The following is a 114,775-nucleotide window of genomic DNA, read 5'->3' as shown; positions in this document are numbered from 1 at the left end:
TCTCAAGAACACCCCAAACCAATGTGGGAGCTGGCTTGCCTGCGATGGCGGTGTGTCAGTCAATCAGGATGTTGAAGGTGCCGGCCTCATCGCAGGCAAGCCAGCTCCCACAGTTTGACCGAGTACATCCTTGAATCAGGCAAATTGTGCCGCGGCATACCCGGAAGCCCACGCCCACTGGAAGTTGAACCCACCCAGGTGACCGGTCACATCCAACACTTCCCCGATAAAGTACAAACCGGGGCTTTTCAGGGATTCCATGGTCTTGGACGAAACTTCCCGCGTGTCCACCCCACCCAGGGTGACCTCGGCGGTGCGATAGCCTTCGGTGCCCGCCGGTACCAGCTGCCAACTCCCCAGTTTGCCGGCGATGTCGGCAATCTCGGCGTGGGTGTACTGCTTCATCGGCTTGGAAACGAACCAGGTTTCGGCCAGCAGGTTGGCCATCTTCTTGGTGAAGATCTCGCCCAGCAGGGTTTTCAGCTCGCTGTTCGGGCGCTCCACCTGTTGCTCCTGCAGCCAGGCGTGGGCGTCGTGGTCGGGCAACAGGTTGATTTCCACGGTGTCGCCGGGTTCCCAGTACGAGGAAATCTGCAAAATCGCCGGCCCGCTCAGACCTCGGTGGGTAAACAGGATGTTCTCGCGAAAGCTCTGGTCGTTGCAGCTCACCAGGCAGTCCACGGACGTGCCGGACAGCTCGCCGCACAATTCCTTGAGCTGGTCGGTGATGGTGAACGGCACCAGCCCGGCGCGGGTGGGCAGCAGTTCATGGCCGAACTGTTTGGCGACCTGGTAACCAAACCCGGTGGCCCCCAGGGTCGGAATGGACAGCCCGCCCGTGGCGATCACCAACGACTCGCAGCGCAACTCCCCCAGGGTGGTTTGCAGCTGATAGCCGCTCTCGACCTTGGCAATCTCCTGCACCGAGGTGTCCAGGTGCATGCTCACGCCCACCTGGATGCACTCATCCAGCAGCATCCCGAGGATGTCGCTGGACTTGTTGTCGCAGAACAGCTGGCCGAGCTTTTTTTCGTGGTACGGCACGCCGTGCTTGGCCACCAGCCCGATGAAATCCCACTGGGTGTAGCGGGCCAGGGCGGACTTGCAGAAGTGCGCGTTGTGGGACAGGAAGTTGGCCGGCTCGGTGTACATATTGGTGAAATTGCAGCGGCCACCGCCGGACATCAGGATTTTTTTGCCGGCCTTGTTCGCGTGGTCGATCAGCATCACCTTGCGCCCACGCCCGGCGGCGGTCAGCGCGCACATCAAGCCTGCGGCGCCGGCGCCAATGATCACAACTTCGGTCGAACGCACAGCAATGTCCTCAAAAAAATACTGATCTGAAATGCAATCAAATGTGGGAGCTGGCTTGCCTGCGATGCAGCCGACTCGGTCTGTCTGTCAGACCGAGTTGATGCTATCGCAGGCAAGCCAGCTCCCACATTGATTCGGTTCCTTCAACAGGAACGCGGTGTTTTTACAGGATGCGCACGCGCAACGAACGGCCTTTGATCTTGCCGTCATTCAAACGCTGCAGCGCCTGCTTGGCGATCCCGCGTTCCACGGCCACGAACGCCTGGAAATCAAAGATCGCGATCTTGCCGACCTGGGCACCGGGAATCCCGGCGTCACCGGTCAATGCGCCAAGGATGTCACCCGGGCGAACCTTGTCTTTACGGCCAGCGGCAATGCACAGGGTGCTCATCACCGGCAGCAACGGGCCGCCGCTCTGAGGCTTGAGGTTGTCCAACTGGTCCCAGTTCAGCGGCGATTTCTGCAACTGCTCGATGGCCTGGGCGCGGTGGGCTTCGGACGGTGCAACCAGGCTGATAGCGATGCCGGTCTCACCGGCACGGCCGGTACGGCCCACGCGGTGGATGTGGATTTCCGAGTCGCGGGCCAGTTCGACGTTGATCACCATGTCCAGTGCATCAATGTCCAAGCCACGGGCGGCCACGTCGGTGGCGACCAGTACCGAAGTACTGCGGTTGGCGAACATCGCCAGCACCTGGTCACGGTCGCGCTGTTCCAGGTCGCCATGCAGGCCGACAGCGGAAATGCCCTTGGCGGTCAGGTGGTCGACGGTTTCCTGCACTTGCTGCTTGGTAAAGCAGAAGGCTACGCAGGAAGCCGGACGAAAATGCGCCAGGACCTTGGTCACCGCGTCCATGCGCTCTTCCGGGGAAATCTCGTAGAAGCGCTGCTCGATCTGGTCGTCCGAGTGGAACGCTTCGGCCTTGACCTGTTGTGGCGCGCGCATGAATTTCGAGGCCAGCTGCTTGATGCTCACCGGGTAGGTGGCCGAGAACAGCAGGGTCTGGCGGCGGGCCGGGGTCTTGCTGATGATGTCTTCGATGGCGTCGTAGAAACCCATGTCGAGCATGCGGTCGGCTTCATCGAGGATCAGCGTGTTCAAACCGTCCAGAACCAGCGAACCCTTGCGCAAATGCTGCTGGATGCGGCCCGGGGTGCCGACGATGACGTGGGCACCGTGTTCCAGGGAAGCGATCTGCGGGCCGAGGGACACGCCGCCGCACAGGGTCAGAACCTTGATGTTGTCTTCGGCACGGGCCAGGCGGCGGATTTCCTTGGCGACCTGGTCGGCCAGCTCGCGGGTCGGGCACATCACCAGCGCCTGGCAGCCGAAGTAGCGTGGGTTGATCGGGTTCAACAGGCCGATACCGAAGGCGGCGGTCTTGCCGCTGCCGGTCTTGGCCTGGGCAATCAGGTCCAGCCCTTTGAGGATCACCGGCAAGCTTTGCGCCTGGATCTGCGTCATCTCGACATAACCCAGCGAGTCGAGGTTAGCCAGCATGGCGGCGGACAGGGGCAAAGTATTAAAAGCGGTGGCGATGGTAGTCACGGGACTGGCTCTGCAAAACAAAATGTCGCGCAGTGTACCAGTCCCGAAGGATTTTCCCCGCAAGTTCTAGACGAGAAGCCTGTTAATGCTCGATGTCGTGCTCGCGGCTGACCACCCGTTTGCCGTCTTTTGGCGACAGTTGCAGGAAGATCGCCGCCGCCAGCATCGCCATGATGCCTACAGTGACGAAGGTCAGCTGGAACGCACCGAGCACGGTGTCGACCCCGTCGTTGCCCACTTCGGCGGTAAAACCACCCAGCAGCGCACCGGCGCAGGCCACGCCCAGGCTCAGGGACAACTGCGCCACCACCGACAGCAAACTGTTGCCACTGCTCGCTTGGGCGTCGTCGAGGTCGATCAGGGTCACGGTGTTCATCGCGGTAAATTGCAGCGAGTTGATCGCCCCCAGGATCGCCAGCATGCCGAGCAGCAACGGGTAGGGCGTGTGTTCGCTGACCAGGCCCATGCTCGCCAGCATGATGCCCAGCGCCAGGGTGTTGCCGGTGAGCACTACGCGGTAGCCCAGGCGCTCGATCAGCGGCCGGGCGATGGACTTGGCAAACATCGCCGCCGCCGCCAGGGGCAGCATGCTCATCCCGGCTTCCGACGGTGAGTAACCCAGCGCCACCTGCAACAGCAGCGGCACCAGGAACGGCAGGGCGCCGCTGCCCAGGCGGGCGAACAGGTTGCCGAGGATGCCCACGGCAAAGGTCCGGGTCTTGAACAGTACCGGCGAGAACAGCGGGTTATCGATATGCCCGGCTCGCAGCCAATACGCCGCCAGGCACGCCAGGCCGCCGAACAGCAGCAACATCACGCGCAGGTGCGGCAGGTGCAATTCGCCGAGGCCTTCCATGGCGATGGTGATCAGCACCATCGCCGCGCCGAACAACAGGAAGCCCACGCCATCGAACCGCGTGCGCTCGCTGCCCCGCAGGTCGGGGATGAATTTCCACACGGCGTAGCAGCCGATGATGCCCACCGGCAGGTTGATCAGGAAGATCCAGTGCCAGGTCAGGTATTGCACCATCCAGCCGCCCATGGTCGGGCCGAGCAACGGGCCGAGCAGCCCGGGAATGGTGATGAAGCCCATGATCCGCACCAGCTCCGAACGCGGGTACGCGCGCAGCACCACCAGCCTGCCCACCGGCAACATCAAGGCGCCGCCCAGGCCCTGGATGACCCGGGCGCCCACCAGCATGGTCAGCGTGCTGGAGAGTGCGCAGAGCAGAGAGCCGATGCTGAACAGCATGATCGCGCCGAAGAAAATCTTCTTGGTGCCGAAGCGATCGGCCACCCAGCCCGAGGCGGGAATCAGCAAGGCCACCGTCAACATGTAGGCGATCACCACGCCTTGCATGCGCAAGGGGTTCTCCGCCAGGTCTCGGGCCATGGCCGGCAATGCAGTGTTGAGAATCGTCCCATCCAGCGACTGCATGAAGAAGGCAATCGCTACCACCCAGGGTAGCCAGCGGGCGGTCTTGGCATCGAGAGGGGTGCGATTCGGCATGAGTTACCTTTTTTTGTTAGCAGCCTATGTGTCGGCGATTATGCGCCATCGGCAGCTCCTTTTCCCACTGGCGCTTCGTCTATATCCGACAACGCCACGTCTTTCCCCACCAGGAAGTCGAGCAGCGCCCGGTGCACTGCCAGGGCCGCTTCGCGGGATTCCAGGTCGAGCAAATGGCCGGTGTGTTCGGCGGTGGCGAAGCTGCTGCGGCCCACGTATTTTTTAAACAGTTGGGCTTCATCTGCCGGGGTGTACTCGTCCAGTACGCCGTTGAGGAAGTGCACCGGGGTTTCGATCTGGCTCAGTTGCGGCAGGTAGTTGCCGTCACCGAGGGCCAGCACCTGGTGGATATGGAAACGTGCCTGGCGATACTCGGTGGTGGCCATGGTCGACAGGTGCCGGTGGTTGTTGCGCTTGAGCCGGGGTGACAGGTATTTGCCCACGGTTTCATTCAGCAGATGGCCGACGGCGGATTTGTCATCGGCCTCGATCAGCACGCGCACCCGTTCTACGTATTCGAGCATGGCCTGGTTGAGGTTGGGCGCCAGGGCCATCACCACCGAGCTTTCAATGGACGGCGGGTTATGGGCCAGGGTCAGCAGCGTGGAAATCCCGCCCCACGAGGCAGATACCAGGTGGTTGACCTGAAAGCGCTCCACCAGTGCCCGCAGGATCTGCACTTCATCGTCCTTGGTCACAAGGTCCAGGTCGGTGTTGTACGGGCGCGAATAGCCGGAGAACGGCAGGTCGAACATCAGCACATTGAAGTGCTCCGACAGGCACTTGCTGGTGCGCGCGAACGAGCGGGTGGTGGACAGCGCGCCATTGACCAACAGCACGGTTTTTTTCTCTGGGTTGTTACCAAGCTGCTCTACGTGAACGTTGTAGTGCTTGAACAGCTTCTCAATGACAAAACTTCCATGGTTCATGTCAACGCTCCAGCTTGCCCTATCCCGGGCAAGGTCATGCATCACTTGCGTGCAAGTGGGTTGAGGACGGCGGGGTGTTGTTTGAGTTTTTTTACCGCGCGGACGTGGCTAGGTGCCACCAACCTTTATAACGAGGTTTTTGATGGGCCACAACGGGGTGGCGCAGGAAGAGAGGGATCGCAGGTGGAGAATGGATTCAGCTGTAGGAGGCGTCGTGCGTAGCAGCTGTCGAGCGCAAGCGAGGCTGCGTCCGCGGTGTGTCTGATACACCGCTGACGCAGCCTCGCTTGCGCTCGACAGCTGCTACGTATGAGTTAAAGGGTCAGGGTCAGCCGTTTTACCAAGGCGCCCGGTAATAGGTTGGACGAGGTATTGCGCTGGCTATACGTACTCGCCGACAACAGCAATTCCCGATCAGCGGTCAATGCCTCCAACTGCGAACCCAGCAGGCTGTACACGCTGTCATCAAAACGCATGGTGCTGACCGGTGCCTTGATCTCGCCGTCTTCGACCCAGAACGTGGCGAAGCGGGTCATGCCCGTCAGGCGCGCGGCGGGCTGGTCGGAGTAGTTCAGGTACCACAGGTTGCTGATGTACAGGCCAGTGCCCAACTGCTTGAGGATATCGGCCTGGGCCAGGTTGCCGGCCGCCATCTGCAACGCGCTTGGGGATTCATCGCTGCTGGCGCCGTTGGTGCTTAACCCGTATTCGGCGGCGCTGCGGGAATTCACCAGTTGGCCTTCGGCCCTGCCGCCGCTGATCAGCTTCACGTCACTGCGCGGATAACCGTCACGGGAAAATGCCGAACTCAAAGAGCCACTGACCTGTTCGTCCACCGTCACCAGCGGGCTCAACGCTTGATCGCCGGCATACAGGCGCTGCAGCGGGCTGCCCTTGCTGGCGATGGCCTGTGCGGAAAACCCGCCCCAGGTGAGCATGCTGATGATCTCTTCCATGGCCGCCGGCGCCAGGTAGGCGCGGTATTGCCCGGGTGCCAGCGGGTGCAGCGGGCGGCCGAGGAATTCCAGTTGCTCGCGGGCCTGCTGGAAACGCAGGGCGAAGGCCGCGCTGTCCCACTCGTTACCGGCGTAGCTGGCTTTTACCGCTTCGCCGTTGGTGTGGAACAGGCTGAAGTCAAAATTGAAGCTGTTGGCCTGGTGCCAACCGAAGGCGCCTGACGAACTGGCAAAGCCACGGCTGATAGGGCCGGCGGCGTAGAAGCCGACCATGTCCACACCTTCGGCGGCCTGGCTGATTGCTTCCAGCACCTGGCCCAGGTCCGGCAGCGGTCGGTCCTGCTGGTCCTTGTTTTGCCAGGCGTTGTGATTGAGCAGCAGGTACGGATCCTGGGGCAGCAACGGCAAGGTCTCGCGCAGTTGTTGCAGGCCGGCGGCCAGGCGCTGGCGGTCCAGCTCTGGCTCGCCCGCGAGGGTGATGCCGAGGTCGGCATGGCGCCCGCCGTCAATCAGCTTGAGGTTCACGCTGGCCTGCTGCACCTGGCCGGCCTGGCGTACTTTGCCGTGATTGAAACGCACGAACTCGGACGACTCTGCCGCGTAACCGAGGTGGAATTGTTCTGTCTCGGTGATGGCCTGCTTGAGCCAATCCACCAGCGCCTTGAATGTGTGCATCAGGCGTCTCCTCCAAATACATCAATGTTGCTGAATACGCAGGCCGGCGATGCATGGCCGACGCGGATCACCTGGTTGGGTTCGCCCTTGCCGCAGTTTGGCGTGCCCAGGACCCGCGAGGTACCGGCATCGCCCACGGCGCTGAGGTTGCGCCAGAACTGCGCAGAAATGGCGCGGTAGTTGGGGTTTTTCACCACGCCTTTGAGCTCGCCGTTTTCAATCAACTGGCCCCACTCGCAGCCGAACTGGAATTTGTTGCGCGCATCGTCAATCGACCAGGAACGGTTGGTGGACATCAGGATGCCGTTCTCGATACCGCCAATCAGCTGCGCCATGCTCTTGTCGCCGGGCTCGATGTTGAGGTTGGCCATGCGGTCGATCGGCGCGCGGTTCCAGCTGCAGGCGCGACTGTTGGCCACGCCTTGCATGCCGGAGCGATATTGCGAGAGTGCTCCGCCCAACGGTTTGAGCAACAGGCCTTCGCGAATCAGGAACTGCTTGGTGGCCTTGGTGCCGTCGTCGTCATGGCCGTAGCTGGCAAGTTGCTCGGGAATGTCCGGATCGAAGGTCACGTTGAGCAGGCTGGAGCCGTATTGCAGGTGGCCGAAGTCGCTGGCCTTGACGAAGCTGGTGCCGGCGTAATTGCGCTCGTCGCCCAGGATGCGGTCCAGCTCCAGCGGGTGGCCGATGGATTCGTGGATCTGCAGGATCATCTGGTCGGGCATCAGCAGCAGGTCGCGCTGGCCGTTGGGCGTGTTGGGTGCCAACAGCAATTGCAGCGCGCTGTCGGCGACTTTCGGGGCCGCGCCCACCAGGCCGAAGCGGCTGATCACGTCAAAGCCGCCTTGCTGACCGAAGTTGGTGCCGCCCAGGGTGCGGGTCTGGCTGTCGTTGCCGTCGTAGGCGGTGACGTTGACGCCGGGGAATACAAAACGCTGGGCCTGGCGCAGTTCGGCGCCGGCGCTGTTGAGGTAGATCTGTTCGACGTGGGTGATGCCCAGGCTGACTTCCCAGTTCACCAGGCGCTCGTCCTTGGGCACGGCGGCCGATTCGGCGCCCAGCAGTTGGTAGCAATCGCTCAGGGACGGGAAGGGTTGGTCGAGGTTCGGCGACAGGTAGTCGGCGACATCGCTGGACACCGGCTGGTCCCGCAGGTCGAGCAGGGCGTGGGGCAAGATCCGCCGAGCTTGCTGTTCGGCGCGCTCAAGGGCGGCTTGCAGGCCGGGCAGGGAAATATCGTGGGTGGCGGCGTAGGCTTCGACGCCGTTGAGGCGCACGGTGAGCATCACGCCTTCGTCCTGGCTCAGGCTGGGCGGCTCGGCGACGTTCTTGCGTACCGACAGGTACTGGCCGGATTCGCGGACATAGCGCAGGGAAAAGAATTCGGCGGTGGTGCGCAGGGCACTGAACTGCTTTTTGAGTGTGGCGTGGTGGTCGAACATGGGGCCTTCCTTGTGGGCGGCTCGGCGCGGGCAGGCAAACAGAGTAGGCCTGGGGCGGGGAGCGGATCAAGGAAAGTGTAGGCAGGCGGGAGGTCTTGCGGTGTCAGACAGGGCCTCATCGCGGGCAAGCCCGCTCCCACATTTTTGGTTTGTGAATACAGTCAAATGTGGGAGCCGGCTTGCCTGCGATGCAGGCACCTCGGTGTATCAGTTACTGCGCGGTAGGACCCACTTCACGCATCGGCTTGCCACGCACCGGCGCGTCGCCCGCTACGTAGTAGTCCGCCGTGCTGCGCGGCAGTGGCTTGCGGCCACGGATCTTGTCGGCGATTTTCTCGGCGATCATGATCGTCGGCGCGTTCAGGTTACCGGTGGTGATGATCGGCATGATCGAGGCATCAACCACGCGCAAACCCTGCATGCCATGCACACGGCCTTCAGCGTCAACCACGGCCATCTCGTCGGTGCCCATCTTGCACGAGCAGGACGGGTGGAACGCGGTCTCGGCGTGCTCGCGGATAAATTTATCCAGTTGCTCGTCGGTCTGCACGTCGATGCCCGGGCTGATTTCGCGGCCACGGTATTGATCCAGTGCCGGTTGCTGCATGATTTCACGGGTCAGGCGGATGCCGTCGCGGAATTCCTGCCAGTCCTGCTCGGTGGCCATGTAGTTGAAGAGGATGCTCGGGTATTCCCGCGGGTTCTTCGACTTCAACTGCACGCGACCACGGCTCGGCGAACGCATGGAGCCCATGTGCGCCTGGAAACCGTGCTCTTTAACACCGTTGCTGCCGTTGTAGTTAATCGCTACCGGCAGGAAGTGGTACTGGATGTTCGGCCAATCGAATTCTTCACGGGTACGGATGAAACCGCCCGCTTCGAACTGGTTGCTGGCGCCGATGCCGGTGCCGTTGAACAGCCACTCGGCACCAATGGCCGGCTGGTTGTACCAGAGCAGCGACGGGTACAGCGACACCGGTTGGGTGCAGGCGTATTGCAGATACAGCTCGAGGTGATCCTGCAGGTTTTCGCCGACGCCCGGCAGGTCGTGGACCACCGGGATATCGAGGCTTTCCAGCAGTTTCGCCGGGCCGACGCCGGAGCGTTGCAGCAGTTGCGGCGAAGCGATTGCGCCGCTGCACACCAGGACTTCCTTGCGGGCGCGGGCTTCAACGCGTTCTTCGGCGGCGCCGATCAGGTAGCGCACGCCAACGGCGCGCTTGCCTTCGAACAGCACCTTGTCGGTCAGTGCGTGGGTGACGATGGTCAGCGTCGAGCGCTTCTTGGCCGTGTCCAGGTAACCGCGAGCGGTGCTGGCGCGACGGCCGTTCGGCGTCACGGTACGGTCCATCGGGCCGAAGCCTTCCTGCTGGTAGCCGTTCAAGTCTTCGGTACGCGGGTAGCCGGCCTGTACGCCTGCTTCAACCATCGCGTGGAACAGCGGGTTGTTGCCGGCCTTGGGTGTGGTCACGCTGACCGGGCCTTCGCCACCGTGGTAGTCGTTCGGGCCGATGTCGCGGGTTTCGGCTTTACGGAAATACGGCAGGCAGTCGAGGTAGGTCCAGTTTTCCAGGCCCGGGAGTTTCGACCAGTTGTCGTAGTCCATCGCGTTGCCGCGGATGTAGCACATGCCGTTGATCAGTGAAGAGCCGCCGAGGCCCTTGCCGCGACCGCATTCCATCCGGCGGCCGTCCATGTGTGGCTCTGGATCGGTTTCGTAGGCCCAGTTGTAGCGACGGCCTTGCAGCGGGAACGCCAGGGCGGCGGGCATCTGGGTACGGAAATCCAGACGGTAGTCCGGGCCGCCGGCTTCCAGCAGCAGGACGGTGACGCCTTCGTCTTCGGTCAGACGGGTCGCCAGGGTGTTACCGGCGGAGCCGGCACCCACAATGATGTAGTCGTATTCTTGGGACATTGAATGCACCCTCGTGAAAGTTGGTTCAGGCTGCTTTTGTGGCGAGGGAGCTTGCTCCCGTTCGACTGCGCAGCAGTCGCAAAGTCAGCGCTCGAGTTCTGTCTGAAAGAACTGCGGTACCTGGCATGGGGCTGCTTCGCAGCCCGACGGGAGCAAGCTCCCTCGCCACATGGGCCATGCCAGGCTCAATCAGGTTTTAGAACACCGAGGCGTAGTCGCCCAGCTCAACCTGTACCGATTTGATGCGGGTGAAGTTGTTCAGCGAGCTGATCCCGTTTTCACGGCCAACACCCGACTGCTTGTAGCCACCCACCGGCATCTTCGCGTCGGACTCGCCCCAGGCGTTGATCCAGCAGATACCGGCTTCCAGCTGATGAATCACGCGGTGAGCGCGGTTCAGGTCGCGGGTCACCAAACCAGCGGCCAGGCCGAAGTCGGTGTCGTTGGCGCGGCGGATCACTTCTTCTTCGGTGTCGTAGGTGAGGATGCTCATCACCGGGCCGAAGATTTCTTCACGGACGATGGTCATGTCGTCGGTGCAGTCGGTGAACACGGTCGGTGCAACGTAGGCACCCTTGGCGTATTCGCCGTCGGTCAGGCGGTCGCCGCCGCACAGGACGCGTGCGCCTTCTTCTTTACCTTTGGCGATGTAGCCCAGCACGCTTTCCATGTGGGCGAAGCTGACCAGCGGGCCGAAGTTGGTGTTGGCATCTTCCGGATTGCCGATGCGGATGCGCGCAACACGCTCGGCGATCTTGGCTTCGAACGCGCCTTTGAGGGCGGTCGGAACGAACACGCGCGTGCCGTTGGTGCAGACCTGGCCCGAGCTGTAGAAGTTGGCCATCATCGCGATGTCAGCGGCGCGGTCGAGGTCGGCGTCGTCGAAAATGATCAGCGGGGATTTGCCGCCCAGTTCCATGGTGACTTCCTTGAGCGACGAGCTCGAAGCGCTGGCCATGACTTTCTTGCCGGTGTCGGTGCCGCCGGTGAAGGAGACTTTCTCGATGCGCGGGTGTTCGGTCAGCCAGGTGCCGACTTCACGGCCGCTGCCGGTCAGCACGTTGAACACGCCATCCGGAACGCCGGCGGCGGTGTAGATTTCAGCCAGTTTCAGGGTGGTCAGCGAGGTGACTTCGCTTGGCTTGAAGATCATCGCGTTACCGGCGGCCAGGGCCGGGGCGGATTTCCACAGGGCGATCTGGATCGGGTAGTTCCACGCGCCGATACCGGCGACCACGCCCAGTGGCTCGCGACGGGTGTAGACGAACGACGTGTCACGCAGCGGGATCTGCTCGCCTTCGATGGCGGGCACCAGGCCTGCGTAGTATTCCAGCACGTCGGCGCCGGTGACGATGTCGACGTATTGGGTTTCGGAGTACGGCTTGCCGGTGTCCAGGGTTTCCAGGGCGGCCAGTTCGTCGTTGCGCTCACGCAGGATATCGACGGCGCGACGCAGGATGCGCGAACGCTCCATGGCGGTCATGGCGGCCCAGATTTTCTGGCCCTTTTCGGCGCTGACCACAGCGCGCTCGACGTCTTCTTTAGTGGCGCGTTGCACGTTGGCGAGAACTTCACCGTTAGCCGGGTTGATGGCTTCGAAAGTGGCATCGCTGCCAGCGTCGGAGTAGCCGCCGTCAATGTAGAGTTTTTGCAGTTCGAAACGGGCCATAAAGTCCTCGCAAGTGCATAAGTGGTTGGCGCGGTTCGGGAGTTGAGCGTCTATGTGTGCTCTAACTCACCTGCTTGGCCAATTGGAAATCCATGTATTCGTAAGCGATCCGTTGCGCCTGCTCCGTGTCGAAAGCGTCTCCCGACAGGGCGCCGCGCAACCACAAACCGTCGATCAGGGCCGCCAGGCCTCGGGCTGCGCTGCGTGCATCGGACAGCGGCAGCGCGCGGCGGAACTGGCAGCACAGGTTGGAATACAGGCGGTGATCGTTGATCCGCTGCAACCTGTGCAATGACGGGTGGTGCATGCTGGTGGCCCAGAAGGCCAGCCAGGTTTTCATCGCCGGGCCGTTGACCTGGCTGGCGTCGAAGTTGCCTTCGATGATCACCTGAAGATGCGCCCGCGGGCTGTCATCTTTCAGCGCCAACCGGCGCTCGGTGACGTTCTCGATCAGGACGTTCATCAGGTACCGCATCGTGGCGGCGATCAGGCCATTCTTGTCCTGAAAATAGTGACTGATGATGCCATTCGAGACACCGGCCAGACGGGCGATCAGTGCAATGCTGGCATCCCCCATTCCGACCTGATCGACCGCAGTCAATGTGGCTTCGATCAACTGCTGGCGGCGTATGGGTTGCATACCGACCTTGGGCATCGTGCACCTCTCCTTAGGCCTGCCAACGGGCGATAAACGTCCGTCGGCTTGTGGGCCAGTCTATTTTGTTTTGATTGAACGTTCAATCAACAAAGAATAAGATCTGCGACAAATGGTCGCTGCCTACAGGTATTTCCTACGTGTATGTGGCGCCACCTGACATCGGGAAAACCCATGAAACAGCCCGGCACAGCGGTTCGCCGTGGGTTCATGGTTTTTCGGGGTGTCTTTATACACCCGTCCGTCGACTGCCGAAAAATCGATGGCTCGGGTCATGCGTTGCCTTGTGTTTCTCTGCACTGCCCGGAGCATCTGTGCCATGAGTTCTGCCTCTCTTATAAAGACCCCGCCAGAAAAGGTGCGGGTCAACGGTTGGGTGTTCTACACCTCCACCGCGCTGATTCTGTTGTTGACCGCGATTCTGATCATCGCCCCGCAGGAAGCCGGCAGGATGCTCGGTGTGGCCCAAGCCTGGTTGTCGAAAAGCTTTGGCTGGTACTACATGGTCGTGATCGCCGCCTACCTGGTGTTTGTGGTGGGCCTGGCGTTTTCGTCCTACGGTAAATTGAAACTGGGCAGCAAGGACGACACCCCGGACTTCAGCTACGGCGCCTGGGCCGGCATGCTCTTCTCGTCGGGCATCGGCATCTCGCTGCTGTACTTCGGCGCTTCCGAGCCGCTGGACCACTACTTCAACCCGCCTGAAGGCGCGTCGGCCACCGGCGAAGCCGCACGCCAGGCGTTGCAGCTGACGTTCCTGCACTGGGGCCTGCACGGCTGGGCGATCTACGCACTGGTCGGCCTGGCCGTGGCGTACTTTGCATACCGTCATAACCAGCCGCTGGCCCTGCGCTCGGCGTTGTACCCGCTGGTGGGCGAGCGTTGGGTGAAAGGCGCGGCCGGTCACGCGGTGGACGGCTTCGGCATGTTCGTGACCCTGCTGGGCCTGGTGACGAACCTGGGGATTGGTTCGATGCAGGTGTCGTCCGGGTTGGAAAACCTGTTCGGCATGCAGCACAGCAACACCAACCTGCTGATCGTGATCATCGTGATGAGCACCGTGGCGACCATCGCTGCCGTGTCGGGTGTGGAGAACGGCATTCGCCGCCTGTCCAACCTGAACATCGTGCTGTTCAGCGGCCTGCTGATTTTCGTGCTGCTGTTTGGCCCGACCCTGCACTTGCTCAACGGCTTCGTGCAGAACATCGGCGACTACATGAACGGCATCGTGCTGAAAACCTTCGACCTCTATGTGTACGAAGGCGACGCCGACAAGACCGAGCGCTGGATGGGCCTGTGGACCCTGTTCTACTGGGCCTGGTGGATTTCCTGGGCGCCATTCGTGGGCATGTTCATCGCGCGTATTTCCCGTGGTCGCACGGTGCGTGAACTGGTGGCCGGCGTGCTGCTGATCCCGCTGGGCTTCACCCTGGCGTGGCTGTCGATCTTCGGCAACTCGGCCCTGGACCTGGTGGTTAACCATGGTGCCGTGGAGTTGGGCAAGACGGCGCTGGAACAGCCGTCCATGGCGATCTACCAACTGCTGGAGCATTACCCGGCGTCGAAGATCGTGATCGGTGTGTCGATCTTTGTGGGCTTCGTACTGTTCCTGACCCCGGCGGATTCCGGCGCGGTGATGATGGCGAACCTTTCCTGCAAGGGTGGCAACGTTGACGAAGATGCGCCGCACTGGCTGCGGATTTTCTGGTCGGCGGTGATCACCCTGGTGACCATTGGGCTGTTGTTCGCCGGTAACTTCGAAGCCATGCAAACCATGGTGGTGCTGGCAGGTTTGCCGTTCTCGGTGGTGCTGGTTTTCTTCATGTTCGGTCTGCACAAGGCGATGCGCCAGGACGTGGCGATTGAGCTTGAGCAGGCGCAACTGGCCGAGCGTGGCCGTCGTGGTTTCAGCGAGCGCCTGACCGCCCTGGACCTGCAACCGAGCCAGGGTACCGTGCAGCGCTTTATGGACAAGCACGTCACGCCGGCGCTGGAAGAAGCGGCGACTGCGTTGCGTGATCAGGGCCTGGAAGTGCAAACCCTGCTGGGCAAATCCAAGCGCTGCATTGGTGTGCGCATCGAGATGGAAGAGGGTAATCCGTTTGTCTACGAGGTGAGCCTGGATGCTTATTCGTCGGCACCGAACGATTTGCCCGAGGAAGAGCGCACGCGCTACTACCGCGCCGAGGTTTACCTGCACAACGGGCCTCAGGAATACGATCTGATGGGCTTTGCCCAGGAACAGATCACCCGGGACGTGCTCGATCAGTTTGAAAGCCATCGGCAGCTCCTTGGCCGTGTCTATAGCTGATGGTTGAGCCGAGCGGCGCCTTCACTGGCGCCGCTGTTCCAAGGTTGGAATGGGGTCAAATGTGGGAGCTGGCTTGCCTGCGATTGCAGTGGTGAATTCACTGCAGCTATCGCCGGCAAGCCAGCTCCCACATTGACCCCGTTCCTTCAGGAGGATTTACCCCAGGTTCTTGCCCAGGAGGGCATGGTAGAGCTCACTGTCACCCAGTATCCCCACCACCTTGTCGTTGTCCTGCAGCACCAGCTTGTTGCCGGTCTGATAGCGAATCTGCAACGCCTCACGCATCCCGATATTGGAATCCACCAACGTCGGCATCCGCCCCAAACCCTCCACCGATTGCCCTGGTACCCAGTTCTGCAGGTTCAACGGTGTACCGTTCTGCCGTGCGCCCTTGATCACGTTGCCTTCGGCCAGGTCCAGCCACGAGTCGCCGCCCGGGTCGAGGCTGATGGAGCCGTTGACGCGGGTGCAGTTGTCCACCGTGCGCATCAGGCTGCGGCCACACAGCACATTCAGCGGGTTGGTGTGGGCCACAAAGGTGCGCACATAGTCGTCCGCCGGGTTCAGCACGATCTCTTCCGGCACGCTGTACTGGATGATCCGGCCGTCTTTCATGATCGCAATGCGGCTGCCGAGTTTCAGCGCCTCATCCAGGTCGTGGCTTACAAATACGATGGTCTTGCTCAGCTTGCGTTGCAGCTCCAGCAGCTCATCCTGCAAGCCCTGGCGGATCAGCGGGTCGAGTGCGGAGAAGGGTTCGTCCATCAGCAGGATATCGGCGTCCATCGCCAGGGCGCGGGCCAGGCCGACGCGCTGCTGCATGCCGCCGGAAAGCTCGTCGGGCTTCTTGTTGCGCCACTGCGACAGGCCCACCAGTTCTAGCTTGTCGTCCACCAGCTTGCGCCGTTCTTTCTCGGGCCGGCCCTGCATCTCCAGGCCGAAGCTGATGTTTTCGCGCACCGTCAGCCAGGGCATCAGGGCGAACTTCTGGAACACCATGGCGATGCGCTGGGTGCGCATCATTTTCAGCTCGGCGGGGGTGCAGGAAGCGATGTCGATCTGCCGACCTTCATGCTCCACAAACAGCTTGCCGCGGCTGACCGTGTTCAAGCCGTTGATGCAGCGCAGCAGGCTCGACTTGCCCGAACCGGAGAGGCCCATCAGCACGCAGATCTCGCCTTTCTCCACATCCAGGCTGGCGTTTTCAACGCCGACAATCTGCCCGGTCTTTTTCAGGATCTCGTTGCGCGTCATGCCCTGGTCCAGCAGCTTGAGCGCCTCACGCGGGTCTTTGGAAAAGATCACGTCGACATTTTCGAATCGGATAATGCTCATGCATCACCCCCTACTTTGGCGTCGGGTTGTTTGCAGATGCGGTCGAGCATGATGGCCAGCAATACGATCGCCAGGCCCGCTTCAAAGCCCAGGGCGATATCAGCGGTGTTCAGCGCGTTGACCACCGGTTTGCCGAGGCCGTCGGCGCCCACCAGGGCCGCGATCACCACCATCGACAACGACAGCATGATGCATTGGGTAATGCCGGCGGCGATGCTCGGCATGGCGTGGGGCAGTTCGATCCGCGAGAGCAACTGACGGCGCGAGCAGCCAAAGGCCTTGCCGGCGTCCATCAACTCTTGCGGCACATCACGGATACCCAGGTAAGTCAGACGGATAGGCGCGGCAATCGCAAACACCACCGTGGAAATCAGCCCGGGCACCACACCCAGCCCGAAGAGGGTCAGGGTAGGGATGAGGTAGACGAAGGTCGGTACGGTCTGCATCAGATCGAGCACCGGCCGCATCAGGGTGTAGAACATCGGTTTGTGCGCGGCAACAATGCCCAGCGGCACGCCGATCACCACGCAGACCAGGGTGGCGAACAGCACCTGCGCCAGGGTCTCCATGGTTTCCTGCCAGTACCCCAGGTTCAGGATCAGCAGGAAGGAGGCGATGACAAAAACGGTCAGGCCCCATTTGCGTTGAATGAAATGAGCGAGCAGCGCAATCAGACCGATCAATGCCAGCGGATTGAACCAGGTCAGCGCGAACGTCACGCCGTGGATCATCGTTTCCAGGGTCGATGCGATTGCGTCGAAGTAGGCGGCCCCGTGTTGGGTCAACCATTCAACGAAGGCAGCGATGTACTGGCCTAGCGGGATTTTATGTTCAGTCAGCATGGTAGTGAATGTCCACATGCGAAGAGGAAAAACATCCCGGGCCAGCGTACCGGCCCGGGGTCAGCGGTTACTTGGCGAGGTAAGCTTTGACGGCCTCCAGTCCTGGTTTGCCATCGACAGTGGTAACACCGGCCAGCCAGGTGTCGAGCACTTGCGGGTTCTTCTTCAGCCACGCCTTGGCGGCTGCGTCAGGCTTCATTTTGTCGTCCAGGACGTTACCCATCAGGGTGCTTTCCATGTTCAGGGTGAACGACAGGTTTTTCAGCAGCTGGCCCACGTTGCTGCATTCCTGGGTGTAGCCCTTGCGAACGTTGGTGTAGATGGTGGCCTGGCCGTAGTTGGGGCCGAATGAATCATCACCCCCGGTCAGGTACTTCATCTTGAAGCGGGTGTTCATCGGGTGCGGTTCCCAGCCGAGGAACACGATGGCCTGGTCGCGTTTGGTGGCGCGTTCCACCTGCGAGAGCATCCCGGCTTCGCTGGATTCGACCACTTTGAAGCCTGCGGTTTTCAGGCCGAAGGCGTCTTTGTCGATAAGGGTCTGGATGGTGCGGTTACCGTCGTTGCCCGGCTCGATCCCGTAGATCTTGCCGCCCAGTTCGTCCTTGAATTTGACGATGTCGGCGAAGTCTTTCAGGCCCTTGTTGTACAGCGCTTCCGGCACGGCCAGGGTGTACTTGGCGTTTTCCAGGTTGGCGCGCACGGTTTCCACGGTGCCGGCATCACGGTACTGCTTGATGTCGTTTTCCATGGTCGGCATCCAGTTGCCGAGGAAGATGTCCATGTTCTTGCCGTCGGCCAGGGACTTGTAGGTCACCGGGACGGAAATCATCGTGGTGCGGGGTTTGTAGCCGAGGCCCTTGAGCACTTCGCTGGTGGTGGCCGTGGTGACGGTGATGTCGGTCCAGCCGACATCGGAGAAGTTGACGGTCTGGCATTGCGCCGGTTCTGCAGCGTGAGCCAGGACTGGCAGACTCAGCATGGCGGCCAACAACAACGACGGGGAACCTTTCATGGGGGTGGACTCCTGGTGTTTTTCTGGCGGCAATAACACCGCGCTTATAGGTGTTGCGGTTGGGCGTGCGGCACAGCTCTGCCACGCAACTGTGCAAACGAGTCGAGACTGATCATGTACCAGTGAAAATCTGACGCCTACAGGGGGCGTCGTATCCAGTACAGGGATGGTCGTATCCAGTGTCGGTGACGTCGCTTACAGATTTTTTCCACGACAAAACTGCACTTTTTACCGATCTGCACCGCAAAAAACGGCCAAAACGTCGCCTTCCACAACAGCGGCGCTGATGAGCATGGGTACGTCGGTGTGAGACGCCGTGACGGCGAGTAAAAGCTTGATGATGCCGCCATCTGGGCGATCTGAGCGTAGCAGCTCATTCAAGCCCGGCCCGTTCACCTGCGGAGTTTCACGGCAATGGCTATCAGCGTTTTCGACCTGTTCAAGATCGGCATTGGGCCTTCGAGTTCTCACACCGTCGGCCCCATGCGCGCCGCGGCGTTGTTCGTTCAAGGACTGCGTGAACGTGATGTGTTGGAACAAGTAACGCGCGTTGAAGTTCAGCTGTACGGCTCATTGTCGGCCACCGGCATCGGTCACGGCAGCGACAACGCCGTGATCATGGGCCTGATGGGCGAGTGGCCGGACGCGATCGATCCGTCGCAGATCGGCATCCGCATCGAGACCCTGCGCGAGACCAACACACTGCTGCTGGACGCACGTTTGCCGGTGCCATTCATCTGGGCGCGGGACATGCGCCTGATCGATGAAAACCTGCCGTTCCATCCCAATGCCATGACCCTGGTGGTGTTCGGTGATAACGGTGAGCTGCACCGCGACACCTACTACTCGGTGGGCGGTGGATTTGTAGTGGATGAAGCCCAGGCCGCCAGCGGAGTGGCAGACATGGACCGCACCGAGCTGCCCTATGATTTTTCCAGTGCGGTGGAATTGCTCCAGCTGTGCAAGACCCACAACCTGCGGGTCGCTGAACTGATGCTGGCGAATGAAAAAACCTGGCGTTCGGAAGAAGAGATCCGCAGCGGCCTGATGAAGCTGTGGCGCGCCATGCAGGATTGCGTGGAGCAGGGCCTCAAGCACGAAGGCATCCTGCCTGGCGGCCTCAATGTGCGGCGCCGTGCCGCCAAGTTGCACCGCAGCTTGCAGGAGCTGGGCAAGCCGAACGTGATCGGCTCGACCTTGAGCGCGATGGAATGGGTAAACCTGTTTGCCCTGGCGGTGAATGAAGAAAACGCCGCCGGCGGGCGCATGGTCACGGCGCCGACCAATGGCGCGGCGGGGATCATCCCGGCGGTGCTGCATTACTTCATGAAGTTCAGCGAAGAGGTGACCGAGGCCAACGTCGTCGACTATTTCCTGGGCGCGGCGGCGGTGGGCATCCTGTGTAAAAAGAATGCGTCGATCTCGGGTGCCGAAGTCGGTTGCCAGGGCGAAGTCGGTTCGGCGTGCGCCATGGCGGCGGCGGGACTGGCGGAGATCCTTGGTGCTACGCCTGAGCAGTTGTGCAACGCAGCGGAGATCGGCCTGGAACACAACCTCGGCCTGACCTGCGACCCGGTGGGCGGGCTGGTGCAGGTGCCGTGCATCGAGCGTAATGCGATTGCCGCGGTGAAGGCGATCAATGCGGCGCAGATGGCGCTGCGGGGTGATGGCCAGCACTTTATCTCCCTGGACCGGGTGATCCGCACCATGCGCGATACCGGGGCGGATATGCATGACAAGTACAAGGAGACATCGCGGGGTGGGTTGGCGGTGAGTGCTGTCGAGTGTTGATCCCGCTTTTATGTAGCGAGGGAGCTTGCTGTGGCGAGGGAGCTTGCTCCCGCTGGGCTGCGTAGCAGCCCCAAAATCTTGGGAGCGCTTCGCACTCCAGCGGGAGCAAGCTCCCTCGCCACAGCAAGCTCCCTCGCCACAGAAGAACGACGCTGCGCATAAAGTGAACACCCGAACCAAAAGCGCCACCTTTTAGCGCGTCGCAATTAGATAAGTAGCTCCCGAACGATTTCCCCTCATGACCACCTGTCACCCGTGCGTGTGGTGACAGACTTTTCCTACGTCGTTTCTCTCCCTTCCCACAAGTGATACCGAACTGCTCACACACCTTGAGCCTGCGTTCTCTCCTGCCTTTTTCGGGTCATATCCCCCACTCCATGCGCGGGCTTATATAGACACGTCATGAGGTCGTTTTCAGGAGTTATTGAATGTGCATTCAACTTTAGGCATGGCATTTGCTCTATCAATTCCAAAGCCTCTCTCCTGACCGGGATGAGCGCAATAACAAGAGCCTCGCCTGAGGCCATCACCCGCTTTGTGTGAGGAGATACCGCGATGACGTCGTTCAACTCCGGGGCTCAACCCCAGAACCGTGCGCCTCAATCCATCGGCTTTTTGCTGCTGGACAATTTCACGCTGATTTCCCTGGCCTCCGCAGTCGAACCCCTGCGCATGGCCAACCAACTCTCCGGCCGCGAGCTGTATCGCTGGACGACGTTGAGTGTGGACGGAAACCAGGTGTGGGCCAGCGACGGTCTGCAAATCACCCCCGATGCTTCCATGCACAAAGCCCCGGCCCTGGACACTGTGATTGTCTGCGGCGGCGTGGGTATCCAGCGCACCGTGACCCGTGAACATGTGTCGTGGCTGCAAAGCCAGGCGCGCCAGTCCCGTCGCCTCGGCGCGGTGTGCACCGGCAGTTGGGCCCTGGCTTGCGCCGGCCTGCTGGACGGTTTTGATTGCAGCGTGCACTGGGAATGCCTGGCGTCGATGCAGGAAGCCTTCCCGCGCGTGGCGATGAGCACACGCCTGTTCACCCTCGACCGCAACCGCTTCACCAGTTCGGGCGGCACCGCGCCGCTGGACATGATGCTGCACCTGATCAGCCGCGACCACGGCCGTGAATTGTCGGCGGCGATCTCCGAGATGTTCGTGTACGAGCGCATCCGCAACGAACAGGATCACCAGCGTGTGCCGCTCAAGCACATGCTTGGCACCAACCAGCCGAAACTGCAGGAAATCGTCGCGCTGATGGAGGCCAACCTGGAAGAGCCGATCGACCTGGATGAACTGGCGGTGTACGTCGCGGTTTCCCGGCGTCAGCTGGAGCGGTTGTTCCAGAAATACCTGCACTGTTCGCCGTCGCGCTATTACCTGAAGCTGCGCCTGATCCGTGCACGGCAGTTGCTCAAGCAAACGCCGATGTCGATCATCGAAGTGGCGTCGGTGTGCGGGTTTGTCTCCACGCCGCACTTCTCCAAGTGCTACCGCGAATACTTCGGCATTCCGCCGCGGGATGAGCGCGTGGGTTCCAATACCACGCAGCAGGTTGCGATGATGCCGATTCCCCAGGCGCTGGTGTTGTCACCGTTGTCCGGGCCGTTGTCGGCGTTGAGTCAGGCCAGGAATGAGTCGACGTTTGCGAGTGTCAGGCTCTAACATCACCTGGCTTTTGTGGCGAGGGAGCTTGCTCCCGCTGGAGTGCGTAGCGCTCCCAGGATTTTGGGGCCGCTTCGCAGCCCAGCGGGAGCAAGCTCCCTCGCCACAAAGTAGGTGTGTCAGGCGCCAGAGTTCTGCCTGAACTGCACCAACGCCGGCAACAACTGCTTGTCGATCGCCTGCCTCACTGCAGGCAAAATCGTCGCACTGCCGGTGTACATCTGCTCAACCATACCCTTGAGCGCCTTGGCCCGGGCCGCGCTCAAGCCGCGCACCGCACATTCACAAGCCTGCTCGGCGGTCGCGCCGCTGGACACCTCGAAACCCAATGACCGCAGCTGGCCCAGCAGGTCATCCTGGTCAATCAAATCCGCGTGCATCATGACGTTTATCCTTGTTAGGGGAGCGGGAGACTGAGGTCGATTCTGGTAGGCCGCCACCGAGTCGGCAAGGCCTGAATGCGCGAATGTCCGGCACACCTATGAACAGGTCGTTTTCGGCTAACTCGAAGGGGAAGGGAGTGTGCACACTGGAACCCAGCAAGCAGCTTGAAGGTTTGGTCACCCTCGGGATGCGCAGCTCACACAAAGCACTCTGCCCCGATCCAGTCACGGCTTGATCGGGGCTTTTTTTGGCTGGGATTTGTGGGGTTGCAACTGGCCTCATCGCAGGCAAGCCAGCTCCTACAGTTTGATTTGTGAACACCTTCAAATGTGGGAGCTGGCTTGCCTGCGATGGCGGTCTACCTTTGCAACACCAATATCCGGGACAACAACTCATCCCGGTCGATATAGCAGCCCTGGAAATGCCGCGCCCCGGACGCCGGATCAAACGCATTGCGCGCATGCAGCGTGCGGCGATTATCGAAGCACCACAGCTCGCCCGGATTCAGGCGTTTGACCAACCGAAAACGCTCCTCCCGAGTCATCGCAATAAACCGGCGATACGCGCGATACAGCAACGACATTTGCGCGACTGGCGCCTCAAACGGCCCGCGCAAAAAGTTGGCCATGCGAATCTCGGCGACCTCACCCAACGCATCCAGCGCAATGATCGGCGCCAGCCGACGATAGTCGCTGTGGCGGTCCTTGTTGCGAAACTCCACGGGTATCTCGCACAGCGCACGAAAGGCTTCCGGGTCTTCATCCCGCAGCGCCTGGGCAATCGCAAAACCATCGACAAAGATACTCTCGCCACCGTCGGCGTCGTTCACCAGGCAATGCAGGAATTGCAGCCCCGGTTGCAGCTCGCGCGTTGGCAAATCACTGTGCAGCGGCAGGTTGAAAGCGGTGTAGGCATTGCTGTCGGCATCGGCCTTGGATTGCACGTTGAACAACACGCCGAAGTTGCTCTCGCGGATAAATGAAATGCGCTTGGCAATCAGCGCCAGCGAGCCGGGTTCGGTGGGCACGCCGCGTACTTGCGTAAGGCCGCTGTCACGCAGGGCCAGCAGCCATTGCAGCAGGGCTTTCGGGTCCTCCAGCAGCGCCGCGTAGTCGAATACGGGCAGCTCAAACGTACGGTCCCAGAGCCGGGATTTCGGCTTGGCAGCCCGGCGTTCAGCGCGGGATTCATCGTCGTAGGCGTGCGCCCGCAGCCAGCCGGGATCGTATTGGCTGCGATGCCCGCCGCTCCATTCCACCGTCAGCAAACCCTGCTCGATTCGCGCACCGAGAGCCGTGAGGTTTTCGTCCACGTCGACGATTTCCAGCACCTGTTCACGGGTCACGCTGTAGACGCAGAGGGGGCAAGGGCAGTTGTCCCGCAGCCACTGGTGATGGAACGGGCTGACCCGCCCATCGGCCCATTCCACGCTGAGGTGATCACTGTGCACCTGCACAGCGGCCAGGTCGCTGATCAGCGGGTAAGTACGGAAGTCGGCAACAGCGGCGGCGGTTTGCATGGCGATTCCTTATTTTTGGGGTGGCAGTCCAATCACGCGGCCGAGCAGGGCGGGCCTGGGCAGGTCGATCTGTTCGGCGCTGATGCTCGCAAGCTTGCCCAGCACCTCCTCGCTGAACGGCGCGGAATGCGGGCCGGCGAGGTCGACGTGGAGCAGCATTTGCTCGTTGCCGGCCAGCTCCTTTTCGTCGCCCACCCGATGCAGGCTGTGATAGAGGTGCAGGCGCTTGCGGTCGTGGGCGATCAGTTGGGTGTGCACCTCGACGTCGGCGCCCTGCTTCACTTCGTGCAGGTAGTTGAGGTGCAGTTCCAGGGTGAACAGCGAGTGGCCGCTGGCTTCGCGGTTTTCGCTGTCCAGGCCGAGGGTGTCCATCAGGGCATCGGTGGCGTAGCTGAAGATCAGCAGGTAGAACGCATCACGCAGGTGGCCGTTGTAGTCGACCCACTCGGGGAGGATTTTGGTGGTGTAGGTGGTCAATGCGGCCATGGTTCGGTTCCCGGTAGGTACTCGGTCAAAATGTGGGAGCTGGCTTGCCTGCGATGGCGGCAGTGAATCCAACATCGCTATCGCAGGCAAGCCAGCTCCCACAGAGAATCAAAAGCTGTTATTCAGCGAAGGTCATACCGTGTTTTTCCTTGGTGGTCTTCACTGCCTCCAGCACCGCCAGCAGGCAATCATCACGATAGCGCTCCAGCGCCGAAATGCTGTGTTTGCCCAATTGATCGCTGGTGCCGTCCACCACGTCGTCAATCAACTTGTCGGTCAATTCCGGTGCCGGCAAATAGGTCCATGGCAACTGCAAGGCCGGGCCAAACTGTGCCATGAAGTGGCGCATCCCGGCATCACCGCCCGCCAAGGTGTACGTCAGGAATGTGCCCATGAATGACCAGCGCAACCCAGCGCCGAAGCGAATCGCATCATCGATCTCACCGGTGGTTGCCACGCCGTCGTTGACCAGGTGCAACGCTTCACGCCACAAGGCTTCCAGCAGTCGGTCGGCGATAAAACCAGGCACTTCCTTGCGCACGTGCAACGGACGCATGCCGAGGGATTCATACACCTTGATCGCTGCCTGAATCGCTTCCGGCGCGGTGTTCTTTCCGCCGACCACTTCCACCAATGGCAACAAGTAAACCGGGTTGAACGGGTGACCCACCACGCAACGTTCCGGGTGCGTGGAGCCTTCATAAAACTCGCTCGGCAACAGGCCCGAGGTGCTCGAACCGATCAGTGCGTTTGGCTTGGCCGCGGCGCTGATCTTGCTGTGCAATTCCAGCTTCAGCTCCAGGCGTTCCGGTGCGCTTTCCTGAATGAAGTCGGCGTCTTTCACGCACTCTTCAATGGTGGCGACAAAGCGCAGGCGGTCTTGGGAGGCACCGGGTGCCAGGCCCTGTTTCTCCAGAGCGCCCCAGGCGTTGGCGACACGCTTGCGCAGGGCCGCTTCGGCGCCGGGTGCCGGGTCCCAGGCGACCACATCCAGCCCGTGGGCGAGGGCACGGGACACCCAGCCGCTGCCGATAACGCCACTGCCGAGGGCGGCAAAGGTTTTGATTTCGGTGATAAAGCTCATGGCAAATTCCTAAAGAGTTCGGTGATCAATGTGGGAGCTGGCTTGCCTGCGATAGCGGTATGTCAGCAGCTGTATTCGGTGCAGGTGTACCGCGATCGCGGGCAAGCCCGCTCCCACAAGGTTCGGTGGTGTTCGGGACAGTCAGCCGCGTTTGGTCAAGCCCATCTTCACGCGGCCTTCGGCCGGGGTCATGACCCGTGCACCAAGGCGGCTGAGGATCTCGCTGGCGCGTTCCACCAGTTGGCCGTTGGTGGCCAGTACGCCCTTGTCCAGCCACAGGTTGTCTTCCAGGCCGACCCGTACGTTGCCGCCCAGCAGCACCGCTTGCGCCGCCATCGGCATCTGCATGCGACCAATCCCGAAGCCGGCCCATACCGCGTCTGCCGGCAGGTTGTCGACCATGGCTTTCATGGTGGTGGTGTCGGCCGGCGCGCCCCACGGGATGCCCAGGCACAGCTGGAACAGCGGGTTGTCGAGCAAGCCTTCCTTGATCATCTGCTTGGCGAACCACAGGTGACCGGTGTCGAAAATTTCCAGCTCGGCCTTGACGCCCAGCTCCTGGATTCGCTTGGCGCCCGCCCGCAGCTGGGCCGGGGTGGAGACGTAAATGGTGTCGCCATCGCCGAAGTTCAGGGTGCCGCAATCGAGGGTGCAGATTTCCGGCAGCAGCTCTTCCACGTGGGCCAGGCGGGTCAGCGGGCCGACGAGGTCGGTGTTGGGGCCGAACTCCATGGGGTTCTCGCCGCCGCCGATTTCCAGGTCGCCGCCCATGCCGGCGGTGAGGTTGACGATGATGTCGACGTCCGCCTCACGGATGCGCTCCATCACTTCGCGGTACAGCGCCACGTCGCGGCTGAACTTGCCGGTTTCGGGGTCACGTACGTGGCAATGCACCACGGTGGCACCGGCCTTGGCGGCTTCCACCGCAGCGGCAGCGATTTGTTTGGGAGTGACCGGCACGTGTGGGCTTCTGGCGGTCGTGTCGCCAGCACCGGTGAGTGCGCAGGTGATGATGACGTCGTGGTTCATGAGGCAGGTTCCTTACAGGCGTGGTGGTGCCGTTCGCGGTCGAAAGTGACCGCGAAACGGTGATTCAAAAAACGGTTATTTGCTGGTCAATTGCAGATTGGCGGCGGCCGGCTTGCCGTCGAAGGTGGTCACGCCTTCCAGCCAGCGTTGCTGGTCTTGCGGGTGGTCCTTGAGCCATTGCTTGGCCGACTCGAAAGCGTCCTTGTGATCCAGCAGCGGCTGCATCATTCGGCTCTCGTCGGCGGCGGTGAAGGTCAGGTTGCTCAGCAGCTTGTGCACGTTGGGGCACTGCTCGGCGTAGGTCGGCGAAGTGACCGACCATACGGTGGCCATGCCTTCGTTCGGGCCCAGGGCATCATCGCTGCCGGTGAGGTAAGTCATGGCCACGTTGACGTTCATCGGGTGCGGCGCCCAGCCGAAGAACACCACGGCTTCCTTGCGGCGCACGGCGCGGTCGACAGCGGCGAGCATGCCGGCCTCGCTGGACTCCACCAATTGGAACTTGCCGAGGCCGAACTGATTCTTGGCGATCATCGCCTTGATCTGGGTGTTGGCGCCCGAGCCTGGTTCAATCCCGTAGATCTTGCCGCCCAGTTCCTTCTCGAACTTGGCGATGTCGGCGAAGGTTTTCAGGCCCTTGTCCGCCAGGTAAGTCGGCACCGCCAGGGTCGCGCGGGCGTCTTCCAGGGACGGCTTGTCGAGCACCTTGACCTGCTTGGCGTCGACAAACGGGGTGATGGTCTGGGTCATCAGCGGGTTCCAGTAGCCCAGGAACATATCCAGGCGCTGGTCGCGGATCCCGGCAAAGATGATTTGCTGGGACGCGCTGGTCTGTTTGGTCTTGTAGCCGAGGCCGTCGAGCAATACCTGGGTCATGGCGCTGGTGGCGATTACGTCGGTCCAGTTCACCACGCCCATGCGCACGTTCTGGCAAGAAGCCGCATCGGCTGCCATGACGTTGGTGCTCAAAATGGCGCTGGCGCTGAGTGCGAGCACGCAGCGGCTGATCAGTCGGTTCATGGTGGATCCCTCGGCAGGTTGTTATTGTGGGTTCCGGCGTCTTTGTGCGCCGTGCAGCCAAGTTACGCAGCTTGGAGCCCGATAAAACGCACGGCGGCGACCCACTCTTGCACTGCAGCGACCTGCCCCCTTGAATGACCGATTGAACTGGCGTATCACAGTGACACGCTGCCCGTCCTACGAGAGCGCTCCATGTCCCAGGATTTCTACTTTCTGCTGATGCCGGGTTTCTCCGCCATCGGCTTTATCTCGGCGATCGAACCGCTGCGGGTTGCCAACCGCTTTCGTGGTGAGTTGTACCGCTGGCATGTGTTGAGCGCCGACGGCGGCGCGGTGCTGGCGAGCAATGGCATGTCGGTCAACGCCGACGCCGCGCTGGAACCGTTGAAGAAAGGCGCCACGTTATTGGTGGTGGCCGGCTTCGAACCGCTGAAGTTCGCCACGCCCGCACTGGAACACTGGCTGCGCCGCCTCGACCACGACGGCGTGACCCTCGGCGCCATCGACACCGGCGCCTGCGTCCTCGCTGAAGCCGGCCTGCTCGACGGCCACCGCCTGACCCTGCACTGGGAAGCCATCGACGCCTTCAAGGAATCTTATCCACAGCTGACGGTGACCCAGGAGCTGTTCGAAATCGACCGTCGGCGCATCACCTCGGCGGGCGGCACGGCTTCCATCGACCTGATGCTCGACCTGATCAGCCAGGCCCACGGGGCGGAGTTGGCGATCCAGGTGTCCGAACAGTTTGTGCTCGGCCGCATCCGCCCGCGCAAAGACCACCAACGCATGCAGATCGCCACGCGCTACGGCATCAACAACAAGAAGCTGGTGCAGGTGATCGGCGAGATGGAACAGCACACCGAACCGCCGCTGAGCACGCTGGCGCTGGCGGAGACGATCAAGGTGACGCGGCGGCAGTTGGAGCGCTTGTTTCGGCTGCACCTGAACGACACACCGAGCAATTTCTACCTGGGGTTGCGCCTGGAAAAGGCCCGGCAGTTGTTGCGCCAGAGCGACCTGAGCGTGCTGGAGGTGAGCATTGCGTGCGGGTTTGAATCGCCGTCGTATTTCACCCGCAGTTACCGGGCAAGGTTTGCCAGGTGCCCAAGGGAGGATCGGCGCCGGGAGGCGGTGTAAGCACCGCTCTTGAGAACAACAAAGATCAAATGTGGGAGCTGGCTTGCCTGCGATAGCGGTGTTTCAGTGCCTGATGTACTGGCTGATACACCGCTATCGCAGGCAACCTAGCTCCCACAGTGGATTTGCGGTGTGGCTTATTTCTTCACCAGTGCCGAGCAGGCCGCTTTAAACGCCTCATGCTGATACTTGTTCAACGTCGCAGGCAGACCAAAGTCGTGCTTCTTGTTCTGCGCATTGATGGTCTGCGGCGACAACAGCGTCACCTCCACACCCTCCAGCAACTGAAACACCCCTTCAATCTTGAACGTGGTCGGCCCACCGGCGAATTCGCCTTTCTTGCTGCGCTTCTTGATGGCGATCCGAGTGATCGAATTTTCCCGCACAAACGCACTCACCTGAGCGGCGAAGGCCTTGACGTTGGCCGCCTCATCGTCGTCTTCAAGGGCGATTTTCTTGGTGGCCAGGGCAACGTGGCTCAGTGCCTGGCCGTCCAGCGAGGCGACGGCGATGATGGCTTCACTGCCTTTGATTTCGATGCCGCAGATAGTCATGGAGTCGCCTTGGAAAAGTGGAGAAGGCGCGAATGGTATCAGGCTCGACGCGGTTGGCGCGCTCCGGCCATCAGGCTCAGGCACGCTGCCGCCAGGGCTGATGCCGTCACCAGAGCACCCACCAGCGGCGTGATTTCCAGGCTGCTCTTGGCGATTACCACACCGCCCAGCGCCGCGCCCAAGGCTACGCCCAGGTGCATCGCCGAGGTATTGATCCCCACATTGGCCTCCCCGGACTCTGGCGCGGTGTGCAGCAAGTAGTTCTGGACCACGGGCGAGATGGTCCAGCTCAACGCCATCCACAACGCGTACAGCGCCAGGAAACTCGCCAGCGACCCTGTGGCCCATGGCAGCAGCGCCATGACCAGGGTGAACAGCGCCGGGATCAACACCAGCGCGCGCTTGAACCCCAGCCGGTCCGACAGCCAGCCGCCGCAATAACCACCGCAGATGGCTGCGATGCCGAAGAATACATAGAGATAGCTCAAGGACACGCCATGGATGCCCATGGTCTGTTGCACGTAGGGCGCGAGGTACGCGAACAGCACAAAATGCCCGGTCAACAACAGCACCGACACCAGTTGCGCCAACAGCAGCTTGGGAATCGCCAGTTGGCGACAGTAATCACGCAGTGAGGTGGGCGGGCGGCTGGCGAACGTCGGCAGGCTCAGGCGCAACAGTACGGCAATCACCACCGCCAGCAGCGCCAACAGCAGGAAGGGCGCCCGCCAACTGAGCGACTCACTTACGGCAATACCCAGCGGAACCCCCAGCACCAGCGAACCGCTGATGCCCATGAACACAATACCGATCGCCCGGCCACGCAAGCGCACATCCACCAGCGACGCCGAGAGGGTCGAGGCCAGCACCACCACCAACGCACAACTGGCCGCGCTGATGATGCGACAGACCAGCAGCATCCAGTAATTCACCGCCAGCCCGGAGCCGAGGTTGCCCACCGCAAACGTCAGCAATGCGGCAATCAGCAAGGTGCGCCGTTCAATGCGCGAGGTCAGCGACAGCAGGGGTGCGGCGCACAGGGCAAAGGTCAGGGAAAACACCGCCGTCAGTTGCCCGGCAGCGCTCAGGGTGACACCCATCTCCCGGGATAACAGCGGCAGAATCCCGCCCACCAGGTTTTCATCGATACCGGCGACGAAGGCGGCGAGGGCGAGGAGGTAGATGCGTGGGTTCATGGGGCGGCATTGGTAGAAATGGGCGCTGATCATGGCGGTCAATCTGATTGACTGGCAAGTCAACAAAATTGTTCGGGGCCGGGCCGGAAGGTAAAGGTTCAGAAAATTAATTATATATAAAAGATAAAATATTGTCCTTTAAAGGCAATATTTTGCCATTAAAGATATCCCATTACCCATTATAGATTTGTTCTTTTTATCGCTGCTACACTTGCTCACACTCCACCGGAAGTCGAACCATGGCCCTTATTCATATCCTTTACGCCCCTGGTGAAATCGCCCTGCAGATCGCTGGCAACGCCAAAGCGCTTCGGTTGAGTAAAAACCTTTCTCGACGTGCGCTGGCGACCAAATCCGGGGTGCCCGAGTCCACGATCAAGCGTTTCGAGACAACCGGCAAGGTTTCCCTGGACGCGCTGTTATTGATCGCGATGAGCCTGGGCGTCGGCGAGCAAATGGCGCAACTGTTCAGCGCGCCAGCACCGGTCAGCCTTCAAGAACTGAAAAATCACACCAGGCTTCGAGGTCGTCAATGAAACCGGTCACCGCGCTCCACGTCATGTTGCAAGGTTCCCGGGTGGGTGAGTTGGTCGATATCCCCCGTAAAGGCCTGTATTTCTCCTTTGACCCGAGCTGGCTGTTGAAGGGTTTCAACCTGGCGCCCCTGCACATGGAGTTTTCATCGAGGCCCCAGCTGGCTGCGGACACCACGCTGTTCAATGGGCTGCATGGCGCCTTCAGCGACTCCCTGCCCGATGGTTGGGGGTTGCTGCTGATGGATCGTTTCTTTCGCCGCTCAATGGCGATTGAGCGGCATGCATTGGGACCTTTGGACCGATTGGCCTACATGGGCGACCGGGGCATGGGAGCATTGGAATACGTGCCTATGTTCGAGAAGGATCCCGATCAGGCGGCCCTGGATCTGGCCTCTCTCTACCAGGCTTCCCAAGACGTTCTGTCGGGTGAAACCTGCGAAGTGATTGAATCGTTGCGTTTCGCCGGTGGTTCCCCCGGCGGTGCCCGTCCCAAGGCGGTCATCGGGCTGTCGCCTGACAAGTCCCGGGCCATTTCTTCATTTGGTGAGATGCCGGATGAATACGAACACTGGTTGATCAAATTCCGCAGCCAGGACGAGCATCGCGACAGCGGAGCGATCGAGCAGGTATACGCAATCACGGCTCGTAGTGCCGGCGTCGAAATTTCCGCTTCGGACTTGTTAGAGGTCCGGACACCGACAGGCATTGAGCGCTTCTTTGCCACTCGCCGTTTTGACCGTGACGGCGCCACCCGGCGGCATATGCTGACAGCCGCTGCGATTCTGTACGCAGACTTCCGCATGCCCAGCCTGGATTATGGCGACCTGTTGCGCCTCACGTTCGCGGTTACCAAGGATGCCAGCCAGGTACAGAAAATGGCGCGGCTGATGGTGTTCAACGCGCTTGCCCACAACCGGGACGATCACGCTAAAAACTTCTCGTTCTTTGGCGCAACCAGTGGCTGGCAGATGGCGCCAGCGTATGACCTGACATTTTCCAGCACCAGTGGTCGCGGCAATGAGCACACCACGGCGTTTGCAGGCGCCGGCTACCCGACACGCAAGGTGATCACCGAAGTCTGCAAGCCATTCAGCTTTCTGGAGCCTGAGCTTTACATCGAGCAGACCCTGGACGCGTTATCGCAATGGAATCAGCACTGTGCCGACTTCGAGGTCGATAAGGACCAGCGGGAAAGTGTGCTGCTGACGCTTAACTCGGTGTGGAAAGACTTCTAACGCTTATTCCTGCCCAATCGACTCCAAAAACTCCGACCGTTCATCACTCATCCGCGCCAAACAATCATTTTGCTGGATCGCATATTCCTTGCTGCCCGCCACCGCCGGGAAGGTATCCACGGCGCAATCCGCATCCCGTAACTTTTCCCACTTCTGCTGGGCATCCTTCAGACGAGCGGTAATGTCTGCCAGCTGCGTCTTGTTGCTGCCATAGGTCGAACCCATGCGTTCCAGCAGCCCCTGGTAGTTATCCTTGAGCAGTTGTTCGGCGGTGGTTTTGTTGTAGGTGGCGCATTCCAGGGTTTGTTTGTCGTTCTCGATGCCATCGCAGGGCGTGTTGTCAGTGTCTTCCGCCGCGTGTACGCCGGTTGCGATGAGTGCCAAAGCCAGGAAAATCGATTTCATTGCGCCGTCTCATATCAGTTGATCAGCAAATTCTGGCTCAAGCGTAAGACAAAGAACAGACACCCGTCAGAGATGTCATGTTGGCCTTTGTCGCGGATTGACGCTTTCGGCAATTCCCTTGTCGTTTTTGCACCCGGCTCCTTCTGCCCCGGGGCATATGCTGGCCCCAAAGCGCCGGCAGACGATTCGGCGCATGAATCGCCAATAAGGGGACGCCTGATGAGCCCAGCCGAATTGCACGCCGACAGCATCGTTATCGACGGGCTGATCATTGCCAAGTGGAACCGCGACCTGTTCGAAGACATGCGCAAGGGTGGCCTCACTGCCGCCAACTGCACTGTGTCGGTATGGGAAGGGTTCCAGGCCACCATTAACAACATCGTGGCCAGCCAGACCCTGATCCGCGAGAACAGCGACCTGGTGATCCCGGTGAAAACCACCGCCGATATCCGTCGCGCCAAAGAGCAGGGCAAGACCGGCATCATCTTCGGCTTCCAGAACGCCCACGCGTTTGAAGACCAGCTCGGCTACGTCGAGATCTTCAAGCAGCTCGGGGTGGGCGTGGTGCAGATGTGCTACAACACCCAGAACCTGGTGGGCACCGGCTGCTACGAGCGCGACGGTGGCCTGTCGGGTTTCGGTCGCGAGATCGTCGCCGAGATGAACCGCGTCGGCATCATGTGCGACCTGTCCCACGTGGGCTCCAAAACCTCTGAGGAAGTCATCCTCGAATCGAAAAAGCCGGTGTGCTACTCGCACTGCCTGCCGTCGGGCCTCAAAGAGCACCCGCGCAACAAGTCCGATGAAGAGCTGAAGTTCATCGCCGACCACGGCGGCTTTGTGGGCGTGACCATGTTCGCGCCGTTCCTCGCCAAGGGCATCGATTCGACCATCGACGACTACGCCGAAGCCATCGAATACACCATGAACATCGTGGGCGAAGACGCCATCGGCATCGGCACCGACTTCACCCAGGGCCATGGCCAGGATTTCTTCGAAATGCTGACCCACGACAAGGGCTACGCCCGCCGCCTGACCAGCTTCGGCAAGATCATCAACCCGCTGGGCATCCGCACCGTGGGCGAGTTCCCCAACCTCACCGAGACCCTGCTCAAGCGCGGCCATCCTGAGCGTGTGGTGCGCAAGATCATGGGCGAGAACTGGGTCAACGTCTTGAAAGAAGTCTGGGGCGAATAAGCCAACCTCTCTTTTCCCCCGGCCATCCACGCCGGGGGCATCCAAACGAATTTTCTGGAGTTAAATTTCCATGGCCAAGATCGCCCCTCAATTGCCTATCGAAGTCGACAGCGAAACCGGTGTCTGGACCTCCGACGCCCTGCCGATGCTGTACGTGCCGCGCCATTTCTTCGTCAACAACCACATGGGTATCGAAGAAGTCCTGGGAGCCGACGCCTACGCCGAAATCCTCTACAAGGCCGGCTATAAATCCGCCTGGCACTGGTGTGAAAAAGAAGCTGAATGCCACGGCCTGGAAGGCGTCGCAGTGTTCGAGCACTACATGAAGCGCCTGTCGCAGCGCGGCTGGGGCCTGTTCAAGATCCAGGACATCGACCTCGACAAAGGCACCGCCAGCGTCAAGCTCGAACACTCGGCATTCGTCTACGTGTACGGCAAGGTCGGGCGCAAGGTCGACTACATGTTCACCGGCTGGTTTGCCGGCGCGATGGACCAGATCCTCGAAGCCCGCGGCAGCAAGGTCCGCACCGTTGCGCAGCAAGTCTACGGCGGCTCCGAAGAGGGCCACGACGACGGCCTGTTCACCGTCAAGCCGTTGTAAGTCGAGGAACCTGCCATGGCTTTCGAAGCAATGTTTGCGCCGATCCAGATCGGCAAACTGACCATCCGCAACCGCGTGCTCAGTACCGCCCACGCCGAGGTGTATGCCACCGACGGTGGGATGACCACCGACCGCTATGTGAAGTACTACGAAGAGAAAGCCAAGGGCGGCATCGGCCTGGCGATCTGTGGCGGTTCCTCGGTGGTCGCCATCGACAGCCCCCAGGAATGGTGGAGCTCGGTGAACCTGTCCACCGACCGTATCATCCCGCACTTCCAGAACCTGGCCGACGCCATGCACAAGCATGGCGCCAAGATCATGATTCAGATTACCCACATGGGCCGTCGCTCGCGTTGGGATGGCTTTAACTGGCCGACCCTGATGTCGCCGTCCGGCGTGCGTGAGCCGGTGCACCGTGCCACCTGCAAGACCATCGAGCCGGAAGAGATCTGGCGTGTGATCGGCAACTACGCCAGCGCCGCCAAGCGCGCCAAGGCGGGTGGCCTGGACGGTGTGGAACTGTCTGCCGTGCACCAGCACATGATCGACCAGTTCTGGAGCCCGCGGGTCAACAAGCGGACCGACGAGTGGGGTGGCACCTTCGAAGGCCGCATGAAGTTCGGCCTGGAAGTGTTGAAAGCGGTGCGCGCCGAAGTCGGTGACGACTTCTGCGTGGGCATGCGCCTGTGCGGCGACGAGTTCCATCCGGACGGCCTGTCCCACGAGGACATGAAGCAGATCGCCAAGTACTACGACGACACCGGCATGCTCGATTTCATCGGCGTCGTCGGCTCGGGCTGCGACACCCATAACACCCTGGCCAACGTTATCCCCAACATGAGTTATCCACCGGAGCCGTTCCTGCACCTGGCGGCCGGTATCAAGGAAGTGGTCAAGGTTCCGGTGCTGCACGCGCAGAACATCAAGGACCCGAACCAGGCCACGCGCATCCTCGAAGGCGGCTATGTGGACATGGTCGGCATGACCCGTGCGCACATCGCCGACCCGCACTTGATCGCCAAGATCAAGATGGGCCAGATCGACCAGATCAAGCAGTGTGTCGGCGCCAACTATTGCATCGACCGCCAGTACCAGGGCCTGGATGTGCTGTGCATCCAGAACGCCGCGACCTCCCGTGAATACATGGGCGTGCCGCATATCATCGAGAAGTCCACCGGGCCGAAACGCAAGGTGGTGGTGGTCGGTGCCGGCCCTGCGGGGATGGAAGCCGCGCGCGTTGCCGCCGAACGTGGCCACGACGTGACCCTGTTGGAGAAAAAAGAGTTTATCGGCGGGCAAATCACCACCGCCTCCAAAGCCCCGCAACGCGACCAGATCGCCGGGATCACGCGCTGGTTCCAGCTGGAGCTGGCGCGCTTGAAAGTCGACCTGCGCCTGGGCGTGGCCGCTGATGCCGAGACCATCCTGGACCTGCGTCCGGACGTGGTGGTGCTGGCGGTGGGCGGGCATCCGAACGTGGAGCAGAACGAACACTGGGGCGCGGCCGAAGGGCTGATCGTCAGTAGCTGGGACGTGCTCGACGGCAAAGTCGCGCCGGGCAAGAACGTGCTGGTCTACGACACCATCTGCGAGTTCACCGGCATGTCGGTGGCGGATTTCCTTGCGGACAAAGGCAGCCAGGTCGAGATCGTCACCGACGACATCAAGCCGGGCGTGGCCATCGGCGGTACATCGTTCCCGACCTACTACCGCAGCATGTATCCGAAAGAAGTGATCATGACCGGCGACATGATGCTGGAAAAGGTCTACCGCGAGGGCGACAAGCTGGTGGCGGTGCTGGAGAACGAATACACCGGCGCCAAAGAGGAGCGGGTGGTGGACCAGGTGGTGGTCGAAAACGGCGTGCGTCCGGACGAAGCCATCTACTACGGGCTCAAGGAGGGTTCGCGCAACAAGGGCCAGATCGACGTTGAAGCCCTGTTCGCGATCAAGCCGCAGCCGTGCCTGAGCGAGCCGGGTGAAGGGTATTTGCTGTTCCGCATCGGTGACTGCGTGGCCCAGCGTAATACCCACGCCGCCATCTATGACGCCCTGCGCCTGTGCAAGGATTTCTGATCCGACACTGAACTCATGTGGAAATTGATCAATGTGGGAGCCGGCTTTTCTGTGGGAGCCGGGCTTGCCCGCGATGCAGGCGACTCGGTCGTCAGTGAAACCGAGTTGATGCCATCGCAGGCAAGCCAGCTCCCACACTGATTCGGTTTCCATGCAGGACCAGTGTGGTCTGTGGAGCTTCACCATGTTGAACACCTTGCTTCCTGTTCTTTTGTTTGCCGCACTGGGCCTCGCCGTCCTCGGCGCCCTGCGCCGGGTGAACATGTGGCGCCGTGGTCGTGCTTCCAAAGTCGACCTGCTTGGCGGCCTGTTGGCCATGCCCAAGCGCTACATGGTCGACCTGCACCACGTGGTCGCCCGCGACAAATACATCGCCAACACCCACGTCGCCACCGCCCTGGGCTTTGTGCTCTCGGCGCTGCTGGCGATCCTGGTGCACGGTTTCGGCCTGCATAACCGCATCCTCGGCTACGCCTTGCTGCTGGCCTCGGTGCTGATGTTTGTCGGCGCCACCTTCGTCTACCTGCGCCGGCGCAACCCACCTGCGCGCCTGTCGAAAGGCCCATGGATGCGCCTGCCGAAAAGCCTGATGGCGTTCTCGGTAAGCTTCTTCCTGGTGACCTTGCCGGTGGCCGGGATCCTGCCTGCCGACTTCGGCGGCTGGCTGCTCGCGGCGCTGCTGAGCCTGGGCGTGTTGTGGGGCGTGTCGGAGATGTTCTTCGGCATGACCTGGGGCGGCCCGATGAAACACGCCTTCGCCGGTGCCTTGCACCTGGCCTGGCACCGCCGCGCCGAGCGCTTCGGCGGTGGCCGTTCCACCGGATTGAAACCGCTGGATCTGGCCGATAAAACCGCGCCCCTGGGCGTGGAAAAACCGCTGGATTTCACCTGGAACCAGCTGCTTGGCTTCGACGCCTGCGTGCAGTGCGGCAAGTGCGAAGCCGCGTGCCCGGCGTTCGCCGCCGGCCAGCCGCTGAACCCGAAAAAACTCATCCAGGACATGGTGGTCGGCCTGGCCGGTGGCACCGACGCCAAGTTCGCTGGCAGCCCTTATCCGGGCAAAGCCATCGGCGAACACGGTGGCAATCCGCATCAGCCGATCGTCAACGGTCTGGTGGATGCTGAAACCCTGTGGTCGTGCACCACCTGCCGCGCCTGCGTGGAAGAGTGTCCGATGATGATCGAGCACGTGGACGCCATCGTCGACATGCGCCGCCACCTCACCCTGGAAAAAGGCGCCACCCCGAACAAGGGCGCCGAAGTCCTGGAAAACTTGATCGCCACCGATAACCCGGGCGGTTTCGCGCCGGGCGGGCGGATGAACTGGGCGGCGGACTTGAACCTGCCGTTGCTCAGCGACCGGAAAACCGTCGACGTATTGTTCTGGGTCGGCGACGGCGCGTTCGACATGCGCAACCAGCGCACCTTGCGCTCTTTCGTCAAAGTGCTGAAAGCCGCCAAGGTCGACTTCGCGGTACTGGGCCTTGAAGAGCGCGACAGCGGCGACGTGGCCCGGCGTCTTGGAGATGAAGCCACCTTCCAGCTGCTGGCCGCGCGCAATATCCAGACCCTGGCCAGGTACAGCTTCAAGCGCATCGTCACCTGCGACCCCCACAGTTTCCACGTGCTGAAAAACGAATACGGCGCCTTCGACGGCAACTACCTCGTGCAGCACCACAGCACTTACATGGCCGAGCTGATCGACGCCGGCGCCTTGAACCTGGGCCAGCACAAAGGCAATAGCGTGACCTATCACGACCCGTGCTATCTGGGCCGCTACAACGGCGAGTACGAGGCACCGCGCCAAGTGCTGCGGGCGCTGGGAATCGAGGTCAAGGAAATGCAGCGCTCCGGCTTCCGCTCCCGCTGCTGCGGTGGCGGTGGCGGCGCGCCGATTACCGATATTCCCGGCAAGCAGCGGATTCCCGACATGCGCATGGAAGACATCCGCGAGACCGGCGCCGAGCTGGTGGCCGTGGGTTGTCCACAGTGCACGGCGATGCTTGAGGGCGTTGTAGAACCGCGCCCACTGATCAAGGACATCGCCGAGCTGGTGGCTGATGCCTTGCTTGAAGACGCCGCCCCGGCCAAGACCCCGAAACGCGAACCTGCGCAGGTGCATATATGAGCGACATTATCCGCCGCGACCCACGGGCTGAATGGATCGCGCGTAACCGCCTGCACCCGCTGCACGCGGCGATGCAGCCGGTGCAACACAGCTGGATGGGGCCTAACGGCGTCATCCGCAAGAACGTGCACGGTGTCGGTTTTATCGGCCCCAACGGCATCAAGCGTATCGACCGCAGCGGCGCCCAGCAGGGCGGCGCGGCCAAGCGTTCGGCGGCGGTGGAAGTGCAGTTGCCGTTGCATCAGGTGGCAGCCCCGGCGTTCTACATCAACGTGGTGCCGGACATGGTCGGCGGCCGCCTGAGCAGCCACGACCGCGACCTGCTGGGCCTGGCCCGGCAACTGGCCGGCGACGACGGTGCGGTGCTGGCCGTGGTGTTCGGCGAGCACAAGGAAAACGCCTTTGCCACCGCCGGTGTCGACCGGCTGCTGGTGCTGGACGGTCATGAGTTCGACGGTTATTCACCGGAGCAACGGGTCCATGGCCTGCGGGCTGTGGATAACCAGTTCAACCCGCGCCACTGGTTGCTGCCCGACAGCCGCAACGGCGGTGGTGAGTTGGGCCGGCGCTTTGCCGCCAGCCTCAAGGAACGCCCGGCCACGCGGGTCTGGCAGATCAAGGGCCAGGAATGTATTGGCCGCGCCGGTGCCGGCCAGGAAGACCTGGCCAGGCCTTTGCCTCGGATGATCCTGGCAGCGGCGGAATGCGCCGATCCTGTCAGCGAGACCCGTCACGAAGTGCTGCCGGTAGAGTTATCCACAAGCCTGGCCCGCAGCTTGCCGCGTATTGAAGATTTGGGCGCGGTGGCCGTCGACCCGGCGGCGATTCCCATGGCCGAAGCGGAGTTTATTTTCTCTGGCGGCAACGGGGTCAAGGACTGGGCGCTGTTCCACCAGACCGCCGCCGCGCTGGGCGCCACCGAAGGCGCCTCGCGGGTGGCGGTGGACGACGGCTTCATGGCCCGTGACCGCCAGGTGGGTGCCAGCGGCACCTGGGTCACCGCCCGGGTTTACGTGGCGGTGGGGATTTCCGGGGCGATCCAGCACCTGCAAGGCATTGGTGCCTGCGACAAGGTGGTGGCGATCAACCTCGACCCGGGCTGCGACATGATCAAGCGTGCCGACCTGTCGGTGATCGGCGAAAGCGCCGCGATACTGCAAGCCTTGATCGTTGCGGTCGAGGCCTACCGCAATGGCGCCAAGCGCGATGCGGCTTAAGGATATGGCCATGACCACGAATGTAATCAGCCTGGTGTCCATCGGCGCCCACCCGACGTCCGGCCGCCCGCGCCGCGCGGAGCAAGATGCCCGTGCGGTAGAACTGGGCCTGCAACTGGCTGGGGATAACCTGCAAGTGCTGCACGCCGGCGACATCGGCGAGCCGACGCTGCGCGCCTACCTGGGCATGGGGTTGGCGCAGATGCATGTACTTGAGCAACCGGCCGGGGCGGACGCCTTGCCGGTGCTCAGCGACTATCTGCGGGACGCGGGCGCCCAAGTGGTGCTCACCGGCAGCCAGGCGGAAACCGGTGAAGGCTCGGGCATGTTGCCGTTCCTGCTGGCCGAGCAATTGGGCTGGCCGCTGATTGTCGGCCTGGCCCAGGTGGAATCCATCGAGGGCGGCGTGGCTCACGTGCTGCAAGCGCTGCCACGTGGCCAGCGGCGACGCCTGAAGGTGCGCCTGCCGTTTCTGGCCACGGTGGATAACGCGGCGCCCAAGCCACGGCAAAGCGCCTACGGCCCGGCTCAGCGCGGGGTGCTGGAGGCGCATGATGTTGAGGTGTTGGAGGATGAGTTATTCACAGGTGCTGTGTTGCAGCCGGCCAAGCCACGGCCCAAGCGCCTCAAGGTAATCAAGGCCAAGAGCGGTGCGGACAGGATGAAGGCGGCCACGGCCAAGGCCAGTGGTGGTGGTGGGCAGGTGCTCAAGGGTGTCAGCCCGCAAGACGGTGCCCAGGCCATCCTTAAATTGCTTATAGAAGAAGGTGTCGTTCGCTGACCCCTTGTAGGAGCGAGCTTGCTCGCGAAGAGCCTGAGACCTCCGCGTTAAACCTGACACGCTGCGTTATCGTTGACGTTTTTCGCGAGCAAGCTCGCTCCTACAGGAGATTTGTGGGTTTACCCACAATCCCTGTTAACCCAGCTGTGGATAACCTGTTCGCCGCTGTCCACACCCCATGCAAATCAAGCCCTGCAGCCCTCTGTACGAAAAACAACCAACCTAACTGCCGGTTTTTCCTTGGGTTTTTCTGTGGATAAGGAAAATGCCCGGCGCACACTTGCCCCCAAAGTCTGTTGGTGCTTCTGTGGATAAGATGTTCGCTATCCGCTGTATGCCTTATAAACCGTGGCCTGTAGTTGTTTGATCAAAATATGATCAATATCGTCTTTTTCGCTGGTTTTCCCTCTCAAACCCGCGATTTCACTCATTCACAGGCGGTTTTCCACAGACAGGCCAAAGTTGCCCCCAAAGTCTGTTGGCGCTTCTGTGGATAAGGTGTTTGCGTTCCTCTGTAGCCCATACAGAACGTGGCTTTCAGGCTTTAGATCAAAAAATGATCAATGCGGGATAAAACCCGGCCGTTTGAATAAGTCACGGATTTTCTTGATTTTATTTCGATAGGAAAGCGCAGTTGCCCACAATTGCTGTGGGTGGCTCTGTGGATAAGTTGTTGGGCAATGGCTGGAGGGCAGGGCGGAACTGGTCTGTCAGGGTGTTGCATGAATTATGTACAGCCACAAACTATTGTGGGAGCCGGGCTTGCCCGCGATGACGGAGTAACAGCCAACAGAAGGGTTGAATGTTAAATCGCTATCGCGGGCAAGCCCGGCTCCCACATTTTGATCAGCCGCGTGTCAGCGGTTTACTCATGTACGGCCACGCCTTTCAGGTAAGGCGCCGGCGCCGCCCCCAGATTGCTCAGCATCCGCTCGCTGTACCAGTCCACAAAGTTCACTACGCCAAACTCATAGGTCTTGGAGTACGGCCCCGGCTGGTAGGCGGTGGAGTTGATGCCGCGCTGGTTCTCTTCGGCCAGGCGACGGTCCTGGTCGTTGGTGGCGTCCCACACTTTGCGCATGCGCTCCACGTCGTAGTCCACACCTTCCACGGCGTCCTTGTGCACGATCCATTTGGTGGTGACCATGGTTTCCTGGGCGCTGATCGGCCACACGGTGAACACGATGATGTGGTCGCCCATACAGTGGTTCCACGAGTGCGGCAGGTGTAGGATGCGCATCGAGCCCAGGTCCGGGTTCTTGATGCGACCCATCAGCTTGTTGCAGCCCTGCTTGCCGTCGAGGGTCATCGACACGGTGCCCTTGAGCAGCGGCATGCGCACGATGCGGTTACGCAGGCCGAAGCTGGCGTGGGCGTAAGGGATCTTCTCGGCGTCCCAGGCAGCAGCGGAGGCGGCCACGTGATCCTTGAAGGCCTGGTCGGCCCGTGGGTCGGTGACGTCGTCCCATTCCAGCAGGGTTTTCAACAGCTCCGGGTGCGACGCGTTGCAGTGGTAGCACTCGCGGTTGTTTTCCAGCACCAGCTTCCAGTTGGCTTTTTCGAACAAGGTGGTCTGGATCGCCACCTTGGTGTTTTCCATGTCGTAGGGTTCCATGTAGTGGCTCAGCGTCGACAGGAAGTCGTCGATGGCCGGCGGAGTCGAAGACAGGCTGATGAAGATATAGCCACCGGCGGTCTTCACGTTCACAGGCTTCAAGCCGTACTGCTTCATGTCGAAGTCGGCGCCCATCTCGGTGCCGGCGAACAGCAGGCGGCCGTCCAGCTCGTACGTCCACTGGTGGTAATGGCACACCAGCTTGGCAACCTTGCCCTTGTCGCTGGTGCACAAGCGCGAACCGCGATGGCGGCACACGTTATGGAACGCATGCACCACGCCATCGGCGCCGCGGATCACGATGATCGGGTTTTTGCCCACCTGCAGGGTGATGTAGTTGCCTTTGGCTGGGATCTCGCAGGTCATGCCGGCGATCAACCACTCTTTCTGGAAAATTTCCTGCATGTCGATATCGAACAGCCGCTCATCAGAGTAAAACGGCTGCGGCAGCGAAAAGGTGCGCTCGCGCTCTTGCAGCATTTGCGCGGTGGCCTTGCGTGCGGGTTCCAGCGGATCGCCCAAGCTTAAGGTTGCGGTGACGTCCATCGTGTGTGTCCTCATGGCCATTCTGTGTGGCCGGCGAATAGTGGCTACGGTTGGTGCTATGCAAGGCGTAAAGAAAGCGTCTTTATGTGAAGCGAGTGTGGGGCCGGCGCAGGCCGGAACCTTATCCATGAGCGACATGGCCCACTCTGTTCCCGACGCGCAACCCCCGTGGTATGGGGGCTGGTCGCGATAAGTATGTGAATGTCGCAGATAGGTAAATGGGTGGTTCGCGCGTTACGCAGAATCGCCACCATAAGGCCGACCTTCGGCGGTGGAGAACAGCATGTCCAACAGCTTCCTGAATCCGGTAACTACCCAGACCTGGGCCAATGGTCGGCACATCGTCCGTTGCGTCAAAGTCATCCAGGAAACCTGGGACGTGCGCACCTTCTGCTTTATGGCCGACCAGCCGATCCTGTTCTTTTTCAAGCCGGGGCAGTTCGTCACCCTGGAGCTGGAGATCGAAGGCCAGCCGATCATGCGTTCCTACACCATTTCCAGCTCGCCCTCGGTGCCTTACAGCTTTTCGGTGACCATCAAGCGCGTGCCCGGCGGCCGGGTGTCCAACTGGTTGCATGACACCTTGCACGAAGGCCAGGAACTGGCGGTGCACGGGCCGGTGGGCCTGTTCAACGCCATCGACTTCCCGAGCCCGAAAGTGCTGTACCTCAGTGGCGGTGTGGGGATTACCCCGGTGATGTCCATGGCACGCTGGTTCTACGACACCAACGCCAACGTCGACATGACGTTTATCCACAGCGCCCGCTCGCCGAAAGACATCATTTACCACCGCGAGCTGGAGCACATGGCGTCGCGGATCGATAACTTCAGCCTGCACCTGATCTGCGAAAAGCATGGTCTTGGCGAGCCGTGGGCCGGTTATCGCGGCTACTTGAACCACAAGATGCTCGAACTGATGGTGCCGGACTTCCTGGAGCGCGAAGTCTTCTGCTGCGGCCCTACGCCGTACATGAATGCGGTGAAACGCCTGCTGGAAGCCTCCGGTTTCGACATGGCGCGGTACCACGAAGAGTCCTTCGGTGCCACGCCACCGGAAGCCCGTGCCGACGCGGTAGAGCAAGCCGAACAAGCGGCGGATGCACCGGAAATCGACCTGGCGGACTTGCATCAGGTGGAGTTCATTGCCTCTGGCAAGAGCATCCGCGTTGCGCCGGGTGAAACTGTGCATGCAGCGGCCGCCAAACTGGGCCTGCTGATTCCGAAAGCCTGCGGCATGGGGATTTGCGGTACGTGCAAGGTGATGAAGCTGGGCGGGGAGGTCGAGATGGACCACAACGGCGGGATCACCGAGGAAGACGAAGCCGAGGGTTACATCCTGTCGTGCTGCAGCGTGCCGAAGGGTGATGTGCGTATCGAGTTCTAACCCTGCACTTTGATCGCCCCCACGCAGAGCGTGGGAGCGATCGGTTAGAGGTTATTGGGCGTAGATGTGGACGACGAAGTGCTGGCCTGACGCTGTCAATTCATAGACTTTGTCGGTGATTTTCAGGGTTCTGAAGGGTTCCCTGATGGTGTCACCGACTTTTGCCGACTTCCTGAATTCATCCCAGTCGATAACCGTGGTGCTGACAGTGCCTTCGCCTTGCAGGTTGATGCCGTAGCTTTGAATTTCCATGGTATTGCCCTCTGCTGGATTTCCGTTTCCGGCCGATTGTTCGGCAGGCGGTTGATCCCGAAAGGCGGCCTTTCCTTCCGGGTTCCAAGAGGCTAGTCAATGAAACTACGGTTAGCTGCTGTCAGAAATATCAAAAAACAGTCTCGGCAATCCGCCAGTATTCATTGGCTTGATTCCTACTTTAGGCGCTCATCACTTCCCGAATATCGGCGGCCAGTTCTCTTACGCGCTCTTCCTCGGTATCCCACGCACACATGAAGCGCGCGCCGCCTTTGCCGATGAAGGTGTAGAAGCGCCAGCCCTTGGCCGTCAGGGCCGCAATCGCCGGTTCCGAGAGTTGCAGGAACACGCCGTTGGCCTGCACCGGGAACATCAATTCCACGCCGGGAATGTCGGCCACCAGGCTGCTGAGCAACTGCGCGCAGTGGTTGGCGTGGCGGGCGTGTTTGAGCCAGGCGTCGTTTTCCAGCAGGCCCACCCACGGGGCCGAGAGGAAGCGCATCTTTGATGCAAGCTGCCCGGCCTGTTTGCAGCGGTAGTCGAAGTCTTCGGCCAGCTTGTGGTTGAAGAACAGGATCGCTTCACCCACGGCCATGCCGTTCTTGGTGCCGCCAAAGCACAGCACGTCGACCCCGGCTTTCCAGGTCAGGTCGGCAGGCGAGCAGCCGAGGAAGGCGCAGGCGTTGGAGAAGCGTGCGCCGTCCATGTGCAGGTTCAGCCCCAGTTCCTTGCAGGTGACGCTGATGGCGCGGATTTCTTCCGGGGTGTACACGCTGCCGACTTCGGTGGCCTGGGTCAGGGTCACGACGCGGGGCTTTGGATAGTGAATGTCCTGACGCTTGAGGGCGATCTCGCGGATCGACTCCGGGGTCAGCTTGCCGTTTTCAGTGCGGGCGGTGAGCAGCTTGGAGCCGTTGGAGAAAAACTCCGGCGCGCCGCATTCGTCGGTTTCGACGTGGGCGGTTTCCGAGCAAATCACGCTATGGTAGCTCTGGCACAGTGAAGACAGGGCCAGGGAGTTGGCGGCGGTGCCGTTGAACGCGAAGAACACTTCGCAGTCGGTTTCGAACAGTTTGCGGAAACCGTCGGCGGCGCGGTGGGTCCATTCATCATCGCCGTAGGCGCGTTGATGGCCCTGGTTGGCGAGTTCCATGGCGGCCCAGGCTTCCGGGCAGATACCGGAATAGTTGTCGCTGGCGAATTGTTGGCTCTTGTCAGTCATGGCCCAGTCCTGTGGTCGATGTTGGTGCGCACTTTACCCAAGATTGTCGGGCGGGCGCACGCACTGTTAATGCAAAGTCAGTGGGGAATTATGCACGGTTCTGAAAGCCTTCCTGTAAGCCGCGTCCGCGATGGGACCCTGGATCTGCTCAAGTGGCTGGCGCTGCTCTGCATGGTGCTGGACCACCTGCGTTATGTCGGTTTGAGCCTGGACGGGCTGTACGTGCCGGGGCGCCTGGCGTTCCCGTGGTTTTGCCTGGCGATTGCGGCGAATCTGCACCGGGTAAAGGATGCGCCGGTGACTGGCCAGTGGCGCTACTTGGGCTGGTTGCTGTTGTTCAGCGTGATCAGTGAAGTGCCGTACCGGCTGTTCATTGACGACGCCGACACGCTGAACGTGCTGCCGACCCTGGCGCTGGGCCTGCTGGTTGCCAGGGGATGGCAGCAGAAGGCGGTCATTGATCGAGGATTGGCGTTGATCGCGCTGGTTTTGGCGGGGTTGTTTTCGGCGCAGTTGATGTTCGGCTTTTTTGGCGTGCTGCTGCCGTTGGCGATGCTGCTGGTGTTTCGTCGGCCTTGGTATTTCAGCGTGTTGCCGGGAGTGGTGTGCCTGGCTGCCAATCAATGGCAGATCCTGCTCAATAGCGGCACGCTGGTGGCGATGCTGGGATTGGCGACATGCCTGATTGCGCCACTGGCCGGATTGGTCTTGTTGCGACAGGTCAGGCACGTGTCGCCGCCGGCCATGCGGCGCTGGGCGTATGCGCTTTATCCGGCGCATTTCCTGCTGCTGCTACTCGTACGCAAGATCATCGCCTGACCCCTGTGGGAGCAGGCAAGCCAGCTCCCACACAAGCCAGCTCCCACATTTTTTCCGTGTTGTTCCGGCCATGTCGTAAACGCACCTTTGCGTGGCGTGCGTAGGCATTTGGTCTCTCTGCGCCAGCCCTACCATCGCATCAAAGGGCGCTGCCGCGTGCGTGAGCCTCAACAAGACAAAATGCCGGGAGAGACGCGATGTTCAGCAAGCAAGACCAGATCCAGGGTTATGACGATGCACTGCTGGCGGCCATGAATGCCGAGGAGCAGCGTCAGGAAGATCATATCGAGCTGATCGCGTCGGAGAACTACACCAGCAAGCGCGTCATGGAAGCCCAGGGCAGCGGCCTTACCAACAAATACGCCGAAGGTTATCCGGGCAAGCGCTACTACGGTGGCTGCGAGCACGTGGACAAGGTTGAAGTGCTGGCCATCGAGCGCGCCAAGCAACTGTTCGGTGCCGACTACGCCAACGTGCAGCCGCACTCCGGTTCGTCCGCCAACAGCGCGGTGTACCTGGCGCTGTTGAACGCCGGCGACACCCTCCTCGGCATGAGCCTGGCCCACGGTGGTCACCTGACCCACGGCGCCAAAGTGTCGTCGTCGGGCAAGCTGTACAACGCGGTGCAATACGGCATCGACACCAACACCGGCCTGATCGACTACGACGAGGTCGAGCGCCTGGCCGTGGAGCACAAGCCGAAGATGATCGTGGCGGGTTTCTCCGCTTACTCCAAGACTCTGGATTTCCCGCGCTTTCGCCAGATTGCCGACAAGGTTGGTGCGCTGCTGTTCGTCGACATGGCCCACGTCGCCGGCCTGGTTGCCGCCGGCCTGTACCCGAACCCGCTGCCGTACGCCGATGTGGTCACCACCACCACCCACAAGACCCTTCGCGGTCCGCGTGGAGGGCTGATTTTGGCCAAGGCCAACGAAGAAATTGAAAAGAAACTCAACTCGGCGGTCTTCCCCGGCGCCCAGGGCGGCCCGCTGATGCACGTGATCGCCGGCAAGGCGGTGTGCTTCAAGGAAGCCCAGGAGCCGGGTTTCAAGGCCTATCAACAGCAAGTGATCGACAACGCCCAGGCCATGGCCGGCGTGTTTATCAAACGCGGCTACGATGTAGTGTCCGGTGGCACCGATAACCACCTGTTCCTGGTCAGCCTGATCCGTCAGGGCCTCACCGGCAAAGAGGCGGACGCCGCCCTGGGTCGCGCCCACATCACCGTCAACAAGAACGCCGTGCCCAACGACCCGCAGTCGCCCTTCGTGACTTCGGGCCTGCGCATCGGCACCCCGGCGGTAACCACGCGCGGCTTCAAAGTGACCCAATGCCTCACGCTTGCCGGCTGGATCTGCGACATCCTCGACAACCTCGGCGACGCCGATGTGGAGGCCAACGTCGCCAAGCATGTGGCCGCCCTGTGCGCTGATTTCCCGGTTTATCGCTGAGCGCGGTTTTGGAGTAATGACTATGCAACGCTACTCGGGCTTCGGCCTCTTCAAGCACTCACTCAGCCACCACGAAAACTGGCAGAAGATGTGGCGCACGCCCACGCCGAAAAAGGTCTACGACGTGGTCATCGTCGGCGGCGGCGGGCATGGTCTGGCGACGGCTTACTACCTGGCCAAGGAGCACGGCATCACCAACGTGGCCGTGGTCGAGAAAGGCTGGCTGGGCGGCGGTAACACCGCGCGCAACACCACCATCGTGCGCTCCAACTACCTGTGGGATGAGTCGGCGCACCTGTACGAACACGCGATGAAACTCTGGGAAGGCTTGTCCCAGGATTTGAACTACAACGTGATGTTCTCCCAGCGTGGCGTCTACAACCTGTGCCACACCCTGCAGGACATCCGTGATTCCGAGCGTCGCGTCAGCGCCAACCGTCTCAACGGTGTGGACGGCGAGTTGCTCAACGCCAAACAAGTGGCCGACGAGATTCCGTACCTCGACTGCTCGAAGAACACCCGCTACCCGGTGATGGGCGCTACCGTGCAACGTCGCGGCGGCGTGGCCCGTCACGATGCCGTGGCCTGGGGCTTTGCCCGCGCCGCCGATGCACTGGGCGTGGACCTGATCCAGCAGACCGAAGTCATCGGTTTTCGCAAGGAAAACGGCGTGTGCATCGGCGTCGAAACCAACAAGGGCTTTATCGGCGCCAAGCGCGTCGGTGTGGTGACCGCCGGTAACTCCGGCCATATGGCGTCGCTGGCGGGCTTTCGCCTGCCGATCGAATCCCACCCGCTGCAAGCGTTGGTGTCGGAGCCGATCAAACCCATCATCGACAGCGTGATCATGTCCAACGCCGTGCACGGTTACATCAGCCAGTCCGACAAGGGCGACCTGGTGATCGGCGCCGGTATCGATGGCTACAACGGCTACGGCCAGCGCGGCTCGTACCCGGTGATCGAACACACCATCCAGGCCATCGTCGAGATGTTCCCGGTGTTGTCCCGCGTGCGCATGAACCGCCAGTGGGGCGGCATCGTCGACACCACGCCGGATGCCTGCCCGATCATCTCCAAGACCCCGGTCCCGAACATGTTCTTCAACTGCGGTTGGGGTACCGGTGGCTTCAAGGCCACCCCAGGCTCAGGCAACGTATTTGCCGCGAGCCTCGCCAAGGGTGAAATGCACCCGTTGGCCGCTCCATTCTCCATCGACCGTTTCCACAACGGTGCGCTGATCGACGAACACGGCGCTGCGGCCGTCGCCCACTAACAGGAGAAATTCCCTATGTTGCATATCTTCTGTCCTCACTGTGGCGAACTGCGCTCCGAAGAGGAATTCCACGCGTCCGGCCAAGCGCACATCCCGCGCCCGCTGGACCCGAACACCTGCACCGACGAGCAGTGGGGCGACTACATGTTCTTCCGCGACAACCCGCGCGGCCTGCACCACGAACTGTGGATTCACGCCGCCGGTTGCCGCCAGTATTTCAACGCGACCCGCGACACCGTGACCTACGAAATTCTTGAAACCTACAAGATAGGCACCAAGCCGCAATTCACCGCCAAGGCTTCTGGAGAGAAGGTATGAGCCAGATCAATCGCCTGTCCAACGGTGGCCGCATCGACCGCAACAAGGTGCTGACCTTCAGCTTCAACGGCCAGAGCTACAAAGGCTTTGAAGGCGACACATTGGCCGCTGCACTGCTGGCCAACGGCGTCGACATCATCGGTCGCAGCTTCAAGTATTCCCGCCCGCGCGGCATCTTCGCCGCCGGTAGCGAGGAGCCCAACGCCGTGCTGCAGATCGGCGCCACCGAAGCCACGCAAATCCCCAACGTGCGCGCCACGCAACAGGCGCTGTACCAGGGTTTGGTCGCCACCAGCACCAACGGCTGGCCGAGCGTGAACAACGACATGATGGGCATTCTCGGCAAGGTTGGCGGCAAGCTGATGCCGCCGGGCTTCTACTACAAAACCTTCATGTACCCGCAATCGTTCTGGATGACTTACGAGAAGTACATCCGTAAGGCCGCTGGTCTTGGCCGCTCGCCGACCGAGAACGATCCGGACACCTACGACTACATGAACCGTCATTGCGACGTGCTGATTGTGGGCGCTGGCCCTGCCGGCCTGTCGGCTGCCCTGGCTGCCGCGCGAAGCGGCGCCCGGGTGATCATCGCGGACGAGCAGGAAGAGTTCGGCGGCTCCTTGCTGGACTCCCGCGAAAGCCTCGACGGCAAGCCGGCGGCCGAGTGGGTTGCCAGCGTGATCGCGGAACTCAAGGCCCTGCCGGACGTGCTGCTGCTGCCACGCGCTACCGTCAACGGTTACCACGACCATAACTTCCTGACCATTCACGAGCGCCTCACCGATCACCTCGGTGACCGTGCGCCGATCGGCCAGGTGCGCCAGCGTATCCACCGTATTCGCGCCAAGCGTGTCGTGTTGGCCACCGGTGCGTGCGAGCGTCCGCTGGTGTACGGCAACAACGACGTGCCGGGCAACATGCTGGCCGGTGCAGTCTCGACTTACGTGCGTCGCTACGGCGTAGCGCCGGGCAAGAAGCTGGTGCTGTCCACCAACAACGATCACGCCTACCGCGTTGCGCTGGACTGGTTCGACGCAGGCCTCGCCGTGGTGGCTGTGGCCGATGCCCGCCACAACCCACGGGGTGCACTGGTTGAAGAAGCCCGCGCCAAAGGCATTCGCATCCTTACCGGCAGCGCCGTGATCGAAGCCCGTGGCAGCAAGCACGTCACGGGCGCCCGCGTGGCGGCCATCGATGTAAAAGCCCACAAAGTCACCAGCCCCGGCGAGTGGCTGGAGTGCGACCTGGTGGCCAGCTCCGGCGGCTACAGCCCGGTGGTTCACCTGGCCTCGCACCTGGGCGGCAAGCCGACCTGGCGTGAAGACATCCTCGGTTTTGTACCGGGCGAAGCACCGCAGAAACGTGTGTGCGTGGGTGGGATCAACGGCGTCTACGGCCTGGGCGACTCCCTGGCCGACGGTTTTGAAGGTGGCGTGCGCGCCGCCAGCGAAGCCGGTTTTGCACCGGTGGAAGGAACGCTGCCAAAAGCCTTGAGCCGTCTCGAAGAGCCGACCCTGGCGCTGTTCCAGGTGCCTCACGAAAAAGCTACCGCACGGGCGCCGAAGCAATTTGTCGACCTGCAAAACGACGTCACCGCCGCCGCCATCGAACTCGCTACCCGCGAAGGTTTCGAGTCGGTGGAGCACGTCAAACGCTACACCGCACTGGGCTTCGGCACCGACCAGGGCAAGCTCGGCAACGTCAACGGGCTGGCCATTGCGGCCCGTTCGCTGAACGTGACCATCCCGCAGATGGGCACCACCATGTTCCGTCCCAACTACACGCCGGTGACCTTCGGTGCGGTAGCGGGCCGCCACTGTGGGCACATCTTCGAGCCGGTGCGCTACACCGCGCTGCAAGCCTGGCACGTGAAAAACGGCGCCGAGTTTGAAGACGTCGGCCAATGGAAACGCCCGTGGTACTTCCCGCGCAACGGTGAAGACCTGCACGCCGCGGTGAAACGCGAATGCCTGGCGGTGCGCGACAGCGTCGGCCTGCTGGACGCGTCTACCCTCGGCAAGATCGACATCCAGGGCCCGGATGCCCGCGAGTTCCTCAACCGCATCTACAGCAACGCCTGGACCAAGCTCGACGTGGGCAAGGCCCGCTACGGCCTGATGTGCAAGGAAGACGGCATGGTCTTCGACGACGGCGTAACTGCCTGCCTCGCCGACAACCACTTCCTGATGACCACCACCACCGGCGGCGCCGCGCGTGTGCTGCAATGGCTGGAAATCTACCAGCAGACCGAGTGGCCAGACCTCAAGGTGTACTTCACCTCGGTCACCGACCACTGGGCGACCATGACCCTGTCCGGCCCCAACAGCCGCAAGCTGCTGAGCGAAGTCACCGACATCGACCTGGACAAGGACGGTTTCCCGTTCATGACCTGGAAAGAAGGTTTGGTGGGCGGCGTGCCGGCGCGGGTGTTCCGGATTTCGTTTACCGGTGAGCTGTCGTACGAAGTCAACGTGCAGGCCGACTACGCCATGGGCGTGCTCGAGAAAATCGTCGAGGCCGGCAAGCAATACAACCTGACGCCATACGGCACCGAGACCATGCACGTGCTGCGGGCCGAGAAGGGTTTCATCATCGTCGGCCAGGACACCGACGGCTCGATGACCCCGGACGACCTGAACATGGGTTGGTGTGTAGGCCGCACCAAACCGTTCTCGTGGATCGGCTGGCGCGGGATGAATCGCGAAGATTGCGTGCGTGAAGACCGCAAGCAACTGGTGGGCCTGAAGCCAATTGACCCGAACGTGTGGCTGCCGGAAGGCGCGCAGTTGGTGTTCGACACCAAGCAGACGATCCCGATGAAGATGGTCGGCCACGTCACTTCAAGTTATGCCCATAACTCCCTGGGTTATTCGTTTGCCATGGGCGTGGTGAAGGGCGGCTTGAAGCGCATCGGCGAGCGGGTGTTTGCACCGTTGGCGGATGGCAGCGTGATCGAGGCGGAGATTGTGTCTTCGGTGTTCTTTGACCCGAAAGGCGAACGCCAGAACATCTGACCGACCGAGTCGCCTGCATCGCAGGCAAGCCAGCTCCCACATTTGAAAGTGTTCACAATTCAAAAATGTGGGAGCCGGGCTTGCCCGCGATGAGGCCAGAACAGTCACTGCAAGACCTACAGAATTCAAACAGGTGCTTTATGACAGCAGCCAATGTTTACCAACAACGCCCCACCTCCGGAGCCAAGGCCGAGTCGTCGCTGCACCATGCCGACCTCGCCAGCCTGGTAGGCAAGGGCCGCAAGAACGCCGGCGTGACCGTGCGTGAAAAGAAACTCCTCGGCCACCTGACCCTTCGTGGCGACGGCCATGACGCTGCCTTCGCGGCCGGCGTGCACAAGGCCCTGGGCATCGAATTGCCCGGCGCGTTGACCGTCATCGTCAAGGGCGAAACCAGCCTGCAATGGCTTGGCCCGGATGAGTGGCTGCTGGTGGTGCCGAGCGGTGAAGAATTCGCCGCCGAGAAAAGCTTGCGCGAGGCGCTGGGTGATTTGCATATCCAGATCGTCAACGTCAGCGGCGGCCAGCAGATTCTGGAACTCAGCGGCCCGAACGTGCGGGATGTGCTGATGAAGTCCACCAGCTACGACGTGCACCCCGACAGCTTCCCGGTGGGCAAGGCCGTCGGCACGGTGTTCGCCAAGTCGCAACTGGTGATTCGCCATACCGCGCAAGACACCTGGGAGCTGGTGATTCGTCGCAGCTTCTCGGATTACTGGTGGCTGTGGTTGCAGGATGCGGCGGCTGAGTATGGCCTGGCCGTCGAAGCCTGATATGACGCTTACCCTGTAGGAGCCCGGCTTGCCGGCGATGGCATCGGTGAGATCGTCATCGCCGGCAAGCCGGGCTCCTACAGAGCGCGCGTTGCCTGAAGTTGTTTGAGGAGTTACCCGCAATGAGCCGCGTACCCGACACATGGATTTTGACCGCCGACTGCCCCAGCGTGCTCGGCACGGTGGACGCGGTGACCCGCTATCTGTTCGAGCAGGGCTGCTACGTCACTGAGCACCACTCCTTCGATGACCGGCTTTCGGGCCGGTTCTTCATCCGCGTGGAGTTCCGCCAGCCCGACGGTTTCGACGAACAAGCCTTCCGCGACGGCCTGGCCACCCGCGGCGAAGCGTTCGGCATGATCTTCGAACTGACCGCGCCGAATTACCGGCCGAAAGTGGTGATCATGGTCTCCAAGGCCGACCACTGCCTCAACGATTTGCTCTACCGCCAGCGCATCGGCCAACTGTCGATGGACGTGGTCGCCGTGGTCTCCAACCACCCCGACCTCAAACCTTTGGCCGACTGGCACCAGATTCCCTACTACCATTTTCCCCTGGACCCCAACGACAAACCGTCCCAGGAGCGCCAGGTGTGGCAGGTGATCGAAGAGTCGGGCGCCGAACTGGTGATCCTTGCGCGCTACATGCAAGTGCTGTCGCCGGAGCTGTGCCGCAAGCTCGACGGGAAGGCCATCAACATTCACCACTCCCTGTTGCCCGGTTTCAAGGGCGCCAAGCCGTATCACCAGGCGTACAACAAGGGCGTGAAACTGGTGGGCGCCACCGCGCATTACATCAACAACGACCTGGACGAAGGTCCGATCATCGCCCAGGGTGTGGAGGTGGTGGACCATAGTCACTACCCGGAAGACTTGATTGCCAAGGGGCGGGATATCGAAGGCCTGACCCTGGCCCGGGCGGTGGGGTATCACATTGAGCGGCGGGTGTTCTTGAACGCCAATCGCACGGTCGTTCTTTAGATTGCTATCGCAGGCAAGCCAGCTCCCACAGTTGAATGTGTTCACAAATCAACATGTGGGAGCCGGGCTTGCCCGCGATGAGGCCATTACTAACAACGCAAAAACAGCATCTGTACCCGAGCACTTAAACGCGCTGCCTGCCTGGGCAACGCGGTTCCATAAAAACAACAGCGAGGTGAAAGCATGTCTGGTAATCGTGGTGTCGTGTATCTCGGCAACGGCAAGGTCGAAGTGCAGAAAATCGACTATCCCAAAATGCAGGACCCCCGTGGCAGGAAGATCGAACACGGCGTCATCCTGCGCGTGGTCTCCACCAACATCTGCGGCTCCGACCAACACATGGTGCGCGGCCGTACCACCGCCCAGACCGGCCTGGTCCTGGGGCATGAAATCACCGGCGAAGTGATCGAGAAGGGCAGCGACGTCGAGAACCTGAAGATCGGCGACCTGGTGTCCGTGCCATTCAACGTGGCGTGCGGCCGTTGCCGTTCCTGCAAAGAGCAGCACACCGGCGTGTGCCTGACCGTCAACCCGGCCCGTGCCGGTGGCGCCTACGGCTATGTCGACATGGGCGACTGGACCGGCGGCCAGGCCGAATACGTGCTGGTGCCTTACGCCGACTTCAACCTGCTGAAGCTGCCGAACCGCGACAAGGCCATGGAGAAAATCCGTGACCTGACCTGCCTCTCCGACATTCTGCCTACCGGCTACCACGGTGCAGTCACCGCGGGCGTTGGCCCGGGCAGCACCGTCTACATTGCCGGTGCCGGTCCGGTGGGCCTGGCGGCTGCCGCTTCCGCTCGCCTATTGGGCGCCGCAGTGGTGATCATTGGTGACGTCAACCCGATCCGCCTGGCCCACGCCAAGGCCCAGGGTTTTGAAATTGCCGACCTGTCGAAAGACACGCCGCTGCATGAGCAGATCGCTGCGTTGCTGGGCGAGCCCGAAGTGGACTGCGCCGTCGATGCCGTTGGTTTCGAAGCCCGCGGCCATGGCCATGAAGGTGCCAAGGCGGAGGCCCCGGCCACTGTGCTCAACTCGTTGATGGGCGTGGTGCGGGTGGCCGGCAAAATCGGCATTCCTGGCCTGTACGTGACCGAAGATCCGGGCGCCGTGGACGCCGCTGCAAAAATGGGCAGCCTGAGCATTCGTTTCGGCCTGGGCTGGGCCAAATCCCACAGCTTCCACACCGGGCAAACCCCGGTGATGAAGTACAACCGCCAGTTGATGCAGGCGATCATGTGGGACCGCATCAACATTGCCGATATCGTCGGTGTGGAAGTCATCAGCCTGGATGACGCGCCACGCGGTTATGGCGAGTTCGATGCGGGTGTGCCGAAGAAGTTTGTGATCGATCCGCATAAGTTGTTCAGCGCGGCGTAGGCGATAGATAAGGGCGACCCTGGGGTCGCCCTTGTTATATAAAATTTCAGTTTTCTATAAGAAACCCGGTGATGGTGATACCTATAAGCGAGAGGCAGGTAACGAGTGTTGGTATGACCATCCAATACTTGAGGTGCCGTGGTATTTGTTCAACGTCCTCAACCAGTACCATACCCCTGCGTTGAATTATTCTCGGAATGAGAATAACGGTCGCCATAGCGAATACGCGTTGCGGCCTTCCTTCAAAGTGGCTATGACGAAACGTGTACCTGTATCCGACTATAAAGGTGCTGTATTGCATATAGCGCTCAGCGGCATCGAGCTTTTTGTACATGGCAGAAAAGACGATCGGGAAGCTGAGCAGCAGGAGGGCGCATGAGCCCACCGCAAAGTATTCCAAGTACATTCAATCCACCACTGCCTGATAGAGAACTTTACCCACCAACTCCCCAGCATTAATCACCGGCTGCCCAGGTAACACCACGGTTGCGGATATGTTGGTTAAGGATGTCGAACTTGGTTTGAACATGAGGATTAAGCGAGAGGCGTTGTTTCAGTAGCGGATAAGGCTGTGGTCGATCATTGATAAATGCGTAAGGTCCCTGCATCGCGTGCACCTCCAAGTGACTGAGGCGCACGACTATAAGAAAGCGCTGCAGGCGAGGTAAGACGCGTGCAGGGACGTTTTTAGTGTTTCGGAAATGGACTACTTAAGTGTCGGCGTATGCCTACTCCTGCAGCCGCCGACCGATCACATCCATCAAATCGCAACCGTCGCGCAGCGGAATGGCGCAGAGCAGGGCGAAGTCCTTGAGGACGATGGTGTCGGTGATGAGGGTGTCGCGAAACGCGAGGTTTTCCAGGACTTGGGTCACCGCGCGGATGCGGTAGGCGGCTGCGTCGTGGAGCACGTCCAGCGGGGTCTGGGTGTCGATGAGCAGGGAAGGGACGGTGCAGTCGTGGCCGGTTAAGGGCATGTAACGGTTCATGTTTTAAATCCATTCAAGTAGGAGTGGACTGCACACTTATTTCGTCGCCAAACGAAATGGGTGGCAGCTGTACGCAGGTTGGCGAACCGGGAATGGAGACCGGCAGACCCGAAGGTCTCCCGCGCACAGCCGCCATAAAGCGGCTATTGCGGACGCAAAAGAACCTGCAAACAAGCAGAGCGCTTTTGCACCATTCCTCGGGTCGCCAAACCCGTATCGCCATGTGGACGACCGCCGGACTATAAGCTTCCTTGTTTGGCCGAGGCAAGACGCAATGCCGAACACATTTCCCGACACAATGACGATCAACTGTAGGAGCGGGCTTGCCCGCGAAAAACCTGAGGGCGCCGGGCAAAAAAAGGCGACCCCGGGGGTCGCCTTCTTTGCCTGCGTGGGTCACTCAGCGAATCGCCAAAGCCCCCTGATACACCGTCGGCCCCGTAGGCTGCTTGCTCACCGAGCCGCCCTTGGTTTCCGAACTGACCATCAGTGTCACCGGTTTACTGATCGACTCCTGCTGGCGAGGGTTGATGCCGATAATGCCTTTGCCGTCTTCCGGCAACAGGCCCAGTGACACTGGCGTGCCGTCAGCCGGGACGGCCCACAGTTCCAGGCTTTGGTCCGGAGCCGGTGCCGTGGCGGCAATCGGCTGCACTTCGAGGTAATCCTTGTGGGCCACGATCTGCGTGGCCGGTTGCTGGGTGGTGTTCACCAGCAATGCGGCAGCCTTGACGCTGTCCTGGGTGTAGAGGGCGCCGCCGACGCCTGCCACTATCACCAAACAGGCGCCGACGAACAGGCGTGGGCGGTTCCAGAATGAAGGCTTGTGCTCAATCACTTGGGGGTTGATCGCAGTCATTAGGCTCTTCCTGACATGTTTTGTAGTCTTTCATGGACCCAGTTAACGGCGATCGGTTCCTCATCCGTCGTATTGAGCCTCGGATCAGAGTGATGCCAATTGGCCCTGGTACAGCACCGGCCCGGTGGGTTGTCCGGTCGGCGAGCCGCCCTCAGGCTCAAGGCTCACTGCCAGGGTCAGCGGCGCCGTCAGCAGCGCCTGGTGTTCTTTGCTCAACTGGATTCGGCCGTTACCCGACACCGGCAACAACCCCAGGGAGATGGGTTTGCCGCCTGCCGGGATTGCCCACAGTTCCAACGCGCGGGCCGGCTCCACGGCCGCCAGGGTCAGCGGTTCCACTTGCAGGTGATCCGCGTAGGCCTGGATCTTCAGCGCCGGCTGCTGATCAGCCGCCACCAGCGTGGCGTTGTACTCCACCCCAAGATCGCGCTGGTACAACACACCCATCAATACCGCGATCACCACCCCGCACGCCGCTACCAGCAAGCGCAGGTTCATCCAGAACGGTTTCTTCGGCGGCATATGCAGCACTTGCGGCTCAATGCGCGCCTTGATCCCTTCCCATACGTGGTCCGGCACCGGCCGTTCAGGCAGCGGCCCGGTGAGGCTGGCGAGGGCATCCTGCCAGTGCCCGAGTTCGACGCGCAGCGCCGCGTCATCCCGCAGCAGCGCTTCAAAGCGCCGGCGGGCGGTGGCAGGCATCAGCCCGATGGCGTAGTCAGCTGCCAGGGCGCGGCGCAGGGCGGTGGTCTGGTAGTTCATGATTCAAGGCACCTGCGCAAGCGCTCCATGCCGCGGCGAATCCAGGATTTGACCGAGCCCAGGGGCGCGGCCAGGTGGTCGGCCAGTTCCGAGCAGGACAAGCCCTGGAAGTAAGCCACGGTGATCGATTGGCGCTGCATGCCTTCAAGGCTGTCCAGGCAACGGTTCAGGGCGTGGGCTTCACGCTCGCTGTCGAGCAGTTCATGGGCGCTGGGGCTTTCGTCGGCCATGGCCTCCTCCTGGCCTTCGCCCAGGGGCTGTTCGCGGTGTTTGCGCAACTGGTCGATGGCCAGGTTGCGGGTGATGTTGATCATCCAGGTCAGCGGCGCTGACAAGTGGGCTTCATACCGGGAGGCGTTGAACCAGATGCGTACGAAGCTCTCTTGCAACACGTCCTCGGCCAGGTCCTGGCGGCCCATGAACCGCAGGGCAACACCGTGCAAACGCGGGGAAACACTGCGATAGAGAGTTTCGAACGCCTGGCGGTTACCCAAAGAACACTGGGCCAGCAATTGCCGTAGCTGATCTGCATCGTGGGTCGAAATGGGGCTTCTCCAGGCACTTGCAACAGGGCGATGGGACGGCGCACGGTAAAGAGGGCAGGCTGAGGTTAGTCCAGCTTGGGCATTCATTCCATCTACCTCCGCGCGGCTCGTGATGGATATACGCAGCCCAGGGCGATTCGGATGCAGTGGTTTTCTGAACTAATCTGCAGGGAGGGAACAATCCTTCGGCGTACCCAGTCAAACCCGTGCTTTTAGCGCTTACTTTCAGAGGTTGTCTTGATGAAGATTTCACGCGGTTTTGCCCTGTCCTGCCTGTTGACCGTGGCAGCCAGCCCGGTGTTTGCGGCAGGTTTCAGCCTCGGCGACGTGGCCAATGCCGTTTCCGGTGCACAGGGTGGCGACAAGGCGGCAGCAGCTGCGCCCACCTCACAGACCGCCGGTCTGCTGGGCGCCCTGACCTCGCAACTGAACGTGACCCCTGAGCAGGCCGTCGGCGGCACCGGCGCGATGCTGGGCCTGGCCAAGAACAAATTGGGTGGCGGTGATTACTCGCAACTGACCAAAAGCGTACCGGGCCTGGACCAGCTCTCCGGCAGCAACTCCCTGGGCAGCCTCGGCGCCCTCAGCGGCATGCTCGGCCAGAGCGGCGGCAGCAAGACTTCGGGCCTGGACGGCGTGTTGGGTAACGTGAAGAACACCAACGACCTGAACACTGCGTTCAGCGCGTTGGGCATGGACAGTGGGATGGTTGGCCAGTTTGCGCCGGTCATCCTGAAATACCTGGGCGGCCAGGGCGCCAGCGAATCGGTGCTGGGCAAGCTGGCTTCGGCCTGGGGCACAGGCGGCTAAGGTCGCTCTGCGCGCAGTTGTTCGATGCGCGCATCCTTCTCCCTCCAGAGCTGGTTGACCCAGTTCTGGACGGTCTGGCGAAACGCCGGATCGTTCTCGTAATCCCCCTGCCACAACGCCGGGTCCAGCTCTCGGGTGCGGATATCCACGATCACTTTCGGCACCGCGCCGCTGATCAAGTCCCAGAAGCCGGGAATCTTTTCCTGTGGATAAACCACGGTGACGTCGAGCACCGCGTCCAGCTGTTCGCCCATTGCGGCCAGCACGAACGCCACGCCGCCGGCCTTGGGTTTGAGCAGGCGCTCGTAGGGTGAGTCCTGCTGTTTGCGCTTGGCCTGAGTGAACCGCGTGCCTTCCAGGTAGTTGACCACCGTGACCGGCTGGCGCTTGAACAGCTCGCAGGCCTCTTGGGTGATCTTCAGGTCCTGGCCCGCCAGTTCCGGATGTTTGGCCAGGAACGCCTTGGTGTAGCGCTTCATGAACGGGTAATCCAGCGCCCACCACGCCAGGCCCAGGAAGGGTACCCAGATCAGCTCCTTTTTCAGGAAGAATTTGAAGAACGGCGTGCGCCGGTTGAGGGTCTGGATCAGCGCCGGGATGTCGACCCAGGATTGGTGGTTGCTGATCACCAGATAAGAAGTGTCGCCCCGCAGGTCGTCACCGCCGCGAATGTCCCATTGGGTGGGAATGCACAGGGCGAAGATCAGCTTGTCGATCTCGGCCCAGGTTTCCGCGATCCACATCACCGCCCAGGAGGCATAGTCACGAAACCGGCCAGGGGCCACCAGCTTGAGCAGGGCAAACACCATCAACGGCCCGAACAGCGCCAGGGTGTTGAGCAATAGCAGGAATGTGACGAAACAGCCGGTGAGCAGGCGGCGCATAAGTAACTCTTGGAATCATTTTTGGCCCGCCATAATAAGCAGCTTGGGTCTAGAGGCCAAATCGCAGATGTGATGATGAATGTTTCACTTAAGGCCCGGTATGCTTAGGCGCCCAACTAAGCAGCGGTTTTGCGGTCTAGAATTCGCCCACTTATTTCAAGGAAACCTCCTACGTGAAATCCATCCTTGCCCTGCTAACGCTCGTAGCCTTGCCTGTCATGGCTGCCGAGCCGACCCTGTACGGTCGCTACGAATACATTCAATTGCCGGAAATCGGCGAGACCTTCAAGGCCAAGATGGACACCGGCGCGCTGACCGCCTCGCTGTCGGCCCGGGACATCGAGACCTTCACCCGTGACGGCGACGACTGGGTACGCTTCCGCCTCGGCGGCAAGGACGCCACCAACAAGGTGTATGAGCACAAGGTCTCGCGCATCAGCAAAATCAAAAGCCGCGCCGACGAAGATGACGACAAGGACGAAGCCACGGTAGCCAAGCGCCCGGTGATCGACCTGGAAATGTGCCTGGGCAACGTCAAGCGCACCGTCGAGGTCAACCTCACCGACCGCAGCAGCTTCAACTACCCGCTGCTGATCGGCGCCAAGGCCCTGCGTGAATTTGGCGCTGCGGTAAACCCGGCACGTCGCTACACTGCCGACAAACCGGACTGCTGATTGAGACCATGCCGCACATCCTGATTGTCGAAGACGAAGCGGCCATCGCCGACACGCTGATTTTCGCCCTGCAAGGCGAGGGCTTCACCACCACCTGGCTGAGCCTCGGCCAGGCGGCGCTGGCCCATCAGCGGCAAACCCCGGCGGACCTGATCATCCTCGACATCGGCCTGCCGGACATCACCGGCTTTGAAACCTGCAAGCAACTGCGGCGCTTCAGCGAAGTGCCGGTAATGTTCCTCAGTGCCCGGGATGGCGAGATCGACCGTGTGGTGGGCCTGGAGATCGGCGCCGACGACTATGTGGTCAAGCCGTTCAGCCCGCGTGAAGTGGCGGCGCGGGTGCGGGCGATCCTCAAGCGTGTGGGCCCCGGTGCGGCTCCGGCCGTGTTTCAGGTGGACCTGGAGCGCATGCAGATCAGTTATCGCGGCCAGGCCCTGAGCCTTACGCGCCATGAATTTCGCCTGCTGCAAAGCCTGTTGGAGCAGCCTGAGCGGGTGTTCAGCCGCGAACAGCTGCTGGACGCCGTGGGCGTGGCCGCCGACGCGGGCTATGAGCGAAACATCGACAGCCACATCAAAAGCGTCCGTGGCAAATTGCGCACCGTAGCCCCCGACGCCGAACCGATCCAGACCCATCGCGGCCTCGGCTACAGCTACAGCCCAGGCAACAGCTGATGCGCCTGGGGATCCGGTTCTTCCTGGTGTACGCGCTGTTTATCGGCCTGACCGGCTACTTCGTGCTCAGCACTGTAATGAAGGAAATCCGCCCCGGCGTGCGCCAGTCCACCGAAGAAACCCTGGTGGACACCGCCAACCTGCTGGCAGAAATCCTGCGCGATGATGTGAAGAACGGCACCCTCGGCCAGAGCCACTGGCCCGAATTGCTCAAGGCGTACGGCGAACGCCAGCCTGGCGCCAACATCTGGGGCCTGCCGAAAAACCAGGTCAACCACCGCATCTACGTCACCGACGCCAAGGGCATCGTGCTGCTGGATTCCACCGGCGAAGCCGTGGGCGAGGACTACTCGAAGTGGAACGACGTGTACCTGACCCTGCGCGGTGAATACGGTGCGCGCTCCACCCGCAGCGAACTGGACGACCCGGCCTCATCGGTGATGCACGTGGGCGCGCCGATCCGCGACAACGGCCAGATCATCGGCGTGGTCACCGTGGCCAAGCCCAACAGTTCGCTGCAACCGTATGTGGACCGCACCGAAGACCGGCTGCTGTGGTACGGCGCCGGGCTGGTGGGCCTGGGCCTGCTGTTTGGTGCGCTGTTGTCGTGGTGGTTGAGTGTTGCGCTGCGCCGGCTCACGGCGTATGCCCAGGCGGTCAGCGAAGGCCGGCGTGCCGAGTTGCCGCACTATCGCGGCGGCGAGCTGGAGCAGTTGTCTACCGCCGTGGAACACATGCGCACCCAGCTGGAAGGCAAGGCGTATGTCGAACGGTATGTGCACACCCTGACCCACGAATTGAAAAGCCCGCTGGCGGCGATTCGCGGCGCGGCGGAGCTGTTGCAGGGCGACATGTCCCGTGACCAGCAGCAGCGTTTCGTGGGCAATATCGACAGTGAAAGCGCGCGCTTGCAGCAGTTGATCGAGCGCCTGCTGAACCTGGCCCAGGTGGAGCAGCGCCAGGGCCTCGAAGACCAGAGCAGCATGTCCCTTGCGACGCTGGTGGACGAAGTGCTCAAGGCCCAATGCGCGCGTATCGAAGGCAACAGGTTGCAGGTCGAGCAGTCGATTGCCGCAGAGGTGCAGGTGTACGGCGAGCCGTTCCTTTTGCGCCAGGCCCTGGGCAACCTGCTGGAAAATGCCCTGGATTTCACTCCGCCTGGCGGCACATTGCGGTTCAGCGCCAAGGCGTTGAATGACGGCGTCGAATTCAGCCTGTTCAACCAGGCCGAGCCGATCCCCGAGTACGCCTTGCCGCGCCTGAGCGAGCGCTTCTATTCGCTGCCGCGCCCGGCCAGCGGGCGCAAGAGCACTGGCCTTGGGCTGAACTTTGTCGAGGAAGTGATGAAGCTGCACGGCGGCTCATTGCAGATCGGCAACGTGCCGGGCGGTGTGCAGGTCAGACTGCATCTCCACACAGTCTCCACATTCCCTTCATAAATCCCCCTTAAGCGCCCGCCAGACTCTCCCCCATCAAAACAGGGAGAGCTTCATGAACCGCAATCTGCTTTTCAAACTGGGCGCCATCGCGCTGCTGATCGTGCTGCTGTTGATTCCGTTGCTGATGATCCACGGGGTGATTACCGACCGTCAGCAACTGCGCGACGACGTGTTGCAGGACATCGCCCGCAGTTCCAGTTACAGCCAGCGCCTCAGTGGGCCGGTGTTGGTGGTGCCGTATCGCAAGACCGTCCGGGAGTGGAAGCTCAATGAAAAGCTCAACGAACGCTACGAAGAAACCCGTGAGGTGCGCGGTCGTCTGTATTTCCTGCCGGAGCAGTTCGCCCTCGACGGCCAGGTGCAAACCGAAGTGCGCGCCCGGGGCATCTACCAGGCGCGGCTGTTCCACGCCGACAACCGTATCAGCGGGCGGTTTGTGTTGCCGGAGCAATGGGGCATCAAGGAAAACTTTGCCGATTACCGCTTTGACCCGGCGTATCTGGCGGTGGGTATCAGCGACATTCGCGGCATTGAAAATGCGCTGAAGCTGGAACTGGGCAGCCAGCAACTGGTGTTTTCGCCGGGCACCCAAGTGGCGTGGCTGGGGGAGGGCGTTCACGTGATGTTGCCCGACCAGGACAGCAAGAAACCCGCACCCCTGGACTTCGCCTTCGACCTGCGCCTGCAAGGCACCGAGCAGTTGCAAGTGGTGCCGGTGGGCAAGACCAGCCAGGTCAAGCTGGCCTCCAACTGGCCGCATCCAAGTTTCATCGGCAACTTCCTGCCGGCCCAGCGTGAGGTCACCGCCCAAGGCTTTACCGCCAGTTGGCAGACCACGTTCTTCTCCACCAACCTGGAAGAAGCCCTTGCCGGTTGCCTGACGGAGCGCGGGTGCGACGACTTCAATGGCCGCAGCTTCGGCGTGAGTTTTATCGACCCGGTGGACCAGTACCTCAAGAGCGACCGGGCGATCAAATATGCGCTGCTGTTTATCGCCCTGACGTTTGCCGGCTTCTTCCTGTTCGAGGTGCTCAAGAACCTGGCGGTGCACCCGATCCAGTACGCGTTGGTGGGGGTTGCCCTGGCTTTTTTCTACCTGCTGCTGTTGTCATTGTCCGAGCATATCGGCTTTGCGTTGGCGTACCTGGTGTCGGCCAGTGCGTGTGTGTTGCTGATCGGGTTTTACGTGTGCCATGTGCTGCGCAGCGTTGCTCATGGGCTGGGGTTTTCGGCGGGATTGGCGGCGTTGTATGGGCTGTTGTACGGGTTGCTGAGTGCGGAGGATTACGCGTTGTTGATGGGCTCGCTGTTGCTGTTCGGGTTGCTGGGCACGGTGATGGTGCTGACCCGGAAACTGGATTGGTATGGAGTGGGCAAGCGATGAGCCGGTCGTTGGGGTTGCGGGAGGATCAGCAGGATGGGGCCCGATTGGTGGCGAGGATCAACGCGCTATTTCCTGCGGATCGAGTGCTTTTTGTGGCGAGGGAGCTTGCTGTGGCGAGGGAGCTTGCTCCCGCTGGGCTGCGCAGCGGCCCTAAAAATCGTGGGAGCGCTTCGCACTCCAGCGGGAGCAAGCTCCCTCGCCACAGCAAGCTGCCTCACCACAGCAAGCTCCCTCACCACTAGGAAGCCTTGCAGCAGGTCAGGCCGGTGGCTGGGTCTGGAGCATCGACGGGCGCTGACTCACCTCGGCATACCAGGCGGCCAGTCGTGGATGGCTCGACCGCCACTGCATGTCCGGGTGGCGGAAATCCAGGTAAGCCAGCGCACAGGCCACGCTGATTGCAGCCACGTCAAACGGCCCGGCCAGTTCGGCGATGGCGTCCTGTTCCAGCATGTCGAGCGCGCGGCGGATCTTGTCGCGCTGGCCTTCCAGCCACAGGTCCCAGTGTTTTTCCACCGGGCGCATGGCAGTTTCATAACGCACCAGCACGGCGGCATCCATGATCCCGTCGGCCGTCGAGGCCAGGGTCAGGCGGCGCCAGCGGGCCGGGCCGTCGCGGGGGATCAGCGGCGTGCCGGTGTGTTGGTAGTCGAGGTAATCGAGGATCACCCGGCTGTCATGCAACGCATTGCCGTCGGCCAGGCGCAGCGCGGGGATCTTGCCCAGTGCGTTGTCCAGGATCACATCGGCGTCGGGCGCGACCGGTGTCGGCATGCAGGCATGTAAGGTCACGCGGTCCAGTTGGCCGGTCTCGTGCAACAGCACCCGTACTTTGCGCACAAACGGCGAGGCAGGGTTGTGGAACAACGTCATGCTGGGGGTGGACATGGGCATTCCTCGGAAAAGGGCAGCGCTAATCTATCTCAACGCTTGAGCAACGCCCAGCTGCCAATGACCGCCGGAATACCCAGCCCGACCCAGCTCAACGAATCCCACAACCCGTCCCCCAGCAACGCCGCAAACAACCCGGCCGCGCTCAGCAGCCCGATGGCCAGCGGAATGCCGAAGACCTTCCAGAAACTCGACTGCCTCGGCTTCATGACTTGCCCGCCTTGCGCCGCACCCGCCACAGGTACACGCCGCTGCCCAGGACGATGATGGTCAGCACGTCCAGCACCGCCCAGAGGATCTTCATCGGCATGCCGCCGTAGTCACCGAAGTGCAGCGGCTGGGACATGCCCATGGCGTCCATGTACCACGGGCGTTCGGCGATGGCGGTGACCTGCAGGTTGCTGGCGTCGATCAACACGGGTGTCAGCAGGTGCGACGTCAGGTGGGTGCTGCCTTTCATGAACACCGCGTAGTGATGCTCGCTGGAAAAGCGCGTGCCGGGGAACGCGATAAAGTCCGGCTCCATGCTCGGCGCGGCCTTGGCGGCAATCGTCAGCAGGTCGGTGGCGGGCGCACGCAAGGTCAGCGGCGGGGCGTTCTTGTAGGGTTCGATCATCGCGCTGAGGCTGTCGGTGCGCCAGGCGGCGATGATCAGGTCGGCGCAGGCGCTGATCACGCCGGTTACGCCCACCACCAAGGCCCAGGTCAGGGTCACCACGCCGATCAGGTTGTGCAGGTCGAGCCAGCGCAGGCGCGTGGACTTGTCCTGGCGCACCGTGGCGAACTTCAACCGGCGCATGAACGGCAGGTACAACACCGTGCCGGAGATGATCGCCAGCACAAACAGAATGCCCATGAACGCCAGCAGCAACTTGCCCGGCAGCCCGGCGAACATGTCGACGTGCAGGCGCAGCAGGAACATCGTCAGCCCGCCGTTGGCCGCGGGTGTTTCCACGGCTTCGCCGGTGCGGGCGTCGAGCATGAAGGTGTGGGAGGCGTTGGGTTCGGTGCCGGCGGTGGCGGCCATGATTGCGATCACGCCGTTCTTGTCGTCTTCGTCCCAGGCCAGGTATTGCATGGCTTCGCCGGGGCGATGGGCCTGGGCCTTGGCCACCAGCTGTTCGAGGTTCAGCTGTGGGGTGTCGGCGGGCATCTGTGCCAGCTCGGGCTCGTTGCCCAGCAGGTGATCGATCTCGTGGTGGAAGATCAACGGCAGGCCGGTGAGGGCGAGCAGCAGCAGGAATACGGTGCAGACGAGGCTGGTCCAGGTGTGGATGAAGGACCAGCGGCGGATGGTTTTGCTTTTCATTTTCTAGCCTTCAGACACACCGAAGCCGCCCACGGGGGCGGCCTGGTTGTTAGCTCAGTCGATTACCACTGGTAGGTGGCACTGGCGACTACGCTGCGTTGGTCGCCGTAGTAGCAGTAGGACGCATCACAGGTGGAAATGTAGTCCTTGTCGAACAGGTTGGTGGCGTTGAGTTTCACCGATGCGCCTTTGAGGCTGTTGTCCAGGCGGCCGAGGTCGTAGTGCACGGAGGCGTCGAACACGGTGTAGGCGTTGGCCTTGCCCAGCCAGGTATTGCCCTGGTCTCCATAGGTGTTGCCGGTGTAACGGGCGCCCGCGCCAATGCCGAAACCGTCGAGCACGCCGGCGTGCCAGGTGTAGTCGGTCCACAGGGACGCTTGCTGGTTGGGCATCAGTTGCAGGCGGTTGCCTTTGTATTGGCCTTTTTGTACTTCGGACTTGGCCAGGGTGTAAGCGGCGATCACCTTGAGGTTTTCGGTCACGTCAGACACTGCTTCCAGTTCCAGTCCCTTGACCTTCACTTCGCCGGTCTGGTTGGTGATCGACTGGCCACCGGCCCCGAAGCTGGTAACCAGCACGTTCTTTTGGGTCAGGTCATACACCGCAGCACTCAGCAGGGTATTTGAGCCGGGCGGCTGATACTTGACCCCCATTTCCCATTGCTTGCCTTCAGTGGGTTTGTACGACTCGGTCGGCGAGACGCTGGCGTTACTCGCGGGCTGGAACGACTCGGCGTAGGACAGGTACGGCACGAAGCCCGAATCGAACACGTAACTCAGCGCAGCGTTACCGCTGAAATTCTTGCTGCGGTCGGTATTGGTCGCGTCGTTCTTGTTGAAGTACGTGGTGCCTTGGTGCACCCAGTCTTCACGACCGCCCAGGGTCAGGCGCCACTTGTCCAGGGCCATCTGGTCCTGGGCGTAGAGGCCCGTCTGGATGGTTTTCTGGTTGTAGTCGTAATAAGCGGTGGAGCGCGCCGGGCGCACCACCGGCTGGGTGTTGACCGGGTTGTAGAGGTTGACCGTCCCGCCGTCACCGAAGATCGACAGGTACGAGGTGTCGGTGCGCTGATGGTCCAGGCCGAGCAGCACGGTGTGGGTGATGTCGCCGGTGGCGAAGTCAGCCTGAAAATTGTTGTCGACGGCGAACTGGCCGATGTTTTCGTCCACATTGGTCGACGAGCGGCTGGTGTTGCCCTCGGCATCAATGGTCGAGAAACCGTAGGACCCCACGGTCAATTGCTGGAAGGACAACTCCGATTTGGTGTAGCGCAGGTTCTGCTTGAACTGCCAGGTATCGTTGAAGCGATGCTCAAAGGCATAGCCCAGCGCGTAGTAGGTGCGGTCGTAGTACTCGTAGTCGGGATCGCCCAGGTTCTTGTGATGAGACACGTCGCCCAGCGGCGATTTGATCTTGGTGCCGACAATCGGCAGGAACTGGCTGGTGGCGCCGGTATCGTCACGAGTGAACTGCGACAGGAAAGTCAGCTTGGTGTCGGTATCAATATTCCAGGTCAGGCTGGGGGCGATGTTGTAGCGCTTGTTGTCGATGTGATCGACCTGGGTACCGGCATCGCGCACTACACCGCTGAGGCCGTAGAGAAATTTACCTTCATCATCAATCTTGCCGGTGCTGGCGAAGTTGATCTGACGATAGTTGTCGCTGCCGTACTGCACCTGAATGGCGTTGCTCGATTCAGCGCTTGGGCGGCGGCTGACCATGTCCAGCAGGCCGCCCGGTGGCGTCTGGCCGTAGACCGACGAGGCCGGGCCACGCAGCAGGGCGAGGCGGTCGAGGTTCCAGGTTTCCGCCTTCGGGTTGGCGTACACGCCGCGCGGTAGTGGCAGGCCGTCGAGGAATTGCGTGGGTTCGAAGCCGCGTACGCGCATCCAGTCGTAGCGGGTGTCGCTGCCGTAGCTGGCGGACACAATGCCGGGCATGTACTTCACGGCGTCATCCAGGTTCTGGACGTTGCGGTCCTGCATTTGCTGACGGGTGGCGACAGAAATCGAGCGCGGGGCTTCCACCAGCGCGGTATCGGTCTTGGTACCGGCGGCGGTGCGACTCGCCAGGTAACCATTGACGGGTCCCCATGCACTTTCGGCATCGGCTTGGCCCGTAATACTGGTCTCCGGCAACGCCACAACCCCATCCGGAATCGCTACCAGGCTGAACGTGCCTGCACTGCTCTGCTCCAGTTGCAGCCCGGTCCCACGCAACGCCTCGCGCAACGCGCCCTGTGCATCGAATTGGCCCTTCACCGGTGCGGAAGTCTTACCCGACGCCAACCCAGGATTCAGCGTCAGCGCCAAACCCGCCTGGCTGGCGATCTGGTTCAGCGTGGTGGCCAATGGTGCTGCCGGCAGGTTGTAGGCGCGCACGCTGGAGGCCTGTTCGGCGGCAATCAGCTGGGTGCTGGCCAGCGGGGCGCTGAGGGCAATCGCCACGGCTAACAGGCTGGGGCGCAACAAGGTGTCTAGCGTGCGGGACATACGGCGGCTCCTGAATGGAAATATTTCTCAATTGCCTATGTGCCGAACGAGATGCAAAAAGTGATAGGGCCCAATGAAAATAATTTCTATTTGGGTCCGCATCGGTGGCTCCAGGCGCTATTTCCCGTAGCAGCTGTCGAGCCTGAGCGAGGCTGCGTTGGCAGCGCTGCCGAACCTTCGCCTGGCATCGCACTGAGTCGCGCCCGACGCAGCCTCGCTTAGGCTCGACAGCTGCTACGTGGCTATTGCGTGGGCGGCTTGGCCTTTACGGTGACCCACCACGGCGTGTGCTGCTCGATTTGCACCGGCAAGGTCGGCAGCAACGCGTTCAGCGCCAGGTTGGTGTCGTGCAGCGGGAAGCTGCCGGTGATCCGCAGGTCGGCCACCTGTTTATCCACACCCAGGTACCCGCTGCGGTAGCGGCTCAGTTCCTCAACCACATCGCCGAGGCGGGCGTTGTCCACCACCAGCATGCCGCGGGTCCAGGCGTCGGTGCCGGGGTTTACGGCCAGCATCGGGCCGAGACCGTCGCGGCGCATCAGCACTTGCTGGCCTTCCTTGAAGACCTGCTCCTGGTGCCGCGCCTCGGGCTGCGCGCCGACGGCAGACTGCAACACGCTCAGGCGCGTGCCGTCGTCTTCGCGCTTGACGATAAACCGCGTGCCCAGCGCCCGCAGGCTGCCTTCGCGGGTTTCGACAAAAAACGGGCGGGCGTCGTTGTGGCCGGTCTCGACGAGGATCTCGCCTTCCTGCAACACGATCAGCCGGCGTTTCTCGTCGAAGCGTACGTCGATGGCGCTGTGGGTATTGAGGTTGATCACCGTGCCGTCGGCCAGCTTCAGGGTGCGCTGTTCGCCGGTGGCGGTGCGCTGGTCGGCCAGCCAATAGTTGAGCGGCAGGTAGCGCTGGCCGGCGAACAACACCAGGCCGCACACCAGCACCACACTGGCCAGGCCGCTGCCGAGCTTGCGAACACGGCGGCGAATGCCTTCGCGGGACTGCAACAGCGCCGCCCGGGCCGGGCCCGAGGCCACGCTGAAACGCTGGTCGAGCATCCCCAACTGGCGCCAGGCCCGGGCATGTTCTTCATCGCTGGCCAGCCATTTGGCGAACTCTTCCTGCTCCACGGCGCTGCCGTCGCCCGAATCGAGGGACAGTTGCCAGGCAATGGCCGCATCGAGCACCCGCGCCGACACCGGCCTGGAACTGACCGGGCTCACAGCGGCTCGCCATACAGGGCGATGTAGCACTGGCGAATGCCCTGGGCCAGGTACTGCCGCACGCGGGGCACGGAAACCCCCAGGCGCTGGGCGATTTCGGCGTGGCCCAGGCCATCGAGGCGGTTATAGAGGAAGGCCGCACGGGCTTTGCTGGAGAGTTTGCCCAACAGGCGGTCGATGGCCTTGAGGTCTTCGAGGATCAGTTGCTGATCTTCCGGGGACGGGTGTTCGCTTTCCGGGATCAGCATCAGTTCGGTGAGGTAGGCCTGTTCCAGCGCAGCGCGGCGGAAGTAATCGAACAGCAGGCCCTTGGCGATGGCCACCAGGAAGGCCCGGGGCTCGCGGGGTTCGCGCAGTTCTTCACGGCCCAGCAGGCGCATGAAGGTGTCCTGGCTCAGGTCTTCGGCACGGCTGGGGCAGGCCACGTTGCGTCGCAGCCACGCCAACAGCCAGCTGCGATGGTCGCGGTACAACGCGCCAACAAGCTCACTGTGGGGACTTTGGATTGACGACAAGGCGACACCGATCGGAAAGTTTAAACTAACGAGAATTATTCGCGATTGTGGCAGAGGCGTCGTACGGGTGCAATTGGCGTTGGTCGGGTGGCGGCGTAATGACATCTTTTATGATGATGCAGCTTGTTGTGGCGAGGGAGCTTGCTCCCGCTCGGCTGCGCAGCGGCCGCAATCCAGGCTATGCATTCACTCAGTAGGAGAGCGGTCGGCTGGTTTTGGGGGCGCTTCGCACCCCAGCGGGAGCAAGCTCCCTCGCCACGATTATAAGGAGGGGGCCTGTTTGCGACGTTTCCATTGACCAAGGCGCTCCTGCAAGGCCTTGGGGCTGTCGATCTGCTGCTGCCGGGCCCGGTTGAACAGAATCAACATCAACTCTGCCGTCGCCAACGCATCTGCACTCGCATGGTGACGCTCGCCCACCTGCAGTTTGAAATGCCCGATCCAGTCATCCAGCCCGGCCTCGCGGATGTTCGCGTCGGGGCACAGCAGCGGGGCGATGTCGGCCACGTCCAGGAATGGGTGGTTCAGGCGATAGCCCAGGCTGTCCTTGAGGGCCCGGCACAGCATGTGTTGATCGAAGGGCGCATGGAACGCCAGCAACGGGCTGTCGCCGACAAACTCCATAAAGTCCATCAACGCTTCAGCCGGATCACTGCCCGCGGCAATGGCGCTGGGGCCCAGGCCGTGGATCAGTACGCTGGGGCTGAGTTTGGTCTCGGCCCGGTGCAGGGTGCGTTCGAACAGTTGGGAGAAGTCCACCGCGCCGTCCTCGATCACCACGGCGCCAATCGACAACACCAGGTCGCGATTGAGGTTCAGGCCGCTGGTTTCCAGGTCCACCACCACCCAGCGCTGGGCCCGTAGCGATCCGCCTGCCAGTTCCCGTGGCTTGGGCAGTTGCTCGACGCGCCGCTGTTGAGCCGCGTCCAGGCCCGGTTTGGCTTTGCGCAACCAGCCAAACAAACTCACAGCTGATACCGCAGGGTCAGGCTGCTTTGCAGGCGTTGGGCCTGGCGCAGGGATTCGCGCAGGATGCGGCGGTCGAGGTGGTTGAGGCTGTCGGGGTCGACGCGGTTGGAGTAGGGCAGGTTCTCGCGTGTTTGCAGTTGGTGCTGCTGCATGCGGGTTTGCTGGATGAAGTGGTAGGCCTCTTCGTAGGCCGCACCGTCGAGACGTTCGATGACTTCCCTGGCCACCAGTTGGCGCAGGCGCTCCAGGGTGTTGTTGGCGTGGATGCCATTGGCCAGGGCCAGCAGCCGGGCACCGTCGACAAAGGGCGTGAGGCCTTGCACCTTGAGGTCGAGCGTCGCCTTGTCGGCGCCTTTGCGCGTCAGCACGAAATCCCGGAAACGCCCCACCGGCGGGCGCTGGCGCAATGCGTTCTCGGCCAGCATGCGCTGGAACAGGCGGTTGTCTGCGACTTGATCGAGAATGCCCTGGCGCAATTGTTCGCACCCTTGCTCATCGCCCCACACCACCCGCAAATCGAAATAGATGCTCGAGCCCAGCAGATTCTCCGGCGTGGCCTCACGAATAAACCCGGCAAACCGGCGCGCCCATTCGGCCCGGGACAGGCACAGCTCCGGGTTGCCGGCCATGATGTTGCCCTTGCACAGGGTAAAGCCGCACAGCGCCAGGCTCTGGTTGATCTGTTGCGCCAGGGGCAGCAGGCGGCCACGAATCTCGGCAGCCTCGGCGGCGTCTTTGGCTTCAAACAGAATGCCGTTGTCCTGGTCGGTATACAGCGTTTGCTCGCGGCGGCCTTCGCTGCCGAAGCACAGCCAGCTGAACGGCACGCCGGGGCCACCCTTGTCAGCCAGGGTCAGCTCGATGACGCGGCACACGGTGTGGTCGTTGAGCAAGGTGATGATGTGGGTGATCTGGGTGGACGACGCCCCGTGGGCCAACATGCGTTCCACCAGCTGGCCGATCTCCCCGCGGATCGCCACCAGGTTGTCCACCCGTGGCGCATTGCGGATGGTGCGGGCCAGGTGCACCAGGTCGACCCGTTGCAGGGAAAACAGGTCACGTTCGGACACCACCCCACACAGGCGCTGATCCTTGACCAGGCACACGTGGGCAATATGCCGTTCGGTCATGGCAATCGCAGCATCAAAGGCGCTGTGGTCCGGCGTGAGGAAGAACGGCGCCTGGGTCATGTGACGCTCAATGCCCTGGCTGAAATCGCTGGTGCCGTCGGCCACCACCTGGCGCAGGTCCCGCAGGGTGAAAATCCCCAGGGGCGCCTTGTGCTCATCAACGATCACGATGCTGCCCACTTGCTGCTCGTGCATCTGCGTGACCGCTTCGCGCAGCGGCGTCAGCGGGCTGCAGGTCACCGGGTGACGCATGGCCAACTCGCCCAGGCGAGTGTTGAGCGAATACTGGGTGCCGAGGGTTTCCACGGCTTTTTGCTGGACCTGCTGGTTGACCTGATCCAGCAGGCTGCTCACCCCGCGCAGGGCAAAGTCGCGAAACGCGCTGGAAAGGGCGAACAGCTTGATAAAGGCCGGCTTGTTCAGTTGCAGGCAGAAGGTGTCTTCGGCGGCTTTGTGCTCGGTGCGGGTCGCCCGCTCGCCCAGCAGCGCCGCCAGCGGGAAACATTCACCGGTGGTGATTTCAAAGGTGGTTTCTGCTGAATCCGGCCGCTCGCCCACCACGCGGCCCTGCTTGACGATGTAAAAGTGTTCCACCGGCCCGCCCGACGGCTTGAGGATGCTCTCGCCGGGGCCGTAGAAGCGCAATTGGCACTGCTCTACCAGAAAAGCCAGGTGGGCGTTTTCCATCTGGTTGAACGGCGGGAAACGTTGCAGGAATTGCAGGGTGCCGTGGATGTTCTGCAACACAGCGGTTTTCCCCGCTTGTGTGAAAGCATCAGCTTTACTCATACCTATGACCGCAGTTTTTTTGTCGTTATCGTGCCTCATGGTCGACTCCTGCGCTGCGGGTGCCCATTGGACGTAAGTCTAGGTAGCGTATTGCCCTCAACTACTAGGGAAAAACCTTACATGAATATCGTCCAAACCCCGTAGAACGCCCACTAGGCAAACTTTCCGACGAAGTGCACATTGTTCGCCCTTCCGGCGATGTCTGACTTCTGTGCTGGGAGATTGATTAGAACTGCCGAGAAACGTATGTCCGACCACGATATTTTGAGTGATGCCGAGCGCGAGGCCCTGAGCGCTGTTATGCAGGAGCCGGATTTGCCGCCACAACGTGTACTGATCGTGGATGACGACAAGGACGCGCGCGAACTGCTGGCGGAAATTCTTGGCCTGGACGGCATTCGCTGCATGACCGCCGACAGCGGCGAGGCGGCGTGGGACTTGTTGAGCTCCAGCAGCTCCATCGGCTTGCTGATCACCGACCTGCGCATGACGCCGAGCAACGGGCTGCAATTGATTCGCCAGGTGCGCGGGTCTACCCGGGCGGCGCTGCCGATCATCATCATGTCGGGAGACGCTGAGGCGCCGGACGTGATTGACGCGATGCATTTGAGCGTGGTGGACTTTTTGCTCAAGCCGATTGATAGCGTGAAGCTGGCGAAGATGGTGAAGCGGGAGTTGGGGATGGTGCAGTAACGGATCCTCTCGATGATGAGCCAGGCACCGAACCGAGTCGCGCCCGACGCAGCCTCGCTGGCGCTCGACAGCTGCTACGAGATGCAAAAAAAGCCCTGATCATTTATTGATCAGGGCTTTTTCGTTTTCAGCGTTTAGTTACAAGCCATTCTTGGCCTTGAACTCCCGACGCCGACGGTGCAACACCGGCTCGGTATAACCATTGGGCTGCTTGGTCCCTTCAATCACCAACTCCACCGCCGCCTGGAACGCGATGTTGCTGTCGAAATCCGGTGCCAGCGGACGGTACAGCGCGTCCCCGGCGTTCTGGCGGTCTACCACCGGCGCCATGCGCTTGAGGCTTTCCATCACCTGGGCTTCATTGACGATGCCATGGCGCAACCAGTTGGCGATGTGCTGGCTGGAGATACGCAGGGTGGCGCGGTCTTCCATCAGGCCGACGTCGTTGATGTCCGGCACTTTCGAGCAACCCACGCCCTGGTCGATCCAGCGCACCACGTAACCGAGGATGCCCTGGGCGTTGTTGTCCAGTTCGTTGCGGATTTCTTCGTCAGACCAATCGGTATTTTGGGCCAGGGGAATGGTCAGGATGTCGTCCACCGAAGCGCGCTCGCGCTTGGCCAGTTCGGCCTGGCGGGCGAAGACGTCAACCTTGTGGTAATGCAGCGCGTGCAGCGCAGCCGCCGTCGGCGACGGAACCCACGCCGTGTTGGCACCGGCCAGCGGGTGAGCAATCTTCTGCTCCAGCATGGCGGCCATCAGGTCGGGCATCGCCCACATGCCTTTACCGATTTGCGCGCGACCTTGCAGGCCGGTGCTCAAGCCGATATCGACGTTCCAGTTTTCGTAGGCGCCGATCCATTTTTCAGCCTTCATCGCGGCCTTGCGCACCATCGCGCCGGCTTCCATGGAGGTGTGGATTTCGTCGCCGGTACGGTCGAGGAAGCCGGTGTTGATAAACACCACGCGCTCGCTGGCCGCCTGGATGCAGGCCTTGAGGTTGACCGTGGTGCGGCGTTCCTCGTCCATGATCCCGACTTTGAGGGTGTTGCGCGGCAGCTTCAGCACGTCTTCGATGCGGCCGAACAGCTCGTTGGTGAACGCGGCTTCTTCCGGGCCGTGCATCTTCGGTTTAACGATGTAGACCGAACCGGTGCGGCTGTTCTTGCGGCTGGTGTTGCCGTTGAGGCTGTGAATCGCCGACAGGCTGGTGAGCAGGCCGTCGAGAATGCCTTCCGGCACTTCGTTGCCGTCTTTGTCGAGAATCGCGTCGATGGTCATCAAGTGGCCAACGTTGCGCACGAACAGCAGCGAACGACCGTGCAGGGTCACCTCCTTACCGTCGGCACCGGTGTAAACGCGGTCGGCGTTCATGGTACGGGTAAAGGTCTTGCCACCCTTGGCGACTTCTTCCGACAGGTCGCCCTTCATCAGGCCGAGCCAGTTGCGGTAGATCACCACTTTGTCATCGGCATCGACGGCGGCGACGGAGTCTTCGCAGTCCATGATGGTGGTCAGGGCGGCTTCCATCAGCACGTCCTTCACGCCGGCGGCATCGGTCTGGCCGACCGGGGTGCTGGCGTCGATCTGGATTTCGAAGTGCAGGCCGTTGTGCTTGAGCAGAATTGCGGTCGGCTTGGCGGCATCGCCCTGGTAGCCGATCAACTGTGCATCGCTGCGCAGGCCGCTGTTGCTGCCGCCTTTAAGGCTGACCACGAGCTTGCCGTCGACGATCTTGTAGCCGGTGGAATCCACATGGCTGCCGGCAGCCAGTGGCGCGGCTTCGTCGAGGAAGGCGCGGGCGAAGGCAATGACCTTGTCGCCACGGACCTTGTTGTAGCCTTTGCCCTTTTCGGCGCCGTCGGCTTCGCTGATGGCGTCGGTGCCATACAGCGCGTCATACAGCGAGCCCCAACGTGCATTCGAGGCGTTGAGGGCGAAACGGGCGTTCATCACCGGCACTACCAGCTGCGGGCCGGCCATGTGGGCAATTTCTTCGTCGACGTTTTGGGTCGATGCCTGGAAATCCGCGGCTTCTGGCAGCAGGTATCCGATATCTTGAAGGAAGGCTTTGTAGGCCACCGCGTCGTGGGCCTGGCCGGCGTGTGCCTGGTGCCAGGTGTCGATCCGCGCTTGAAAATCGTCGCGTTTGGCGAGTAGGGCTTTGTTCTTCGGCGCCAGGTCGTGGATGACCTTGTCGGCACCGGCCCAGAACTGGTCGGCGGTGATGCCGGTACCAGGAATGGCTTCGTTGTTCACGAAGTCGAACAGGACTTTGGCGACCTGCAGGCCACCGACTTGAACGTGTTCAGTCATTGCTTGCCTCACTCTGCGGAGCTTATGCGCTTTTCAGCTTTTCAATTTACCAATGAAGCCTCTGGCCATGTAAACCGTGAACACGCCGCACCAGTACATGCCGTTGAAGGCGGCTGGGCGGGCTGCGTCGCGGTGCGTGGTTGCCTTGGCAGACATCGACCTAACGTTATGTAGTGCGCGATTGGGCATACTACATGATGAGTTGCGGTTGTGAAAATTAGACTAAATACGTCGTTTAGCGACCCACTTTGGTCGTACGGTCACAGTGGGGTACAGGATGTTCTCAAAAAACTATTGGATTGTTCCAGATAAATATAAAAATGGTACACGATTTGTTTTCGTGCCTACCTGAGTCCACCTTGGTAGGTGCGAGGGGAACGCCGGGTTCCTACCTGATTTTCATAAGAAGAGGACGACACCATGGACCATCTCGTACTGACTGTCATCGCCCCGGATAAACCCGGCGTGGTTGAACGCATCGCCCAATGCATCGCCTCACACGGCGGCAACTGGCTGGAAAGCCGCATGGCGCACATGGCCGGGCAGTTTGCCGGGATCTTGCGCGTGAGCGTGCCGGCGGAAAATCGTCTGGATCTGATTGGGGCGCTGGAGGACTTGTCCACCCATGGCATTCGCGTGCTGCTGGGGGAAAGCAGTTCGGTGGCGGCCAGCGAGTCGCAACCGATCGCGATGACGCTGGTGGGCAATGACCGGCCGGGGATTGTCCGTGACATCACCGCGCTGCTGAGCAAGCAGGGCGTCAACCTGGAGCGCTTGATCACCGACGTGCGCCCTGCGCCCATGAGCAGTGACCCGCTGTTCCACGCTGAAGCCCTGCTGGCGGTGCCACTGACGCTGCCGTTGGAGACCTTGCAGGCCGCCCTGGAAACCCTGGCGGATGACTTGATGGTGGAACTGGAGCTACGCAGCGAGGAATAGTTGCCCACAAGGTTATGCATGGAAATCTTGCATGGGCCTGTGGATAACCTGTAGAGACCCGCGTCCAGCCCAAGCGGGCCGTGGCTCTTCGCCGGCTGGCTAAAAAACGAACAGTTTCAAGGGCTTGTGCACAAACGCCGGGGATCAGGCTGTGGATAACCTTGGGGTTGATGCCTGCAAGCCACGCCGGCTGTGGCTTGCAGAGGTTTGTACGTTATTTGATCAGCTTTTGCGCACGGTCAGCCAGGCGTCGAGGCTGTAAACCACCAGGCCGGCCCAGATAAAGCAGAAGGCGATCAAAGTGGCGGGCGCCAGGTGTTCGTTGAACAGTAGCACGGCCTCCAGCAGCACCAGGGTGGGCGCCACGTATTGCAGGAAGCCCAGCGCGGTGTAGGGCAAATGCCGCGCGGCGGCGTTGAAACATACCAGCGGGATCAGCGTCACCGGGCCTGCGGCCACCAGCCACCAGGCTTCGGAAGTGCTCCAGAATTCCATCTGTGCGCTGTGGGCGGACGGATTGAACAGCAGCCATGCGATGGCAATCGGCACCAGCATCCAGGTTTCCACCACCAGCCCGGGCAGCGCCTTGACCGGCGCCTGCTTGCGGATCAAGCCGTAGAAACCAAAGGTGGCCGCCAGTACCAGGGACACCCACGGCAAGCTGCCGACCTGCCACACCTGTTGCGCCACACCCACCGCCGCCAGGCCCACGGCCACCCATTGCAGGCGGCGCAGGCGCTCGCCCAGGATCACCATGCCCAGCAGCACGTTCACCAGCGGGTTGATGTAGTAACCCAGGCTGGCCTCCAGCATGCGGCCGCTGTTCACCGACCACACATAGGTCAGCCAGTTACCTGCGATCAAGGTACCGCTCAGGGCCAGGATCGCCAGGCGCTTGGGGTTGTCCCGCAGTTCCTGGAACCAGCCGGGGTGCTTCCAGACCATCAGCAGCAAACTGCCGAACAGCGCCGACCACAGCACGCGGTTGACGATGATTTCTGCGGCGGGAACGCTGGCGATGGCTTTGAAATACAGCGGGAACAGGCCCCAGATGACGTAGGCGCTCAGGCCCAATATGTACCCGCGACGCGGGTTGGCGGCTTGCATGCAGAATCCTTGCTTGGGCAGCTGACAAAGGCGCGATTGTAAGGATATTTGTCAGCCAGCGGGATTTGCTTTTCTGTAGGAGCTGGCTTGCCGGCGATGGCTTCACCTCGGCTTCGCTGATACACCGAGGCGTTTGCATCGCCGGCAAGCCAGCTCCTACAGGGGATTGTGGTGTGGGTTAGAACAGTTTCAAGGGTTCTTCATTGAGCGCCGACAACTGCTCGCGCAGCGCCAGCACCTGGTCGCCCCAATAACGTTCGCTGCCAAACCACGGGAAGTTGTGGGGGAACGCCGGGTCGTCCCAGCGGCGTGCAAGCCAGGCGCTGTAGTGCATCAGGCGCAGGGCCCGCAGTGGTTCGATCAACGCCAGTTCGCGCGGGTCGAAGTCGTGGAACTCCTGGTAGCCGTCCATCAATTCCGACAACTGGCCCAGGCATTCCTGACGGTCACCGGCGAGCATCATCCACAGGTCCTGAACGGCGGGGCCCATGCGGCAGTCGTCGAGGTCGACGATGTGGAACATCTCGTCGCGGCACATCATGTTGCCGGGGTGGCAATCGCCGTGCATGCGGATGTTCTTGTGGGGCGTGGCCTTGTAGACCTCTTCCACCCGCTTGAGCAGGTCGCGGGCCACGGACTCGTAGGCCGGCAGCAGGCTCTTGGGAATGAAATTACCTTCCAGCAGGGTGTTCAGGGAATCGTGACCGAAGTTCTTCACGCCCAGGGCTTCGCGGTGTTCGAAGGGGCGAGTAGAGCCCACCGCGTGCAAACGGCCGAGCAGTTGGCCCAGGCGATACAACTGGTCGAGGTTACCCGGCTCCGGCGCGCGGCCACCGCGGCGTGGGAACAGGGTGAAGCGGAAACCCGCGTGTTCGAACAGGCTTTCGCCGTTGTGAATCATCGGCGCCACCACGGGCACTTCGCACTCGGCCAATTCGAAGGTGAAGCTGTGTTCTTCGAGGATCGCTTCGTTGGTCCAGCGCTGGGGCCGGTAGAACTTGGCGATCAGGGGCTCTGAGTCTTCGATGCCGACCTGGTAGACACGGTTTTCGTAGCTGTTGAGCGCGAGGATGCGGGCGTCGCTGAGGAAACCGATGCTTTCGACAGCGTCGAGCACCAGATCAGGGGTCAGTGTTTCAAACGGGTGTGCCATGCGAACTCCTGCGCGCAGCAGGGCGCCGCGTCCGGCCGGGTATGGTAACGCACCGGGGTCGAGATAGGTGGTGGCTGATAGTCCGCTATCGCGGGCAAGCCCGGCTCCCACGGTAATACTCGGTCAACTGTGGGAGCCGGGCTTGCCCGCGATGAGGCCCTGTCAGGCGCCGACGATCCCGCCATCATCCCGACGAATCGCCATCACCGATGAGCGTGGCTTGCCATTCGGCAGATGTTCCGGCCAGGTCGAGCCACCGGTTTCCCCCGGATGCTGAATCCCTACAAACAGGGTTTTCTGGTCTGGCGAGAAGCTGATCCCGGTCACTTCACAGGCCACCGGCCCTACCATGAACCGGCGAATTTCCCCGGTCGCCGGGTCGGCGCACAGCATCTGGTTGTTGCCCATGCCGGCAAAGTCGCCGCCGTTGCTGTAGTCGCCATCGGTGAGGATCCACAACCGCCCGGCCTTGTCGAAGCCCAGGCCGTCCGGGCTGTTGAACATGTTCTGCGGGTTGATGTTGGATGAGCCGCCCTTGGGCGTCCCGGCGTGCACGGTCGGATTGCCGGCCACCACAAACAAATCCCAGCTGAAGTCCGGCGCGCCATGGTCGTTGGCATTGGCCTTCCAGCGCAGGATCTGCCCGTAGACGTTCTTCTCCCGCGGGTTCGGGCCGCCCACCGGCTGGCCGTCTTCGCCGCGCTTGGCGTTGTTGGTCAGGGTGCAATACACCTGGCCGTCGGCAGGGCTGACCACGATCCATTCCGGGCGGTCCATGCGGGTGGCTTTCACCACGCTGGCCGCCAGGCGTGCGTGGATCAGCACTTCGGCCTGGCTGGCGAAACCGCTGTTGACGTCGATGCCGTTCTTGCCGTAGGTCAGTTCGACCCATTGGCCCTGGCCCTTGGGATGGTCGGCATTGCCGTCGCCCGCGTCGAAGATCGCCACGTACAAGGTGCCGTGGTCCAGCAGGTCCTTGTTGGCCTTGGGGTTCTTGTGGTTGATCTTGTCGCGGCTGATGAACTTGTAGATGAACTCGCCGCGCTCGTCGTCGCCCATGTACACCACGGCGCGGCCGTCGCGAGTTTGCGCCAGGGCAGCGTTTTCGTGCTTGAAGCGGCCCAGGGCGGTGCGTTTGACCGGCGTGGATTGCGGGTCGAACGGGTCGATTTCCACCACCCAGCCATGGCGGTTGAGTTCGTTGGGGTTCTTGGCCATGTCGAAGCGCGGGTCATGCGGGTGCCAGTTGATGTCTTTGCTGGCGGCCACCACGCCGTAGCGTTTCTGCCCGGCGTCGAAGGTTTGTTGCGGATTGCTGCTGCCGAAGCAGTCGGTGAAGTTTTCTTCGCAGGTGAGATAGGTGCCCCACGGCGTCTTCCCGTTGGCGCAGTTCTGGAAGGTGCCGAGGACTTTCTTGCCGGTTTTGTCGGCACTGGTCTTAAGCCAGGCATGGCCCGCCGCAGGCCCGCCAAAGCGGATCGGCGAGTTGCCGTGGATGCGTCGGTTGTATTTCGAGTCCTGGACGAACTGCCAGGTATCACCTTTGCGGCGCACTTCGATCACCGACACGCCTTCGCTGGCCTGGGCCTTGCGCACGTCTTCGGTCGATTGCGGCGCGCCGCCGTGGGCGTAGAGGTAGCGGTAGTTGGTGTATTCGTTGTTGATCGCCATCAGCGCGCGGTTGTCGTCACCGGGGAAGGCGAACAGGCTCATGCCGTCGTTGTTGTCGCCGAACTGCTGTTCCTGGGCCTTGGCGGTGCCGTTGCCGCTGGGGTCGAAGGCCGGCGCGTTCTTGTGCAGCGGCTGGCCCCAACTGATCAGCACCGAGGCGCTGTAGCCGGGCGGCAGGGTGATGGCGTCGCTGGTGGCTGAGGCGATGCTGGCGAAACCCAGCAATGGGCTGTTGGAGGCGGCGTTCACGGCCAGGGCGCTGCGGGTCAGCAGGTTGCCGCCGAGGAACATCGCCGCACCGCACAGGGCGCCGGCGCCGATAAAACGCCGACGGGTGAGGCCGACCATCTGTTCCAGGTCGGTGGCTTGGTTTTCTTCTAATAGGCTCATTTCAGGCTCCCTGCGGGTTTTTGCAGACACCTTAGGGAGCGGTCGTGACGAAATTGTTGCAGTTTGAAGCGCTACACCGGGGTGCCCAGCAGCACGTTGCTGGGGGAGAACTGCACCTTCACCGGGTGGCCTTCGGCGGCATTCATCTGCGCAAGCGCCTCGGGCCGGGCCAGGGCACACAAAACCTGGCCGTTGGGCAGGGTGATACGCACCTCGCTGGGACCATCCTCGGCGTCGAGAATGGCCTCGATTTTCCCTTCCAGGCAATTGTGTCCAGGTGTTGCTGGCTGCGAGACGGCCAGCACTTCAAGCCAGCCGGCCTTGATCAGGGCGACGACTTCCGTGCCGATCTCCAGCTCCAGGCGCAACGTGCTGTCGTGGGTAATCTGCGCCTCCAGGCTCAACCCGGCGGCCAGTTCCAGGCGAATCAGATCGTTGCGGCCGTGGCTGTCGATGGCAATCACCCGGCCGTGCAATTGGTTGCGGGCGCTGGTGCGCAGCATCAGGCGGCCCAGCAGGTTAAAGTCGCTGGCGTCTTCGGCGGAGTCCAGCACCTGGGCTTGCAGCACCTGCAGGCGCTGGTAAAGGCGCAATACCCGTTCGCCTTCGGCCGTCAGCTTGGCGCCGCCGCCGCCCTTACCGCCCACGCTGCGTTCTACCAGGGGCTTTTGCGCCAGGTTGTTCAGCTCGTCGATGGCGTCCCACGCGGCCTTGTAGCTCAAGCCCGCGCTTTTTGCGGCGCGGGTGATGGAGCCCTGTTCGGCAATGTGTTGCAGCAACGCAATGCGCTGGGGGCGACGGACGATGTGTTGGCTCAAGAGGGTTGGCAGGGACATGGCTACACGCTTCGATGGAATGGGCAGACGTTGCGGGCAGGGCGCTCCCGAGTCAAGTCATGTGCCCGGCTTGGGCGTGCGCGCCAGGCAATACACGTCGACTTGCCGGGCGCCGGCGTCCATCAGCAATCGGGCGAGGCTGTTGGCGGTGGCGCCGGTGGTAAGCACGTCGTCGATCAGCGCCAGGTGCCGGCCTTTGACTTGGGCACCTTCTGCCAGGGCGAAGGCCTGGAGCAGGTTGCGCTGGCGGGTTTTGGCGTCCAGATCCTGCTGCGCCACGGTTTCATGAGGCCGTAACAGCAGGTGCTCATCGTAAGGGATATTCAGGTCATTGCTCAGCCAGCGGGCGAGCATCGCCGCCTGGTTGAAACCCCGTTCCCGCAGGCGTTTGCGGGCCAAAGGCACGGGCAGCAGGCAGTCGGGGCGCATGAGTTCGGCATCGTCATACCGGTGTTGCAGAAATTGCCCCAGCAGATGCGCGAGCAAATGCCCCAGCGGCCAGCGGGCCTGATGCTTGAAACGGCTGATCAGGCTGTCGACGGGAAAGCTGTAAGTCCAGGGCGCAACCACGTGTTTAAACGCCGGCGGTCGCTTCAGGCATTGGCCGCACACCAGGCCCGCCATGGGCAACGGCAGCGCGCACACTTCGCAGTGGTCCATCAGCCAGGGCAGCTCGGTTTCGCAGACGTTGCAGACAGGATGGGCGGTTTCGCTGAGTTCATCGCAGACCAGACAGGTCTGGTTGCTTTTTAACCAGATGTAAACCTCGTGCTTGTTATCAAGTTGACAGTGCATGAATCTTCCTTAAATATGCCGAGCATCCGTGTCGTGCCTGTGGGTATTACTCCCCGCAGGGCTTGCCAAAGCATAATCAAGGAATCGCCCATGAGCGCCAGCATCACTGCCAACCTGCGTCACGATTGGTCTTTAGCCGAAGTCAAAGCGCTGTTTGTGCAGCCCTTCAATGACCTGTTGTTCCAGGCGCAGACCGTGCACCGCGCGCATTTCGACGCCAACCGCGTCCAGGTTTCCACGCTGCTGTCGATCAAGACCGGCGCCTGCCCGGAAGATTGCAAATATTGTCCGCAGTCGGGCCACTACAACACGGGCCTGGAAAAAGAAAAGCTGATGGAAGTGCAGAAGGTCCTCGAAGAGGCCGCCCGCGCCAAGGCCATCGGTTCGACCCGTTTCTGCATGGGCGCCGCCTGGAAGCATCCGTCGGCCAAAGACATGCCCTACGTGCTGGAGATGGTCAAAGGCGTGAAAGCCATGGGCCTGGAAACCTGCATGACCCTCGGCCGCCTCGACCAGGACCAGACCGAAGCCCTGGCCCAGGCCGGCCTCGACTACTACAACCACAACCTCGACACCTCGCCGGAGTTCTACGGTTCGATCATCACCACCCGCACCTACGGCGAACGCCTGCAAACCCTGGCGTACGTGCGTGATTCGGGGATGAAGATCTGCTCCGGCGGCATCCTCGGCATGGGCGAGTCCCTGGACGATCGCGCCAACCTGCTGATCCAGCTGGCCAACCTGCCGGAGCATCCGGAATCGGTGCCGATCAACATGCTGGTGAAAGTGGTGGGTACGCCGCTGGAAAACGCCGAAGACATCGACCCGTTCGACTTCATCCGCATGCTGGCGGTGGCGCGCATCCTGATGCCGCAGTCCCATGTGCGGCTGTCGGCCGGGCGTGAGGCGATGAACGAGCAGATGCAGGCCCTGGCGTTTTTTGCCGGTGCCAACTCGATTTTCTACGGCGACAAACTGCTGACCACCGCCAACCCGCAGGCGGATAAAGACATGCAGCTGTTCTCGCGCCTGGGCATCTTGCCGGAGGCCCGTGAAGAGCATGCCGATGAAGTGCACCAGGCGGCGATCGAGCAGGCGCTGGTAGAACAGAAAAGTAGCGAGCAGTTCTACAACGCGGCTGTTTAAGCCATATCTCTTGTCGAAGTGCGGTCCAGTGTGGGAGCTGGCTTGCCTGCGATAGCGGTCTGTCAGGCACATTGATGCTGAATGTGCCGCCGTCATCGCAGGCAAGCCAGCTCCCACAGGGTTGAGCGCTAATCGAGGTCTGCATGTCTTTCGATCTCGCCGCGCGTCTTGCGGCCCGTCGTGCCGAGCACCTGTACCGCCAACGTCCACTGCTGCAGAGCCCTCAAGGCCCTGAAGTGGTGGTCGATGGCCAGCCGTTACTGGCGTTCTGCAACAACGATTACCTGGGCCTGGCCAATCACCCGCAAGTGATTGAAGCCTGGCGCGCGGGCGCGGCACGCTGGGGTGTGGGCGGTGGCGCTTCACACCTGGTGATCGGCCACAGCACGCCGCACCATGAACTGGAAGAAGCCCTGGCCGACCTGACCGGCCGCCCGCGTGCGCTGCTGTTCACCACCGGTTACATGGCCAACCTCGGCGCGGTCACGGCGCTGGTGGGGCAGGGCGATACGGTGCTGGAAGACCGTCTCAACCACGCTTCGTTGCTGGATGCCGGTTTGCTCTCGGGGGCACGATTCAATCGTTATCTGCACAACGACGCGGCCAGCCTGGCCAAGCGCCTGGAGAAGGCCACCGGCAATACGCTGGTAGTGACCGATGGCGTGTTCAGCATGGACGGCGACCTGGCCGACCTGCCGGCGCTGGCCCGTGAAACCCGGGCCCGGGGCGCGTGGCTGATGGTGGATGACGCCCATGGCTTCGGGCCTCTGGGCGCCAATGGTGGCGGGATCGTCGAGCACTTTGGTTTGAGCCAGGAAGACGTGCCGGTATTGGTGGGCACCCTGGGCAAGGCCTTCGGTACTGCCGGGGCATTTGTGGCGGGTAGTGAGGAACTGATCGAAAGCCTGATCCAGTTCGCCCGCCCGTACATCTACACCACCAGCCAACCGCCCGCGCTGGCCTGCGCCACGTTGAAGAGCCTGGAACTGCTGCGCACCGAGCATTGGCGGCGGGAGCATCTCAACGGGTTGATCCGCCAGTTCCGCCAGGGCGCCGAGCAGATCGGCCTGGAGCTGATGGACAGTTTCACGCCGATCCAGCCGATCATGATTGGCGACAGCGCCCGTGCCGTGCGTTTGTCGCAGATGCTCCGCGAGCGCGGGCTGATGGTAACGGCGATCCGCCCGCCAACTGTGCCCGCCGGCAGCGCCCGCCTGCGGGTGACCCTGACGGCGGCCCACAGCGAAGCCCAGGTGCAGCTATTGTTAAACGCATTGGAGGAGTGTTTCCGCTTGTTAGGCCAGGAGCCCGACCATGCGTGATCGACTGATACTGCTGCCCGGTTGGGGCCTTGGCATCTCGCCGCTGGAACCGCTGGCGGCGGCGCTGCAAGGGCTGGATGAACACCTGCGGGTGCATATCGAACCCTTGCCGGTGCTGGCTTCCGGCGACCTCGACGAATGGCTGGACGAGCTGGACGCCAGCCTGCCGGACAACGCCTGGCTGGGTGGCTGGTCCCTCGGCGGGATGCTGGCTTCTGAGCTTGCAGCCCGCCGCGGCGATCGTTGCTGTGGCCTGGTGACCCTGGCCAGCAATCCGTGTTTTGTCGCCCATGACGGCTGGCCGAGCGCAATGCCCGGCGAAACCTTCGATGCGTTTCTCGCCGGGTGCAATGCCGATTCCCTGGTCACGCTCAAGCGCTTCGGCCTGCTGTGTGCCAAGGGCGCGGAAGACCCTCGCGGGCTGGCGCGCTTGTTGGTCAGTGGAGCGCCGAATACGCCTTCTCCGGTCCTGATGAATGGCCTTGAATTACTCGCTCAATTGGATACCCGTGAGGCGTTGCTGGCCTTTCGTGGCCCACAGTTGCACCTGTTTGCCGGCATGGACGGCCTGGTGCCCGCCGAGGCGGCCAGCGACTTGCTGACGTTGCTGCCCGATGTTGAAATCGGCCTGATTGAACAGGCCGGTCACGCTTTTCTACTGGAGGACCCCCACGGTGTGGCGGGGGCCATCCAGGCTTTTTTGCATGAGTGCGGTGATGACTGATTTATCCCTTCCGGTGCTGCCGGGCGGCTTGCCAGACAAGCGCCAGGTAGCGGCCTCCTTTTCCCGCGCAGCCGCCAGTTACGACAGCGTTGCCGAGTTGCAGCGTACGGTGGGCAGTGAGCTGCTGCGACGTGTGCCGGCAGATATCTCGCCGCAACGCTGGCTGGACCTGGGCTGCGGCACGGGTTATTTCAGTCGTGTGCTGGGCCAGTCATTTCCGGACAGCCAAGGCGTGGCCCTGGATATTGCCGAAGGCATGCTCAACCACGCCCGGCCGTTGGGTGGTGCGCAACATTTTATCGCTGGCGATGCCGAGCGCTTGCCGTTGCAGGACGCCAGTTGCGGGCTGATCTATTCGAGCCTTGCTGTGCAGTGGTGTTCGGACTTTGCCGCCGTACTCAGCGAGGCGCGGCGGGTGTTGCAGCCTGGCGGCGTGCTGGCGTTTGCCAGCCTGTGCGTGGGCACGCTGGATGAGTTGCGCGAAAGCTGGCGTGCGGCGGATGGCATGGTCCACGTCAATCGCTTCCGACCATTCAGTGTTTACCAGCAACTTTGCGCCGCCAGTGGCTTGCGGGTGCGCAGCCTGGAGCAGCGTCCCCACGTGCTGCATTACCCCGACGTGCGCAGCCTGACCCACGAATTGAAAGCCTTGGGTGCACACAATCTGAACCCGGGGCGCCCCGGAGGCTTGACGGGCCGGGCGCGGATTGTTGCACTGGTGCAAGCCTACGAGCAGTTCCGCCAGGCCCAGGGCCTGCCGGCAACTTATCAAGTGGTGTACGCCGTCCTGGAGAAACCTCTATGAGTGCCGCTTACTTCATCACGGGGACCGACACCGACGTCGGCAAGACCACCATCGCCGCGGGCCTGCTGCATGCCGCGCGTCAAGCCGGCAAAAGCACGGCGGCGGGCAAGCCGGTGGCCTCGGGCTGCCAACTGACGCCCAAGGGGCTGCGCAATTCGGATGCCCTGGCGTTGCTGGCCGAGTGTTCTTTGCCCTTGACCTATGCCGAGGTCAACCCGGTGGCGTTCGAGCCGGCCATCGCACCGCATCTGGCGGCCCGTGAAGCCGGAGTGGCGCTGACGGTGCAGTCGTTGCTCAAACCCATGCAGCATATTCTGGCCAAGCAGGCCGACTTCACCCTGATTGAAGGTGCGGGCGGCTGGCGTGTGCCCTTGGCGGATCAGGACAACCTGTCGGACCTGGCCCAGGCGCTGAAGCTGCCGGTGATCCTGGTGGTGGGCGTGCGGCTGGGTTGCATCAGCCACGCGCTGCTGACCGCCGAAGCCATCGCCCGGGACGGTTTGCCGTTGGCAGGTTGGGTGGCGAATATCATCGACCCCAAGACCTCTCGTCTGGAAGAAAACCTCGCCACCCTGGCTGAACGGCTGCCCGCGCCATGCCTGGGCAGGGTGCCAAAGCTCAAGCATCCCGGCGCTGAAGCGGTGGCGGAGTACTTGCAACTGGACCTGCTTGACTAGTTTTGCCTATCAATAAGGCATTATGCCATTAGTGTTTTTGACGGGCGTTTTGCCGGTATGTCTGCTTCAATAACGGTTCACGATTCTCTTATAGGCAGGTTCACGCCATGGAAATCTCTGGTAGCAGTGCGTTTTACTCGGGGCTGAGCGCGATTCAGACCGGGCAGAACCGTGTCGACCAGGCCGCCGGCAAGATCGCCAGCGCCGCCACTACCCAGCCTTCGGATGCACAGAACGATCGCTTGCGTGCAGCCGATGCCAATCAGGCGTCGAACTCGGCCAGCAATATGGTCGAGATGGCCCAAGGCAAGTTCCAGGTCGAACTGGGCGCCAAAGTCGCCAAGGCTTCGGACGAAATGCTCGGCACGTTGATCGATACCTACGCCTGAATGTTGCGCTCTCCAGCTTCTCTGTAGGAGCTGGCTTGCCTGCGATAGCATCACCTCAGCCCTCCTGATACACCGCGGCGCCTGCATCGCAGGCAAGCCAGCGCCTACATTGTTCTCCATCTCCCTCAGGTTTTGAATCTTCATGCGGCATTTCGCTGCAGGCCTTGCCGTGCCTGACGTTGACCCACGTCATGACAAACGGCATTTGCGCGACGCTTGACAAGGATTGGTCGTAAACGTATGTTTCAAACAACTGTTTGACCGCCATAACACATCCACGCGGTTGTTCATCCCAGATACATCAGCAGAGGTTTATCGCTATGCCTGACTACAAGGCCCCCTTGCGTGATATTCGCTTCGTTCGTGACGAACTGCTTGGCTATGAAGCGCACTATCAGAGCCTGCCGGCTTGCCAGGACGCTACCCCGGACATGGTTGACGCCATTCTCGAAGAAGGCGCCAAGTTCTGTGAGCAGGTACTGGCACCGCTGAACCGCGTGGGTGACATCGAAGGTTGCACCTGGAGCGAGTCAGGCGTTAAGACCCCTACCGGTTTCAAAGAAGCCTACAAACAATTCGTAGAAGGCGGCTGGCCAAGCCTGGCCCACGACGTGGCGCACGGTGGCCAAGGCTTGCCGGAGTCCCTGGGCCTGGCCGTCAGCGAAATGGTCGGCGAAGCCAACTGGTCGTGGGGCATGTACCCGGGCCTGTCCCATGGCGCGATGAACACCATTTCCGAGCACGGCACTCCCGAGCAGCAAGAGGCTTACCTGACCAAACTGGTGTCGGGCGAGTGGACCGGCACCATGTGCCTGACCGAGCCGCACTGCGGCACCGATCTGGGCATGCTGCGCACCAAGGCCGAACCTCAGGCTGATGGTTCCTACAAGGTTTCCGGCACCAAGATCTTCATCTCGGCCGGTGAACACGACATGGCCGACAACATCGTCCACATCGTGCTGGCCCGCCTGCCGGACGCACCGGCTGGCACCAAAGGCATTTCGCTGTTTATCGTTCCCAAGTTCGTACCGAACGCCGACGGTTCGATTGGCGAGCGCAACGCGGTGTCCTGTGGTTCCCTGGAACACAAGATGGGTATCCACGGCAACGCCACCTGCGTGATGAACTTCGACGCGGCCACCGGTTTCCTGATCGGCCCGGCGAACAAAGGCCTGAACTGCATGTTCACCTTTATGAACACCGCTCGCCTGGGTACCGCGCTGCAAGGCCTGTCCCACGCTGAAATCGGCTTCCAGGGCGGCCTGAAATATGCCCGTGACCGCCTGCAAATGCGCTCCCTGACTGGCCCGAAAGCGCCGGACAAGGCCGCCGACCCGATCATCGTGCACCCTGACGTGCGCCGCATGCTGCTGACCATGAAAGCCTTCGCCGAAGGCAACCGCGCGATGGTGTACTTCACCGCCAAGCAGGTTGACGTGGTCAAGTACGGCACCGACGACGAAGCCAGGAAACAGGCTGACGCACTGCTGGCCTTCATGACCCCGATCGCCAAGGCGTTCATGACCGAAGTCGGTTTTGAATCCGCCAACCACGGCGTGCAAATCTACGGCGGCCACGGCTTCATCGCCGAGTGGGGCATGGAGCAGAACGTTCGCGACAGCCGCATTTCGATGCTGTACGAAGGCACCACCGGCATCCAGGCCCTCGACCTGCTGGGCCGTAAAGTGCTGATGACTCAAGGCGAAGCGCTGAAGGGCTTCACCAAGATCGTCCACAAGTTCTGCCAGGCCAACGAAGGCAACGCAGCCGTGCAAGAGTTTGTTGCACCGCTGGCTGCACTGAACAAAGAGTGGGGCGAGTTGACCATGAAGGTCGGCATGGCAGCCATGAAAGACCGTGAAGAAGTCGGTGCCGCTTCGGTGGATTACCTGATGTACTCCGGTTATGCCTGCCTGGCCTACTTCTGGGCCGACATGGCCCGCCTGGCCGCCGAGAAACTGGCTGCCGGCACTACCGAAGAAGGCTTCTACACCGCCAAGCTGCAGACCGCGCGCTTCTACTTCCAGCGCATCCTGCCGCGCACCCGCACCCACGTTGCAACCATGCTGTCGGGCGCCAACAACCTGATGGACATGAAAGAAGAGAACTTCGACTTGGGCTACTAAGCCTCGGCGGGTTCATTTCAAAAGCCGCCGCTTCTTCGGGAGCGGCGGTTTTTTTATGCGCGATAAAAAACCACAGCGCAGCACTCAGGGATTGCGCCGCGCGGCCGTTAAAGTGATGGCAATGTGATACGCATCACATCGAATGTGCTTAACTGTGATCAGTGAAGGCACTGTGCCATCTTTTTTTAGTGGGTCGGAGCTTTACCCTTGTCTCGCGCGTCTGCTGTACGTTTCAGTCATTTTTTACCTTCACTGCTGTTGTTGCTGGCGGGGCTGTCGGCTGCGTACGTGAAGGATCTCAATGTGTTCTTCACTTCACTGTTCAACGTGCTGCCAACCCTGGTGTTGCTATTGGGCGGCTCGTACTGCGCGGTCTACCGCAGGCAGCGCGAGCTGTTCCTGATGATCACGGTGTACGTCGTCTATTTCCTGCTGGACACCCAGACCGATTACTACCGCGACCACGGCCGTGTTCGTGAAGACGCCGCCGTGGTCTTCCATCTGTGTTGCCTGTTGTTGCCGCTGCTGTTCAGCATCTATGCGCTCTGGCAGGAAAAAACCCACCTGTTTCGCGACTTTGTCGCACGGTGCGCGGTGCTGTTTGCGGTGGGCAGCGTGGCGCTGGCCCTTGAACAAAGTTTCCCACAGGCTTTGTTGAGCTGGCTCGCCGAGATTCGCTGGCCCGCCTTGCATGGCCGTTGGATGAGCCTGATCCAGCTGTCGTATCCGATGTTCCTGATCGGCTTTGTCACCCTGGCCGCGCAGTACTGGTACCAGCCCAGGCCGCTGCACGCCGCGCAACTGGTGGGGCTGCTTGGGTTGTTCTGGATGTTGCCGCAAACGTTCATCCTGCCGTTTACCCTGAACATCATGTGCAGCCAGGTGATGCTGATGATTGCTGCCGGTGTGGCCCACGAGGCCTATCAAATGGCCTTCCGTGATGAGCTGACCGGGCTGCCGGGCCGCCGCGCGCTCAACGAGCGCATGCAGCGCCTGGGGCGCAACTACGTACTGGCCATGAGCGACGTCGATCACTTCAAACGCTTCAACGATACCCACGGCCATGATGTGGGCGATCAGGTACTGCGCCTGGTGGCCAGCAAGCTGTCCAAGGTCAATGGCGGTGGCCGGGCCTACCGCTACGGCGGTGAAGAGTTTGCCGTGGTGTTTGCCGGCAAGACCCTGGATGAATGCCTGCCGCACCTGGAAGAGATCCGCGAAATCATCGCCAACTACGACATCAAGCTGCGTAACCTGGACCGTCCCCAGGACGACCAGCAAGGTCGCCAGCGTCGCACGGGCAGTGGAGCGTCCAGCGTGTCGGTGACCGTCAGCATCGGCGTGGCCGAGCGCCAGGCCGAGCAGCGCAGCCCTGAAGAGGTGCTCAAGTCTGCCGACCAGGCGCTTTACAGCGCCAAGGGCGCCGGGCGTAACTGCGTGGTGGCCTCCGGGCAAACCCGCCGGGGCGCGGTACGGGAAAGCGCTGCCGGTTGAGTGATGGCGCTGTATTCAGCGGCCCTACAATGATTGTCCGGCGGGCCCTGCGGCAGTAGGTTGAAGGCATCTGCTGCCGGAGACATTGCCATGCCTGACTACAAAGCTCCCCTGCGCGACATGCGCTTTCTGATCGATCACGTCTTTGATTTCCACGGCCACTACGCGGCACTCGGGGCGAACGACGCCAGCCCGGACATGGTCGGCGCGATCCTCGAAGAAGGCGCCAGGTTCTGCGAAAACGTGCTGTCGCCGTTGAATCGCTCCGGTGATGAAGAAGGCTGCCATTTCGACAACGGTGTGGTGACCACGCCCAAAGGCTTCAAGGAAGCCTTCGCCCAGTACGTGGAGGGCGGCTGGCACGGTCTGGCGGCAGACCCGGCCTACGGCGGGCAAGGTTTGCCGCTGTCCCTGGGCCTGGTGCTGGCCGAGATGATTGCCTCCAGCAACACGTCCTGGGGCATGTACCCGGGCCTGACCCACGGCGCGATGTCGGCGATCCATGCCCACGGCACCGAAGAACAGAAAAACACCTACCTGAGCAAGCTCACGGCAGGCCAGTGGACCGGCACCATGTGCCTGACCGAAGCCCATTGCGGCACTGACCTGGGGCTGATCAAGACCCGCGCCGTGCCTCAGGCTGACGGCAGCTATGCGGTCACCGGCAGCAAGATTTTCATCTCGGCCGGCGAGCACGACATGAGTGAAAACATCATCCACCTGGTGTTGGCCAAGCTGCCGGATGCGCCGGCCGGGACCAAGGGGATTTCGCTGTTTATCGTGCCCAAGTTCCACGCCGATTCTGGCGAGCGCAACGGGGTGAGCTGTGGTTCCATCGAGCACAAGATGGGCATCAAGGCTTCGGCCACCTGTGTGCTGAACTTCGACGGCGCCCGGGGCTTCCTGATCGGGGAGGCGAACAAGGGCCTCAATTGCATGTTCACCATGATGAACCATGCGCGGCTGGGCACCGGCATGCAGGGCCTTTGCCTGGGTGAGGCAAGTTTCCAGGGCGCGATCAAGTACGCCAACGACCGCTTGCAGATGCGCTCGCTGACCGGTGCCAAGGCACCCGAAAAGGCGGCTGACCCGATCATCGTGCACCCCGACGTACGACGCATGCTGTTGACCATGAAGGCCTTCAACGAAGGTAACCGGGCGTTGACCTATTTCTCCGCACAGTTGCTCGATACGGCGCACCTGAGCAGCGACGAAGGCCAACGCCAGGAAGCCGAAGACCTGCTGGCGTTCCTTACGCCGATCTGCAAGGCCTTCATGACCGAAACCGGGCTGGAGGTGACCAACCATGGCATGCAGGTATTCGGTGGTCATGGCTTTATTCGTGAATGGGGCATGGAGCAGTTGGTGCGCGATTGCCGGATTGCGCCGATCTATGAGGGCACCAACGGGATTCAGGCTTTGGATTTGCTGGGGCGCAAGGTGCTCGGCAGCCAGGGCAAGCTGTTGCGGGGCTTTACCAAAATCGTCCACAAATTCTGTGCAGCCAACGCCGAACATCCACAGCTCAAGGCCCATGTGGCTCAGCTCAATGAGTTGAATCAGCAGTGGGGCGACCTGACGATGAAGGTCGGCATGGCCGCCATGAAAAATCCCGACGAAGTCGGTGCTGCCGCGCTGGATTACCTGATGTACAGCGGTTACATAATCCTCGCTTACCTGTGGTTGCGCATGGCGCTGGTGGCACAAGAACAGTTGGAAAGCGGCAGCGGTGATGCCGATTACGCCCGAGGCAAGCTGGCCACCTGCGAGTTCTATTTCAAGCGCCTGCTGCCACGCACGGCAGCCCATCGGGCGGCCGTAGAGGCGGGCAGCGAATGCCTGATGAGTCTGCCGGCGGAGCTGTTTGCGCTTTAATGACCGTAAAATACTTGTTGGTCACAAGCAGACCCTATGTGTCACAAAAGTTGTTCGGTTACACTCGGGGTCTGTAAAACCGACCCCACCCGAATAACGTTAAAGTTCTCACGAGGTTTGCCATGGCTGACTACAAAGCGCCGCTGCGCGATATGCGCTTCGTCCTCAACGAAGTTTTTGAGGTCGCCAAACTCTGGGCCCAACTGCCCGCGCTGGCGGAGACCGTCGACGCAGAGACCGTTGAGGCAATCCTCGAAGAAGCCGGCAAAGTCACCTCCAAGACCGTCGCCCCGCTCAGCCGCGGCGGCGACGAAGAAGGCTGCCGCTGGGAGAATGGCGCGGTCTTCACCCCGGCGGGCTTCAAGGACGCCTACACAACCTACGCCGAAGGCGGTTGGGTGGGTGTAGGCGGCGATCCGGCCTACGGTGGCATGGGCATGCCCAAGGCGGTGTCGGCCCAGGTTGAAGAGATGATCAACTCCTCGGGCCTGGCCTTCGGCCTGTACCCGATGCTGACCTCCGGCGCCTGCGTGTCGATCAACACCCACGCCAGCGAAGAACTCAAAGCCACTTACCTGCCGAATATGTACTCGGGCGTGTGGGCCGGTTCCATGTGTCTGACCGAGCCCCATGCGGGCACCGACCTGGGGATTATCCGCACCAAGGCTGAGCCTCAGGCAGACGGTTCCTACAAGGTCAGTGGTACCAAGATCTTCATCACTGGTGGCGAGCACGACCTCACCGACAACATCATCCATCTGGTGCTGGCCAAGCTGCCGGACGCACCGGCGGGTCCCAAAGGGATCTCGCTGTTCCTGGTGCCCAAGTTCATGGTCAATGCCGATGGCAGCCTGGGCGCGCGCAACCCGGTGACCTGTGGCTCCATCGAACACAAGATGGGTATCCAGGCCTCCGCGACCTGCGTGATGAACTTCGACGAAGCGGTGGGTTACCTGGTGGGCGAGCCCAACCGTGGCCTGGCGGCGATGTTCACCATGATGAACTACGAGCGCCTGGGCGTTGGCATTCAGGGCCTGGCCTCCGGCGAGCGCTCTTATCAGAACGCTATCGAATATGCCCGCGACCGCCTGCAAAGCCGCTCGCCAACCGGTCCGAAAGCCAAGGACAAAGTGGCCGACCCGATCATCGTCCACCCGGACGTGCGGCGCATGCTGCTGACCATGAAAGCCTCGAACGAAGGTGGCCGCGCATTCTCCACCTACGTCGCGATGCAGTTGGATACCGCCAAGTTCAGCGAAGACGCCACCGCCCGCAAACGCGCGGACGACCTGGTGGCCCTGCTGACCCCGGTTGCCAAGGCGTTCCTGACCGACCTGGGCCTGGAAACCACCGTACACGGCCAGCAGATTTTCGGCGGCCACGGCTACATTCGCGAGTGGGGCCAGGAGCAACTGGTGCGTGATGTGCGCATCACCCAGATCTACGAAGGCACCAACGGCATTCAGGCCCTGGACCTGGTGGGACGCAAGATCGTCGGCAGCGGCGGGGCGTTCTACCAGCTGTTCGCCGACGAGATCCGCCATTTCACCCGCACTGCTGGATCCGAACTGGCCGAGTTCACCAAGCCGCTGGACGCGGCGGTGGATGACCTGGACGAGCTGACCGCCTGGCTGCTGGACCGCGCCAAGTCCAACCCGAATGAAATCGGCGCGGCGTCGGTGGAGTACCTGCATGCCTTCGGCTACATGGCGTACGCCTACATGTGGGCCCTGATGGCCAAGGCGGCCTTGGGCAAAGAGGCCCAGGAAGAGTTCTACGCCAGCAAACTGGGCACCGCACGTTTCTACTTTGCCCGCTTGCTGCCACGGATAGCGTCACTGAGTGCTTCGGTAAAAGCCGGTAGCGAATCGCTGTTTTTGCTGGATGAAGCCCAGTTCTAAGGGCTTGGAGGGCGTGTAAGCATTCTCTTACATGACGTGCTGCTAATCGTCCTCTATCGCCATATTGGATCCACGGATAATCTACTTCACATGGACGTCGCGCAGGAAGCGCAAAGCAACAACACGGACACGTAGGATTCTGCCAGGAAGGCGGAGTGAAATGGATGTCAGGGAAACAGTCTGCAAAGCCCCGCTTCGGCGGGGTTTTCTTTTGCCTGCGAAAAAGTCAGACAGGCGCGTTCATCACGTCTTCCAGCAGCGTGCGCAACAACTCCAGCGTCGCCTGCTGACGCTGCACATCCCGGCACACCAACCCCACTTTCAACGGCACCCGTGGTTCGCTCAACGGTTTCCACAGCAACGTCTTGCTGTTGTGTTCGTCCTGCGACCGCCCGGGCAGCACTGTCGCCAGCTTGGTGTGGGGCAGGCTGTCGAGAATCCCCACCATCGTATTCAACTCTGCCTGCACTTGCGGGCGCCGGCCCAGGTTGGCCAGTTGACCTTGCCATATCTGGCGCACCTGAAACTCTTCGCCCAATAGCAACATCGGCAACTCGGCTGCCTGCTTCAAGGAGACTTTCTTGAATTCCCGCAGCGGGTGATCAGATGGGATGACCACCTTCAGTTCATCTTCGTACAGCAGCACGCCGTGCAATCCCGGCTGGCGCGGCGGCAGGTAGCTGATGCCGATGTCGAGCGAGCCGTTGAGCAGCCGGCGTTCGATTTCCATGCCGGTCAACTCGTAGATCTGCACCACCAGATGCGGCTGGGCCTTGCGCACCCGTTCGAGCATCTGCGGCACCAGGCTGGTGTGCACGGTTTGCAGCACACCGATGGCCAAGGTGCGCAACGCCTGGCCCTTGAAGTTGCGCAGCGCTTCTACGGCATGCTGCATGCCGTCGAGAAGGGGCAGGGCATGGTTGTACAAAGTGTGGGCCGCGAGGGTCGGCAGCAGGCGCTTGCTGCTGCGTTCGAACAGGCTCACATCGAGGTTCTGCTCGAGCTGGCGAATCTGCTGCGACAAGGCCGGTTGGGAGATCGACAGGCGCTCTGCAGCCCGCCCGACGTGGCCTTCTTCATACACCGCGACGAAATAACGCAGTTGCTTGAAATCCATAAGTAACGCTTATCGAAAAAGCTGGAAAATCGAAATGGCCGAGTGCCCCCGAGACGCCTAGTCTAGCGCCTATTCACAGGGCTTACAGGGCCGGAAAGTGCGATGAGTAGTGTTTATGTTGACGGCGTTTGCATAGGCAGGGCAAAAAACCTCGGTCATGGGTTGCTCGGTGATATCGACCAAGGTGTGATTGCCAGCGGGGTTCATCCATGAACCTGTTCAACCTGCGTCGCCCGGTCCCCAGCCTTGACGATCTGATTCTCGACGCGAAAACCCCGACACTGCGCGACGACCTTTCCAGCGACTGCTTGATGCCCAGCGTGGCCCGGCCGCCCCAGGTGTTCGTGCGCGGCCAGGGTTCCTGGCTGTGGGACAGCGAAGACCGCGCCTATCTCGACTTCAATCAGGGCGGCGGCGCCAACAGTCTGGGCCACAGCCCGCAGGTATTGACCAAGGCATTGGCCGATCAGGCCCAGTCACTGATCAATCCCGGCCACGGCCTGCACAACCGCGGTCAACTGAACCTCGCCGACCGCCTGTGCCATCGCACCGCCAGCGACCAGGCCTACCTGCTCAACAGCGGCGCCGAAGCCTGCGAAGCGGCGATCAAGCTGGCGCGCAAATGGGGCCAACTGCATCGCGGTGGCGCCTATCGCATCATCACCGCGAGCAACGGTTGCCATGGCCGCAGCTTTGCCGCGATGTCGGCTTCGGCCGCCGTCAGTGAAAACCGCTTCGAGCCGCAACTGCCGGGTTTCAGTCACGTACCGTTTAACGACCTGCCGGCACTGCATGCGGCGGTGGATGCACAAACCGTGGCGATTATGCTGGAGCCGATCCAGAACGATGCCGGCGTAATTCCCGCGACCGAGCATTACCTCAAGGGCGTCGAGCGCCTGTGCCGCGAGCTGGGGATACTGCTGATCCTCGATGAAGTGCAAACCGGCACCGGCCGTTGCGGCACCTTACTCGCCGAACAGCACTATGGCGTGCGCGCCGACATCATCACCCTGGGCAAAGGCCTGGGTGGCGGTGTGCCGCTGGCGGCGTTGCTGGCGCGGGGCAAGGCGTGTTGTTTTGAGCTCGGTGAGCTCGACGGCACCCACCATGGCAATGCGCTGATGGCATCCGCTGGCGTGGCAGTGCTGGATACGGTGCTGAACCATGGATTTCTTGAGCACGTTTGCGAGGTTGGCGCGTATCTGGGCGAAGGGCTGGCACGTCTGGCGCACCGCTATGACCAGGGTGAACTGCGTGGCCAGGGCCTGCTGTGGGGACTGACCCTGTCGGAAGATTCGGCAGATGCCGTGGTGAAGGCCGCGCTCAGTGAAGGACTGATCCTGAGTGCGCCACAACCCGACTGCCTGCGCTTCACCCCGGCGCTGACGTTGAGCAAAAGCAACGTCGACGAAATGCTCCTGCGCCTGGCGCGTGCCTTCTCCCGGGTGCGCACCGCACAGCTGCAATGCCGCAAGGGCATTGCCGTTTAATCCCTTATTTCCTGAACCGTCTCGCGGTATACGCGGCGCCTCCAGCCTGATTCTTTTGGCTGGGGGCGTTTTTTTGTCTGCTGATTAGAGGATGGCCTCGTGCCAGATCCCACTGAACCCTCAAGAGCGCCCAAGGTCGATTAGCTTGTACGGCTCACACGAGCCGATTTTCAGGAGCTGAACCCATGGATATCATTCGCATCATCATCGCCATTCTGCTGCCGCCACTGGGTGTGTTCCTGCAAGTGGGTTTCGCCGGCGCGTTCTGGCTGAATATTCTGCTGACCTTGTGCGGTTACATTCCGGGCATCGTGCACGCCGTGTATATCATCGCCAAACGTTAACAGGCCTCAGCCTTTCGCGATCAGCCGAGAGTTGCGCTCATTGCGAAAGGCCAGTTGCTCGATGGTCTGGGTGGCGTGCTCCGCTTCCTCGCGGGCCTGGAGGATCATCCCGTGATGCTCCGATTTGCTGCACACCGGGTCGGCATTGCTGGCGTCTCCGGTCAGCATGAACGCCTGGCAGCGGCAGCCACCGAAGTCCTTTTCCTTCTCGTCGCATGAACGGCATGGCTCGGGCATCCAGTCATAGCCGCGAAAGCGGTTGAAGCCGAACGAGTCGTACCAGATGTGCTGCATGCTGTGTTCGCGCACGTTGGGAAACTGCACCGGCATCTGTCGGGCGCCGTGGCACGGCAGCGCGGTTCCGTCCGGTGTCACCGTCAGAAAGATACTGCCCCAGCCATTCATGCAGGCTTTCGGGCGCTCCTCATAGTAATCCGGCGTGACAAAGATCAGCTTGCACGGATGGCCTTCGGCTTCGAGCTTGGCGCGGTATTCGTTGGTGATGCGTTCGGCGCGCACCAGCTGTTCCTGGGTCGGCAACAGGCCGACCCGATTGAGCTGGGCCCAGCCGTAGAACTGGCAGGTGGCAAGTTCCACAAAGTCCGCTTCCAGCGCAATGCACAGCTCGATGATGCGGTCGATCTTGTCGATATTATGCCGATGGGTAACGAAGTTCAGCACCATCGGATAGCCATGGGCTTTCACCGCCCGGGCCATTTCCAGTTTCTGCGCGAAGGCTTTTTTCGAGCCGGCCAGCAGGTTGTTCACCTGCTCGTCGCTGGCCTGGAAGCTGATCTGGATGTGGTCCAGGCCCGCATTCTTGAAGTCGCTGATCTTCTGCTCGGTGAGGCCGATGCCGGAGGTGATCAGGTTGGTGTAGAAACCCAGCTTGCGCGCCTCGGCGATCAGTTCGGCGAGGTCCTGGCGCACCAGCGGCTCACCGCCGGAAAACCCCAGCTGCGCAGCGCCCATTTCCCGGGCTTCGCGAAATACCTTGATCCACTGTTCGGTGCTCAGCTCTTTGCCCTGCTCGGCGAAATCCAGCGGATTGGAGCAATACGGGCATTGCAGCGGGCAGCGGTAGGTCAGCTCGGCGAGCAGCCATAGCGGCAGGCCGATTTCCGGCTTGGGTGGCAGGTCAGGCAAGTTCGATCCAGTGCTGAGCACGGGCAACCTCCATGAATTGCTCGATGTCTTCACCGAGTTCGGGTACGCCCGGGAATTGCTGGTCCAGCTCGGCGATGATCGCGCTGACATCGCGCTCGCCATCGATCAGGCCACCGATCAATGCGGCGCTGTCGTTGAGCTTGATCATGCCTTCCGGGTACAGCAGCACATGGCCTTTTTGCGCGGGTTCGTACTGGAAGCGATAGCCCTGGCGCCAGGTCGGTTTTTTGCTGCGATCGAAGCTCATAGGGTGATCCCCTTATGCCATACACGCTGATCAGTCACGCTGTGATACGGCGGGCGTTTCAGTTCGTAAGCCATGCTCATGGCATCGAGCATGCTCCAAAGAATGTCCAGTTTGAACTGGAGAATTTCCAGCATGCGCTCCTGGCCTTCGCGGGTGGTGTAGTGCTGCAGGGTGATGGCCAGACCATGCTCCACATCCCGGCGAGCCTGGCCCAGGCGGGTGCGGAAATACTCGTAGCCGGCCGGGTCGATCCATGGGTAATGCTGGGGCCAGCTGTCGAGGCGCGACTGGTGGATCTGTGGGGCGAACAGCTCAGTCAGCGAACTGCTGGCGGCTTCCTGCCAGCTGGCGCGGCGGGCGAAGTTGACGTAGGCGTCTACCGCAAATCGTACGCCGGGCAGTACCAATTCCTGGGAGCGCAGTTGGTCCGGGTCCAGTCCAACCGCCTGGCCCAGGCGCAGCCAGGCTTCGATGCCGCCGTCTTCGCCAGGGGCGCCGTCGTGATCCAGCAGGCGCTGGATCCACTCGCGACGGATTTCCCGGTCCGGGCAGTTGGCCAGGATCGCGGCGTCCTTGAGGGGAATGTTCACCTGATAATAAAAGCGGTTGGCGACCCAGCCCTGGATCTGCTCGCGGGTCGCGCGGCCTTCATACATCGCCACGTGATACGGGTGATGGATATGGTAGAAGGCGCCCTTGGCCCGCAGGGCCTGTTCGAACTCGGCGGTGGTCAGCGGTGTGTCAGTCATTTGGCTCGCTCCTACAATTCAATGCTCATGCCGTCGTACGCCACTTCCACATTGCGCCGCAGCAACTCGGCTCGCTCGGGCGAGTCCTCATCCAGGATCGGGTTGGTGTTGTTGATGTGGATAAGCACCTTGCGCTGCTTGGGCAACTGCTCCAGCACTTCCAGCATGCCGCCGGGTCCGTTTTGTGCCAGGTGGCCCATCTCGCGGCCGGTGCGGGTGCCCACGCCACGACGCTGCATTTCGTCGTCATCCCACATCGTGCCGTCCACCAGCAGGCAATCGCTGCCGGCCATGATCTCCAGCAACGGCCCGTCGACCTTACCCAGGCCCGGCGCATAGAACAGCTTGCCGCCGGTGCGCAGGTCTTCGACGATCAGGCCGATGTTGTCGCCTGGGTGTGGGTCGAATCGGTGAGGCGAGTAGGGCGGCGCCGCGCTGCGCAGAGGCAATGGCGTGAAGCGCATGTTGGGGCAGGCGGGAATCGTGAAGCTGGCGTCCAGCTCGATGCGGTTCCAGGCCAGGCCGCCGTTCCAGTGGGTCAGCATGGTGAACAGCGGGAAACCGGTGCTCAGGTCTTCATGGACCATGTCGGTGCACCACACCTGGTGCGGGCAGCCTTCGCGTAGGCTCAGCAGGCCGGTGGTGTGGTCGATCTGGCTGTCCATCAGGATGATTGCGCTGATGCCGGTATCCCGCAGGGCGCGGCCGGGTTGCATCGGAGCGAACCCTTGAAGCTGGGCGCGAATGTCTGGCGAGGCGTTGCACAGGACCCAGTTCACGCCGTCATCGGAAATCGCGATGGACGATTGGGTACGCGCCTCGGCCCGCAGGCTGCCATCGCGAAAACCCGCGCAGTTCACGCAGTTGCAGTTCCATTGCGGGAAACCACCGCCCGCGGCGGAACCTAGAATCTGGACAAACATGGCCGCTCCGTTACACACAACTCAAAAATAAAAACGCCCCGGGCGAGCCGAGGCGTTGCATTGCGATACAAAGCCAATCAGCGGCTGGCAAAGTACATGGTGACTTCAAAGCCGATACGCAGATCAGTGTAAGCAGGTTTGGACCAGGTCATATTCTTACTCCTACGAAGGGATGGGACGTTTACTACCGAGTAATACATATAGTCCACCTCCGGGCGCAGATGTTCAGAGGTGTGCATATGAATGTTACGTACTTCTGCGAAAGATAGCGCTGTCCTGTGGGAAAAAGCCTTTTACCGTAGCGGCAATGATCAGGCTGATCACTGCCAGGGCGTCGGGAGGCGCGCGCCATTGGCCACGCAACGCCAGCCGCCCGCGGCAGTGTTGAGTTGCTGTGCAGCTCCCATTAAATCCTCGCGGGTGCGGGCCTGGATGAAATCTTGCAACTGCTGGATGTAATCCGACGGGTGGCCTGCCAAGTGCGCGTGCCAGAGCAGTTCGGCGGCTTGAGCGGTGGGGAGGGTGTCGAGGGAAAATTGCCGGGCCAGATCACCCGGCAGTTCGCTGGAATTGATCAATTCGGGCAGCTGTTTCAGGAACGTTTGCAGGTGATCCAGAATTTGCGCCAGGGACGCGGTGGGAGATTGCACCCCGAACAGCAGGCCGGTTTGTCCGTTGAGTTGTCGGATGCCGCTGAATACCGCGTAGCCCAATTGCAGCTCGACACGCAGGCGCTGGTAGAACGGCGCTTGCATCAGGTGGGCGAGTAAACGCCAGCACGCCTCGTCGGCCAGGGATTGGGTGGGTGTAGGGCAGAACAGCAGCAACGCCGCGTCGCTGGAATCGGTACTCACCTCGTGCCACAGATGCTGGCCGCTGATGGATGGGCATTCGCTGACAGCCGTTTCCGGAAGGCCTGGCAGTTTCGCCGCTGCACTTTTGATCGCCGTCTCGCAGGCGGCGGGGAGTCCGACGGCAAGCCCTTGCCAGCGAGCGGTCAACCATCGGTCTTGCCCGGCAGTCTGGTTTTCAGGAGTGATACCAGCGCAATACCCGGGCAATGCCTTGAGTAATTCCCGGATCGCCATCGTCGGTGCGGTTGCGGGTGCCTGGGCTTGTTCGTCGAGCTGTGTCAGGCAGCGAGCGACTTCCTCCAGCACTGCGGGCATTGGCTCATGGAGCCCGACCATTTTCAGCTGCCAGTAATTGCCAGCCGCCTCGAAGGATAATTCGACGCCCGCCTGGCTGGCGTTCTCCCGCAGCCGTGGGAAAAGGTCTGCGCGCAGAGGCGAATCCAGCTGCCAACGCAGGTAAATCGCACCCTCGTCGGTGTCGCCTGGCAACGCCTGACTGAAGGTCAACGCCGAGAGGTCCTTTCGTCCCCGGGAGCGATCCTGGGCGAAAGTGCGCAAGCCGCGATGTGCGCTGGTCTGGCCACGAATCAGTCCCGGGCGCTCTTCCTTGACGGCCGGGCGCAGGAACGGATTGCTGGGCGGCAGTTGCCAGGCGTGCCGGGACGGCTGCAGGTGCAGGGAGTCCAGCAAGGCCTTGAGGGACGCGGCGCCTTGGTCGGACAGGACTGGCTCGTTTTCCTGCCGGGCCATTGCCAGGGCTCCGCTGACCTGTTGTCTGCGGGCGAGCAGCAGGGCGTACTCTTCCCGTAGCGCTGTCCAATCGCTGTGTGCGAAAAAGCTCAGCCAGTCGTGCAACAGTTCTTCGATTGCTGCCGTCTGCTGTGCACCTTGGGCATCCAGAGTGAAGTCGATATCCAGCAGCATCTGGCCGTTGAACTGGTACAGCGCCGTTGCGCGAATGGCGCTGACCCATTGCCGCGCCTGCAACTCGGCGAGCAGCCCGCCGGGTGCCGAAGCGTTGAGCCACAAGCACAGGAAATCCGCCGCCTCAGGCGACGCGTCGCCTGTCACCACGTGGTGCCAGTGGTGTTTATCGGCATGCTGATAAGTAATCTGGCTGCCAGCCATCAAGGCGGGTGCTGGTGCTTGTGCACGCAGTTGCCCCGGCTTGAGCATTTCACTGAATCGCTGTGCGATGGATTGCAGTTCCTCCAGCGGCTGAGGCCCGGCAAGGCTCAAGGTCATCTGCCCGGTCTGATAGAAGCCTTCATAAAAATCCCGCAACGCCTGCTGAAACGCCTCACGCTCTACCGGCAAACTATCCCGGTTGCCCGCATGAAACGCCCGCAGCGGATGGTCCGCCGCAACGCCTTGCAGTAACGCCTGTTGCTGTTGCGCCACGGCATCCTGCGACCAGGCAATGAACTCCGCCTGCAACACTTCGCGCTCGCGCAACTGATCTTCCAGGGCCAGGCGCGGATGGGCGAGCATATCCCCAAGGCGATCCAGCGCGGCATCAAATGCCGAAACAGGCACTTCAAAGAAAAAGTCGGTAGCACGTTCGCGGGTGCTGGCATTGACCTGTCCACCGTGGCGCTGCACGTAGGCCATCAGCCCTTCGCTTGCAGGAAACCGCTCGGTGCCCAGGAACAAAAGATGCTCAAGGAAATGCGCCAGCCCCGGCCACGCCAAGGGCACATCGTGACTGCCCGCTGCAACGCGCAAGGCTGCCGCGCAGCGCTTCAAACGCGGTGCATGACGCAAGGAAACCCGCAGGCCGTTGGCCAGGGTCAATTGAAGGTGATGAGGGTGGGCCGGCGCAGGCATGAGCACTTCCGAAACGTAGGAAGTGCCTATGCTAGCGCAAACCTGCCGGATCAGTGCTTGTGCAACGCACCGTAAAGCTCCGGACGACGGTCCAGCAGGTAGCGGTTGGCCGCACGAGAGTCGACCATCAACTGTCGATCCAGGGTGCCGACAATCAACGCTTCATCGAGACCCGCCTGGGCGATCCGCTGGCCATCCGGCGCGGCGATGCTGCTCTGCCCGCAATACTGGATCTCGCCCTCCTGGCCGCAGTAATTGGCGTAGGCCACGTAACACTGGTTTTCAAAGGCCCGCGCCCGCACGGTGACGTCGGCGACGAAATCGAACGGCACCATGTTGGCGGTCGGTACAAGGATCAACTCCGCACCGGCCAGCGCCAGGCGCCGGGTGTTCTCCGGGAATTCCAGGTCATAGCAAATCAGGAACCCCAGCTTCCAGCCGTTCAATTCCACCAGCGGAAAATCGTCGTCTCCAGCGCGGAACATCGAGTGGTCGAGGTCGCCAAACAGATGCGTCTTGCGGTAGTTGCACAAGCGCTGGCCGTTAGCGTCGATCAACTGTACGGCGTTGTAGATCTGCCCGTCCGCGCCGCGTTCCGGATAGCCGTAGAGGATCGCCACGCCTGAGTTTTTCGCCAAGGCGGCGATGGACTGCGCCGAGGGGCCGTCCTGGGCTTCAGCCAGCGCGCCGACCGCTTCCATGCCGATGTTATAGCCGGTGAGAAACATCTCCGGCAGCACCAGCAGGTCGGCGTCGTTGGCCTCTTGCGCCAACTGATGCAGGCGCTTGAGGTTGCCCGCCACATCCAGCGGCAAAGGCGGGCATTGATACAGGGCGACACGCATGGGCAACTCCTTATTCGGGCAGTGCAATCGGCCCGATTTCATCGAACACATCCCCCGGCCCCGGGTTCTGCGGGTGAGTGCTGCCACCGAAGTGAGTCATGATGCCCCACACCGCATTCAGCGAAGTTTGCACAGCGCCTTCAACCCATGCAGGCGTCCAGGACACGTCGTCACCGGCGATAAAAATCCCGCGTTGTTCAGCCGGCATGTCCTTCTGCATGAAGTGCGCGTACATCCGCTGGTTGTAGCGATAGTGGCCCGGCAGCGCGCCCTTGAAGGCACCGAGGAAATGCGGGTCGGCTTCCCACGACACGGTGATCGGGTCGCCGATGATCCGCGCGGCGATGTCGACTTTCGGGTAGATCTTTTTCAACGCGTCGAGGGCCAGTTTCACGCGCTTCTCGATCGGCTGCGGAAGCATTTTCAAGGCGTCGCTCATCCACGAGTAGGACAGGCAAATCACTCCCGGCTTGTCGTCGCCATTGTCGAACAGATAGGTGCCACGGGTCAGGCGATCGGTCAGCGTCATGCTCATCAAGTCGCGGCCGGTTTCCGGATCCTTGTCCTTCCAGAATGGCCGGTCGACCATCACGAAAGTCTTCGACGATTGCATGTAGCGGGTGCGGTCGAGGGCCATCCACATCTTTTGCGAAAACAGGGTTTCGTCGCACTCTATCTGGGTGGTCAGCAACCAGCTCTGGCAGGTGGTCAGCACGGCGGCGTATTCGCGGGTGTCGCCGTAGTTGTCGGTGACGGCGAAACGGCCGTCGGGCGCGTGGGCAATGCGCTTGACCCCGGCCCGTGGCGCGCCGTGGTGCAGGGAGCTGAGGCTGGTGCCTTCGGGCCAGTGAGCGCAACGTTCCGGCACATGACGCCAGATGCCCATGGGCACCTGGGCGACGCCGCCGACCACCAGATGTTGGTGATCGTCGCAGTTGGTCATCACCACGCGGAAGATTTCCAGCATAGAGTTGGGGAAGTCCGAGTCCCAGCCACCGGTGCCGAAGCCGACCTGGCCGAACACTTCGCGGTGATGGAACGACAACTTGGCGAACGCCTTGGAAGTGGCGACGAAGTCGTAGAAGGTGCGGTCGTCCCACAACGGAACCAGGGTATTCCACAGCTCTTTAAGGCGCGGTACGTCACGGTCGCGGATGGCTTGCTGGATATCGGCGAACTGCGAGCCCGCTTCCAGGGCGTCGGCCCAGGCGTCAGCCACTTCCTGGAACAGTGCAGGAAGGTCGGCAAGTTTCTGTGCGTAGTGAGTCTGGCCTTCGAGGTCGATGACCGTGCTGCCGGAAGCGGGCGTGAGTGGGTTGGGAAACGGTTTGGTCTCAAGCCCGAGCTTGTCCACATAGTGATAGAACGCGGTGGAAGACACCGGGAAACGCATACCGCCGAGTTCCGCGATGATGCCTTCGGCGCCTTCAAAGGCCTGGGAACGCAGGCGGCCACCCATTTTCGAGGCTTCATACACCACCGGTTTCAAGCCCAGCTTCATCAGCTCGTAGGCGGCCACCAGCCCGGCAATCCCGGCGCCGACGATCGCCACTTCGGCGCCGTGGTTGGCCGCCGGAATACTGCCCAGACCCGCCGGGTGCTCGATCCAGTCATCGAAGGCGAACGGGAAGTCCGGGCCAAAGATGGTGATTGGTTTTTTACCGGTGGCAGGGTGGCGGTTGGGCTTGCTGATGGTGCTGGAAGGAATGCTCATGGCTGACCTTGCTGGCGACTCGGCGGGGCGCGACCCGCTGAGTATAGGAAAAGATGGCAGCCATTCTAGGGAGCGTAGCGTTCGTTAATAAGACGCAATGTGTCGTCGGATTGAATTGTTTTTAGTCAGAGTGACGAAGTTGGTGGTCAGATTGGTTGCCCACGATCCAGTTTGTTACTAAGGATGATCGAGGTGGTGGTCTTCTCCACACCGTCGACGCTGCCGATCTGGTCCAGCAGTTGATCCAGCTGTTCCGGCGAATCGGTGCGCAACCAGGCCACGTAGTCGAACTCGCCGCTCACCGCACACAGTTGCTGGACCTGCGCCATGGCGCTGATCCGACGCAACACTTCCTTGCCGGAGCGCGGTTGCACGGTAATCCCCACGTAGGCCTGTAAACCACCATCCACCACCCGCTGGCTGAGGCGCACGCCATAGCCGGTAATCACCTGGGTTTTTTCCAGGCGTGCCAGGCGCGAGGTGACGGTGGTGCGCGCGATGCCGAGTTGCCGGGCAAGCATGGCCACGCTTTCGCGGGCGTTGATCTGCAAAGCGGCGATCAACTGGCGATCGATTTCATCGAGGACGGGAGGGTGAGAGGCGGACAAGGTGTTCTCCGGCACGGGCATCAATGGGCAAGCATGTTACAGGCTCGTTCCCCTTGATGCTCGCGACGGCGCCGCGCTTAGTTGCGCAGGAACTGTTGGTAGTTTTCCGGGGTAACCAGTTGGGTCGGAACCCACACATCGCCTTGCAGGGCGGCGTGCTTGATCAGCATCAGCGCCGCGTCCACCGAGCCGGCACCGATGGCCACCGGGTCGCGGAATACGGTCACTGCCAACTGGCCTTTTTTCAGCGCCTGCAAACCGTCCGGCGTGCCGTCGATGCCGCCTACCAGAATGTCCTGGCGGCCAGTCTGGCGCAAAGCCATGGCGGCGCCGATGCCCATCTCGTCGTTGTTGGAGGCCACGGCGTTGATGGTCTGGCCCTTGGTCAGCCAGTCATTCATCAGGTCCATGCCTTTTTCCCGCTGCCAGTCGCCGGACTGCTCTTCAACGACTTTGATCTCGGGGTACTTGGCCAGCACATCCTTCACCCCGCTGGTGCGCTTGCCGGTATCGCTGTGGGCGAGGCGCCCGAGGATGATCGCCAGGTTGCCCTTGCCGCCCATCTTCTCGGCCAGGTACTCCATCTGCATCCGGCCGATGGCGCGCTCGTCGGTGCCGACGAAGACGACGCCCGGCGGGAAGCTTTCCACCTCTGGGCGGCTGTTCATGTACACCAGCGGGATACCGGCGGCGTTGGCTTTTTCGGTGATCTTGCGGGTGGCCGCGGTGTCGGCCGGGTTGACGATGATCGCGTCGACTTTCTGGCTGATAAAGCTTTCCACCTGGTTCAACTGGCGGACTACATCGCTGGCGGAATCTTCCACCTGCAGCTTGACTCCATCGGGCGAGGCCTTGGCCCGGTCCTGCATGGCCTGCACCAGGTAGGACACATAGTTATCGAACTGCCCGACCGATACCCCGATGCGCAATTCGGCATGGGCGGCGGTGGACAGCAGCAGGGCACAGGCACAGCCAAGCAGGCGCTTCATGGGAGTTTCCTTTTTATTGTTCTGGTGCGACAAAGATTCTGAAGTGGACATTATTGGAAATAAAATTCCACTTCAAGCGAGAGCTGAAATTTATTTTCGCCGCTGATCGAACACATTAGTTTGTGCCAGATTGTTAAAAGTAACTGTTTGGTACATTATTTCTCGTTGGGTATACAGGAAGGACGTTTGCGAGATGAATAACTTTGGGGCTGCCACCGGCAGCAGATGGTTGCTGGTTGGCCTGGGCCTGCTGATCGCCTTGATCGGCCTGGGCCTGGCGGGCGGTGGTGGTTACCTCGTGGCGCTGGGTGGCAGCTGGTATTTCCTGCTGATGGGCCTGGCGATGCTGGTCTCCGGCGTGCTGATCGCCAAGCGCCGGCCTCAGGGTGCTTGGCTATACGCCGTGGCGTTGGTGCTGACCGCGATCTGGGCGGTGTGGGACACCGGGCTGGAATACTGGCCGTTGGTATCGCGGGTGCTGACCTTTGCCGTCATCGGCCTGGTGGTCGCGCTGATTTATCCACAGCTCGCCCGTGCCTCGGGCTCGACACCCGGGCGTGGCGCCTATGGTGTGGCCGGGCTGCTGGGCCTTGGCGTGGTCGCCACCCTGGGGTACATGTTTGTGCCGACCCACGTGGTCAAGGCCAGCAGTGAGCCTGCGGTGACGCCGGTGACACCTGGCACCGAGCAAAAGGACTGGGCCCACTGGGGCAACACCACCGCCGGCAACCGGTTTGCCGCGCTGGACCAGATCAACAAAGGCAACATCGACAAGTTGCAGGTGGCCTGGACCTTTCACACCGGCGACATCCCCGAGAGCAACGGCGCCGGCGCCGAAGACCAGAACACCCCGCTGCAGATCGGTGACAGCGTTTACGTGTGCACTGCCTACGGCAAAGTCTTCTCCCTGGATGCCGACACCGGCGCCCAGCGCTGGAAATTCGACCCCCAGGGCAGCGGCCCCAACTGGCAGCGTTGCCGGGGCTTGGGTTACTTCGACAGCAGCGTCAGCGAGCAACCCGCCAGCGCGAAAGCCTGTGTGAAACGTCTGTTCCTGCCGACCGGCGATGCCCGGTTGATTGCGCTCAATGCTGAAACCGGCGCGCCTTGCGAAGACTTCGGCGACCACGGCACCGTCGACCTGAAAACCGACATGGGCGAAGTGAAGCCCGGTTATTACCAGCAAACCTCGACACCCTTGGTGGCGGGCAATGTGGTGATCGTCGGCGGCCGTGTGGCAGACAACTTCTCCACCGGCGAACCGCCAGGCGTGGTGCGCGCTTTTGACGTGCACAGCGGCGAACTGGTGTGGGCCTGGGACCCGGGCAACCCGAACACCACCAAACGGCCGCCCGCAGGCGAGACCTACACCCGTGGCACGCCGAACGTGTGGTCGGCCATGTCCTACGACGCCAGGCTCGGCCTGGTCTACCTGCCCACCGGTAACGCCACCCCGGACTTTTTCGCCGGTGAACGTACCGCCTATGACGACAAGTGGAGCTCCTCCATCGTCGCCATCGACGTGAAGACCGGCCAGGTGCGCTGGCACTTCCAGACCACTCACCACGACCTGTGGGACTTCGACCTGCCGGCGCAACCGCTGCTCTACGATATTCCTGATGGTAACGGCGGCGTGCAGCCGGCCCTGGCTCAAGTCACCAAGCAAGGTGAAATCTTCCTGCTCAACCGCGAAACCGGCGTACCCATCGCCCGGGTCGAAGAGCGGCCAGTGCCTCAAGGCAATGTGCCCGGCGAGCGCTATTCGCCGACCCAACCGTTCTCGGTAGACATGCCTTCGATCGGTAATCAGCAACTGACCGAATCCGACATGTGGGGCGCCACGCCGTTTGACCAACTGATGTGCCGCATCCAGTTCAAGGGCATGCGTCACCAGGGCGTCTATACGCCGCCAGGCCTGGACCGCGCGCTGCAGTTCCCGGGTTCGCTGGGCGGGATGAACTGGGGCAGCGTGTCGGTGGACCCGAACACCCACTACATGTTCGTCAACGACATGCGCCTGGGTTTGGCCAACTACATGATCCCGCGCGACAAGATCGCCGCCGGTGCCAGCGGCATCGAGATGGGTGTGGTGCCGCAGGCCGGCACGCCGTTTGGCGCCATGCGCGAGCGCTTCCTTTCGGCGGCGGGCATTCCGTGTCAGAAACCGCCGTTTGGCACCATGTCGGCCATCGACCTGAAAACCCACAAGCTGATGTGGCAAGTACCGGTGGGCACGGTTGAAGACACCGGGCCGCTGGGCATCCGCATGCACATGCCGATTCCGATTGGCATGCCGACTCTTGGCGCGTCTCTGGCGACCCAGTCTGGCCTGTTGTTCTTCGCCGGCACCCAGGACTTCTACCTGCGCGCGTTCGATACCGGCAACGGCAACGAAATCTGGAAGTCCCGTTTGCCTGTCGGTAGCCAATCGGGGCCGATGACCTACGTGTCGCCCAAGACGGGCACCCAGTACATCGTGCTCACCGCCGGCGGCGCGCGACAGTCGCCGGACCGCGGGGATTACGTGATTGCCTACGCGTTGCCCAAGAAATAGGGCGTGAAAAAGCCGCACGGATGTGCGGCTTTTTTTTGGCGCCTTAGCTCACGTCCGCCAGCAGGCACCGGGCAAAGAGTTGCGGCACCGGAAGGTTGCGTTGGCTGTAGCGGCTCAGCAGGATGATTTCCCGATAAAAGGTCAGCTCGCCCAGCGGGATCACGCGCACCTGCGGGGATCGGTCCAGCCATAGCCCGGCGTGGGGAACCAGTGAAACGCCCAGCCCGCATTCAACCATCTTGACGAGGGCTTCGATCTCATCCAGCTCCAGCGCAACCTGCACGTCCAACCGCTGATCCCGCAGAAAGCGACTGACCAGCCGCCCGCCAAACGAAGCACGGTCGTAACGCACATGGGGATGAGCGGCGAGCAGTTGCAGCGGGTCATCACCCTTGACCGTTTGCGGCACGATCAGCACAAACGGCTCCTTGCGCAGCACCTGCACGTGCAGCTCCTTGGGCAAATCAAAGGGCGGGCGAATGATGATCGCCGAGTCGAGTTCGCCTGAGTCCACCTGGCTGAGCAGCTCCAGGGAAACCCCCGGCACCAACTTGCACTCCACCGTCGGCGCAGCCTGTCGCAGGCGCACCAGGGCTTGCGGTAGCAGGCCGGTCTGGGCGGTGGTGATGGCACCGACTTTCAACTCGCCACGGTATTCATTGGCGTCCACCGGCACAGCCATGCGATTGAACGTCTCGAGAATTTCCTTGGCCAGCGGCAGCGCGCGGATGCCCGCCGCATTCAGCGTGGCCTGGCGCCCGGTGCGGTCGAACAGTTGCACGCCCAGCACCTGCTCCAACTGGCGGATCTGCGCGCTGACCGCCGACTGCGTCAGCCCGATATGCATGCCCGCTGCGGCGAAGGTGCCGTGTCGGGTAACCGCGATAAAGGTTTTCAGTTCTCGCAGCATGGGCTTCTCGATTGATCGAAATAATTTGAGCTCGCTGCGAAAACTATCGTCTTTCCATCGGTTACAGCAAGACTAGACTCGGAAGGACTTAATACCCATAGAGGTTAGACCTGATGGCACTGGCTCCTTTTCACCTGGCAATTCCGGTATTCGACTTGGCGGCTGCGCGGCAGTTTTACGGTGAAGTGTTTGGCCTGGAGGAGGGGCGGGCCAGTGATCACTGGGTCGACTTCGATTTCTTCGGGCATCAACTGGTGATTCATGAACATCCGAAAACCGCTTCTCAAGAGGCGGCGCACACCAATGCGGTAGACGGCCACGATGTGCCGGTGCCGCATTTTGGCGTGGTGCTGAGTTGGGAGGATTGGCATGCCCTGGCGGAGCGGTTGCAGGCTCGAAATACCCGGTTTGTGTTGGAGCCGCATATTCGTTTCAAAGGTCAGGTGGGTGAGCAGGCGACGTTGTTCCTGTTTGATCCGTGCGGCAATGCGCTGGAGTTCAAGGCGTTCAAGGATATTGGGCAGTTGTTTGCCAAGTGAGGGCGTCGCCGAGGAGACGCCCGTCTGATTCGGAAGCCTAAGACGCTTTGCACACCTTCGCAGCGGCAGGGTCGTTCGGGATAAACGAATCCGGTGCGCCGGGCTTCAACACCACGTACCCGCGCCGCCACGGCTGATCGTCCACCAGATTCCAGCGATGGCCTGTACCGGTGTTGTCTTCGGCGACCAGCACTTCACCCGGATGCAGCGTGAACTTCTCACCGCCGCGGGTAACGAACGCCAGGGTGCCGGACAGCGTCATGACGTACTGGGGCTCTGGGTCGTTATGCCAACTGTAGGAAGAGTGCGCCGCCGTTTGCTTGAAGTGGATGGCGGTCACATCATTGCGCATGCTCTGGTCGATGGTGCCTTCCAGTACGTGGGAGTTGTTGTCGGCGCCCGTGCACAGCTTGAATGCTTTGATGGTGTCAGCGGGGGCGGCGTGAGCGCAGCTTAAGGTGGCGAGGGTGATTGCGGCAGCGGCTGCGGCACGCAGGCCCAGGCGGTGGATTACAGGGCGCGGCGTACGTTTCTTCTGATGCATGGAGCGAGTTTCCCTCGTGCTGGAGTGACGTTGACTGGGAATCATGGTCTTCGCCGTAGCCGTTCGGGACAACTAACTAATGTTTCATTGCGGCACGCCAGAAACGACAAAGCCGCGCAATGCGCGGCTTTCAAGATGGTGGGCCCAGTAGGACTCGAACCTACGACCAAGGGATTATGAGTCCCCTGCTCTAACCAACTGAGCTATAGGCCCTCAGTAGGCCGCGGATTATAGCGATGGTTTCTTCGCTGTGCCATCCGAAAAGTCCGAAACGCTCATACGAAGGAAGGTGGCGGCAAAAAGGTCCGGCGGCAGTGGCAGGCTGACGATGTAGCCTTGCATCTGTTCGCAGCCTTCAGCCGCCAGGAACGCTTGCTGGGCAGGCGTTTCCACGCCTTCGGCGATGATGGTGAATTGCATGCTGTGCCCCAGGGCAATAATGGCGCGCACGATGGCGGCATCGTGCGGATCATCCGGCAGGCCACGCACGAAGGATTGGTCGATCTTCAGGAAATCCAGCGGCAGGCGCTTCAAATAGCTGAGGGACGAATACCCGGTGCCGAAGTCATCAATGGCCAGTTGCACGCCCAGGCGCTTGAGTTGGTGCAGCACCTCCAGCGCTTCTTCGGCCTGGCTCATGATGAAGTTTTCGGTGATCTCCAGTTGCAGGCAGCCGGGCTCCAGGTGGTTGTCCCGCAGCAGTTGTTCGATGCGCGCCAGCAGGTTGGGGTGGCGCAGTTGCGCGCCGGCGAGGTTGACGGACAGCGGCCCGAAGTCATCGAAGACTTCTCTCCAGTCGTGCATTTGCCGGCACGCCTGGTCCAGTACCCAGTCACCAATTTGCAGGATCATGCCGTTCTCTTCGGCCAGGGCGATGAAGTGCTCGGGTGGCACTTCGCCGAAGGTGGGATGTAGCCAGCGGATCAGTGCTTCGGCGCCGATCAGTTGTTGGGTGTCCAGGCTCAGTTTCGGCTGGTAGTAGAGGCGCAATTCGTCGCGCTCGATGGCCCGGCGCAGTTCGTGCTCCAGGGCCACCCGTTCGTTGGCCTGGGCAGTCAGGTCCTGGGTGTAGCTTTCGACGCGGTTGCGGCCTTTGGCCTTGGAGCGGTACATGGCGGCGTCGGCGTTTTTGACCAGGGTGGCGACGTCGACGCCGTCCCGTGGGTACAGGCTGGTGCCGATGCTGGCGCTGATAAAGAACTCGTGCTCGCCCGCCTGGAACGGCGGGGTGAAGCAGGCCAGCAGTTTATTGGCCAGGTGTTCGGCGTCGCTGGCTTGTTGCAGGCCGGGCAGCAGGATGATGAATTCGTCGCCGCCCAGGCGTGCCACGGTGTCGACGTCCCGCAGTTGGTCCTTGAGGCGTACCGCGATGCCCTTGAGCAGCAGGTCGCCAATCGGGTGGCCGAGGCTGTCGTTGATGTGTTTGAAGCGGTCGAGGTCGAGGAACAGTACGGCGCCCTGGCTGCCGGTTTCCT

Annotated in this window: 101 protein-coding genes and 1 tRNA gene (1 of these 102 cut by a window edge); 43 read left to right on the top strand and 59 right to left on the bottom strand. The window is 61.6% G+C overall.

All coding sequences use genetic code 11. The features are described from left to right. Positions 1-135: 135 nt before the first annotated feature. From V3W39_RS19360 to betI, 9 genes are all read right to left on the bottom strand, one after another. Positions 136-1,314, bottom strand: coding sequence for an NAD(P)/FAD-dependent oxidoreductase (locus V3W39_RS19360; protein ID WP_177079272.1), 1,179 nt, complete (start codon positions 1,312-1,314; stop codon positions 136-138). 163 nt (positions 1,315-1,477) lie between these two features. Further along, positions 1,478-2,815, bottom strand: a complete 1,338-nt coding sequence (gene dbpA, locus V3W39_RS19355; RefSeq protein WP_237151081.1) for an ATP-dependent RNA helicase DbpA — start codon at positions 2,813-2,815, stop codon at positions 1,478-1,480. A 130-nt stretch (positions 2,816-2,945) separates the two neighbouring features. Beyond that, positions 2,946-4,373, bottom strand: coding sequence for a multidrug transporter subunit MdtD (mdtD, locus tag V3W39_RS19350; protein WP_177043162.1), 1,428 nt, complete (start codon positions 4,371-4,373; stop codon positions 2,946-2,948). A gap of 38 nt (positions 4,374-4,411) precedes the next feature. Further along, positions 4,412-5,302 (bottom strand): alpha/beta fold hydrolase, encoded by an 891-nt coding sequence (locus V3W39_RS19345; protein ID WP_177043163.1) that lies wholly within the window; start codon positions 5,300-5,302, stop codon positions 4,412-4,414. 314 nt (positions 5,303-5,616) lie between these two features. After that, positions 5,617-6,933 carry a TldD/PmbA family protein gene (locus V3W39_RS19340; protein ID WP_330213137.1) on the bottom strand — a complete coding sequence of 439 codons (1,317 nt, stop codon included), beginning with the start codon at positions 6,931-6,933 and terminating at the stop codon, positions 5,617-5,619. Next, positions 6,933-8,375 carry a TldD/PmbA family protein gene (locus V3W39_RS19335; protein WP_330213136.1) on the bottom strand — a complete coding sequence of 481 codons (1,443 nt, stop codon included), beginning with the start codon at positions 8,373-8,375 and terminating at the stop codon, positions 6,933-6,935. The genes V3W39_RS19340 and V3W39_RS19335 overlap by 1 nt, the downstream gene beginning before the upstream one ends. Before the next feature lie 211 nt (positions 8,376-8,586). Next, positions 8,587-10,290 (bottom strand): choline dehydrogenase, encoded by a 1,704-nt coding sequence (gene betA, locus V3W39_RS19330; RefSeq protein ID WP_177043166.1) that lies wholly within the window; start codon positions 10,288-10,290, stop codon positions 8,587-8,589. Between the two features lie 196 nt (positions 10,291-10,486). Next, entirely contained in the window at positions 10,487-11,959 is a 1,473-nt protein-coding gene (gene betB, locus V3W39_RS19325) for a betaine-aldehyde dehydrogenase (protein WP_177043167.1), read from the bottom strand. A 61-nt stretch (positions 11,960-12,020) separates the two neighbouring features. Then, positions 12,021-12,614 carry a transcriptional regulator BetI gene (gene betI / locus V3W39_RS19320; RefSeq protein WP_177043168.1) on the bottom strand — a complete coding sequence of 198 codons (594 nt, stop codon included), beginning with the start codon at positions 12,612-12,614 and terminating at the stop codon, positions 12,021-12,023. Positions 12,615-12,990: 376 nt separating this feature from the next. Between betI and V3W39_RS19315 the strand changes: the two genes are divergently transcribed. Further along, a complete protein-coding gene (locus V3W39_RS19315; RefSeq protein ID WP_330213151.1) occupies positions 12,991-14,925 on the top strand; it encodes a BCCT family transporter in 1,935 nt (644 codons plus the stop codon). Between the two features lie 156 nt (positions 14,926-15,081). On the opposite strand, the gene choV is transcribed toward V3W39_RS19315, so the two are convergent. The 3 genes from choV to V3W39_RS19300 form a co-directional block, all read right to left on the bottom strand. Then, complete coding sequence (gene choV, locus V3W39_RS19310; protein WP_177043170.1) at positions 15,082-16,260, bottom strand: choline ABC transporter ATP-binding protein; 1,179 nt, start codon at positions 16,258-16,260, stop codon at positions 15,082-15,084. Continuing rightward, positions 16,257-17,102, bottom strand: a complete 846-nt coding sequence (gene choW, locus V3W39_RS19305) for a choline ABC transporter permease subunit (RefSeq protein WP_003216909.1) — start codon at positions 17,100-17,102, stop codon at positions 16,257-16,259. Before choW ends, choV begins: the two co-directional genes overlap by 4 nt. A gap of 67 nt (positions 17,103-17,169) precedes the next feature. Beyond that, a complete protein-coding gene (locus V3W39_RS19300) occupies positions 17,170-18,117 on the bottom strand; it encodes a choline ABC transporter substrate-binding protein (RefSeq protein WP_017476446.1) in 948 nt (315 codons plus the stop codon). Between the two features lie 414 nt (positions 18,118-18,531). Between V3W39_RS19300 and V3W39_RS19295 the strand changes: the two genes are divergently transcribed. After that, positions 18,532-19,908 (top strand): L-serine ammonia-lyase, encoded by a 1,377-nt coding sequence (locus V3W39_RS19295; protein ID WP_177043171.1) that lies wholly within the window; start codon positions 18,532-18,534, stop codon positions 19,906-19,908. 555 nt (positions 19,909-20,463) lie between these two features. Beyond that, the gene (locus V3W39_RS19290) at positions 20,464-21,567 is read left to right on the top strand and encodes a GlxA family transcriptional regulator (protein ID WP_003216915.1); all 1,104 of its coding nucleotides are present in this window, start codon (positions 20,464-20,466) and stop codon (positions 21,565-21,567) included. Between the two features lie 119 nt (positions 21,568-21,686). Here the strand turns inward: V3W39_RS19290 and V3W39_RS19285 are convergent, their stop codons facing one another. The 6 genes from V3W39_RS19285 to V3W39_RS19260 form a co-directional block, all read right to left on the bottom strand. Then, on the bottom strand, positions 21,687-21,950 hold the full coding sequence (locus V3W39_RS19285) for a hypothetical protein (RefSeq protein ID WP_003216918.1): 264 nt from the start codon (positions 21,948-21,950) through the stop codon (positions 21,687-21,689). Between the two features lie 359 nt (positions 21,951-22,309). Beyond that, a complete protein-coding gene (locus tag V3W39_RS19280; RefSeq protein WP_330213135.1) occupies positions 22,310-23,470 on the bottom strand; it encodes a gamma-butyrobetaine dioxygenase in 1,161 nt (386 codons plus the stop codon). 9 nt (positions 23,471-23,479) lie between these two features. Beyond that, positions 23,480-23,956 carry a thioesterase family protein gene (locus V3W39_RS19275; RefSeq protein WP_330213134.1) on the bottom strand — a complete coding sequence of 159 codons (477 nt, stop codon included), beginning with the start codon at positions 23,954-23,956 and terminating at the stop codon, positions 23,480-23,482. A 118-nt stretch (positions 23,957-24,074) separates the two neighbouring features. After that, positions 24,075-25,040: an L-carnitine dehydrogenase gene (locus V3W39_RS19270; RefSeq protein ID WP_017476440.1), complete on the bottom strand. Its 966-nt coding sequence runs from the start codon at positions 25,038-25,040 to the stop codon at positions 24,075-24,077. 141 nt (positions 25,041-25,181) lie between these two features. Then, positions 25,182-26,069, bottom strand: a complete 888-nt coding sequence (locus V3W39_RS19265; RefSeq protein ID WP_003216924.1) for a 3-keto-5-aminohexanoate cleavage protein — start codon at positions 26,067-26,069, stop codon at positions 25,182-25,184. A gap of 75 nt (positions 26,070-26,144) precedes the next feature. After that, on the bottom strand, positions 26,145-27,089 hold the full coding sequence (locus V3W39_RS19260) for a choline ABC transporter substrate-binding protein (RefSeq protein WP_076017815.1): 945 nt from the start codon (positions 27,087-27,089) through the stop codon (positions 26,145-26,147). A gap of 192 nt (positions 27,090-27,281) precedes the next feature. On the opposite strand from V3W39_RS19260, the gene V3W39_RS19255 reads away from it, so the two are divergent. Next, complete coding sequence (locus V3W39_RS19255; protein WP_259195620.1) at positions 27,282-28,226, top strand: GlxA family transcriptional regulator; 945 nt, start codon at positions 27,282-27,284, stop codon at positions 28,224-28,226. A gap of 137 nt (positions 28,227-28,363) precedes the next feature. Here the strand turns inward: V3W39_RS19255 and V3W39_RS19250 are convergent, their stop codons facing one another. Further along, positions 28,364-28,780 (bottom strand): DUF3010 family protein, encoded by a 417-nt coding sequence (locus V3W39_RS19250; protein WP_177112537.1) that lies wholly within the window; start codon positions 28,778-28,780, stop codon positions 28,364-28,366. Positions 28,781-28,818: 38 nt separating this feature from the next. Then, a complete protein-coding gene (locus tag V3W39_RS19245) occupies positions 28,819-30,009 on the bottom strand; it encodes an MFS transporter (RefSeq protein WP_330213133.1) in 1,191 nt (396 codons plus the stop codon). A gap of 206 nt (positions 30,010-30,215) precedes the next feature. Between V3W39_RS19245 and V3W39_RS19240 the strand changes: the two genes are divergently transcribed. After that, on the top strand, positions 30,216-30,512 hold the full coding sequence (locus V3W39_RS19240; RefSeq protein ID WP_259195622.1) for a helix-turn-helix domain-containing protein: 297 nt from the start codon (positions 30,216-30,218) through the stop codon (positions 30,510-30,512). Next, positions 30,509-31,747: a type II toxin-antitoxin system HipA family toxin gene (locus V3W39_RS19235; RefSeq protein WP_330213132.1), complete on the top strand. Its 1,239-nt coding sequence runs from the start codon at positions 30,509-30,511 to the stop codon at positions 31,745-31,747. Before V3W39_RS19240 ends, V3W39_RS19235 begins: the two co-directional genes overlap by 4 nt. Positions 31,748-31,750: 3 nt before the next feature. On the opposite strand, the gene V3W39_RS19230 is transcribed toward V3W39_RS19235, so the two are convergent. Continuing rightward, entirely contained in the window at positions 31,751-32,152 is a 402-nt protein-coding gene (locus tag V3W39_RS19230; RefSeq protein ID WP_010167522.1) for a lysozyme inhibitor LprI family protein, read from the bottom strand. A 219-nt stretch (positions 32,153-32,371) separates the two neighbouring features. Between V3W39_RS19230 and V3W39_RS19225 the strand changes: the two genes are divergently transcribed. From V3W39_RS19225 to etfB, 6 genes are all read left to right on the top strand, one after another. Further along, positions 32,372-33,349: a dipeptidase gene (locus tag V3W39_RS19225; RefSeq protein WP_177112539.1), complete on the top strand. Its 978-nt coding sequence runs from the start codon at positions 32,372-32,374 to the stop codon at positions 33,347-33,349. A 70-nt stretch (positions 33,350-33,419) separates the two neighbouring features. Next, on the top strand, positions 33,420-33,950 hold the full coding sequence (locus tag V3W39_RS19220; RefSeq protein ID WP_177043181.1) for a DUF5943 domain-containing protein: 531 nt from the start codon (positions 33,420-33,422) through the stop codon (positions 33,948-33,950). A gap of 15 nt (positions 33,951-33,965) precedes the next feature. Continuing rightward, complete coding sequence (gene dgcA / locus V3W39_RS19215) at positions 33,966-36,026, top strand: dimethylglycine demethylation protein DgcA (RefSeq protein ID WP_177043182.1); 2,061 nt, start codon at positions 33,966-33,968, stop codon at positions 36,024-36,026. Positions 36,027-36,210: 184 nt separating this feature from the next. Next, the gene (gene dgcB, locus V3W39_RS19210; RefSeq protein ID WP_259195625.1) at positions 36,211-38,154 is read left to right on the top strand and encodes a dimethylglycine demethylation protein DgcB; all 1,944 of its coding nucleotides are present in this window, start codon (positions 36,211-36,213) and stop codon (positions 38,152-38,154) included. Next, positions 38,151-39,371 (top strand): electron transfer flavoprotein subunit alpha, encoded by a 1,221-nt coding sequence (etfA, locus tag V3W39_RS19205; protein ID WP_177043184.1) that lies wholly within the window; start codon positions 38,151-38,153, stop codon positions 39,369-39,371. Before dgcB ends, etfA begins: the two co-directional genes overlap by 4 nt. 10 nt (positions 39,372-39,381) lie before the next feature. Beyond that, positions 39,382-40,152 carry an electron transfer flavoprotein subunit beta gene (gene etfB, locus V3W39_RS19200; RefSeq protein WP_177043185.1) on the top strand — a complete coding sequence of 257 codons (771 nt, stop codon included), beginning with the start codon at positions 39,382-39,384 and terminating at the stop codon, positions 40,150-40,152. An 865-nt stretch (positions 40,153-41,017) separates the two neighbouring features. Here etfB and gbcA read toward each other — a convergent pair. Beyond that, complete coding sequence (gene gbcA, locus V3W39_RS19195) at positions 41,018-42,313, bottom strand: glycine-betaine demethylase subunit GbcA (RefSeq protein ID WP_177027994.1); 1,296 nt, start codon at positions 42,311-42,313, stop codon at positions 41,018-41,020. Positions 42,314-42,596: 283 nt separating this feature from the next. Here gbcA and gbcB point away from each other — a divergent pair, with 283 nt between their 5' ends. Next, the gene (gene gbcB, locus V3W39_RS19190) at positions 42,597-43,697 is read left to right on the top strand and encodes a glycine-betaine demethylase subunit GbcB (RefSeq protein ID WP_010167504.1); all 1,101 of its coding nucleotides are present in this window, start codon (positions 42,597-42,599) and stop codon (positions 43,695-43,697) included. A 51-nt stretch (positions 43,698-43,748) separates the two neighbouring features. On the opposite strand, the gene V3W39_RS19185 is transcribed toward gbcB, so the two are convergent. Continuing rightward, on the bottom strand, positions 43,749-43,949 hold the full coding sequence (locus V3W39_RS19185) for a hypothetical protein (RefSeq protein ID WP_177043187.1): 201 nt from the start codon (positions 43,947-43,949) through the stop codon (positions 43,749-43,751). Positions 43,950-44,130: 181 nt separating this feature from the next. Beyond that, complete coding sequence (locus V3W39_RS19180; protein WP_010167499.1) at positions 44,131-45,171, bottom strand: threonine aldolase family protein; 1,041 nt, start codon at positions 45,169-45,171, stop codon at positions 44,131-44,133. 90 nt (positions 45,172-45,261) lie between these two features. On the opposite strand from V3W39_RS19180, the gene V3W39_RS19175 reads away from it, so the two are divergent. The 9 genes from V3W39_RS19175 (at position 45,262) to V3W39_RS19135 (ending at position 55,561) form a co-directional block, all read left to right on the top strand. Next, positions 45,262-45,990 carry a TraX family protein gene (locus tag V3W39_RS19175; protein ID WP_330213131.1) on the top strand — a complete coding sequence of 243 codons (729 nt, stop codon included), beginning with the start codon at positions 45,262-45,264 and terminating at the stop codon, positions 45,988-45,990. Positions 45,991-46,187: 197 nt separating this feature from the next. Further along, the gene (gene glyA, locus V3W39_RS19170; RefSeq protein ID WP_330213130.1) at positions 46,188-47,441 is read left to right on the top strand and encodes a serine hydroxymethyltransferase; all 1,254 of its coding nucleotides are present in this window, start codon (positions 46,188-46,190) and stop codon (positions 47,439-47,441) included. Between the two features lie 22 nt (positions 47,442-47,463). Further along, positions 47,464-48,714: a sarcosine oxidase subunit beta gene (locus tag V3W39_RS19165; RefSeq protein WP_003209185.1), complete on the top strand. Its 1,251-nt coding sequence runs from the start codon at positions 47,464-47,466 to the stop codon at positions 48,712-48,714. A gap of 15 nt (positions 48,715-48,729) precedes the next feature. After that, complete coding sequence (locus V3W39_RS19160) at positions 48,730-49,032, top strand: sarcosine oxidase subunit delta (RefSeq protein WP_088423301.1); 303 nt, start codon at positions 48,730-48,732, stop codon at positions 49,030-49,032. Further along, a complete protein-coding gene (locus tag V3W39_RS19155) occupies positions 49,029-52,046 on the top strand; it encodes a sarcosine oxidase subunit alpha (RefSeq protein WP_294737081.1) in 3,018 nt (1,005 codons plus the stop codon). The genes V3W39_RS19160 and V3W39_RS19155 overlap by 4 nt, the downstream gene beginning before the upstream one ends. Positions 52,047-52,186: 140 nt before the next feature. Next, a complete protein-coding gene (locus V3W39_RS19150; protein ID WP_330213129.1) occupies positions 52,187-52,819 on the top strand; it encodes a sarcosine oxidase subunit gamma in 633 nt (210 codons plus the stop codon). 122 nt (positions 52,820-52,941) lie between these two features. Next, positions 52,942-53,799 carry a formyltetrahydrofolate deformylase gene (gene purU, locus V3W39_RS19145; RefSeq protein ID WP_003209192.1) on the top strand — a complete coding sequence of 286 codons (858 nt, stop codon included), beginning with the start codon at positions 52,942-52,944 and terminating at the stop codon, positions 53,797-53,799. A 183-nt stretch (positions 53,800-53,982) separates the two neighbouring features. Further along, positions 53,983-55,182 carry a formaldehyde dehydrogenase, glutathione-independent gene (gene fdhA, locus V3W39_RS19140; protein WP_177043193.1) on the top strand — a complete coding sequence of 400 codons (1,200 nt, stop codon included), beginning with the start codon at positions 53,983-53,985 and terminating at the stop codon, positions 55,180-55,182. A 31-nt stretch (positions 55,183-55,213) separates the two neighbouring features. Continuing rightward, entirely contained in the window at positions 55,214-55,561 is a 348-nt protein-coding gene (locus V3W39_RS19135; protein WP_177043194.1) for a hypothetical protein, read from the top strand. A 349-nt stretch (positions 55,562-55,910) separates the two neighbouring features. On the opposite strand, the gene V3W39_RS19130 is transcribed toward V3W39_RS19135, so the two are convergent. The 4 genes from V3W39_RS19130 to V3W39_RS19115 all read right to left on the bottom strand — a co-directional run bounded on the left by V3W39_RS19130 (position 55,911) and on the right by V3W39_RS19115 (position 58,424). Next, entirely contained in the window at positions 55,911-56,159 is a 249-nt protein-coding gene (locus V3W39_RS19130; RefSeq protein WP_258342535.1) for a hypothetical protein, read from the bottom strand. A 412-nt stretch (positions 56,160-56,571) separates the two neighbouring features. Further along, on the bottom strand, positions 56,572-57,030 hold the full coding sequence (locus tag V3W39_RS19125; protein WP_003209196.1) for an anti-sigma factor domain-containing protein: 459 nt from the start codon (positions 57,028-57,030) through the stop codon (positions 56,572-56,574). Between the two features lie 84 nt (positions 57,031-57,114). Next, positions 57,115-57,792, bottom strand: a complete 678-nt coding sequence (locus V3W39_RS19120; protein ID WP_330213128.1) for an anti-sigma factor — start codon at positions 57,790-57,792, stop codon at positions 57,115-57,117. Beyond that, positions 57,789-58,424: a sigma-70 family RNA polymerase sigma factor gene (locus V3W39_RS19115; protein WP_256348087.1), complete on the bottom strand. Its 636-nt coding sequence runs from the start codon at positions 58,422-58,424 to the stop codon at positions 57,789-57,791. The genes V3W39_RS19120 and V3W39_RS19115 overlap by 4 nt, the downstream gene beginning before the upstream one ends. A gap of 153 nt (positions 58,425-58,577) precedes the next feature. Here V3W39_RS19115 and V3W39_RS19110 point away from each other — a divergent pair, with 153 nt between their 5' ends. Beyond that, on the top strand, positions 58,578-59,147 hold the full coding sequence (locus V3W39_RS19110; RefSeq protein ID WP_177043198.1) for a DUF2780 domain-containing protein: 570 nt from the start codon (positions 58,578-58,580) through the stop codon (positions 59,145-59,147). On the opposite strand, the gene V3W39_RS19105 is transcribed toward V3W39_RS19110, so the two are convergent. Continuing rightward, entirely contained in the window at positions 59,144-60,031 is an 888-nt protein-coding gene (locus V3W39_RS19105; protein WP_330213127.1) for an acyltransferase, read from the bottom strand. The genes V3W39_RS19110 and V3W39_RS19105 overlap by 4 nt on opposite strands. A 173-nt stretch (positions 60,032-60,204) precedes the next feature. On the opposite strand from V3W39_RS19105, the gene rloA2 reads away from it, so the two are divergent. The 4 genes from rloA2 to creD are packed head-to-tail and all read left to right on the top strand — an operon-like array spanning position 60,205 to position 64,205. Next, positions 60,205-60,705, top strand: a complete 501-nt coding sequence (rloA2, locus tag V3W39_RS19100; RefSeq protein WP_003209205.1) for a retropepsin-like aspartic peptidase RloA2 — start codon at positions 60,205-60,207, stop codon at positions 60,703-60,705. An 8-nt stretch (positions 60,706-60,713) separates the two neighbouring features. Further along, a complete protein-coding gene (creB, locus tag V3W39_RS19095) occupies positions 60,714-61,382 on the top strand; it encodes a two-component system response regulator CreB (RefSeq protein ID WP_177043200.1) in 669 nt (222 codons plus the stop codon). Further along, entirely contained in the window at positions 61,382-62,821 is a 1,440-nt protein-coding gene (gene creC / locus V3W39_RS19090) for a two-component system sensor histidine kinase CreC (protein WP_177112554.1), read from the top strand. Before creB ends, creC begins: the two co-directional genes overlap by 1 nt. Before the next feature lie 52 nt (positions 62,822-62,873). Further along, positions 62,874-64,205 carry a cell envelope integrity protein CreD gene (gene creD, locus V3W39_RS19085; RefSeq protein ID WP_330213126.1) on the top strand — a complete coding sequence of 444 codons (1,332 nt, stop codon included), beginning with the start codon at positions 62,874-62,876 and terminating at the stop codon, positions 64,203-64,205. Positions 64,206-64,463: 258 nt separating this feature from the next. Here creD and V3W39_RS19080 read toward each other — a convergent pair whose 3' ends face one another. From V3W39_RS19080 to V3W39_RS19045, 8 genes are all read right to left on the bottom strand, one after another. Further along, positions 64,464-65,093 (bottom strand): glutathione S-transferase, encoded by a 630-nt coding sequence (locus V3W39_RS19080; RefSeq protein WP_330213125.1) that lies wholly within the window; start codon positions 65,091-65,093, stop codon positions 64,464-64,466. A 35-nt stretch (positions 65,094-65,128) separates the two neighbouring features. Beyond that, positions 65,129-65,305 (bottom strand): hypothetical protein, encoded by a 177-nt coding sequence (locus tag V3W39_RS19075; protein WP_010167463.1) that lies wholly within the window; start codon positions 65,303-65,305, stop codon positions 65,129-65,131. After that, positions 65,302-66,405 (bottom strand): PepSY-associated TM helix domain-containing protein, encoded by a 1,104-nt coding sequence (locus tag V3W39_RS19070; RefSeq protein ID WP_177079288.1) that lies wholly within the window; start codon positions 66,403-66,405, stop codon positions 65,302-65,304. Before V3W39_RS19070 ends, V3W39_RS19075 begins: the two co-directional genes overlap by 4 nt. A 62-nt stretch (positions 66,406-66,467) precedes the next feature. Then, positions 66,468-68,897: a TonB-dependent siderophore receptor gene (locus V3W39_RS19065; protein WP_330213124.1), complete on the bottom strand. Its 2,430-nt coding sequence runs from the start codon at positions 68,895-68,897 to the stop codon at positions 66,468-66,470. Positions 68,898-69,139: 242 nt separating this feature from the next. Then, a complete protein-coding gene (locus V3W39_RS19060; RefSeq protein WP_177120072.1) occupies positions 69,140-70,117 on the bottom strand; it encodes a FecR domain-containing protein in 978 nt (325 codons plus the stop codon). Further along, positions 70,114-70,632 carry an RNA polymerase sigma factor gene (locus tag V3W39_RS19055; RefSeq protein WP_177043207.1) on the bottom strand — a complete coding sequence of 173 codons (519 nt, stop codon included), beginning with the start codon at positions 70,630-70,632 and terminating at the stop codon, positions 70,114-70,116. The genes V3W39_RS19060 and V3W39_RS19055 overlap by 4 nt, the downstream gene beginning before the upstream one ends. Positions 70,633-70,893: 261 nt before the next feature. After that, entirely contained in the window at positions 70,894-71,601 is a 708-nt protein-coding gene (locus tag V3W39_RS19050; RefSeq protein WP_177043208.1) for a 3'-5' exonuclease, read from the bottom strand. Next, positions 71,598-73,520 carry a putative nucleotidyltransferase substrate binding domain-containing protein gene (locus V3W39_RS19045; RefSeq protein ID WP_330213123.1) on the bottom strand — a complete coding sequence of 641 codons (1,923 nt, stop codon included), beginning with the start codon at positions 73,518-73,520 and terminating at the stop codon, positions 71,598-71,600. Before V3W39_RS19045 ends, V3W39_RS19050 begins: the two co-directional genes overlap by 4 nt. Before the next feature lie 246 nt (positions 73,521-73,766). Here V3W39_RS19045 and V3W39_RS19040 point away from each other — a divergent pair, with 246 nt between their 5' ends. Then, positions 73,767-74,213 (top strand): response regulator, encoded by a 447-nt coding sequence (locus V3W39_RS19040; protein WP_177079290.1) that lies wholly within the window; start codon positions 73,767-73,769, stop codon positions 74,211-74,213. A gap of 138 nt (positions 74,214-74,351) precedes the next feature. Here V3W39_RS19040 and V3W39_RS19035 read toward each other — a convergent pair whose 3' ends face one another. Next, the gene (locus V3W39_RS19035) at positions 74,352-76,529 is read right to left on the bottom strand and encodes a malate synthase G (protein ID WP_259198042.1); all 2,178 of its coding nucleotides are present in this window, start codon (positions 76,527-76,529) and stop codon (positions 74,352-74,354) included. Between the two features lie 420 nt (positions 76,530-76,949). Here V3W39_RS19035 and V3W39_RS19030 point away from each other — a divergent pair, with 420 nt between their 5' ends. Next, complete coding sequence (locus tag V3W39_RS19030) at positions 76,950-77,468, top strand: glycine cleavage system protein R (RefSeq protein ID WP_177043212.1); 519 nt, start codon at positions 76,950-76,952, stop codon at positions 77,466-77,468. A gap of 222 nt (positions 77,469-77,690) precedes the next feature. Here V3W39_RS19030 and rarD read toward each other — a convergent pair whose 3' ends face one another. The 5 genes from rarD to V3W39_RS19005 all read right to left on the bottom strand — a co-directional run bounded on the left by rarD (position 77,691) and on the right by V3W39_RS19005 (position 83,420). Continuing rightward, complete coding sequence (rarD, locus tag V3W39_RS19025; protein ID WP_177079292.1) at positions 77,691-78,575, bottom strand: EamA family transporter RarD; 885 nt, start codon at positions 78,573-78,575, stop codon at positions 77,691-77,693. Positions 78,576-78,753: 178 nt separating this feature from the next. After that, positions 78,754-79,728 (bottom strand): serine/threonine protein kinase, encoded by a 975-nt coding sequence (locus tag V3W39_RS19020; RefSeq protein ID WP_330213122.1) that lies wholly within the window; start codon positions 79,726-79,728, stop codon positions 78,754-78,756. Positions 79,729-79,890: 162 nt separating this feature from the next. Next, on the bottom strand, positions 79,891-81,789 hold the full coding sequence (locus tag V3W39_RS19015; protein WP_330213121.1) for a PhoX family protein: 1,899 nt from the start codon (positions 81,787-81,789) through the stop codon (positions 79,891-79,893). 71 nt (positions 81,790-81,860) lie between these two features. Then, on the bottom strand, positions 81,861-82,625 hold the full coding sequence (locus V3W39_RS19010; RefSeq protein WP_177079294.1) for a TOBE domain-containing protein: 765 nt from the start codon (positions 82,623-82,625) through the stop codon (positions 81,861-81,863). Between the two features lie 57 nt (positions 82,626-82,682). Further along, positions 82,683-83,420, bottom strand: coding sequence for a ComF family protein (locus V3W39_RS19005; protein ID WP_330213120.1), 738 nt, complete (start codon positions 83,418-83,420; stop codon positions 82,683-82,685). 90 nt (positions 83,421-83,510) lie between these two features. Here V3W39_RS19005 and bioB point away from each other — a divergent pair, with 90 nt between their 5' ends. From bioB to V3W39_RS18975, 6 genes are all read left to right on the top strand, one after another. Next, positions 83,511-84,566, top strand: coding sequence for a biotin synthase BioB (bioB, locus tag V3W39_RS19000; RefSeq protein WP_177043218.1), 1,056 nt, complete (start codon positions 83,511-83,513; stop codon positions 84,564-84,566). A 143-nt stretch (positions 84,567-84,709) separates the two neighbouring features. Beyond that, positions 84,710-85,888 (top strand): 8-amino-7-oxononanoate synthase, encoded by a 1,179-nt coding sequence (bioF, locus tag V3W39_RS18995; protein ID WP_177131822.1) that lies wholly within the window; start codon positions 84,710-84,712, stop codon positions 85,886-85,888. Further along, a complete protein-coding gene (locus tag V3W39_RS18990; protein ID WP_330213119.1) occupies positions 85,881-86,612 on the top strand; it encodes an alpha/beta fold hydrolase in 732 nt (243 codons plus the stop codon). Before bioF ends, V3W39_RS18990 begins: the two co-directional genes overlap by 8 nt. Then, positions 86,605-87,417, top strand: a complete 813-nt coding sequence (gene bioC / locus V3W39_RS18985; RefSeq protein WP_330213118.1) for a malonyl-ACP O-methyltransferase BioC — start codon at positions 86,605-86,607, stop codon at positions 87,415-87,417. Before V3W39_RS18990 ends, bioC begins: the two co-directional genes overlap by 8 nt. Beyond that, the gene (gene bioD, locus V3W39_RS18980; protein WP_177043222.1) at positions 87,414-88,094 is read left to right on the top strand and encodes a dethiobiotin synthase; all 681 of its coding nucleotides are present in this window, start codon (positions 87,414-87,416) and stop codon (positions 88,092-88,094) included. The genes bioC and bioD overlap by 4 nt, the downstream gene beginning before the upstream one ends. A 107-nt stretch (positions 88,095-88,201) precedes the next feature. Continuing rightward, positions 88,202-88,483 (top strand): pyrroloquinoline quinone biosynthesis protein PqqE, encoded by a 282-nt coding sequence (locus tag V3W39_RS18975; RefSeq protein WP_177043223.1) that lies wholly within the window; start codon positions 88,202-88,204, stop codon positions 88,481-88,483. A gap of 55 nt (positions 88,484-88,538) precedes the next feature. Here V3W39_RS18975 and V3W39_RS18970 read toward each other — a convergent pair whose 3' ends face one another. Beyond that, a complete protein-coding gene (locus tag V3W39_RS18970) occupies positions 88,539-88,751 on the bottom strand; it encodes a hypothetical protein (protein WP_330213117.1) in 213 nt (70 codons plus the stop codon). Positions 88,752-88,803: 52 nt separating this feature from the next. Between V3W39_RS18970 and V3W39_RS18965 the strand changes: the two genes are divergently transcribed. From V3W39_RS18965 to V3W39_RS18950, 4 genes are all read left to right on the top strand, one after another. After that, a complete protein-coding gene (locus V3W39_RS18965; RefSeq protein ID WP_177131812.1) occupies positions 88,804-90,609 on the top strand; it encodes a phenylacyl-CoA dehydrogenase in 1,806 nt (601 codons plus the stop codon). A gap of 207 nt (positions 90,610-90,816) precedes the next feature. Next, positions 90,817-92,103: a GGDEF domain-containing protein gene (locus V3W39_RS18960; protein WP_177112576.1), complete on the top strand. Its 1,287-nt coding sequence runs from the start codon at positions 90,817-90,819 to the stop codon at positions 92,101-92,103. 90 nt (positions 92,104-92,193) lie between these two features. Continuing rightward, a complete protein-coding gene (locus V3W39_RS18955; RefSeq protein ID WP_259198050.1) occupies positions 92,194-93,978 on the top strand; it encodes an acyl-CoA dehydrogenase C-terminal domain-containing protein in 1,785 nt (594 codons plus the stop codon). A gap of 122 nt (positions 93,979-94,100) precedes the next feature. Beyond that, positions 94,101-95,879 carry an acyl-CoA dehydrogenase C-terminal domain-containing protein gene (locus V3W39_RS18950; RefSeq protein ID WP_330213116.1) on the top strand — a complete coding sequence of 593 codons (1,779 nt, stop codon included), beginning with the start codon at positions 94,101-94,103 and terminating at the stop codon, positions 95,877-95,879. Positions 95,880-96,105: 226 nt separating this feature from the next. Here V3W39_RS18950 and V3W39_RS18945 read toward each other — a convergent pair whose 3' ends face one another. Continuing rightward, on the bottom strand, positions 96,106-96,996 hold the full coding sequence (locus tag V3W39_RS18945; RefSeq protein ID WP_330213115.1) for a LysR family transcriptional regulator: 891 nt from the start codon (positions 96,994-96,996) through the stop codon (positions 96,106-96,108). A 209-nt stretch (positions 96,997-97,205) separates the two neighbouring features. Between V3W39_RS18945 and V3W39_RS18940 the strand changes: the two genes are divergently transcribed. Then, complete coding sequence (locus V3W39_RS18940) at positions 97,206-98,486, top strand: aspartate aminotransferase family protein (RefSeq protein WP_259198051.1); 1,281 nt, start codon at positions 97,206-97,208, stop codon at positions 98,484-98,486. A gap of 185 nt (positions 98,487-98,671) precedes the next feature. Continuing rightward, complete coding sequence (locus tag V3W39_RS18935) at positions 98,672-98,830, top strand: YqaE/Pmp3 family membrane protein (protein ID WP_003211049.1); 159 nt, start codon at positions 98,672-98,674, stop codon at positions 98,828-98,830. A gap of 6 nt (positions 98,831-98,836) precedes the next feature. Here V3W39_RS18935 and pqqE read toward each other — a convergent pair whose 3' ends face one another. The 10 genes from pqqE to V3W39_RS18885 form a co-directional block, all read right to left on the bottom strand. Then, positions 98,837-99,976, bottom strand: a complete 1,140-nt coding sequence (pqqE, locus tag V3W39_RS18930; protein ID WP_330213114.1) for a pyrroloquinoline quinone biosynthesis protein PqqE — start codon at positions 99,974-99,976, stop codon at positions 98,837-98,839. Then, entirely contained in the window at positions 99,969-100,244 is a 276-nt protein-coding gene (gene pqqD, locus V3W39_RS18925) for a pyrroloquinoline quinone biosynthesis peptide chaperone PqqD (RefSeq protein ID WP_177043234.1), read from the bottom strand. Before pqqD ends, pqqE begins: the two co-directional genes overlap by 8 nt. Next, the gene (pqqC, locus tag V3W39_RS18920; RefSeq protein ID WP_003211042.1) at positions 100,241-100,993 is read right to left on the bottom strand and encodes a pyrroloquinoline-quinone synthase PqqC; all 753 of its coding nucleotides are present in this window, start codon (positions 100,991-100,993) and stop codon (positions 100,241-100,243) included. The genes pqqD and pqqC overlap by 4 nt, the downstream gene beginning before the upstream one ends. Before the next feature lie 11 nt (positions 100,994-101,004). Further along, positions 101,005-101,916 (bottom strand): pyrroloquinoline quinone biosynthesis protein PqqB, encoded by a 912-nt coding sequence (pqqB, locus tag V3W39_RS18915; RefSeq protein WP_330213113.1) that lies wholly within the window; start codon positions 101,914-101,916, stop codon positions 101,005-101,007. Positions 101,917-101,993: 77 nt separating this feature from the next. After that, the gene (pqqA, locus tag V3W39_RS18910; RefSeq protein ID WP_003194766.1) at positions 101,994-102,068 is read right to left on the bottom strand and encodes a pyrroloquinoline quinone precursor peptide PqqA; all 75 of its coding nucleotides are present in this window, start codon (positions 102,066-102,068) and stop codon (positions 101,994-101,996) included. 168 nt (positions 102,069-102,236) lie between these two features. Then, positions 102,237-104,597 (bottom strand): pyrroloquinoline quinone biosynthesis protein PqqF, encoded by a 2,361-nt coding sequence (pqqF, locus tag V3W39_RS18905; protein WP_330213112.1) that lies wholly within the window; start codon positions 104,595-104,597, stop codon positions 102,237-102,239. A gap of 50 nt (positions 104,598-104,647) precedes the next feature. Then, positions 104,648-105,442 carry a carbon-nitrogen hydrolase family protein gene (locus tag V3W39_RS18900; RefSeq protein ID WP_330213111.1) on the bottom strand — a complete coding sequence of 265 codons (795 nt, stop codon included), beginning with the start codon at positions 105,440-105,442 and terminating at the stop codon, positions 104,648-104,650. 10 nt (positions 105,443-105,452) lie between these two features. Continuing rightward, positions 105,453-107,135, bottom strand: coding sequence for a flavin monoamine oxidase family protein (locus V3W39_RS18895; protein ID WP_177079330.1), 1,683 nt, complete (start codon positions 107,133-107,135; stop codon positions 105,453-105,455). Between the two features lie 167 nt (positions 107,136-107,302). Beyond that, a complete protein-coding gene (locus V3W39_RS18890) occupies positions 107,303-107,785 on the bottom strand; it encodes an Lrp/AsnC family transcriptional regulator (RefSeq protein WP_177043237.1) in 483 nt (160 codons plus the stop codon). A gap of 56 nt (positions 107,786-107,841) precedes the next feature. Continuing rightward, positions 107,842-108,753 carry a sugar ABC transporter substrate-binding protein gene (locus V3W39_RS18885; RefSeq protein WP_177043238.1) on the bottom strand — a complete coding sequence of 304 codons (912 nt, stop codon included), beginning with the start codon at positions 108,751-108,753 and terminating at the stop codon, positions 107,842-107,844. A gap of 193 nt (positions 108,754-108,946) precedes the next feature. Between V3W39_RS18885 and V3W39_RS18880 the strand changes: the two genes are divergently transcribed. Further along, positions 108,947-111,307, top strand: coding sequence for a glucose/quinate/shikimate family membrane-bound PQQ-dependent dehydrogenase (locus V3W39_RS18880; protein WP_330213110.1), 2,361 nt, complete (start codon positions 108,947-108,949; stop codon positions 111,305-111,307). Between the two features lie 43 nt (positions 111,308-111,350). On the opposite strand, the gene V3W39_RS18875 is transcribed toward V3W39_RS18880, so the two are convergent. Further along, positions 111,351-112,217: a LysR family transcriptional regulator gene (locus V3W39_RS18875; protein ID WP_259198056.1), complete on the bottom strand. Its 867-nt coding sequence runs from the start codon at positions 112,215-112,217 to the stop codon at positions 111,351-111,353. 113 nt (positions 112,218-112,330) lie between these two features. Here V3W39_RS18875 and V3W39_RS18870 point away from each other — a divergent pair, with 113 nt between their 5' ends. Next, positions 112,331-112,756 carry a VOC family protein gene (locus V3W39_RS18870; RefSeq protein ID WP_177043241.1) on the top strand — a complete coding sequence of 142 codons (426 nt, stop codon included), beginning with the start codon at positions 112,331-112,333 and terminating at the stop codon, positions 112,754-112,756. A gap of 37 nt (positions 112,757-112,793) precedes the next feature. On the opposite strand, the gene V3W39_RS18865 is transcribed toward V3W39_RS18870, so the two are convergent. The 3 genes from V3W39_RS18865 to V3W39_RS18855 all read right to left on the bottom strand — a co-directional run. Continuing rightward, positions 112,794-113,300: a hypothetical protein gene (locus V3W39_RS18865; protein ID WP_177120085.1), complete on the bottom strand. Its 507-nt coding sequence runs from the start codon at positions 113,298-113,300 to the stop codon at positions 112,794-112,796. A gap of 136 nt (positions 113,301-113,436) precedes the next feature. Then, positions 113,437-113,513: transfer RNA gene (locus tag V3W39_RS18860), tRNA-Ile, on the bottom strand. A gap of 15 nt (positions 113,514-113,528) precedes the next feature. Further along, a protein-coding gene (locus V3W39_RS18855) for an EAL domain-containing protein (protein WP_330213109.1) crosses the window boundary here: on the bottom strand, positions 113,529-114,775 show its final stretch. The gene runs 2,497 nt beyond the window's last position; the window shows 1,247 of its 3,744 coding nt (coding positions 2,498-3,744); the start codon falls outside the window, past its right edge; the stop codon is at positions 113,529-113,531.

It is taken from the genome of Pseudomonas sp. Z18(2022) (genome assembly GCF_036346535.1).
GTDB classification, from domain to species: domain Bacteria; phylum Pseudomonadota; class Gammaproteobacteria; order Pseudomonadales; family Pseudomonadaceae; genus Aquipseudomonas; species Aquipseudomonas yamanorum_A.
This window is presented reverse-complemented; position numbering and strand designations above follow the sequence as displayed.

Coding starts and splice junctions, on each gene's coding strand:
- dbpA (WP_237151081.1), bottom strand. CDS start 2,815: ATGCTGGCTAACCTCGACTCGCTGGGTTATGTCGAGATGACGCAGATC.
- mdtD (WP_177043162.1), bottom strand. CDS start 4,373: ATGCCGAATCGCACCCCTCTCGATGCCAAGACCGCCCGCTGGCTACCC.
- V3W39_RS19345 (WP_177043163.1), bottom strand. CDS start 5,302: ATGAACCATGGAAGTTTTGTCATTGAGAAGCTGTTCAAGCACTACAAC.
- V3W39_RS19340 (WP_330213137.1), bottom strand. CDS start 6,933: ATGCACACATTCAAGGCGCTGGTGGATTGGCTCAAGCAGGCCATCACC.
- V3W39_RS19335 (WP_330213136.1), bottom strand. CDS start 8,375: ATGTTCGACCACCACGCCACACTCAAAAAGCAGTTCAGTGCCCTGCGC.
- betA (WP_177043166.1), bottom strand. CDS start 10,290: ATGTCCCAAGAATACGACTACATCATTGTGGGTGCCGGCTCCGCCGGT.
- betB (WP_177043167.1), bottom strand. CDS start 11,959: ATGGCCCGTTTCGAACTGCAAAAACTCTACATTGACGGCGGCTACTCC.
- betI (WP_177043168.1), bottom strand. CDS start 12,614: ATGCCCAAGGTCGGTATGCAACCCATACGCCGCCAGCAGTTGATCGAA.
- choV (WP_177043170.1), bottom strand. CDS start 16,260: ATGAGCATTATCCGATTCGAAAATGTCGACGTGATCTTTTCCAAAGAC.
- choW (WP_003216909.1), bottom strand. CDS start 17,102: ATGCTGACTGAACATAAAATCCCGCTAGGCCAGTACATCGCTGCCTTC.
- V3W39_RS19300 (WP_017476446.1), bottom strand. CDS start 18,117: ATGAAAGGTTCCCCGTCGTTGTTGTTGGCCGCCATGCTGAGTCTGCCA.
- V3W39_RS19295 (WP_177043171.1), top strand. CDS start 18,532: ATGGCTATCAGCGTTTTCGACCTGTTCAAGATCGGCATTGGGCCTTCG.
- V3W39_RS19290 (WP_003216915.1), top strand. CDS start 20,464: ATGACGTCGTTCAACTCCGGGGCTCAACCCCAGAACCGTGCGCCTCAA.
- V3W39_RS19285 (WP_003216918.1), bottom strand. CDS start 21,950: ATGATGCACGCGGATTTGATTGACCAGGATGACCTGCTGGGCCAGCTG.
- V3W39_RS19280 (WP_330213135.1), bottom strand. CDS start 23,470: ATGCAAACCGCCGCCGCTGTTGCCGACTTCCGTACTTACCCGCTGATC.
- V3W39_RS19275 (WP_330213134.1), bottom strand. CDS start 23,956: ATGGCCGCATTGACCACCTACACCACCAAAATCCTCCCCGAGTGGGTC.
- V3W39_RS19270 (WP_017476440.1), bottom strand. CDS start 25,040: ATGAGCTTTATCACCGAAATCAAAACCTTTGCCGCCCTCGGCAGTGGC.
- V3W39_RS19265 (WP_003216924.1), bottom strand. CDS start 26,069: ATGAACCACGACGTCATCATCACCTGCGCACTCACCGGTGCTGGCGAC.
- V3W39_RS19260 (WP_076017815.1), bottom strand. CDS start 27,089: ATGAACCGACTGATCAGCCGCTGCGTGCTCGCACTCAGCGCCAGCGCC.
- V3W39_RS19255 (WP_259195620.1), top strand. CDS start 27,282: ATGTCCCAGGATTTCTACTTTCTGCTGATGCCGGGTTTCTCCGCCATC.
- V3W39_RS19250 (WP_177112537.1), bottom strand. CDS start 28,780: ATGACTATCTGCGGCATCGAAATCAAAGGCAGTGAAGCCATCATCGCC.
- V3W39_RS19245 (WP_330213133.1), bottom strand. CDS start 30,009: ATGATCAGCGCCCATTTCTACCAATGCCGCCCCATGAACCCACGCATC.
- V3W39_RS19240 (WP_259195622.1), top strand. CDS start 30,216: ATGGCCCTTATTCATATCCTTTACGCCCCTGGTGAAATCGCCCTGCAG.
- V3W39_RS19235 (WP_330213132.1), top strand. CDS start 30,509: ATGAAACCGGTCACCGCGCTCCACGTCATGTTGCAAGGTTCCCGGGTG.
- V3W39_RS19230 (WP_010167522.1), bottom strand. CDS start 32,152: ATGAAATCGATTTTCCTGGCTTTGGCACTCATCGCAACCGGCGTACAC.
- V3W39_RS19225 (WP_177112539.1), top strand. CDS start 32,372: ATGAGCCCAGCCGAATTGCACGCCGACAGCATCGTTATCGACGGGCTG.
- V3W39_RS19220 (WP_177043181.1), top strand. CDS start 33,420: ATGGCCAAGATCGCCCCTCAATTGCCTATCGAAGTCGACAGCGAAACC.
- dgcA (WP_177043182.1), top strand. CDS start 33,966: ATGGCTTTCGAAGCAATGTTTGCGCCGATCCAGATCGGCAAACTGACC.
- dgcB (WP_259195625.1), top strand. CDS start 36,211: ATGTTGAACACCTTGCTTCCTGTTCTTTTGTTTGCCGCACTGGGCCTC.
- etfA (WP_177043184.1), top strand. CDS start 38,151: ATGAGCGACATTATCCGCCGCGACCCACGGGCTGAATGGATCGCGCGT.
- etfB (WP_177043185.1), top strand. CDS start 39,382: ATGACCACGAATGTAATCAGCCTGGTGTCCATCGGCGCCCACCCGACG.
- gbcA (WP_177027994.1), bottom strand. CDS start 42,313: ATGGACGTCACCGCAACCTTAAGCTTGGGCGATCCGCTGGAACCCGCA.
- gbcB (WP_010167504.1), top strand. CDS start 42,597: ATGTCCAACAGCTTCCTGAATCCGGTAACTACCCAGACCTGGGCCAAT.
- V3W39_RS19185 (WP_177043187.1), bottom strand. CDS start 43,949: ATGGAAATTCAAAGCTACGGCATCAACCTGCAAGGCGAAGGCACTGTC.
- V3W39_RS19180 (WP_010167499.1), bottom strand. CDS start 45,171: ATGACTGACAAGAGCCAACAATTCGCCAGCGACAACTATTCCGGTATC.
- V3W39_RS19175 (WP_330213131.1), top strand. CDS start 45,262: ATGCACGGTTCTGAAAGCCTTCCTGTAAGCCGCGTCCGCGATGGGACC.
- glyA (WP_330213130.1), top strand. CDS start 46,188: ATGTTCAGCAAGCAAGACCAGATCCAGGGTTATGACGATGCACTGCTG.
- V3W39_RS19165 (WP_003209185.1), top strand. CDS start 47,464: ATGCAACGCTACTCGGGCTTCGGCCTCTTCAAGCACTCACTCAGCCAC.
- V3W39_RS19160 (WP_088423301.1), top strand. CDS start 48,730: ATGTTGCATATCTTCTGTCCTCACTGTGGCGAACTGCGCTCCGAAGAG.
- V3W39_RS19155 (WP_294737081.1), top strand. CDS start 49,029: ATGAGCCAGATCAATCGCCTGTCCAACGGTGGCCGCATCGACCGCAAC.
- V3W39_RS19150 (WP_330213129.1), top strand. CDS start 52,187: ATGACAGCAGCCAATGTTTACCAACAACGCCCCACCTCCGGAGCCAAG.
- purU (WP_003209192.1), top strand. CDS start 52,942: ATGAGCCGCGTACCCGACACATGGATTTTGACCGCCGACTGCCCCAGC.
- fdhA (WP_177043193.1), top strand. CDS start 53,983: ATGTCTGGTAATCGTGGTGTCGTGTATCTCGGCAACGGCAAGGTCGAA.
- V3W39_RS19130 (WP_258342535.1), bottom strand. CDS start 56,159: ATGCCCTTAACCGGCCACGACTGCACCGTCCCTTCCCTGCTCATCGAC.
- V3W39_RS19125 (WP_003209196.1), bottom strand. CDS start 57,030: ATGACTGCGATCAACCCCCAAGTGATTGAGCACAAGCCTTCATTCTGG.
- V3W39_RS19120 (WP_330213128.1), bottom strand. CDS start 57,792: ATGAACTACCAGACCACCGCCCTGCGCCGCGCCCTGGCAGCTGACTAC.
- V3W39_RS19115 (WP_256348087.1), bottom strand. CDS start 58,424: ATGAATGCCCAAGCTGGACTAACCTCAGCCTGCCCTCTTTACCGTGCG.
- V3W39_RS19110 (WP_177043198.1), top strand. CDS start 58,578: ATGAAGATTTCACGCGGTTTTGCCCTGTCCTGCCTGTTGACCGTGGCA.
- V3W39_RS19105 (WP_330213127.1), bottom strand. CDS start 60,031: ATGCGCCGCCTGCTCACCGGCTGTTTCGTCACATTCCTGCTATTGCTC.
- creB (WP_177043200.1), top strand. CDS start 60,714: ATGCCGCACATCCTGATTGTCGAAGACGAAGCGGCCATCGCCGACACG.
- creC (WP_177112554.1), top strand. CDS start 61,382: ATGCGCCTGGGGATCCGGTTCTTCCTGGTGTACGCGCTGTTTATCGGC.
- creD (WP_330213126.1), top strand. CDS start 62,874: ATGAACCGCAATCTGCTTTTCAAACTGGGCGCCATCGCGCTGCTGATC.
- V3W39_RS19080 (WP_330213125.1), bottom strand. CDS start 65,093: ATGTCCACCCCCAGCATGACGTTGTTCCACAACCCTGCCTCGCCGTTT.
- V3W39_RS19075 (WP_010167463.1), bottom strand. CDS start 65,305: ATGAAGCCGAGGCAGTCGAGTTTCTGGAAGGTCTTCGGCATTCCGCTG.
- V3W39_RS19070 (WP_177079288.1), bottom strand. CDS start 66,405: ATGAAAAGCAAAACCATCCGCCGCTGGTCCTTCATCCACACCTGGACC.
- V3W39_RS19065 (WP_330213124.1), bottom strand. CDS start 68,897: ATGTCCCGCACGCTAGACACCTTGTTGCGCCCCAGCCTGTTAGCCGTG.
- V3W39_RS19045 (WP_330213123.1), bottom strand. CDS start 73,520: ATGAGTAAAGCTGATGCTTTCACACAAGCGGGGAAAACCGCTGTGTTG.
- V3W39_RS19040 (WP_177079290.1), top strand. CDS start 73,767: ATGTCCGACCACGATATTTTGAGTGATGCCGAGCGCGAGGCCCTGAGC.
- V3W39_RS19035 (WP_259198042.1), bottom strand. CDS start 76,529: ATGACTGAACACGTTCAAGTCGGTGGCCTGCAGGTCGCCAAAGTCCTG.
- V3W39_RS19030 (WP_177043212.1), top strand. CDS start 76,950: ATGGACCATCTCGTACTGACTGTCATCGCCCCGGATAAACCCGGCGTG.
- rarD (WP_177079292.1), bottom strand. CDS start 78,575: ATGCAAGCCGCCAACCCGCGTCGCGGGTACATATTGGGCCTGAGCGCC.
- V3W39_RS19020 (WP_330213122.1), bottom strand. CDS start 79,728: ATGGCACACCCGTTTGAAACACTGACCCCTGATCTGGTGCTCGACGCT.
- V3W39_RS19015 (WP_330213121.1), bottom strand. CDS start 81,789: ATGAGCCTATTAGAAGAAAACCAAGCCACCGACCTGGAACAGATGGTC.
- V3W39_RS19010 (WP_177079294.1), bottom strand. CDS start 82,625: ATGTCCCTGCCAACCCTCTTGAGCCAACACATCGTCCGTCGCCCCCAG.
- V3W39_RS19005 (WP_330213120.1), bottom strand. CDS start 83,420: ATGCACTGTCAACTTGATAACAAGCACGAGGTTTACATCTGGTTAAAA.
- bioB (WP_177043218.1), top strand. CDS start 83,511: ATGAGCGCCAGCATCACTGCCAACCTGCGTCACGATTGGTCTTTAGCC.
- bioF (WP_177131822.1), top strand. CDS start 84,710: ATGTCTTTCGATCTCGCCGCGCGTCTTGCGGCCCGTCGTGCCGAGCAC.
- V3W39_RS18990 (WP_330213119.1), top strand. CDS start 85,881: ATGCGTGATCGACTGATACTGCTGCCCGGTTGGGGCCTTGGCATCTCG.
- bioC (WP_330213118.1), top strand. CDS start 86,605: ATGACTGATTTATCCCTTCCGGTGCTGCCGGGCGGCTTGCCAGACAAG.
- bioD (WP_177043222.1), top strand. CDS start 87,414: ATGAGTGCCGCTTACTTCATCACGGGGACCGACACCGACGTCGGCAAG.
- V3W39_RS18975 (WP_177043223.1), top strand. CDS start 88,202: ATGGAAATCTCTGGTAGCAGTGCGTTTTACTCGGGGCTGAGCGCGATT.
- V3W39_RS18970 (WP_330213117.1), bottom strand. CDS start 88,751: ATGGCGGTCAAACAGTTGTTTGAAACATACGTTTACGACCAATCCTTG.
- V3W39_RS18965 (WP_177131812.1), top strand. CDS start 88,804: ATGCCTGACTACAAGGCCCCCTTGCGTGATATTCGCTTCGTTCGTGAC.
- V3W39_RS18955 (WP_259198050.1), top strand. CDS start 92,194: ATGCCTGACTACAAAGCTCCCCTGCGCGACATGCGCTTTCTGATCGAT.
- V3W39_RS18950 (WP_330213116.1), top strand. CDS start 94,101: ATGGCTGACTACAAAGCGCCGCTGCGCGATATGCGCTTCGTCCTCAAC.
- V3W39_RS18945 (WP_330213115.1), bottom strand. CDS start 96,996: ATGGATTTCAAGCAACTGCGTTATTTCGTCGCGGTGTATGAAGAAGGC.
- V3W39_RS18940 (WP_259198051.1), top strand. CDS start 97,206: ATGAACCTGTTCAACCTGCGTCGCCCGGTCCCCAGCCTTGACGATCTG.
- V3W39_RS18935 (WP_003211049.1), top strand. CDS start 98,672: ATGGATATCATTCGCATCATCATCGCCATTCTGCTGCCGCCACTGGGT.
- pqqD (WP_177043234.1), bottom strand. CDS start 100,244: ATGAGCTTCGATCGCAGCAAAAAACCGACCTGGCGCCAGGGCTATCGC.
- pqqC (WP_003211042.1), bottom strand. CDS start 100,993: ATGACTGACACACCGCTGACCACCGCCGAGTTCGAACAGGCCCTGCGG.
- pqqB (WP_330213113.1), bottom strand. CDS start 101,916: ATGTTTGTCCAGATTCTAGGTTCCGCCGCGGGCGGTGGTTTCCCGCAA.
- pqqF (WP_330213112.1), bottom strand. CDS start 104,597: ATGCCTGCGCCGGCCCACCCTCATCACCTTCAATTGACCCTGGCCAAC.
- V3W39_RS18900 (WP_330213111.1), bottom strand. CDS start 105,442: ATGCGTGTCGCCCTGTATCAATGCCCGCCTTTGCCGCTGGATGTGGCG.
- V3W39_RS18890 (WP_177043237.1), bottom strand. CDS start 107,785: ATGCCCGTGCCGGAGAACACCTTGTCCGCCTCTCACCCTCCCGTCCTC.
- V3W39_RS18885 (WP_177043238.1), bottom strand. CDS start 108,753: ATGAAGCGCCTGCTTGGCTGTGCCTGTGCCCTGCTGCTGTCCACCGCC.
- V3W39_RS18880 (WP_330213110.1), top strand. CDS start 108,947: ATGAATAACTTTGGGGCTGCCACCGGCAGCAGATGGTTGCTGGTTGGC.
- V3W39_RS18875 (WP_259198056.1), bottom strand. CDS start 112,217: ATGCTGCGAGAACTGAAAACCTTTATCGCGGTTACCCGACACGGCACC.
- V3W39_RS18870 (WP_177043241.1), top strand. CDS start 112,331: ATGGCACTGGCTCCTTTTCACCTGGCAATTCCGGTATTCGACTTGGCG.
- V3W39_RS18865 (WP_177120085.1), bottom strand. CDS start 113,300: ATGCATCAGAAGAAACGTACGCCGCGCCCTGTAATCCACCGCCTGGGC.